Genomic DNA, 112,038 nt, shown 5'->3' with positions numbered 1-112,038 from the left:
TCCCGCTCGTGCAGAACCGCGAGCTCGTGATCACCGGGACGTTCCGCTATGCCGGGACGTGGCCCACCGCGGTGGCCATGGCCGCTTCGGGTGCGGTGGACCTGGACTCGCTCGTCACGAGCGTCCACGGCCTCGACGACGTCGAGGCCGCCCTCACCGCGGCCCGCACCCCCGGTGCGCTCAAGGCGGTCGTGCGCCCCTGACCCGCACCACACGGAGGTCCCCGGCAGAGCCGCTCTGCCGGGGACCTCCGTGCATCGGTGCCGGGTGCGCCGAGACACGGACGACGAACCATCGCGAGGCACGGCGACTCGGCCGGATTCCCACTTCGTCACGGCCTGGCGCGAGACGCCGAGACGGGTCGCGAGCTGGGCCTGCGACAGACCGGCGCGCAGCCGGCATTCCTTGATCCGGTCGTGCAGCATGACGAGCTCCTCGGATGGGGATGCGCCGGGATCGTTCGGCGGTGTCATCAACCGAGAGCCGTGCGATCCCCCAGCCCACCGATATACCCCCTGGTCACGGCCCTGCGGGGGTGAGCGCGGCGGAGACGGAGACGAGCCCCCGCGATCGCTGCGCGCAGCGGCCGCGGGGCTCGTCGTCATGCGGAGTCCGGACGCCGGCCTACTTGATGGCGCCCATGGACAGACCGCGCACCAGCTGCTTCTGGGCGACCCAGCCGGCGATGACCACCGGCAGCGACGCCAGGACGCTGGCGGCGGAGAGCCGAGCCAGGAACAGGCCCTCGCTAGTCATGGTCGAGACGAGCATGACCGGCACCGTGGCCGCCTCGACGGCCGTGAGGTTCAGGGCGAAGAAGAACTCGTTCCAGGCGAAGATCACGCAGATCAGGGCGGTCGAGGCGATGCCCGGGGCCACCATGGGGATCAGGATCGTGCGCAGCGTGGTCATCAGCGAGGCGCCGTCGATCTCCGCGGCCTCAAGGACCTCCCGGGGGACCTCCTGGAAGAACGAGCGCATCATCCACACCGCGATCGGCAGGTTCATGGCCGTGTAGAGCAGGACCAGGGTCCAGATGCTGTCCAGGACCTTGAGCTGACCGGCGACGACGTAGATCGGGACGATCACGGCCACGACCGGCAGCATCTTGGTGGAGATGAAGAAGAACAGCACGTCCGAGGTCTTCTCGACCGGGCGGATGCTCACCGCGTAAGCGGCCGGGATGCCGAGCAGCAGGACCAGGAGGGTCGAGGCCACCGTGGCGATCGCGGAGTTGAGCATGTAGTCGCCCAGTCCGGCGTCGATCACCGCGCGGTACTGATCCAGCGTGGGCGCGAAGAAGAACGTCGGCGGGTTCGTGGAGGCATCGGCCTCCTGCTTGAACGACGTCAGCACCATCCACGCCACCGGCAGGAAGAACCCGAGGGCCAGCAGCCAGGTGATGAGGGTCAGTGCCGCGCCGCCGATGCCGCCGGAGCGACGCTTGCGCACGGGCGGCTCGGGCCGGTCGTCGCGAGCATGGTCCTGGGCGTCCCAGGGAGCAGAGGTCGTCTCCGCGGAGACGGAGTCATGGGGCTGTGCGGTCATGTCGGTCACTGCTCCGTGGTTATGAAGCTCTTGAACATCAGACGCAGGGCCCAGGTCGCGATGATGATCGTGCCGATCACCACGACCACGCCCATGGCGGCGGCCTGGCCGACGTCGAAGCCCAGGAAGGCTCGCTGGTAGATGTAGAACGGCAGGTTGGCGCTCTGGGTGCCCGGTCCGCCTGCGGTCATGAGGTAGATCTGATCGAACGTGTTGACCACGTAGATCGCGCCGAGCAGGACGCACAGCTCGATGTAGCGGCGCATGTGCGGCAGCGTGATGAGGACGAAGGACTGGATCCTCGAGGCCCCGTCCACGCGCGCCGCCTCGAGGACGTCGCGGGGCTGGGACTGCAGACCGGCCAGGAGCAGCAGCATCATGAACGGCGTCCACTGCCACACCAGCGCCACGATCACGGAGATCCGCGGCATCTGGGAGGTCCAGTCCACCGGGTCGATGCCCACGAGGCCGATCATCCAGTTCACCAGGCCGTAGGACGGGTTGAACATGGACACCGACCACAGCATGGCCGAGGCCACGGGCATGATCAGGAACGGCGTGATCAGCAGAGTGCGGGCCAGGCCGCGGCCCAGGAACGCCCGATCCAGCAGCAGCGCGAAGATCATCCCCAGGATGAGGGCGAACAGCACGCAAGCCAGCGTGTAGAGGATCGAGTTGAGCGCCGCGCCGCGGAACGTGGAGTCGGTGAAGATCGCCAGGTAGTTGCGCAGGCCGACGAAACGGTCGGAGTCCTCGTTGAGGAGGTTCCAGGAGCGCAGCGAGTACCAGATGGTGATCAGGAACGGCAGCTGGGTCAGCGCGATCGTGAAGATCAGCGCGGGCAGCAGCGGAAGACGGCGGCGGAAGGCGTCGCGCTTGGCGCGCTCCTCGACGCTGCGACGGCTGGCGGGCTCTGCGGCCCGAGTGCCCGACGGGGTGGCCACGGTGGACATCTCAGTTGCCTCCAGAGCTGTTGCGGTGCACGTCGGCGACGTCCTCGGCGTACTCCTGGGACTGCTCGAGCGCCTCGTCGACGCTCTTCTGGCCGGCCACGGCGGCCGACATCTGCTGGCCCACGCGGGTGCCGAGATCCTGGAACTCCGGGATCGCCACGAACTGCAGGCCCTCGTACGGGACGGGGTGCGTCATGGAGGTCTCCTGGGAGGCACCGGCCATGGCGTCGAGGGTGGGCTTGGCGTAGGCCTCGGAGACCTCGGCGTAGCCCTCGAGCTCATAGGTCGAGTAACGGCTCCCCGGGGGAACGCGCTCCCAGCCGATCTCCTCGCCGACCAGCTTCATGTAGTCCTTGCTGGTCATCCAGGCGATGAAGTCCCAGGCCTGCTCCTTGCGCTGCGAGGTCGCGGGGATGGCCAGCGACCACGAGTAGAGCCAGCCCGCGGCCTCGGTCTCCATGACCGGGGCGGGGGCGTACCCGCTGCGCCCGGCGACCGTGGAGGAGGCCGGGTCCTCGACCGAGGAGACCATGGCCGTGGCGTCGTACCACATGGCCGCCTGGCCCTGGCTGTAGCGGGTGATGCAGTCGCCGTAGCCGGAGGTGGCCGCACCGGGCTGCCCGTGCTCGCGGACCAGGTCCACGTAGAACTGGGTGGCCTTCCTGGTGGCGTCCGAGGTCAGCGTGGGGTTCCAGTCCATGTCGAACCAGCCGCCGCCGAACGTGTTGTACACGGTGGTCAGCGGGGCCATGATCTCGCCCCAGCCGGCCAGGCCGCGCAGGCAGATCCCGGAGATGTCCTGGTCGGGATCGGCCAGCTCGGCGGCGAACTCGCCGATCTGCTCCCAGGTGGGCTTCTCCGGCATCTCCAGGCCCTTGGCCTCGAAGAGGTCCTTGTTCCAGACCAGGAACGACGACTCCCCGTAGAAGGGCACGGCGTAGAGGCTGTCCTGGTAGCTCAGGGCGGCGCGCACCGAGTCGATGAAGTCCTCGGGGTCGTAGCCCTCGGTCGCCTCCGCGTACGGCTGCAGGTTCTCGATCCAGCCGTTGGCCGCCCAGATGGGGGTCTCGTAGTTGGAGATCATGACGACGTCGAACTCGCCGCCGCCGGTGGCCACGGAGGCCGTGATCTTGGCACGGGCCTCGTTCTCCGGAAGGGAGACGAATCGGACGTTGATGTCCGGGTGCTCCCGCTCGAACTCGGCCTGCAGGGAGATCGCGTCCTGCATCTGCGGGTTGGACACGATAGCGACGACGATCTCGTCGCCCTGGGACGAGCCGCAGCCGGTCAGGGCCAGTGCGGAGAGACCGAGGGTCCCGCCGAGCAGCTGGCGCCTGCCCACAGACCACGGCGGGCTGTGCGGCGAGGTGAGACGAGGGCTCATGGATACCTCTGTGGATTCGTACGGGCCCAGGCAGCGGTGTCCGGGCCGAGAGGCAGAAGACCTGGTGGGGGCGGGCACCCGGCCCCATCCGGTGCTTCTCACGTGAGCGCTCTATCCCGCTCAGGTGAGTGTGATGCTAGTCATATAGACTCACCTGAGCAACACCCGACCTCACAGATGTGGCCCCCATGACCTCGGATCCGACCGCACCATCCGCCGACGCCGCCCCCTCCTCGAGCGCCGACGACCGCGCCCACCTCACGCTGCTCGCCGAGATCAGTCGTGCCCACTTCCTGGATCAGAAGTCCAAGGTCCAGATCGCCCAGGAACACGACATCTCGCGCTTCCAGGTCGCCGCGCTCGTGCAGGAGGCCCGCGATCGGGGCATCGTGCGCATCACCATCGCCGTGCCGTCGGACGGCCGCGACCAGGAGACGGCGCAGTCCCTGGGCATCGCGGAGCTGATCTCGGTCGAGCCCGCCGACACCCCCCGCGGCGCCGAGGCCCTGGCCCGCGAGCTCGCCGCCTCGGTGGCCGAGCACGCCGCAGGCCAGACCGCCGTCGGGATCTCGTGGTCGCGCATCATCCAGGCCATGGCCCCGCACCTGCCCGACCTCTCGGACAGCGTGGTGGTCCAGCTGGCCGGGGCGATCGCCTCCCCGGACTCCACCGAGGCGGTCCCCCGGCTGCTGAGCACGCTGCGCGCCAAGCAGACGCTTCCCCTGTGGGCGCCGCTGGTGGCCGGTGAGGGCGCGGCAGCCCTGCGCGAGACCCCGGAGATCGCCCGCACCCTGGCCCAGGCCGGGGATCTGGACCTGGCGGTCTTCGCGATCGGCGGCTGGGGACCGGGGCTGTCCACCGTGTGGGACCGCATCCAGGAGCAGGACCGTCAGCAGGCCCTGGCGGCCGGCGCGGTCGCCGAGATCTCCGGGCACCTGATCGACGCCCGCGGCACCGCGGTGGAGGGCCCCGTCGAGGACTCCGTGATCGCGGCATCGCTTGCGGACCTGCGTGCGGCCCGTCGCCGGATCGCGGTCGCCCACGGCGCCGGGCGCGCCCCGGCCGTGCTGGCGGCGGTGCGGGCCGGGCTGGTCGACATCCTGGTCTGCGACATCCCGCTGCGGGATGCCCTGGCCGAGCTCGAGGGTCAGTGAGCGGGCGGCCGCCGGCCCTGCACCGGCACCGCAGGGCCGAGGCCGACCGAGCGCTCCCGGGAGCCGCCGCAGGCCCCTGCGATGTGACGCAGACCGCTAGGCTGAACCGTCAGAGAGTCTCGGCAGAGGAGCTGGAGTGAGCATCAGCGGAACCGTCATCGGGGTGGACTCCTCCACCCAGTCCTGCAAGGTCATGGTCGTCGACGCCGCCACGGGGCAGATCCTCTCTCGCGGCTCCGCCCCGCACCCGGACGGGACCTCGGTGGACCCCCGGGAATGGACCAAGGCGCTGAATCAGGCCTGGGACGCCGCCGGAGCCCGCGGGCGCTCGGACGTGCTGGGCGTGGGCGTCTCCGCGCAGCAGCACGGCATGGTGGCCCTGGACTCGGCCGGCGCGCCGGTCCACGACGCCCTGCTGTGGAACGACGTCCGCAGCGCCCCTCAGGCCCGGGCCATGGTCGAGGAGCTCGAGATCTCCGGCTGGGTCGAGGCCACCGGCTCCGCGCCCGTCACCTCCATCACGCTGACCAAGCTGGCCTGGCTGCGCGAGAACGCCCCGGAGGCCGCGGCTCGCGTTGAGCGCGTGGGCCTGCCGCACGACTGGCTGGTCTCAGAGCTGACCGGCGGCGCCTGGATCACGGACCGCTCCGAGGCCTCGGGCTCGGGCTGGTTCGACCCCGCCTCCGGCTCGATCCGCGAGGACCTCCTGGAGCGCTGGTTCGGGGCGGCCCCGCAGGTCCCCGAGGTCCTCGCACCCCACGCCTCCGCCGGCACCATCACCTCGGACTGGCTCCCGAACAGCCCCGGCGCGGTGGTCTCGGCCGGGTGCGGAGACAACGCCGGCGGCGGGCTCGGCCTGGGCATCGGCCACGGCGATGTCGTGGTCTCGGTCGGCACCTCGGGCACGGTCTTCGCCCACAGCCCGCACCCGATCGCGGACCCCACGGGCGTCACCTCGGGATTCGCCGACGCCACCGGCGCCTACCTGCCGCTGCTGTGCACGCTCAACGCCGCCCGAGTCATGGCCCGGACCTCGGACCTGCTCGGCACCGACCTGGACGAGTTCGACGCCCTCGCTGCCGCCGGCGCCCCGGACTGCGCGGGGCTGACGCTGCTGCCGTACCTGGACGGCGAGCGCACTCCCAACCTCCCCGACGCCGCCGGGCGCTGGCACGGCGTCACGGGCGCCTCGCTCACGCGCGAGAACATGGCCCGCAGCTCGGTGCTGTCCGTGGCGAACTCGCTGGCCGACTGCCTCGAGGTCCTGCGGACCCTGGACGTCCCGATCGAGCGCGCCCTGCTGATCGGCGGCGGCTCGCGCTCCGCCACTCTGCGCACGGCCCTCACCCATGTGCTCGGCGTCGATATCGACGTCCCCGCCCCGGATGAGTACGTGGCCCTGGGCGGTGCGCGCCAGGCCTACTGGGCCGCGCAGGGCGAGCTGCCCGCCTGGACCGCCGGCACCGAGGGCTCCCAGCATCTGCCCGCCGCCCAGGACGACGGGGCCGACGCCTTCCGCGCCCGCTACAGCGCCATGCGCCGCCAGCTCGAGGAGGAGCTGGCCGGCTGAGCCCCGCCGCGCAGGAGCCGCATCGGCTCCTGCGGATGTCCTCGCTCATGGCACAGGCCGCCGCCCCGGACGCGTTCGCTGCGTCTCGGTGCGGGGGCCTGCGTCGTGCTCGCGGCCCGTCCCGCCGTCGCCCCTCCCGCCGGCTTCCGCGGACAGGGACGACGGCTTCGGCGGATCAGGCGTTCGGGCGCCCCACGATCTCCAGGACCTCCTCGAGCGTCGCGCGGGCGCCGCGCGAGCGGAAGCCGCGCAGGGCGCGCAGGTACGGCTCGGTGAAGGCCTCCTGCTGGGCGAGGTCCCCGAAGAGCTCCTCGTTGCGCAGGAAGGACAGCTCGTCCTCGTCGTGGTGGGAGGCGGCCTCGATCACGGCGTCGCGGCGGGGATCGACGATCTCGAACGGACGGCCGTTCTCGTCGGCGCCCTCGGCGTAGCGCGCCCAGGAGGCCACGATCGTGGCGGAGAGCTCGACCGGGCGACCGGCCTCGAGGTTCTCGCGGATCACCGGCACGAGCCACTTGGGGATGCGGTCCGAGGCCTCGGCGCACAGGCGGGCCAGGGTGTCGCGGATCTCCGGGTTCGCGAAGCGCTCGATGAGCGTCCTGCGGTAGTCGTCCAGGTCCACGCCCGGGACCTCGCGCAGCGTGGGAGTGGCCTCGAGCTCCATGTAGGCCAGCAGGTAGGCCACGTACAGCGGGTCGGAGCAGACCTCGTGCGCGTACTCGAGCCCGGCCAGGCGGCCCGGGTAGCACAGCGCCTGGTGGGAGGCGTTGAGCAGGCGCAGCTTCATGAGCTCGTAGGGCTCGACGTCCTCGACGAGCTGCACGCCGGCCTTCTCGAAGGCGGGGCGGCCCGGGGCGCCGTCGGGGCCCGGGACGAAGTGGTCCTCGAGCACCCACTGGAAGAACGGCTCGCACACGACCGGCCAGGCGTCCACCCGCCCGGTGTCCGCCAGGACGTTCTCGCGGTCGGCGTCGGTGGTGACCGGGGTGATGCGATCGACCATGGAGTTCGGGAACGGGACGTTCTCGCGGATCCAGGCGGCCAGCTCGGGATCGACCAGCTCGGCGAAGGCCACGAACTGCAGGGCGGCGGTGTCGCCGTTGCCCTGGATGTTGTCGCAGGACATGACGGTGAAGGGGGCGGTTCCCCGCTCGCGGCGCACCCGCACAGCGTCCACGACCAGGCCGAAGACCGAACGCAGCTCGCCCTCGCCGGAGCCGCGCAGGACCTCGAGATCATGGGCGACGGCCGGCGTGGTCTCGTCGAACAGGCCCGTAGCCTGGTTGAAGTTGTAGCCGCCCTCGGTGATGGTCAGCGAGACGATGCGGGTGGCGGGATCCGCCATGAGCTCGACCGCTCCGGCCGGGTCCTCCGGAGCCACGGCCATGGTGCGGATGGAGCCGATCACGCGGTTGTCGCGGTGGCCGTCGGGGTGCTTGACCGCCAGGGTGTAGAGCCCGTCCTGGTCGTTGAGGGCGTCGCGCATGCGGGAGTCGCCGGCCAGGGCGCCGAGGCCCGTGATCGCCCAGCTGTCGTGGCCGCCCTGGGCCAGCAGGTCGTCCATGACGACGGCCTGGTGAGCGCGGTGGAAGCCGCCCACGCCGATGTGGACGATGCCGGTGCTCAGGCCGGAGCGGTCGTAGGCGGGCAGCTCCGCCTGCGTGCCGGGCAGCGAAGCGTCGGCAAGGCGCTGCGCGGGCTCGGACGAGGGAGCGGGTGAGACGGTGTCGGTGGGCATGCGGGCCTCCTGTGGGCAGTGCGGATCCGCGATGACCCGCCCGGCGAAAATATCATCTGAGACGAGACCCAGGCCACATCTGAGACAGAGTTGCCTGCAGCCGCTCAGCTCAGCAGCTGCGGGGCCCAGGCCAGCGCGATCCCCGCTGCGCTGAGCAGGATCACCGCCAGGAAGGCCAGCAGCCACAGCATGGCCGGGACGCCGGTGGCCCGGGCCAGTGCCACGGCATCCGAGGGCAGCCCCAGCGGGTGCTCGTGCTGCACCCGTCGGCTCAGGGCGCCCTGGACGTGGCGCCGGGCCAGCAGCCACCACACCCGCAGCGCGCCGACCCACAGCGCGGTGCCGACCGCGAGCATCAGCCAGCGCCCGATCGCGAGGTCCGCCCACACCAGCGCCAGCAGCAGCGCCGCCGATCCGGTCGTGACCACCCAGGACAGCGCACCGCGCATCACCACCAGGGAGCCCAGCAGCACCAGCGCGCTCACGACGGCGGCCACCGGCCAGTGCCCCAGCCCCACCGCGGCGGCCCACACGGCCCCGACGACGGCGGGGAAGGGATAGCCCCAGAAGGTCGACCATGCCGCACTGGGCCCGGTGCCGAAGGAGTGCGTGACGCCCGAGTGATCGGCCTCGATGCGGATCGTCATGACCCTCCGGCCCACGACCAGCCCCGCCAGCGCGTGGCCGAGCTCATGCACGACCGTGACGACCAACCCGAACCACCGCCAGGTCCGTCGCGGAAGGCACAGCCCTGCGGCGAGGAGCCCGCACAGCACGAGCACCCAGGCATCTGCCGGGGGCACGGGACGGGCCGCGAGCAGCTCGGTCATCGGCTCAGGGTCATGGGCACGTGCGGGATGCCCACCTCCAGGACCTCATTTCCGCTGCGGACGAATCCGAGCCGCTCGTACCACTGCTCCAGGTGCGACTGGCCCAGCAGCACGACGGGGCGATTCAGCGGCGCCAGGTCCTGGAGCACCAGGCGCATCAGCCGCCCGGCCAGGCCCTTCCCGCGGTGCTCGTGCGCGGTGGCCACCCGGCCGATCGCGATGGCCTCCTCGTGGGCCAGGACGCGCAGGACTGCGGCGGGGCGGCCGTCGATCTCCAGCCAGTGGTGGACGGTGGTCTGCAGGGCATCGAGCTCGTCGATCTCCGTGACCTCGGTGGTCTTCTGCTCCACCACGAAGACGCGCTCGCGCAGCAGCGTGATCGCGTGCATCTGCAGTCCGGTCATCTCCGCCAGCGGCAGGGCCACATGCCGCTCGACGCTCGGCTGGTCGGCGCTCGGCTGCTCCACGGCGGCCGGCTCCGGATCCTGCCGCTCCGGGGCGGGCTGCCCGGCGGGCTCGGTGCGCCGCCAGCCGCCGGAGTCGGCCTCGATGCGCGCGGGCAGCTCCGGCGTGCAGCCGTGGCGGCGCAGCAGCTCGCGCAGCCGCGCCGGTGCGGCCTCGAGCACCACCGATTCCCCGCGGCGGGTGTCGACCAGCTCATCCACCAGGGCGTCCTCGGCGGCAGCCCGGCGCAGCGGGTCTTCGCCCTGCGGAAGGCAGACGATCTCCGCCCCCGGCCCGACGGGCCCCAGGACCCTCCCCTCCAGCACGGCGCGCGGATCCTCTCCGAGCAGGAGCACAGCGGGGCACTGCAGATCGGTCATCGGTCTCGTCTTCCTGGGGTCGAGTGCTGAGCGTCCGCGGCCCGGATGCTCATCTGCATTTCATCTGTTCGGAGTTCACTTCACTGTCATGTTGAGACGTGTGCTGCTCCTGGTCCTGATCATGGCCGTTCCCGTGCTGACCGCGCTGGGGACGCAGCAGCTGGCGCGGACCACGATGCCGCCCACTCTGCCCTCCGATCCTGTGAGCACCCGGGTCACGGCGCCGTCGTCGCCCGATCCCGAAGCCTCCGCACCCGCCCCGACGACCGAGCCGGAGGCGACAGAGGACCCGGCACCCGCCGACGACCGGGAGCAGCAGCAGGCGCCGACGTCCGGGCCGGCCGCCCCCGTCGATGAAGAAGAGCACGACGACGAGGACGATCCAGACCTCGAGCCGGAGGACGACGACGGGCCGGACGAGGTCGATCTGGACACCGATTCGGACGGCGAGCAGGACGACGTCCCCGAGGCCGGGACGGTGACGCGATGAGCGCGGACGCTCAGGAGCGCGGATCCCGGGTCTCGGCGCGCTGGCGCATCGTGGGCTGGATCGTGCTGACCACCGCCATCGCCCTGCTGGCCGTCGTGGTGACCATGCGCTCGCTGCTGCAGGGGCAGGTGGATCAGGCCGCCGATGCCGGGATCGTGCAGGAGGTCGAGGAGTTCCGCACGTTCGTCGACGAGGGCGTGGATCCTCGCACCGCGCAGCCCTTCGCCTCGGAGGCCGAGCTCATGGAGCGCTACCTCTCCCGGCAGACCCCGGCCACGCACGAGGCCTTCATCGCGGTGGCCGACGGCGACGTCTCCTACCTGGACAATGCCGCCGACGACGCCGGCGAGCTGCTGGCCGCGGATACCGCCGAGCTCGACAGCCTCCTCGCGGACCCGTCGGCCTCGGGAGTTCGGGACACCGAGCACGGCAGCGTGCGGTGGGGGCGGGTGGACACCGAGGACGGATCGGCCTTCCTGGTCCTGCAGTTCACGGACCCGGCCCACGACGACGTGGATCAGCAGGTCCTGCTGCTCGTGGGCGTGGCCGCCGGCGGGCTGGCGCTCACGGCCCTGATCGCGTGGTTCGCCGCCGGACAGATCCTTCTGCCGGTGCGCCGGATCGCAGCTGTGGCCCAGCGGGTCTCGGGCCACGACCTCTCCCCGCGCGTGCCCGTCGAGGGCCGCGACGACATCTCCAGCACGGCCCAGGCGGTCAACGGCATGCTCGATCGGCTCGAGGACTCCTTCGATCGCCAGTCGCACGTGGCCGCCGAGGTCGAGCGCCATCTCGCCCGCCCCCTGGAGGCCTGTCGTCGGGACCTGGAGACCGGCTCGCAGGGCTCCGACGGGCTGTCGAGCGCCGAGCTGAGCCGCCTCCGGCGCCGCATGCAGGAGATGCAGCGCAGCCTGGCGGATCTGAGCCTGCTCGCCGATGCGCAGCGGCCCGGAGCCCTGCGCATGCGGCCCACGGCCGCGGCCCCGCTGGTGGTGCGCCTGCGCCATGACCTGGCCCAGCGCTTCCCCCGACGCAGCTGGGAGCTCGACGACGCGCCCGATCTCGCCGCACCGATGGATGCCGCTGCCGTGTCGGCTGCCATGAGCCAGCTGGCGCGCAACGCCGTCGATCACACGGAGGACGGCGAGCGCATCCAGCTCAGCGCTGCCCTCGCCGAGCCGCAGCCGCAGTCGCAGTCGCAGTCGCAGTCGCAGGACGACGAGAACGTCGAGGTCTCGGCGGCGGCACAGGGGCGGGTCCTGCGCCTGTCGGTGGCCAACGCGGGTCGGCCGCTGAGCGCCGAGCAGGCCCGGGCCATGATCGAGCAGTACCGCTCGGCCGCGCTGTCCGAGGCCTCCGGCGGCTCGAGCAGCACCGAGGAATCCGCCGACGTGGGCGGCATGGGCCTGGGGCTGGCCGTCGCACGCGCGGTGGCCGATGCCCACGGCGGCAGCCTGTGGGTGGCCTCCGAGCCCGACGGGCGCACCTCGGTCGGACTCGATCTTCCCCTCGTCCAGCCCGATCGGCAGGAGCTCGACGAGACGGACTCCGCCGCGCAGGACCGAGTGGCCGAGGCCATGCGGGTGGAGCGATGAGCGCGCAGACGGGCTCCGTGCGCTGGGCCTCGACCCCTCCGCAGAGCGGCCGCCCCGCGCCGGCGCGCTCGCGCCCCAGGCCGCGCCCGGCCGCGCTGATCCTGGCGGTCGTGATGCTCGTCGCGTGCACGGTGGTGATCCGGGCCTCGGTCCTGGGCGATGAGCTGCCGGCCCACGGCGCCCTGACCCTGTGCGTGTTCTGCGTGGCCGTGTGGCTGTGGATCTTCTCCCCGCTCGAGGACACCTACGTGGCGCTGGGCGCTGCGCTGATCCTGGTCTCCACCGGCGTGGTCGGGGACGAGGACCTCTTCTCCTCGCTCGGCGAGGACACGGTGTGGCTGTTGCTGACCGCTTTCGTGATCGCCGCCGGGGTGACCGCCTCGGGACTGGCCACCCGCGTGGCGGCATTCGTGGTGACCGGCGCTTCCGGGCTGCGCCCGCTGTTCCACCTCACCACGGCGGTGCTGGTCGTCACGGCCTTCGCGATCCCGTCGACCTCCGGACGGGCGGCCCTGGCCCTGCCCGTCTTCGCGGCCATGGCGGCGGTGCTGGCGCCGCACCGGCGGGTGGTGCTGGCGCTGTCCCTGCTGTTCCCGTCGGTCATCCTGCTCTCGGCGGTGGCCTCCTACCTGGGCGCCGGCGCGCATCTGATCACCGCCCAGATCCTGGACGCGGCCGGGCATCGCAGCTTCGGAGTGGCCACGTGGCTGATCCTGGGCCTTCCGCTGGCCGTGGTGTCCTCGCACGTGTGCACCGAGCTGATCCTGCGGCTGTTCACCCGGCGGGAGGACCGGCGCGAGCCCGTCTCGATCAGCCTGAAGGACATGCAGGCGCATTCGGCCTCGCCCATCTCCGGACCTCTGACCACCGCGCAGACCCGCTCGGCCATGCTCGTGGCCGTCGTGGTGGTGCTGTGGTGCTCGGAGCCGCTGCACGGGCTGCACCCGGCGATCGTCGGCCTGCTGGGCGCGCTGCTGGCCGCGAGCCCCCGATGGGGGTCGGTGGACCTGGGCAAGGCGCTGAAGTCCGTGCCGTGGTCGCTGCTCGTGTTCATGGCCGCCACGCTGACGCTGGGCACCGGGCTGGTCGACTCGGGAGCCGCCGACTGGCTGGCCGCCGGAGCTCTCGGCCCCGTCCAGCGGATCGGCCCCGGAGCCCCCATCGCGTTCGTGGTCCTGGTCGTGGTCCTCTCGACCGCCGCGCACCTGGTCATCCAGTCCCGCTCGGCGCGCTCGGCCGTGCTGATCCCCATCGTGGTCGCCCTGGCCCCGGGCCTGGGGGTGGATGCCTCCGCCGCGGCGTTCGCCTCGACGGCGGCGGCCGGGTTCTGCCACACGCTGACCAGCTCCGCCAAGCCCGTGACCCTGTTCTCCGACGTGGAGGACGTCGAGACCTTCCGCCCCGAGCACCTCCTGCGGCTCTCCGCCTGGCTGGCCCCGGTCTCGTCCGTGATGGTGCTCGTCTTCGCCTTCCTGGTCTGGCCCCTCATGGGCCTGCCGCTGTTCCGCTGACCCGCCCCTTCAACACCGAGGAGTCCGATATGACCGCCGCACCCTCCACCGCCTTCGTCCGCCGAGTCCTGGTGGCGCCCTCCGGCTTCAAGGAGTCGCTGGACGCCGATCAGGTCGCCCGCGCGATCAGCGCAGGAGTCCGCCGCGCCGTGCCCGGCGTGCGCGTGCGCACCGTGCCCGTGGCCGACGGCGGCGAAGGCACGGCCCGCACACTGGCCTCAGCCACCGGCGGCGAGCTGATCCCCGCGCGGGTGACAGGGCCCGTGGGTCAGCCGGTCGAGGCGCACTGGGCCCGCCTGGGCGGCGACGCGCGCGGGACCGCCGTCGTGGAGATGGCCTCGGCCGCGGGACTGCGCCTGGTCCCGCACGATCGCCGGGATCCCACGCTCACCACCACCCACGGGGTCGGCCAGCTGATCCGCTCGGCCCTGGAGGACGGGTCGCAGACGATCGTCGTCGGCTGCGGCGACTCCGGGACCTCCGACGGCGGCCTGGGGGCGCTCACGGCCCTCGGCGCCCGGGTGCTGGACGCCGACGGGGAGCCGGTCGGCACCGGGGGCGCGGCGCTCACGGAGGCCCGGAGCCTGGACCTCTCCGGTCTGCACCCGTCGCTGAGCGCCGGCCGCGTGCGCGTGGTCCTGGCCCTGAACCCGCACAACGTGCTGACCGGCGACCATGGCGTCGCCCGGGTCTTCGGCCCGCAGAAGGGCGCCACGGCGCAGCAGGTCGAGCAGATGTCGCGCGGGTTCGAGAACTGGGCGGAGATCCTGGGCCGCGACGGCCTCGAGCGGACCCGGGACCGCGACTTCGCCCTGGGCCCCGGCACCGGGGCCTCGGGAGGCCTCGGCGCCGGCATGGCGGCCATCGGCGCCGAGCTGGTGCCGCGCTTCGAGGCGCTGCTGGACTCGGGGCTGGCCGGGATCGACCTGGACAGCTCGATCCGCGGCGCCGACCTGGTCATCACGGCCGAGGGGGCGATCGACTTTCAGACCCCGCGCGGCAAGGTCCCCGCCGAGGTCGCCCGTCGAGCCTCCGAGCAGGGCGTGCCGGTCATCGGCCTGGCAGGGACCTTGGGCCAGGGATCGGACGCCGTGCACGGGATCGGCATCGACGCCGTCGCCTCCATCCTGCCCGTGCCGATGTCCCTGGCGGAGGCGGTGCGCGACGGCGAGGAGCTGCTGATCGAGGCCACCGAGCGGTTCATGCGCACCCTCATGCTCGGCGCCTCGATCGCCGAGGACCGGCTGGTCGGAGACGACTGGTGAGCTGCGCGGGACCGTCGTCGGATCCGCCCGCGGCGGTCGTGCCGCTCGCGGTCCCCGGCGGCAACCGGCTCCCGCTTCATTGAAGACTGTCGGTGGCGAGCGCCACAATGGGACCATGAGCGAATCGACGATCCAGGATCTGCACGCCGAGGACGGCATCGCCCTCCAGGCCGCGATCGATGCCCCCATCGAGACGGTGTGGAGCTTCCTGCGCGACCCCGCCAACCACGCTCGCATCGACGGCTCGCAGATGGTGCGCGCCGCCGTCGGCCAGGAGCCGCTCGAGCACGTGGGGCAGGTCTTCGTGATGGAGATGCTCTGGACGGACGGCACCACGCAGTACCGCACGGAGAACCACGTCACCCGCTACGACCTCGAGCATCGCCTGGAGTGGCTCGTGGCCGACGAGGGCCAGGAGCCGCAGGGCTGGGCATGGGGCTGGATCCTGCGCTCGACCCCCGAGGACGCGACCGAGGTGGTCAACTACTGCGACTGGTCCCAGACCTCGGAGCAGACCCGCCAGGCCAAGGGGTTCCCGGTCGTCGAGAAGGAGAAGATCGAGGCCACGCTGCATCGGCTCGCAGACGAGCTGAGCTGAGTCCAGCCGGCCCGGCACGCCCCGGGGGCGCGGACCGGCGTCCCCGAACGCGCCGTCGACGACGAGGTCGACGGTGTCCTGACCTCGAGGAGCGGACATGATCATCGGAGTCCCCACAGAGACCAAGCCGCAGGAGGGCCGTGTGGCCCTCACCCCGGCCGGCGTCCATCAGCTGGTGGGCCACGGCCACGAGGTCCGCGTCCAGGAGGGCGCCGGGATCGGCTCCAGCATCCCGGACCAGGAGTACACCGACGCCGGCGCCGTCCTCGTGCCCGTCGAGGAGACCTGGGCGGCGGAGCTCGTGCTGAAGGTCAAGGAGCCGATCCCCTCCGAGTACGGCTTCCTGCGCGATGACCTCACGCTGTTCACGTACCTGCATCTGGCCGCCAGCCGCGAGCTGACCCAGGCGCTGCTGGACTCCGGCACCACGTCGCTGGCCTACGAGTCCGTGCAGAGCGACCGCGGCGCGCTGCCGCTGCTCGCGCCCATGTCCGAAGTCGCCGGCCGCATGGCCGCCACCGTCGGCGCGAACGCGCTGCTGGCCTCCCACGGCGGCCGCGGCCTGCTGCTGGCCGGGGTCCCCGGTGTGCGCCCGGCGCAGGCCACCGTCATCGGGGCCGGCCAAGCCGGTCGCAATGCGGTGCACCAGCTGGTCGGCATGGGCGCCGACGTCACCGTGCTGGACACCTCGATCGAGGCTCTGCGCGCCATGGACGACCTCTACGGCAACCGCGTGCGCACGGTCGTCTCGACCCCCTACGAGGTCGAGAACTGCGTGCTCAAGGCCGATCTGGTGGTCGGCGCGGTGCTGATCCCGGGCCGCAAGGCCCCGAACGTCGTCACCCACGAGATGGTCCTGAAGATGAAGAAGGGCGCCGTGCTCGTGGACATCGCCGTGGACCAGGGCGGCTGCTTCGAGGACACGCACGCCACCACCCACGACGACCCCACCTTCCAGGTCGGACCCGCGATCTTCTACTGCGTCGCCAACATGCCCGGCGCCGTGCCGGCCACCTCCACCGCGGCGCTGACCAACGCGACCCTGCCCTACGTCCTGCGAGTGGCGGGCAGCGGGTGGAAGAAGGCCTGCTCCGATTCCCGCGAGCTCGAGCGCAGCCTGTCCACCTCGCACGGCAAGCTGCGCAACGCGGACGTCATCGCCGAGTTCCCGGACCTGCCGGCCGCCTGACCCTCGGCCCCCGGCAGCGCCCGCACCGGGCCGCCCGCACGACGACGGCCCCGCACGAGCTTCCGCTCGAGGCGGGGGCGTCGGTCGTCGGCCTGCGGTTCGCGGCCGGAGGGGCCCTCAGGCGTCGACGCGGGCCCGGAGCATGCGCAGCAGCTCGCGGTGGAACGTGTCATCGCCGGTGAGCTCGGGGTGGAAGGACAGCCCCAGCGCCGTGTCCGTGCCGACCGCAACGATCGGGCCGTCGCCGTCGGGAGCGGTGCCGCGGCGGGCGAGGACCTGGATGCCCTCGCCGACCTCGAGCACCTCCGGTGCCCGGATGAAGGCCCCCGCCACCGGGCCGAGCGAGGTCTGCAGGGTCTCGGCGGTCGAGTCGACCTGGCGCCCGAACGCATTGCGGCGCACCCGGATCCCCAGCGAGGCCAGGCTGGTCTGCCCCGGCGCCGGATCCACGATCTCGTCGGCCAGCAGGATCAGCCCGGCGCAGGTGCCCAGGACGGGGAGGCCGTCCTGGAGCAGCTGCGCCAGGCGGTCCCTCATGCCGAAGCGGCGCAGCAGACGGTCCATGGTCGAGGACTCCCCGCCGGGCAGCACGATCCCGTCGAGAGGCTGCTCCAGGGCCGCCGAGGAGCGGATCGGCACCGCCTGGGCGCCCAGGCCCTCGAGCATGCGCACGTGCTCGGCGACCCCGCCCTGCAGGGCCAGGACGCCGATGCGCGCGGTGCGGGCGTCGGCGCCGCCGCTGCGGCCCCGGGCAGTGCCTGCCCGGGCACTGTCGCCGCGCGCGTCGTCCCCGGGGCCTCCCCGGCGGCTCGGCGCCGAGGCCGCGGGAGCCTCTGGGCTCACCAGCCGCGCTCGGCCAGGCGGTGCGGAGCGGGCAGGTCGCCGACGTTGAGCCCCACCATGGCCTCGCCCAGGCCGCGGGAGGCCGCGGCGATCGCGGCGGGGTCGTCGTACTGGGCCGTGGCCTTGACGATCGCCGCCGCGCGCTCAGCCGGGTTGCCGGACTTGAAGATGCCGGAGCCCACGAACACGCCGTCGGCGCCGAGCTGCATCATCATCGCGGCATCGGCAGGGGTGGCCACGCCGCCGGCGGTGAACAGCACGACCGGCAGCTTCCCGGTCTCGGCGACCTCGCGGACGATGTCGTAGGGGGCCTGCAGCTCCTTGGCGGCCACGAACAGCTCGTCGGGGTTGGAGCGGAAGGTCGCCTGGAGGTCCGCGATCTGCTTGCGGATGGTGCGGATGTGCTTGGTGGCCTCGGAGACGTCGCCGGTGCCTGCCTCGCCCTTGGAGCGGATCATGGCCGCGCCCTCGGCCAGGCGGCGCAGCGCCTCGCCCAGGTTGGTCGCACCGCACACTAACGGGACGGTGAAGCCGTGCTTGTCGATGTGGTGGGCGTAGTCGGCGGGGCTGAGGACCTCGGACTCGTCGATGTAGTCCACGCCGAGCGACTGCAGGACCTGGGCCTCCACGAAGTGGCCGATGCGGGCCTTGGCCATGACCGGGATCGAGACGGTCTCGATGATGCCGTCGATCAGATCCGGGTCGGACATGCGGGCCACGCCGCCCTGGGCGCGGATGTCGGCCGGCACGCGCTCGAGCGCCATGACGGCCACGGCGCCGGCGTCCTCGGCGATGCGGGCCTGCTCCGGGGTGACGACGTCCATGATGACGCCGCCCTTGAGCATCTCGGCCAGGCCTCGCTTGACGAGGGGCGATCCGGTGGCGGCAGTGGTGTTCTCAGTCATGCCGAGCATCGTCGCGCGAGGCACTGGTCCGCCACAAGATCCACTTCTCGCTGCTTCCAATGGACCAGTGCGGCAGACTCTGCTCATGACTGCACGTTCCTCCGTCGAGCTGACCGTGGTGCTGGAGCGCTCCGGGGCCCTCTCGCTGCCCGTCCAGCTGGCCGACGGCATCCGCTCGCAGGTCGCCTCTCGAGCCCTCGCTCCCGGCGACGCGCTGCCATCCACGCGCCTGCTGGCATCCCGGCTCGGGGTCTCGCGCGGCACGGTCGTGTCCGCCTACGACCAGCTGATCGGCGAGGGATACCTGCGGGCCGAGCAGGGCCGGCCCACCACGGTGCATCCCGGGCTCGAGCGGATCCACCCGTCGACGCCGGCCTCCCTGCCCGGGTCGGCTCCCTCGCCATCGCCGGGGTCGCCGTCGTCGTTCGGCCCCGCCCCCAGGACTTCTGGGTTCGGCGAGGGGCCGATTCCCCACCCCGCGCCCGTCGCGGACGATGCGGTGGACGGACTGCCGGTCCGCGAGGAGCACCTCCTGGACCTGCGCCCCGGTCAGCCGGACACCAGCCGCGTGGAGGGCCCGGCATGGCGGGCGGCCTGGCGCCATGCAGCCGGTCAGCCGCTGCCCGTCCGCCCCGATCCTGCGGGGCAGGGCGTCCTGCGCCGCGCCTCGGCCGAGCACCTGCGCCTGATGCGCGCCCTGCCTGCGAGCCCCGACCGGCTCGTGATCACCGCCGGCGCCCGCGAGGGCCTGAGCCTGCTGCTGGGGACGCTGTCGGCCCGCTCCGGCCGCGCCCGTCTGCGGGTGGGGGTCGAGACGCCCGGCTACCCGACCCTGCGCGCGGCTGTGGAGGCGCTGGGGCACGAGCGCGTCGCCTGCCCGGTCGACGACGACGGGCTGCGGGTGGATCTCCTGCCCGCAGGAGACGACGCCCCCGACGTCCTGATCGTGACCCCCAGCCATCAGTACCCCCTGGGCGGATCCCTGAGCCTGCAGCGACGGCTGGAGCTGCTCGAGTGGGCGCAGCGCCATGACGTGCTGATCGTCGAGGACGACTTCGACTCCGAGCTGCGCTACGTGGGCGCCCCGCTGCCCACGCTGTCCGCGCTCGATCCCACCGGCGCATCCGTGGCCCTGCTCGGCACGTTCTCCGCTCTGCTCAGCCCCGCCTTGGCCACCGGCTACCTCGTGCTGCCCGACCCGTGGCTCGATCCGGTGCTGGAGCGGCGCCGCCAGCTCGGCGTGCCGGTCTCCGCGCTGACGCAGGCCGCGATCGCGCACCTTCTCGACTCCGGCTACCTGCGCCGGCACACGCGGCGGATGCGCTCGGTCTACGCCCGGCGCCGCGACCGGATCCGGGCGGCCTTCGCCGAGACGCGCCGAGCCCGACTGGCGCCCATGCACGGCGGTGTGGACGTCGTGATCACGACCGACGACGAGGAGGCCGCCGTCGTGGGCCGCTGCCGCGATGCCGGGCTGCTGGTGGGACGCCGCTCCGCCTACTGGAGCGCTGCTTCGCCTCTGCCGAGCGAGGCCAGCGACGTCGACTGCGCGGACCGCAGCGACTGCGGCATCCATGGCGGCAGCGACGGTGAAGTCGCCGGCGACATCAGGGGCGGTGCAGGTGGCAGGGGCGGCGGCGGCATCGTGGTGGGCTTCGCCCGCACCGACGACGAGGTCCTCTCCCGGGTCCTTCCGCAGCTCGTCGCCGCCTGCGAAGGCCGCCCCTCCCCCCACCCGCCGAGTGGATGCTGAATTGCGCTGAGAGGGCCGATAGCGCAACTGGGTATCCACTCGGCGGGAGGAGGACTGTCTCGGCGGGAGGATGAGAGGGGAATCGTCCTCCAGGGTGAGGCGGATCGTGCGCGGGGAGGGCGACCCGGGGACGTCGACATTCCTAGCGTGGAGCCATGCACACCACCACAGCACCGGACGCCTCAGCGGCCCCGCACACTCCTGCCGAACCTCACCCGGGCGCCCGCTTGCACCCGACGCCGCAGATGGCGCATCTGCTCTGGGCCATTGCGGCGTTCGTCGGGAGCCTGGCGGGAGCGGTCATCGGCGGCATCGCCCTCGGCTTCCTGCTGCGCTCGGGGACGGCCACCGCCGTCGGCGTGATGATGGGAGGCGCGCTGGCCGGGTTCGGGCTGCTGCGCCTGGGCCTTCTGGGGCGGATGGGATGGAGCGTGCGCGATCTGGGCTTCCACCGCGGACGCCACAGCCTGCTGCACCTGCTCTGGTTCACCCCGGTCGGCATCATCGCCGCGCTGATCGCCACGGCCATCGCAGGCTCCGCCCTGGGCGCCTCCCCGGCCCAGAGCACGACGAGTCTGCAGACGCTGGAGGCAGGCCCCCTGCTGGGAGTGCCGATGCTGCTCCTGGCCGCAGTGGTGCTGCCCCTGCTCGAGGAGATCGTGTTCCGCCGGGTCCTGCTGGACTGGATGGCCTCGCACATGCCCGTCGGGCTGGCCGCGGCGCTCGTGGTGGTCGTGTTCGCAGCGGCCCATGCGGTGCCGGCGGTGATGCTCTACATCTTCTTCCTCGGGATACCGCTGGTGCTCGCTCGGCTGTGGTTCGGGAACCTGTGGGCGCCGCTGATCGTGCATGCGACCAACAACGCGCTCGTCAGCCTGGTGGCTCTCACGACCCTCACCTGAGCCCGCACGACTCCGCCGAGTGGATCCCCAGTTGCGTTGAGAGCCTCAACAGCGCAACTGGGAATCCACTCGGCGGGGTGGGGGTGGGGGTGAGTCAGACGGAGGTGTACCCGCCGTCGATGACCAGGTTCTCGCCGGTGACCATGGCCGCGTCGTCGCTGGCCAGGTATCCGATCGCCGCGGCGATCTCCTCCGGCTCCGCGAAGCGCCCGGCGGGGATGGCGGCGCGCATCTCGTCGCCGACCGGCCCGGCCCAGGCCTTCTTGCCCAGCTCCGTGGCCACGACCGTGGGCGAGACCGTGTTCACGGTGACGCCACTGGCAGCCCACTCGGCGGCCAGCACCTTGGTCAGCCCCAGCAGCCCCGCCTTCGAGGCGGCGTAGGCGGCGTGGCGCTCCAGGCCCACGAGCGCACCCTGGGAGGCGATGCTCACCACGCGCCCATGGCCCTTCTCGCACATGACGCGCCCGGCGGCGCGGCTGAGGCGGAACACGGCCGAGAGGTTCAGGGCGATCGTGGTGTCCCACTTCTCGTCCGAGAGCTCCAGGGCCGGATCCAGCAGGGCGACGCCGGCCGAGTTCACCAGGACGTCGAGGCCGCCGGCCGCATCCACGACGTCGGCGATCACCCGGTCGGCCACGCCGTCCTCGAGCAGATCTGCGACGACCGCGTGATGGCCCTCGCCGAGCCCCGTCATGACATCGATCAGGCGCTCATCGCGGTCGATGCCCACCACGGTCGCCCCGGCGGCGGCGAACCACTGCGCGGAGGCCAGTCCGAGCCCGTTGGCGGCGCCGGTGACCGCCACGACCTCGCCGCTGAAGTCGGCGCTCAGGCGGCTCATGCGTCCTCCTGCAGACCGGTCGCTTCCTTCTCGTACTCGCTCAGGGCGGCGACCTTCTCGGCCGAGGCGCTGGACTCATCGAACGTGTAGCCCAGCCACTCCCTGGCCAGGCGACGAGCCAGCTCAAGTCCGATCACGCGCTCGCCCATGCACAGCACCTGCGCGTTGTTGGACAGCACCGAGCGCTCCACCGAGAACGAGTCGTGCGCGGTCACGGCGCGGATGCCCGGAACCTTGTTGGCGGAGATCGCCACGCCCAGTCCGGTGCCGCAGATCAGCAGCGCGCGGTCGGCCTCGCCGGCGGCCACCTTGCGCGCGGCGTCGACGGCCACGTGCGGGTAGGCGGTGTGCTCGTCGTCGCCGACGCCGACGTCGATGACCTCGGCCACACGCGGATCCGCCTCCAGATCCTTCTTCAGCGCGGTCTTGTAGCTGTAGCCGGCGTCATCCCCGCCGACGACGATGCGCAGTCCCTGATCAGCCATGTCTTCCTCCTTCTGCCGGGGCACCCGCCCCGGCGCTTCGTCTGGTTTCAGCTCCAGGCTCGGACGGATCGTGCGCGCGGCACAACCGGTCCGAGCCGGAATCCCTGTCAGTTCGCGGCGGGCGCATCCGTCTGGCCCAGGGTCTCCCCCAGCGAGACCAGGATCAGGCCCATGGAGGTGGCCCCGGCGTCCGGGGTCCCCACCGACTTCTCCGCCAGCGGGCGGGCGCGGCCCACCTTGGGCCGCAGCTCGGCTGTGGCCTCCGCCTGCTCCTGCGCCGTGACGGCCGCCTTGGTCCAAGCCTCCTGCAGGGGAAGCTCCGCGTGCTCCTCGCACAGGGCGTCGACGAACGGCAGCAGCGCATCCAGGAGGGTCTTGTCCCCGCGATGGGCCCCGCCGAGCTGCTGGATGGACTCGGCGAACGAGCGCACGGCCCGGCGGACGTCGTCCTCGGAGTACCCGTCGGCGGCATCGTCGATCTCGCGGCCCGCGGACTCCAGGGCCGCGCCCCACAGCACGCCCGACGTGCCGCCGGCGTACTCGGCCCAGGCCTGGCCTCCGCGGCGCAGCGTCCAGGAGGCTCCCCCCTCGGCGGCTGCCGCGTCCACGGCCCTGCGCGCCGCGGAGATGCCCTTGACCATGCCGCGGCCGTGATCGCCGTCTCCGGCCACGGCGTCGATCTCGCCCAGGCGCTGCTCGTTGTCCCGCAGCAGCTGCTCGATCCGCACAGTGGCGGCCTGGACGACGCCGGCGGCCCGACGCCCTGCCTCCGAGGACTCCGGGGCCTGCTCCCTCTCCTCGGCGTCGGCGGCCTCCTCCGCGGAGCTCATGCCCTGCAGCGGCGCCGCCTGCTTGCGGTAGGCCGGGGTGTAGGCATCCGAGGTCCACAGGCGCTCGAGCTCCTCGTCCAGCCAGAACAGGGTCAGCGACGCGCCGCCCATGTCCAGGCTCGTGACGAGCTCACCGACCTCGGGATCGACGATCTCCAGCCCGGCTTCACGCAGCCGGGGGGCGATGCGGCTCCACAGCAGGAACAGCTCCTCGTACTTGGTGGTGCCCAGCCCGTTGACGATCACGCCCACGCGCGAGCCCCTGTCCTGCGGGACGTCCTCGAGCAGCGGGGTCACGAGCATCTCCGCCAGACCGTCGGCGGTGGGCAGCTCGACGTCGCGGATGCCGGGCTCGCCGTGGATGCCCAGGCCCAGGCCCAGGTGGCCCTCAGGCACGGAGAACAGCGGCTCATCCGCTCCGGGCATGGTGCACCCGGAGAAGGCCACGCCCAGGCTGCGGGTGCGCGCATTCGCACTGCTGCCGATGCGCTCGACCTCATCGAGATCGAGACCCTCGGCGGCAGCCGCCCCCATGGCGCGGAAGACCGTGAAGTCACCCGCGATGCCGCGGCGCTTGTCGATCTCCTCGGCGGAGGCGATGTCATCGGTCACCACCACGATGCGGGTGTCGATGCCCTCGTCGTTGAGCCGCTTGGCCGCGATCCCGAAGTTCATGTTGTCCCCGGCGTAGTTGCCGAAGGTCAGGATCACGCCGCGGCCGCGGTGGGCGGCCTTGGCCACCGAGTAGACCTGAGCGGCCGAAGGCGAGGTGAAGATGTTGCCGACCACCGCACCGGCCGCGAAGCCGGGGCCGACGAGCCCCGCGAAGGCCGGGTAGTGCCCGGAGCCGCCGCCGACGATCACTGCCACCTCGGGCTCGCCCTGCGGCAGCCGCACGACGCCGCCGGCCACCTTGCGCAGGCGGTCGGAGTACAGGTCCACGAAGCCGTCGAGCTGATCGTCGCAGAACTCGGCCGGGTCGTTGAAGATCGTGGTCATGATCGGTCCTTCTCGATCCGCGGCGGATCGGTCGACTGAATGTATGTGGTCTTCGGAATATGCGAGGGGCGCGGCCGTCCTCGTGACTGGATCCCGCGAGGTGCGCGGGCAGCGCCCGCCGAGACAGGCCCCGGCGGGCGCTTCGGCTCAGTGGGCCTCGCCGCGGACCTGCGGCACCTTGAGCACGCGGGTCAGTGCGAAGGCCACGCCGTAGAGGACCACGAAGGCCCACACCACGCCGGCGTCACCGCCCCACGGACGCACGACCGCGACCACGAGCGAGCCCAGGAAGGCCGCGCCACCGGCGGCCGTCGTGTACATGGCCATCGCCGCGCCCTTGTGCTGGGGCGTGAGGTTCGGCATGACCGCGCCCATGGGCACGAAGCCCGCGAGCAGGATGCCGAACACGGTGCCAGCGATCACGGTCAGCCAGTAGCCGTACGTGGAGCCGGGCTCGACCATGTGCGGGACGTACCACCAGGCCAGCAGGCCCAGGGCCGATCCGACGATGCCGAACCAGCGCACGGTGCGGATCCAGCCCCACTGATCGCCGATGTAGCCGAACAGTGCGTTGAAGGAGATGTTGCCGGCGAACACGATCGTGGTCATCAGCAGCCACTGGTTCTGGCTCCAGCCGAGATCGTCGACCATCACGGCCGGCAGGATCACGAACATGCCGAACTGCGGGGCGGTGTTGATCAGGCGGACGCAGAAGCCGGCGAAGATGCGCGGCTCGAGCACCATGACGCGCAGACCGCCCAGGATCACGGTTCCGGCGGACTCCCCGGCCGGAGCCAGGCGCTGCAGGCCGCGGGGCTCGCGGACGCCGAACCAGGCGATCAGGAAGCCGGCGAGCACGAGCAGCGAGGAGACGATCATGGCACCAGTCTCGCCGCCGTTGCCGCCGCCGAAGCCCGAGATGGCGAGGATGGCCACCAGGGAGCCCAGGGTCGGCATGCCTCCGGTGAACATCACGTAGAACCAGCCCACGGCCGTGGCGTTGCGCGCTCGCGGAGTGACGTGGTTGATCCACACCAGGAACGAGAACGCGAACAGCGGGAAGCCGAAGCCGCGGAAGAAGTACGACAGTGCGATCAGCACCGTGCTGTCGAGCTGGATCGAGAGCAGGAAGGCCGCCTCGAACACGATCCACACCAGGAAGCCCAGCAGCATGACCCGCTTGGGGCCGAAGAGATCGGAGAGGGCACCGGAGAGGTAGGAGCCGACCAGCACGGAGATGCCGTAGATCGAGATGACCGTGGCGGCGAGGTTCTCGTCGCCCACGGCCCGGGCCAGGTGCGGGGAGATGAAGTTGGACTCCACGCCGTTGCCGGTCATGAAGATCAGGACGGCCAGGAAGCCCCACTTGATGGAGTTCGGGATGCCCATGCGGTCGAGGCGGGTCTCCGTCACCGGGGAGTCGGTCGCTGTCGCGGTCTGAGTCATGTGCTTGCTTTCATCCGGGTCGGCGGCCGCGGGCAGTCGCGGCCGCCGACAGGCAGAGGTGGTGAGGTGCTCGGCGTATCAGCCGTGGACGATCGAGACCTTGACGGAGGCTCCACCGGAGTCCCCCACCAGATCCAGGGCGTCCTGGTACTTCTCGAGCGGGAACTGATCCGTGCAGATGCGATCCAGCGGGAGCTTGCCCGACTCGATCATCTTGATCGCGGCCGGCCAGGTGTGGGGGCCCAGGTGGGCGCCGCGGACGTCGAGCTCCTTGTCATCGGAGATGATCGACCAGTCGACCGTGACGTCCGAGCCGAAGACCGAGTACTCCACGAACGTTCCGAGCTTGCGCAGCAGGTTCAGCCCCTGGCTCACGGCCGACGGGTGCCCGGTGCACTCGATGTAGACATCGGCGCCGTAGCCCTCGGTGAGCTCCTTGACCTTGGCGACCGCGTCCTCGCGGCCGATGTTGATCGTGAGGTCCGCGCCGCAGGCCTTGGCCAGATCGAGCTTCTGGTCGTCCATGTCCAGGGCGATCACGGTCAGCGGGGACTTGGCCACCGCGCCGGCGATCGCGCCCAGGCCGATGGGGCCGCAGCCGGCGATCACGACGACGTCCTCGAACGTGATGCCCGCGCGCTCCACGGCGTGCAGCGAGCAGGCCAGCGGCTCGGCGAACGCGGCGTGCTGCGGGGCGACATCCTTGGAGATCCGGTGCACGCGGGCCTGCGGCGGGACGAGCATGAACTCGGCCATGCCGCCGTCGAAGTTGCGGAAGCCGAACATGTCGTGCGGGCCGCACATCCAGTACTCGCCGCGCTGGCAGTAGCGGCACTTGCCGCACGGGACGATCTGCTCGAGGACGATGCGGTCCCCGACCTCCACGCCGTGCTTGCCCAGGCCCTCCGTGCCGCCGCCGACGACCTCGCCGACCAGCTCGTGGCCCGGGGTCACGCCGGTCTGCGCCCAGGCCGGGCGGTTGGCGTCGCCCCAGAACTTGGCGGCGCCGTGGTAGCACTTCAGGTCGCTGGCGCACACGCCGACGGCCTCCATGCGCACGAGCAGCTCATCCTCCTGCGGAGTCGGCTTGGGCCGGGTCTCCATGCGGTAGTCCTCGGGACCGTGCACGACGACCGCCTGCATGGTCTCGGCGCCCTGGGTGGTCGTGGTGTCTTCCGACATGGTGTCCCCTCACAGCTCTGTGATCCGAATTACAGGACAACACTAGATCGCGCTGAACAGATGTCAAGAACAGATGTGCGGACATCTGTCCGACGGACGGGACATGTCGTCATGAAGCGCCGGATGACACGGATCGCGGGCGTTCGCGCGGCATCGGAGCGGCCGCGGGGTAGTGTGAACAGATGTTCACCACCGCCCAGAAGCCGGGGTCCCGATGACCGCTGCCGATCCTCGCCTGCAGCTGGCCTTCGAGGCAGCGGAGGCCTACTACACCCATGGCCGCACCCAGGCGGACGTGGCCCAGCATCTGGGTGTCTCCCGCCCCACCGTCAGCCGCCTGCTCGAGGAGGCGCGCAGATCCGGCATGGTGACCATCACCGTGACGCCGCCGCGCGGCGGAGCGGGCCTGCAGGCGCTGAGCGCCGAGCTGACGCAGGCTCTGGGCGTGCGCAGCGTGCGGATCTCCTCCGGCGGCGGGCGCGAGACCTCGCTGGGCGCGGCCCTGGTCCAGCAGACGTCCCAGGCCCTGCTCGACTACCGGCTGAGGCCCGGCGACGTCCTGGTCGTGGCCTCGGGGCGCACGGTCTACGAGCTGAGCCTCGAGAAGCTGCCCCAGCTGCCCGGGCTCGTGCTGGTGCCCGGCGTGGGAGGGCAGGCCGACCCCGAGCCGTGGTTCCAGACCAACGAGCTCGTGCGCACCCTGGCGCACAAGACCGGCGGCAGCCCCCGGTTCCTGTTCGCCGAGGCCAAGCCGTCCCCCGCCCTCTACGAGGCGCTGCGCACGGACCCCAGCTTCCGCAGCATCCAACAGCTGTGGGCCGGCGCCTCCGCCGCAATCCTGGGCATCGGCGCTCCGCCGCGGACCCGCAGCTCGGTCACCTCCGGCATCCCGGTGGACGACCCCGCGGTCCTCACCGCCGCCGGCGACGTCTGCCTGCACTTCATCCACCCCGACGGCCGCCCGCTGGAGTTCCCGGACTCCGAGCGGCTGGTGCGCATCCCCCTGGACGACCTCCTGGCGATCCCGCAGCGCCTGGCCGTGGCCGCCGGCACCGAGAAGGTGCCGAGCATCATCGCCGCCGCGCGGATGGGCTGCTTCCACGATCTGGTGACGGACCAGCCGACCGCCCGCGCCCTGGCCGAGGCCCTGCTTCCGCCGCCTTCCTGACCCCCCCGCCGAGTGGATGCCCAGTTGCGCTATCGGGGCTCTCAGCGCAACGGGACATCCACTCGTCGGGGGCGGGTCAGGCCTGGACGGGGGTGTCGCTGCGGCGCTGCAGCTCGGCCAGGCGATGCATGGTCTCCCGGTTGTCCCGGTAGAGCTGCGTGTAGAGCCCGAAGATCTCGTCGTAGAGCTCGCGGTGCTGCGGATCGGGCTCCACCGTCTCCCCGATGCACGCCCAGTCCCGGGTGTCGATCCCCGACGTGGTCTCCGCCGCCAGCATGGCCGCCCCGTAGGAGGCGCCGATCGTCTGATCCGGGATCTGCTGCGAGCGCCCGGTGACATCGCTGACGATCTGCACCCACAGCCGCGACTGCGTACCGCCGCCCACAGCCACGAGCCGCTCCGGGCGCTCGACCCCCTCCTCGAGCAGGTCCAGGATCTGGCGCAGGCCGCAGGCGATGCCCTCGTAGGTCGCGCGGAAGATCTCCGCCGGACCATGGGAGAGCGTCAGGCCGATGACGGTGCCGCGGGCGTCGGGATCGAAGATCGGGGTGCGCTCGCCCGCGAAGTACGGCAGCACCACGAGCCCGCGCGCCCCCGGCGGAACCGAGCCGGCCTCCTCGACGAGCTGCCCGAAGTCCGGATCGCCCCACTGCCCGCGCCACCACGAGGTCAGGCTGCCCGAGGTCGCGGTGCCCGCGGCCAGGCAGCGCGAGCCCTCCGTGATGCCGGCCGTGGACCACAGCTGCGCCTCATGGGCCTGGCTGCGCAGGTTCTGCACGACGAAGAACGTGGAGCCGTACTGGAGCATGGTGTCGCCGGGGGCGCGCACGCCGGCGCTCCAGGCCTCGGTCCAGGCGTCGACGGTCCCGGCGCAGACCGGGGTGCCCTCAGGCAGGCCGGTGGCCCGGGAGGCCTCCGCGGTGATCGACCCGACCGCCTCGTTCGCCCAGGCCAGGCGGGGGCGCTCGAGGTGCTCCGCGATCTCGTCGTACCAGTCCTCGGCCCAAGTCTCGGCGGTGAGGTCGTAGAGCGGATCCGACTGGCTGGCGGTGTGGTGATCGAGCACGTACTCGCCGGTGAGCATGCCGAGGATGTACGAATGCGCGCTCCCCCAGCGCACGGCCCGCGTGAAGCTGTCCGGCTCGTGATCGCGGACCCAGCGCATCTTGGGGCCGATCGACTGGCTGGACAGGGAGTTGCCGCACCGTGCGACGATCCGCTCGTCGCCGAGCTGCTCGGTGAGGTCCTCGATCTCCTGGAAGGCCCGGGTGTCCACGCCGTAGAGGATCGCGGCGCGCACGGGCGTGAAGTCCTCCTCCATGAGCACCAGGCACGGTCCCATGCCGCTGACGCAGACGCCGTGGACCTGCTCGGCATCCTGCCCCTCGAGCAGCCGCTGCGAGATCTGCTGGATCTCGGGCCACCACTGCTGCTGGGCGTCGAACTCGGCCCATCCCGTGGAGGGCGAGGACATCGTGTGGGTCACCGACTCCTTCCGCAGGATGGTGCCGTCGCCATCCACCAGGACACCCTTGGTGCTGCCCGTGCCGATGTCGATGCCGATGTGCATGACCGTCCCTCCGTCGCCGATGTGCCCCGAGCCTATCCTCGGGATCCGTCGCGCCCGTGAGCCGCGCCACCACCCCGCTCCCCTTCCCGCGAGTGGATGCCCAGTTGCGCTGAGAGCCCCGATAGCGCAACTGAGCATCCACTCGCGGGAAGGGGGATGTGCGGATTGTTGACAATCCGACGCGGTGTTCTAGGGTCGGGATCGTGAGCAGCACTCAGTTCCCCATGGGAAACCGCGACTACGCCGCCCCGGAGCCGGAGCAGACGCCCGATGACGACGTCCGCCCGCCGCTCTTCACGCGCGCCGAGTACGACCGCCGGCTGAAGGCCGTGCGCGAGCAGATGGAGTACCAGGGCCTCAGCGCCCTGATCGTCACGGATCCGGCGAACATCTTCTATCTGACGGGCTACGACGCCTGGTCGTTCTACACCCCGCAGCTGCTCTTCGTGCCCGACGAGGGCGAGATGCTGCTGCATCTTCGGGAGATGGACGCCAACGGCGCCTTCCGCACTGCCTGGCTGCCGCCGGAGCAGATCGTGGGCTACCCGGAGCGCTATGTGCACCGCCCGCACCTGCACCCGTTCGACTGGATCGCCTTCAGCCTGCGCCGCCGGGCCCTCATCGCCCGCGCCACCCGCGGCGCCGTCGGCCTGGAGATGGACGCCCACTTCTTCTCCCCCAAGGGGTTCCGCAGCCTGCTCAACGCCTTGCCGGAGTGGAAGCTCGTGGACTGCTTCGAGCTCGTGAACTGGGTCCGCGCCGTGAAGTCGGAGGCCGAGATCCAGTACATGCGCACCGCGGCACGCGTCACCACGGCCGTCATGCAGGCCGCGATCGACACGATCGGCGTGGGAGTGCCGCAGAACATGGTGGCCGCCCAGATCGCCCGTGCGCAGGCCGAGGGCGACGGCGAGGCCTGGGGCGACTTCCCAGCGATCGTCCCCATGCTGCCCACCGGAACCTCCGCGGACACCCCGCACCTCACCTGGTCGGACCGCGTGCTCACCGAGGGCGACGCCGTCGTCGTCGAGCTCGCCGGCGCCCACCGCAGGTACCACGTGCCCCTGGCCCGCACCGTGATGCTCGGCGAGCCGAGCGACGACCTCCTGCGCCTGGAGGACGCCGTGGCCGAGGGCCTGCAAGTCGTGCTCGACACCGCCGCCGAGGGCGTGCCCGTGCGCGAGCTCGCCCATGCGTGGAACTGGTCGCTGGCCCGTCGCGGCCTGGAGAAGGACAGCCGCCTGGGCTACTCCGTGGGCATCGGCTACCCGCCGGACTGGGGCGAACGCACCATCAGCATCCGGACCGAGGACGAGACCGTCCTGGCCGAGAACATGACCTTCCATGTCATCTGCGGCATGTGGATGACCGGCTTCGGCTACGAGGTCTCCGAATCGGTGCGGATCACCCGCTCCGGGGCCGAGACCTTCACCTCGTTCCCGCGTTCCCTCATCAGGAAGTGAGCAGATCATGACGACCCCGCACCTGAGCACCGTGCCCGGACTGACCCCCCGCCCGACCGAGGGCATCGCCGGCGACCCGCACGAGGGCCGCCTTCCGCTGGCCTCCCGCGCCGATGGCCTCGTGGGCTCGGTGATCGACTCCTCGACCTCGCTGCTGGCCGCGCAGACCCACGACATCGTGCGCTTCGCCATGGGGGCGCCGGCGGCTGAGGTCATCCCCACCGACGAGTTCCGCCGTCTGGCCGGCGAGGTCCTGGACGACAGCTCGTTCACCTATGGCGCCACCGAGGGCGAGCCGGGCCTGCTCGAGACGATCATCGAGCTCAGCGCGCAGACCGGGCGCCCCACCCGGCCCGAGCGGATCGTGGTGACCTCCGGCGGCATGCAGGGCCTGGACATCGCCTTCAAGCTCTTCGTGGACCCCGGGGACCTGGTGGTCGTGGAGAGCCCCACCTACACCAACGGCTCCGGCACCGCGCTGAGCTACGGGGCCCAGATCCTCGAGATCCCCATGGACGACGACGGCATGGACATCGAGGCCCTCGAGGCCCAGGTCGGCGAGCTAGGACGCACCCCGCGGCTGATCTACACGATCCCGAACTTCCAGAACCCCTCCGGGACCACGCTGAGCCTCGAGCGCCGCAAGCGCCTTCTCGAGCTGGCGCACGAGTGGGGCAGCGTCATCCTGGACGACGACCCCTACGGCGAGCTGCGCTTCGCCGGCCAGGAAGTGCTCAGCTTCGCCGAGCTCAGCCCGGAGGACCCCCTGGTGCTCTCCGTGCGCACCTTCTCCAAGGTCCTGGCACCGGGGCTGCGCGTGGGGTGGATCGACGCCGACCCCCGCCTGCGCGATCTCGTGATCGCGGCCAAGCAGGCCATGGACACGTGCACCAACGTGCCGAACCAGCACGTGGTGGAACGCTTCATCCGCCAGGGCGGCTACCAGGAGCACCTCGAGGGGCTGCGCACCGAGTACCGTCGGCGCAAGGAGGCCATGGACGCCTCGATCGCCCGCCACCTGGGCAATCGAGTGGTCACCACCGACCCGCAGGGCGGCTTCTTCCTGTGGGTCACCCTGCAGGGCGAGGACGCGCGCATCTCCACGAGCCGCCTCTTCGAGATCGCACTGGCCGAGGGCGTCGCCTTCATCTCGGGACCTGCGCTGTCCCCGTCGGGCCGGTTCCAGGACGCCTTTCGGCTGTGCTTCGCCTCCTCGACCCCCGAGCGCACGGAAGAGGGCCTGCAGCGACTGGCCCGCGCACTGGACATCGCCCGCGCGGAGCTGGACGGCTGAGCCGCACGACGACGCGACTGAGCGGGTTTCCCGAGAATCCCTGCGCAGCGCCCAGCCGCTGAGCGCTCAGGAGCACGACGGAGGCGGGGCCCGGACCGATCGGTCCGGGCCCCGCCTCCGTCGCCTGGTGCTGCCGCTCCGAGCCGCGAGCGGGCCGATCGGGCCCCGCGGCGCGGGGACATGAGAGGGCAGCTCAGGCCTTCCCGGCGCGGATCCGCACGATCTCCTGCGACCCCGTCTCCGGGATGTCGTTGCCGCGCAGAGACGCGCCCACGGTCTCCTTCATGAAGTGCACCGCGATCAGTCCGACGATGCAGGCCGCGACCATGTAGAACGCCGGCACCAGCGGGCTGCCGGTCGCCTCGATCAGCGCCTCGTTGACCGACGGGGCGGTGCCGCCGAACAGCGAGGTGGAGACGTTGTAGGTGATCGCGAACCCGGCGAAGCGCACCTTGGTGGGGAACATGGCCGGGAAGGTCGCCGAGATCGTGGCCAGCTGGAGGACGTAGAGCAGGCCCAGGACGCTGATGCCGATCAGCGTGCCCCACACGCCCTGCGACATCAGCATGTACATGGGCACGGACATCACGATCAGCCCGACCAGGGAGATCCGCCACACGGGCTTGCGCCCCAGCCGGTCGGACAGCGACCCCGCGAAGGGGATCAGCAGCATCATGCCGAACTGCGTGACGAACGAGATCGTCAGCACCGTCTGGTACTCCATGCCGCCGGTGCCCTCGAGGTAGGTGGGCATGTAGCTGAGCAGCGTGTAGTTCACGACGTTCACGGCGATGACCAGCCCGGCCATGGTGAGGATCGGGCGCCAGTAGCCGGTGAGCAGGTCCTTGAGCCCACCGAGGGCGCTGTCCTGGGTGGCGTCGAGCTCCTCGGCCTCCTCGAACACGGGGGTCTCCCCCAGCTTGGAGCGCAGGTACATGCCGATCAGGCCCATGGGGCCGGCGATCAGGAACGGGATGCGCCATCCCCACTCCATCATGCCGTCATGGCCCAGGAAGGTCTCGCCGAGCAGCACGATCAGGGACCCCAGGGCGAAGCCGCCCATGGTGCCGAACTCCAGGAAGCTGCCCAGGAAGCCGCGCTTGCGGTCCGGGGCGTACTCGGCCATGAAGGTCGCTGCGCCGCCGTACTCGCCGCCGGTGGAGAAGCCCTGCACGGCGCGCAGGACGATCAGCAGGATCGGGGCCAGCACGCCGATGGTCTCGACGGAGGGCAGCAGGCCGATGCAGAACGTGGCGCCGGCCATGAGGATGATCGTCAGCGCCAGGATCGCCTTGCGGCCCAGGCGGTCGCCGAGCGGGCCCCAGAACAGGCCGCCGAGCGGGCGGACCAGGAACGAGAAGGCGAAGGTGGCCAGCGCCAGGACGGTGCCGTACTCGCCGGGGAAGAAGTTGTGGGTGATGTAGCCGACGGAGACCGCGTAGACGCCGTAGTCGAACCACTCCGTCGCGTTGCCGATCGCGGAGGCGGCGACGGCGCGGTGGACGGTGCCCGCATCGGGCGCGGCGGGCTGGTGATCGGCGTCGTGCGCCGACGGGTCGCGCTGCGACCCCGGATCCTGTGCTGCTTGCGACGAGCTCATGGGAGTCTCCCTCGTAGGATTGTCAACAATCATTGAAGCATCTGACCCATTCCGCCTCAAGCGCATGTCGCTCATTGAACAACAGAGCGGCGCGCTGGGAGCGCACGGTAGGATCGTCGACAATCCTCAACGCCTACCCGGAGGCCTCCTTGCCGCCCGCTGCACTGAACCCCGTCGTCCAGGAGTCCACCCCCGCGCTGATCGCCCGGCAGCTGCGCCGCGCGATCGGCGAGGGGGAGCTGGCTCCGGGACAGCAGCTCAACGAGGCCGCGCTCAGCCGCAGCCTCGGCGTCAGCCGCGGCCCCCTGCGCGAGGCCATGCAGCGCCTCACCCAGGAGGGCCTGCTCGTCAGCGTGCGGAATCGCGGCGTTTTCGTCATCGAGGTCACCGACGACGACGTCCGCGACATGTACCTGGCCCGCACGGCGCTCGAGCGCGCCGCTGCCGCACATGCTGCGGAGACGGATCCTGCCGCGGCGCAGGAGCAGCTGCTGCGGATCGTGCAGGAGATGGAGGACGCGGCCGGCCGCGGCGACCTCGTGGCCGTCACCGAGGCCGACATCGACTTCCACACCACGCTCGTGTCCCTGGCGCACAGCCCGCGGCTGACCCGGATGCACACCACGCTCATGGTCGAGACCCGCATGTGCATCACCGCCCTGGAGCAGCGCTACAGCTCGCAGTCCCCGCGGCTGCAGGAGCATCGGCACATCGCCGAGGCGATCGGCCGCGCCGATCTGGCCGGGCTGGACCGCCTGCTCGTCGGCCACATGGAGGACGCGATCGGCAGGCTGGTCGCGGCCCTGGACTGAGGCCGGGCTTCAGCCGCGCGGCATGGCCATGTACGTGGTCTCGAGGAACTCGTCGATGCCCACGCGACCGCCCTCCCTGCCCAGGCCCGAGGCCTTGATGCCGCCGAACGGCGCGGCCGGGTTGGAGACGATGCCCGTGTTGAGCCCGACCATCCCGACCTCCATGGCCTCCCCCACGCGGAAGGCGCGGTCGAGATCCTGTGTGAACAGGTAGCCCGACAGCCCCCAGGGGGTGTCGTTGGCCAGGGCGATGGCCTCCTTCTCCGTGTCGAACGGGATGACCGGGGCCACCGGCCCGAAGATCTCCTCGCCCATCAGCCTCGAGGACGGGTCGACGCCCGAGAGGACCGTCGGGCGGTAGAAGTAGCCGGGCCTCTCCGGGCGCGAGCCGCCGCAGATCACCTCGGCGCCGCGCTGGACGGCGTCGTCCACGAGCTCCTGGACCTTGCGCAGGGCCTTGGGCTCCACGAGCGGGCCCACCTGCACGCCCTCCGCCAGCCCGTCGCCCACGCTCAGCGCGCCGAGTCGCTCGGCGAGACGGCGGGAGAACTCGTCGGCGACCGAGCGCTGGACGTAGAGGCGATTGGCCGCGGTGCAGGCCTCGCCCATGTTGCGCATCTTGGCCGCGAAGGCGCCCTCGACCGCGCGGTCCAGGTCGGCATCCTCGAAGACCAGGAACGGCGCGTTGCCGCCGAGCTCCATGGACGAGCGCATGACGTGCTGCGAGGCCTGCTCGAGCAGCCTGACACCCACCGCCGTGGACCCGGTGAAGCTGATCTTGCGCGCGATCCCGCTGGACATCCACGGCTCGACGACGGAGCCGGCATCGGTCGTGCACACGATGTTCAGCACTCCGGCGGGCACCCCGGCCTCGAGCAGGATGTCGGCCAGCGCCAGCGACGTCAGCGGGGTGAGCTCGGCCGGCTTGAACACCATGGTGCAGCCGGCGGCGATGGCCGGGGCGATCTTGCGCGCCCCCATGGCCAGCGGGAAGTTCCACGGCGTGACCAGCACGCACGGGCCCACCGGTCGCTGGGAGACCATGAAGCGTGTCTTCCCGTCGCCCGAGAGCATCTGGTCCCCGCCGATGCGCACGGCCTCCTCGGAGAACCAGCGCAGGAACTCCGCGGCGTAGGCGGCCTCGCCCTTGGCCTCGGCCAGCGGCTTGCCCATCTCCGAGGTCATGATCAGGGCGAGCTCGTCCTGCCTGGCCATGACCAGGTCGAAGGCCCGGTGCAGGATCTCGCTGCGCTCGCGCGGGGCGGTGCGGGCCCACTCGGGCTGAGCGCGCCCGGCGGACTCGATGGCTCGGCGGGCGTCGTCGGGTCCGCCGTCGGCCACCGTGGCGATGACCTCCTCCGTGGCGGGGTTGATCACCTCGAAGCGAGCGCCAGTGGCGGACTCGCCCCAGGCGCCGTCGATGAGCAGCCCCGTGCTCACCGCGGAGATGACCTCATGGGCAGTGCGGGCATGATCCTGGGTGTTCATCGTGGCTCCTCTTCCTGGTCTCGCTCGGGTTGTTCGGCTCGGTGGCCTGGGGCCACCTGGTCTGCTGCGGGGCCCGACGGGGCCCCGGATCCAGCAGCTGCGCCAGGTGCATCCCCGGGCGCTGGGGCTCCAGGTGGTCCACCTGCATGGCGCAGGAGAAGCCGTCGGTGAGCACGGGATCCTCCTCGCGCGCGCCGCGCAGCGCCGGGGCGAGCTCGTTCTCGGCGACCTGCATGCTGACGTCGTAGTGCTGGGCCTCGAAGCCGAAGTTCCCGGCCACGCCGCAGCACCCGGCGGCATCCACGACCTCGCGCACGCCGGCGGCAGCGAGCACCCGGCGCTGGGAGGCGGGGCCGAACACGGAGTGCTCGTGGCAGTGGGTCTGCAGCACGACGCGATCGGGGATCGGGGCCGACGGCTCCGGCCGCCAGCCCTGCGCCGTCCGCTCGGCCAGATGCGCGGCGAAGCTGCGCACCCGTCGGGACACGCGCCGGGCCTGGTCGGTGGGCACCAGGTCCGGCAGGTCCTTGCGCAACGCGGCCGCGCAGCTGGGCTCGACCACCACGATCGGGCGCTCGGTGCCGTCGTCGAGGGCCTCCGCGGCCCGCGCCAGAAGCCGCCGAGCGGTGCCGAGCTGCCCCGTGGAGATCCAGGTGAGCCCGCAGCACGCCTCGGCCGAGCACTCGACCCGCTCGCCGGCCTGCTGCAGGACGCGAGCGGCAGCGCCGGCGGCCTCGGGGCGGAACCCGCGGGTGAAGGTGTCGACGAAGAGCACCGCATCGCCCGCTCCCGGGGCGACCGCGGCGTCCGCGACCTCCTGCCGCCACTGCCCCGTCCGAGCGAAGCGCGGCATCCTGCGCTGGGGCGTCAGCCCGCCCAGCACGGCTGCCGCCTTGGCCAGCGGCGTGGACAGCAGCGCATTGACGACTGGTGCGATCCGCCCGGCCACGAGCAGCCACCGCGGCAGCCACCCCAGGGAGAAGTGCGCGACCGGACGCAGGCGCCCGGCGTAGTAATGATCGAAGAACTCCGACTTGTACGTGGCCATGTCGACCCCGGCGGGGCAGTCGGTCGAGCACGCCTTGCAGGACAGGCACAGGTCCAGCGCCTCGCGGACCTCCTCGGAGCGCCACCCCTCCTGGACGCTGCTCGCGCCCCGGACCATCTCCTGAAGGACCCGGGCGCGTCCGCGCGTGGAGTCCTTCTCATCGCGCGTGGCCCGGAAGCTGGGGCACATCACCCCGCCGGTGTCGGCCCGGCAGCGCCCCACGCCGATGCAGCCCTGGACGGCGTGCACCCAGGGGTCGGGGGCGCTCTGGCCGGCGCCCGCTCCGCCGGCCGCACCTGAGGTGTGGGAGTGGGCGGGGCTGAGATCGAAGCTCGTGCGCCACTCGCGCTGCGGGACGGCCTCCAGGGCCAGGTGGTCGTCCATTCGGTCGGGCTCGGTCATGATGCCCGGGCTGAGCATGCCCTCCGGGTCCCACAGCCGGCGGAAGCGCACGAAGGCGGCCAGGACCTGCGGCGAGTACATCAGCGTCAGCAGCTCGGAGCGGGAGCGCCCGTCGCCGTGCTCCCCCGACAAGGACCCGCCGTGGCGCACCACGAGCCGGGCCGCGGCCTCGGTGAACTCGCGGAAGACCCTGCGGCCGTCGTCGGTGCGCAGGTCGTAGGTGATCCGAATGTGCATGCAGCCGGCGCCGAAGTGCCCGTACATGACCCCGTCCAGCCCGTGCTCGTCCATCAGCACCCGCAGCTCGGCCAGGTAGTCGGCCAGGTCCTCCGGGGCCACGGCCGAGTCCTCCCAGCCCGGCCAGGACTCGCCGCCGCTGGCCAGGCGCGAGGACAGCCCCGCCCCATCCTCGCGGACGCGCCACAGGGAGGCGCGCTCCGCCGGGGCCGGGACGGCCTGGCCCTCCACGAGCCTGCCGTTGCGCGCCAGCCGCTCCAGCAGCCGCTCGGCCTGGCCCTCGACGGCGGCCTGGTCTTCACCGTCCAGGTCCACGAACAGCCAGGCGCGGCCGTCGGGCAGTCTTAGAACAGAGTCCGGACCGCGGCGCGCCCGCATGGTCTCCACGATCGCGGCGTCGGTGCCCTCCACCGCCGCTGGGGAGAACTCGAGGATCGTCGTGATGTCGCGGGCGGCATCCACGACGTCGTCGTAGCCCAGGCACACGAGCAGCGCGCTGGGCGGTCTGGGCACCAGGCGCATGCGGGCCCCGACCACCAGGGCGCAGGTGCCCTCCGAGCCCACGAGCGCGCGGGCGATGTCCAGCCTGTGCTCGGGCAGCAGGTTCTGCAGGTGATAGCCAGAGACCTGCCGCTGGATGCGTCCGAGCTCGAGCCGGAAGGGCGCCAGGTTCTCCCGGCCGAGCTGCTCCAGCTGCCCCAGCAGCTCACGGGCGCGTCGCTCGGAGTGCACGTCGTGCGGATCGGTGGCGCGCAGACCACGGTTGGTCGCGGTGAGACGGGCGCCGTCGGTCGTGACGACGTCGATCTCGACCACGTGGTCCGAGGTCCGCCCGTAGCGCACCGAGTGGTTGCCGCAGGCGTCGTTGCCGATCGCCCCGCCGACCGTGGCCCGGTTCGCGGACGACGGGTCCGGGGCGAACGTGAGCCGCCCGCCTGTGGCCGCCTCGACCTCACGGGTCAGATCCGCCAGGACCACCCCGGGATCGACGTCGACGGTCCGCGCGTCCTCATCCAGGACGCGGATGGCCGTGAGGTGGCGCGAGAAGTCCACGACGACGCCGGGGCCCACCGCGTTGCCCGCCATGGATGTCCCGCCGCCCCGTCCGATCAGGGGCGTGCCGGTCTCGCGGCACACGCGCACGATCGCCAGGACGTCGTCGGCGCTGCGCGGGAAGACGACGGCCAGCGGGACCACGCGGTAGTTCGAGGCGTCGTAGGAGTACTCGGCCAGCCTCCGGGCGGAGACCTCCGCCTGGAGGCCGGCCTGCTGCATCCGGTCCAGGATCTCGTCGGCATCGCCCTGCGGGGCCTGGGCGTCGCTGCGGAGGGCGGCCTCGCTCATGGGCAGACCTCAGGCGCCGGTGGTGCCGGACGGGGCCGAGGAGACGACGGCGTCCACGGCCGCCTCGAAGCGCTGCAGGCCCAGGGCGATCTCCTCCTCGCTCACCACGAGCGCGGGGATCAGGCGCACGACGTTGCCCGCCGGACCGCAGGTCAGGCTGAGCAGGTCCTGCTCCGTGGTGGCCTGCTGGACCGCGGCGGCGGTGGCGGCATCAGGGGAGCCGTCCGGCGCGGTGAACTCGATGCCCTGCATGAGCCCCAGGCCGCGGACGTCGCCGATGACCGGGAAGCGCTGCTGGATCTGCTTCAGTCCGGCCTGCAGCTGCTCGCCGCGGACCCGGGAGTTCTCCACCAGCCCCTCCTTCTCGACCACCCCGAGCGTGGCCACACCGGCGGCGGCCGAGACGGCGTTGCCTCCGTACGTGCCGCCCTGCGAGCCGGGCCAGGCCTTGGACATCAGCTCGGTCGAGGCGGCGATCGCGGAGATCGGGAAGCCGGAGGCGATGCCCTTGGCGGTGATGAGGACGTCCGGGCGTGCGGAGCTGTGCTGGTGGCCCCAGAACTTCCCGGTGCGCCCCACGCCGGCCTGGACCTCGTCGAAGATGAGGACGATCCCGTGGCGGTCGGCGCGCTCGCGCAGCCCCTCCAGGAAAGCGGGAGGCGTGGGGATGTAGCCGCCGTCGCCCAGCGCGGGCTCGATCAGGAAGGCTGCGGTGTCCGAGGGCGCGGTGCGGGTCTGCAGGAGGTAGTCGAGCTCCTTCAGCGCGAACTCCACGGCGGTCGGCTCGTCCCAGCCATAGCGGTAGGCGTAGGGGAAGGCGGACATGTGGACCCCGGCCATCAGCGGGGCGAAGCCCGCCGAGAACTTGGTGCCGGCGGTGGTCAGGGAGGCCGCGGCGACAGTGCGGCCGTGGAAGCCGCCCTGGAACGCGACGATGTTGGGGCGGCCGGTGGCCATGCGCGCCAGGCGGATCGAGGCCTCGACCGCCTCCGAGCCGGAGTTGGCGTAGAACACCGAGTCCAGCCCCTCCGGCAGGACCTCGCCGAGCTTCTCCGTCAGCTCCAGCAGCGGCTTGTGCATCACGGTCGTGTACTGGGCGTGGATGATCTTCCCGACCTGCTCCTGGGCGGCGGCCACGACCTCCGGGTGGCAGTGCCCGGTGCTCGTGACGCCGATCCCGGTGGTGAAGTCGAGGTACTCGCGTCCGTCGGTGCCGTAGATCCAGCTGCCGCGCGCGTGATCGACGACCACCGGGGTCGCCTGCTTGAGGACGGGACTCAGAGATGTCATGCCTCACATTCTCCGAACCGCGCCGCAGGATTGTCAACAATCCGACATCGCTACAGTGGAGGCATGAGCACCGCGAGCCCGTCCCCGCAGTCCGAGTCCCGGCCCCGCCTGGTCGTCCTCACGACCGAGACCACGCCGCCCCCGTCCGGCGCCGCCCGCTTCGAGGAGCTGGCCGAGGTGACCTGGACCGATGCCGAGGGACTGCCGCAGGCGATCGCCGGCGCGCAGATCCTGCTCGTGTGGGACTTCTTCTCCGGGGCCCTGCGCGAGGCCTGGCCGCAGGCCGATGCCCTCGAGTGGGTCCATGTGGCGGCCGCGGGCGTCGATTCGCTGCTGTTCGACGAGCTGCGCGACTCCCCCGTGACCGTCACCAACGCGCACGGGGCCTTCGACACCCCGATCGCCGAGTTCGTGCTGGCCTCGATCCTGGCCCACGACAAGCAGCTGCACCGCTCCGAGCGGCTGCAGCGCGAGCGCACGTGGCAGCACCGGGAGACCCAGCTGACGGCGGGCAGCGCAGCGCTGGTGATCGGCACCGGCGGCATCGGCCGGGCCACGGCGCGGCTGCTGAGGGCCGTGGGCATGGAGGTCATGGGTGCCGGTCGCACGGCGCGGCAGGATCCGAACTTCGGGACGATCATCGCCAGCGACGAGCTCGCCGAGCACGTGGGGTGGGCCGATCACGTCGTGCTGATCGCGCCGCTGACCGAGCAGACCCGCGGGCTCGTGGGACACGAGGTGCTCGAGCGCATGAAGCCCACTGCCCATCTGATCAATGCGGGCCGCGGCGCGCTGGTGGACGAGCCGGTGCTGATCGCCGCCCTGCAGGAGGGCCGGATCGCGGCTGCCTCACTGGACGTGGTCTCCCAGGAGCCCCTGCCTCAGGAGTCGCCGCTGTGGGAGATAGACAACGTCCACCTCTCGGCGCACATGAGCGGCGACGTGGTGGGCTGGCGGGACACGCTCAGCGACCAGTTCGAGCGCAACCTCCGGGCATGGGTCCAGGGGCGTCCCCTGACGAACGAGGTCGACAAGCAGAAGGGCTACGTCCGAGGCTCCTGACCGCTCTCCACCCCGCCGAGTGGACAGCTGCTTGCGCTATAGCTGCACATAGCGCAACTGGGTATCCACTCGGCGGGAGGGGGTCAGCACTCGACGACGTTGACGCCCACGTTGACCGCCAGGCCTCCGCGCGCGGTCTCCTTGTACTTCTCGGACATGTCCGCACCGGTCGAGCGCATGGTCTCGACCACCTGGTCCAGGCTCACGAAGCCCGGCTCGGACTCCTCGAACAGCGCCATGCGGGCCGCGTTGACGGCGGTGGCGGCTGCGATCGCATTGCGCTCGATGCACGGCACCTGCACCAGGCCGGCGATGGGATCGCAGGTCAGACCCAGGTGGTGCTCCATGGCGATCTCGGCGGCCTTCTCGACCTGCACCGGCGTGCCGCCCATGACCTGGGCGAGGCCGGCCGCAGCCATGGACGACGCCGAGCCGACCTCGCCCTGGCAGCCGACCTCGGCGCCGGAGATCGAGGCCTGCTCCTTGATCAGCGACCCCACGGCCGCCGCGGCCAGCAGGTAGTCCACGGTGATGTCCTCGCGCGAGCGCTTCTCCGGCCCGCGGGCGGCCGGGGTGTAGTGCGTGGCGTAGAACATCACGGCCGGCACGATGCCCGCCGCGCCGTTGGTGGGTGCGGTGACGATGCGCCCGCCCGAGGCGTTCTCCTCGTTGACGGTCAGCGCCACCAGGTTGACCCACTCGACCCAGTGCTGCGGGTCGAAATCGGTGTCGATCGCCTTGAGCCGGGCGTGCCACTCGGGCGCGCGGCGGCGCACCTTGAGCCCGCCGGGCAGCGGCCCCTCGCGCTCCAGGTTGGAGTTCTTGGAGTCCTCCATGACCTGGGCGATCTTGAGCACGCCCGCGCGGACCTCCTCCTCGGGACGGCGCGCCGCCTCGTTGGCCATCGCCAGCTCCGTCACCGAGATGCCATGGGACAGGCAGTGCCCCAGCAAGCCCTCCGCGTTGGAGTACGGGTACGGGATGGCGACGTCGCCCTCGTCCGGGATGGGATCCTCCCCCTCCACCGGATCGACGAGCACGAACCCGCCGCCCACCGAGTAGGCCGTCCGCTCCGCCAGGACGTTGCCGTCGGCGTCGTAGGCGGCCATGGTCATGCCGTTGGGGTGGTACGGCAGCAGCGTGAGCGGATGCTGGACGATGTCCTCGACATGGAAGTCGAGCTCCACCGGCTCGTCGACGCCGTCCAGGGCATCGCCCACGCGCAGCGGGTGCCCGGCGGCCAGGGCCTCCTTGCGGGAGTCCATGGTGGCGGGCAGGACCTTGTCGGGCTGGTGGCCCTCCAGGCCGATGAGCACGGCGTCGAACGTGCCGTGCCCGCGGCCGGTGGATGACAGCGAGCCGTAGAGGTCGACCGCGATGCGGTCCAGACGCGGCAGCAGCCCCTCGCCCACCAGATCGGCGACGAAATCGGCCGCCGCGCGCATGGGGCCCACGGTGTGGGACGACGACGGGCCCACGCCGATGCTGAAGAGATCGAAGATGCTGACGGTCATGTGGTGATCAGTCCTCCTGCGCTGCGGCGTAGCCCTCCGGGCTGAGCAGCTCGCCCTCGGACTCCACCTCCACGGTGAAGAGCCAGGCAGCGCCGTAGGGATCCTCGTTGAGAGCGCCCGGGTTGTCCACGACGGCGTCGTTGATCTCGACGACCGTGCCGGTCACCGGCGAGTACAGCTCGGAGACCGACTTGGTCGACTCGACCTCGCCGCAGACCTCGCCTGCGGTGACGGAGGCACCGGCCTCGGGGAGGTCGACGTAGACGACCTCGCCCAGCGCGTCGACGGCGATCTGCGAGAGGCCGACCTTTGCCGGCGAGGAGGAGTCGATCCACTCGTGCTCAGCGGAGTAGCGGTAGTCCTTGTTGACCTTGTCCAGAGCGCTCATTGCCTGGTCCTTCCATGGTGGGGTCCTGCTGCGGGGTGGAGTCCAGCGCCGGGGCGGGCTGGCGTCATGCGGCGAGACAGCTCCGTGTCAGCTCTCACGCTTGTAGAAGGGGAGCTTGACGACGCGGAACGGTGTGGGCTTGCCGCGCAGGTCCACATCGAGCTCGGTGCCGGGCTCGGTGAGCTCGGGGGACACGAAGGCCAGGGCGATCGCGTGGCCCAGGGTGGGGCTCGGGGCGCCGGAGGAGATCTCGCCGACCTTCTCGCCGTCCTTGAGCACCGCGTAGCCCGGGCGGGCGGCGCGCTTTCCGTCGTTGACCAGGCCGACCAGCTTGGAGGAGGGGCCCTCCTCCTTGATCTTCGCCAGGGCCTCGCGGCCCACGAAGGAGTCCTTGGTCTTCAGCGCGACGATCGGCAGGTTCGCCTGGTACGGGTTGATGTCCTCGGAGAGCTCGTGGCCGTGCAGCGGCATGCCGGCCTCCAGGCGCAGCGAGTCGCGTGCGGCCAGCCCGCAGGGCACCAGGCCATGGGGCTCCCCGGCCTTCTCGAAAACGCTCCACAGGCGCTCGGCCGCCGTCGGGTCCGACTCGATGTCGATGTAGATCTCGAAGCCGTCCTCGCCGGTGTACCCGGTGCGGGCCAGCTGCACGGGCAGCGGGCCCTCGGGGGTCGTGAAGACGACGTCCGTGATGGCGTAGTACTTCACGTCCTTCACGGCCTGCGCGGACTGGGCCTCCACGGCCTCGAGCAGCACGGCCTCGGAGGCCGGGCCCTGCACGGCGATCAGCGCGGTCGCCTCGGTGCGGTCCGTGATGGTGACGTCGAAGACGGTGCCGTCGGCGGCCGTGGTGCGCTCCTGGAACGCGGCCAGCGCGGCCGGGGTGTTCGACGCGTTGGGCACCACCAGGAAGGTCGTCTCGCCCAGGCGGTAGATGATCAGGTCGTCGATCACTCCGCCGGCCTCGTTGCACAGCAGCGAGTACTTGGCCTTGCCGATCTCGATCGCGGACAGCCTGCCCACCAGCGCGTAGTCCAGGAACGCGGCGGCATCGGGGCCCTCGATGAGCAGCTCGCCCATGTGGGAGAGGTCGAACTGACCGGCGGCCTCGCGCACGGCCCTGTGCTCCGCCATGTCCGAGCCGTAGCGCAGGGGCATCCACCAGCCGCCGAAGTCGGTGAAGGAGGCGCCCAGCCGCTCGTGGACGGGGGTCAGAGCCGTGGGACGGGATGCTGCTTCGGTGCTCATCGTGCGCTCTCCTGGCTGGGCTGGACGGTGGTCTTGGTCTCGCTGTCAGCCTGGGGCTCGGCGGAGGTGTCCGGCTCGGTCTCGTCGACCGTCTCGAAGGCCTCGGGCGGCGGGCAGCTGCACACGAGGTTGCGGTCGCCGTACGCGCCGTCGATGCGCCCGATCGGAGGGAAGTACTTGTCCACCCGCAGGCTCGGCACCGGGAAGGCCGCGGTCTCGCGGGAGTACGCGCGGTCCCAGTCGTCCGAGACGAGTGCTGCGGCCGTGTGCGGGGCGTGGCGCACGACGGAGTCGGCCTCCTCGACCTCGCCGTCGACGACCTGCTGGATCTCGCCGTGGATCGAGATCATGGCCTCGATGAAGCGGTCCATCTCGGCCTTGTCCTCGGACTCGGTCGGCTCGACCATGAAAGTGCCGCTGACCGGGAAGGACTCGGTGGGGGCGTGGAAGCCGTAGTCGATCAGGCGCTTGGCCACGTCCGCGACCTTGATGCCCGACGCATCCGTGAGCTTGCGCAGATCCAGGATGCACTCGTGGGCGACCAGGCCGTTCTCGCCCGTGTAGAGCACCGGGAAGTGCTCGTTGAGGCTGCGGGCGATGTAGTTCGCGTTCAGCAGGGCCACGGCGGAGGCGCGGGTCAGGCCGTCGCCGCCCATCAGGGCCAGGTAGGCCCACGAGATCGGCAGCACGCCGGTGGAGCCCCAGCGGGTGCTGGTCACGGGCAGGCCGCGGCCGTTCGCGGCGGCATCGGTCGGCTGGTCGACGTCGTGGCCGGCGTCCGAGGCGCCGCCCACGGTCGGGCGACCGGGATCGCCCTCGAGCGGATCTCCGGGCAGGAAGGGCACCAGGTGCTCGGCCACGGCCACCGGGCCGACGCCCGGGCCGCCGCCGCCGTGCGGGATGCAGAAGGTCTTGTGCAGGTTCAGGTGCGAGACGTCGCCGCCGAACTGACCCGGCTGGGCGAGTCCGACCATGGCGTTGAAGTTCGCGCCGTCCAGGTAGACCTGGCCGCCGGCGTCGTGGATCTTGCCGCAGACCTCGCGGACGTCCTCCTCGAACACGCCGTGCGTGGAGGGGTAGGTGATCATGATGCCGGCGATCGCGCCCTCGTTGTCGGCGATGGCCTTGTCCAGGTCCTCGTGATCGACGGTGCCGTCGGGCGCGGTCTTCACGACGCGCACGCGCAGCCCGGCCAGCACCGCGGAGGCGGCGTTCGTGCCGTGCGCCGAGGCGGGGATCAGCACGAGGTCGCGGGACTCGTCGCCGCGGGAGATGTGCCAGCGGCGGATCGCCAGCAGGCCGGCGAGCTCGCCCTGGGAGCCGGCGTTCGGCTGGATCGAGACCTTGGCGTAGCCGGTCAGCTCGGCCAGGCGGGACTCGAGGTCCTCCACCAGGTGCTGCCAGCCCTGCATGCGCCAGGCCGGGGAGTACGGGTGGACGTCCGCGAACTCGGGCCAGGTGATCGAGGCCATCTCGACCGCGGCGTTGAGCTTCATGGTGCACGAGCCCAGCGGGATCATGGTGCGATCCAGGGCCAGGTCGCGATCCGAGAGGCGGCGCAGCCAGCGCATCATGGAGGTCTCGGAGCGGTGGGTGTTGAAGACCTCGTGGGTCATGAACTCGGAGGTGCGCACCAGCGCCTCGGGCAGCGCCGGAGCGGCCGTGGGATCTGCCTCGGCCTCGACCTGCACGCCGAAGGCGCCGAGCACGTCCGCGACGTCCTGCGCGGAGGTGCGCTCATCCGCGGAGACGCCCACGTGGTCGTCGTCCACGCGGCGCAGGTCGATGTCGTTCTCGGCGGCGGCTGCGAGGATTTCGTCGGCGCGGCCCGGGACGCGGGCCACGACGGTGTCGAAGACCTGATCGGAGACCAGCTCGATGCCGGCATTCTGCAGGGCATCGACGATCGTGCGGGCACGGCTGTGGACGCGACGGGCGATCCGGCGCAGGCCGTCCGGGCCGTGGTAGACGGCGTAGCAGGCGGCGACCTCGGCCAGCAGCGCCTGGGCCGTGCAGATGTTGGAGGTGGCCTTCTCGCGGCGGATGTGCTGCTCGCGGGTCTGCAGGGCCAGGCGGTAGCCGGGGCGGCCGGTGTCGTCGTGGGAGACGCCGACCAGGCGGCCGGGCAGGCTGCGCTGCAGGTCCGAGCGCACCGCCATGAAGGCGGCGTGCGGCCCGCCGGCGAACAGCGGGACGCCGAAGCGCTGCGAGGTGCCCACGGAGATGTCCGCGCCCATCTCGCCCGGGGACTTCACGAGGGTCAGGGCCAGCAGATCGGCCACGACGGTCGTCATGGCGCCGGCGCCCTTGGCCTGGGCGATGACATCGGTCCAGTCGTGGACCTTGCCGGAGGAGCCCGACTGCTGGAGGATCACGCCGGCGATGCCGTTCTCGCGCTCGAGCTGCTCCTGCGGGATGCCCTGCGAGAGGTCCAGGATCTCCAGGTCCATGCCCACGGCGCGGGCGCGGCCCGGGATGACGGCCAGGTGCTGCGGGAAGAGATCCGCATCCACCAGGATCGCGCCGTTCTTGGCCTTGCGGTTGGCGCGCTTCATCAGCAGCGCGGCCTCGACGACGGCGGAGGACTCGTCCAGCAGCGACGCGTTGGCGATGTCCAGGCCGGTGAGGTCCTGGACCATGGTCTGGTAGGTCAGCAGCAGCTCGAGGCGGCCCTGCGAGATCTCGGGCTGGTACGGGGTGTAGGCCGTGTACCAGGCCGGGGACTCGAGCAGGTTGCGCTGGATGACCGCGGGGGTGTCGGTGCGGTAGAAGCCCTGGCCGATCATCGGGCGGCCCGGCTCGTTCTGATCCGCGATGCCGCGCAGGGCGCTGAGGACCTCGGCCTCGCTGAGGGCGTCGGGAAGGTCCAGCTCGCGGTCCATGCGGATCGACGCCGGCACGGCCTGATCCACGAGCTCCGCCAGCGAGCCCACGCCCACGGCGCTGAGCAGCTGGTCGATCTCCTGGCCGCGCGGGCCCACGTGGCGGTCCACGAAGGCCAGTGCGTCGGAGCTGACGCCCGAGGCGCTCACGGCGCTGTCAGCAGGTGCGGAAGGGCTCATTGGGGAACTCCTTGGTCTGAGGGGGCATGCCCCGGCCGGTTCCTCCCCGCTCTGTCATGGGACCTGAGAGTTTCCGCGGGTGGGCCCGCTTGCTCCGTCGGTGCCGGTCACGACCTGGGGGTCGATCCCGGGCTTTCCAGAGGTGCCGAGCGATCCCGGTGCCGGTGCCTGAGAGTTTCCCGGGGAGGGTTGCTCCTACGGCGCCCGCGCGGCGGTGTCCGCGGGGTCTCTCCCGGAACCGCTCATCGGCGTGGTCTGTCGTCTTCCGGTGTGAGGGTACCCCGCGTCACAGAGCGTCTCCAAGATGACGGAGTCTCTGTGGGCTCACCCAGATTTGTAGCCTGAAGCCCCCCAGTGCCCACAAGCGGCGCCGTTCAGATCCCCCGAACAAAGGCCTACCGCCCATATGACCCCCCACGCCGCAGGAAGGCCCCAGCGCCCTGCCGCCCTGCCCTCGACCGCCGCCGGACACGGCCCCTCACGCCGCGCAGTCCTGGCAGCCACGGCGGCGGCCCTCACCGTCAGCGCCGCCGGGGCAGCGGCGACGCAGGCTTCGGCCGCCGAGCGGCCAATCGTGCTGTGGGGCAGCTCGTCGGCCGCCTCCTATGCCAGCGCCATCACCGACGGCTTCCGGGTGGTCCATCTGGACACCGAGCTCGCCAGGCTGCTGGGAACGACCGTCACCTCGGAGGCCACGCCCGCCGCTCGGTCGCCCGAGATCCTGATGGCCCGCTCCGAGAAGGCCGCCGCGCGCCTGGACTTCCGCTACATGGGAGCAGCCGGAATGCTCCCCGCCTCCGGAACCCTGGTTCTGCCCACCCTGGATCGCCGCGTGCCCGAGTCCGGTCGCTCCTACCCCGGCACCATCGACGGAGTTCCGTTCGACCTGCGCTATGTCGCAGGGACCCACCGCAAGGTGGAGATCCGCCGCGCCTCCGCCGACTCCCCCGTGCACGTGGGCGTCTCGGCTCGGTCCCGCTGGGTGACCGACCTGGAGGCGCGACACCGCGGCAGCACGCACCTGCTGTGGATGGGCAAGAACAACATCGGCGACATCGATCGCGTCCTGGCCGATACCCGCGCCGCCTATGACGTGGAGCCCGAGTCGACGCTCGTCCTGGGCCACTGGAAGAACTTCCTGGACACCCCCGGCACCGCCGCCTACGACCGGGTGGACACCGTCAACCGGGCCTATGCCCGCGAGTACGGGGCTCAGTACCTGGACATCAATGCCGTGCTCACGGATCCGCAGCGCTGGCAGCATCTCGAGCTGCGCCGCTACAGCATCGGCTCCACGGCAGCCGACCGTCAGCGCGCGTCATGGGGCATGGCCCCGCTCGAGCTCAAGGGCGACAGCTACCACCTCAACCGCTTCGGCTACCTGATCGTCGCGACCGCCATCGCCGAGAAGCTGCGCGCTCTCGGCTGGTACTGAGCCGACGGCCCCGAAAGGACTCCTCATGGCGACATTCCGGGACATCAGCAGCCGATCCGCCTTCGCGGCGGAGATCGGGTGGGTCTCCGAGCTCGGCTACCTCCGCGGCTGGGGCGACGGCAGCTTCCGACCCCTGAGCACCATCAAGCGCGACGCCATGGCCGCGGTGTTCCACCGCATGGCCGGCTCGCCGGACTTCACCGCGCCGGGGCGATCGCCGTTCACCGACGTGCGCCCCGGCCAGCAGTTCTACCGGGAGATGTGCTGGGCGCGGGAGCGCGGTCTGCTCAACGGCTGGAGCGACGGCACGTTCCGCCCGCTGGACCCGATCGACCGCAATGCCACCTGCGCGCTGTTCTACCGTGCGGCCGGCTCTCCGGCGTTCACCGCACCGGCTCGCTCCCCCTTCCGCGACCTCACTCCGCGCTCCGCGTTCTACAAGGAGATCTGCTGGGCCCGCAGCGTCGGGATCACCACTGGCTGGGCGGACGGGACCTTCCGCCCGCTGGAGTCCACAGCGCGCAATGCCATGGCGGCGTTCATCAGGCGCTTCGACCTGGCCGTGGGCTGAGGCCGCATGGGATCGTCGTCCGCATGACGACGAATCCCCTGACCTCAGCCGCCGTCGAGCAGCTGCAGTGGCACTGGCAGAACCTGCTGCGCCCTCGACTGGAGGGACTCACGGACGAGGAGCTCCTCTGGGACCCCACCGGCGATGACCAGCAGGCGTGGACGGTGCACTCCGCCGACGAGCAGCGCACCGCGCACCAGGCCGGGGCCGGTGACCTGGTCATCGACTTCGACCTCGTCGAGGGGCAGCCGCAGCCGTTCACGACGATCTCGTGGCGGCTGGGGCACGTGATCGTGGGCGTGCTGGCCGCGCGCAGCCACAGCCACTTCGACGGCCCCGAGGCCTCCTACGGCACGTGGGAGTTCGCGGGCACCGCCGACGAGGCCCTCGCCCAGCTCGATCGCGAGGTCGAGCGGTGGCTCGACGGCCTGCGCAGCGTGGACGACGAGCGCATGCAGCAGCCGTGCGGACCGGCCGAGGGCCCGTGGGGCGATCGGCCCTTCGCTGACCTGGCCCTGCACATCAACCGCGAGGTGATTCACCATCTGGCCGAGGTCGCGCTGCTGCGGGATCTCTGGGCCCATCGCGGCTGAGCCTGTTCAGCCCCAAGCACCAGGAGGCTCGCATGCCCTTCTTCACCCGCCAGGTCACCACCGAGCACGATGCGCTGGCCGCCTTTGCCGCTCAGCAGATCCGCCAGGTCGCCACGACACTCCAGGGCCTCGACGCCGAGCAGCTGCGCAGGACGCCCGCCGCCAGCCAGATGAGCCTCGGCGGCATCGCCCGGCACTGCCTGTTCGTGGGCAATGAGGGGATCTTCGCCGCGCTCGATCCAACCCGCGCCCGGACCCACGGCACCCGGGACTTCCAGGCCGGCGTCCCCTCCGCAGACGCGGTCCACGACGACGACACCGCCGAGTCCCTGATCACCGCCCTGCATGACATGGCCGCCTGGGTCGAGCACACGGTTCCGTCGGTGGACCTGGAGGCCCGCATCCCGGTTCCGGACAAGCCGTGGTTCCCGGATGACGTGGAGTCCTGGCCTGTGCGCTGGGTGGTGCTCCACGCGATCGAGGAGTACGCCCGCCATGCCGGTCATGCCGACATCCTGCGCGAGCAGATCGACGACAAGGGCGCCTACGAGCTCAACGCCCTGGCCGACGGCGAGCCGTGGGCCCCAGAGGACTGGGAAGCCTGAGGCTCAGCAGCCGACGCCGCCGGGGTTGTCGAAGCAGTCGTCGGCGTAGTTGCGCACGGTCGAGCGCCAGACGCTGAGTGCGACGGGGTCGCTGCTGACCGTGCTGGTGCCGTCGACCGGCAGCCAAGGGCCACCGCTGACCGAGTACTCGCCCGCGAACTCAGTGGTCAGCACCACCGACACGTCGCCGGTGTCGGCGTACTGGTGACTCGTATCGGTGGGCTCATCCCACGAGCCCGCAGGAAGCGGACCGCCGCTGAGCTCCGTGGGGCCGAAGGTCGTCCCATCGCCGTAGTCCCAGGTGAACGACACCGGGGTCACTCGCACCTGGACGGGGAAGCCCGCCAGTTCGGTGTCGAAGACCTGGTCCTCCGCTGAGGCGTACATGTTGGTGTGCAGACCCACGAGCGTGTCCGGCGCCGGCTCCACCGCGGTCACCGCCGGACTCACCTCCAGGCGACGCAGATCCTCCACGGTGAAGACCGGCAGCGGCATGGGCTCATCGCCCTCGGGGACCTGATCCGCCGGCGAGCAGATGGGGTCACTCACTCTTGTCGTGCTGTCTCCTGAAACAGCGAACTCGACATAAAGGTTCTGCCCGGCCGACCCATCAGCCAATGTGCATGCCTCTTGCTCTGCGCAACCAGATTCATCTGAGGAGCCAGCACAGAGGTCAACTAAAGAGTAGTCCGCCGTTTCAACACTCGGCGCACTTCTATTCCCGTCCTCAAATTCACTCTGAGTTGAATACTGACGGAGAACCTTCTGGAAATGTTCGACATCCCCTGAAGAAACTATCTGCCCCGACGGCCCTGGCGCCTCTCCCGCGCCCGGGGAGTCGCCAGAGTTACCCCTGGAAGCCTCAGGCCCTCTAGCACCCCTAGCGCTTGCCTCAAATCTTAACTCCACACCAGAGCCGACCGCATGCGCGCTGGAAACCTCAGCTTGTCCACGGAATCCGTCACGGCGAATCTCCCCATCGTCAGCCACGCCAGGGGTGCACGCCAAGAACGCCATCAGCGCAGTGCACGCCAACACCTCGAGTGGCCGTCTAACCATGATCTGTCCTATATAGCAACCGGGGTGGGCTGAATTAATATCCACATTCCGGCGGAATATTCCATATGGACATAAATCGGTTCGCTGTCACCTGAGATAGGAGCGAACTCGTGGGCGACGCTTCCATCAGACTCCCAAATCGTCAGACCAGAATAATCCACTTCGGTTCGCGGAGCTGGATATCCAAATGAATCAACCGGCATGTCCTCGTCAATTATCCGAATGGTTTCCTGGCCCGAACTTGCCCAACCGCCTGAATCATACACTTCTTCTATGTCATTATACTCTTCCGTACATGATTCACATTCTTCCGCCGTGATCTCCCTGATCAGCGACGTATCCCCCGTCTGCCAGGCATATGCGCGCGTATCAGCGAGGTAATCGAGGAACGCCTGAGCCCCCTCGTAGCTCTCCCCATCGGCCAGCGCGGGCTTCTCCGGCTTGGGGACGTTCTGCGCAGGGCCGTCGGCGGAGGCCTCGACGTACTCTCCGTCGCTGCCTGGCGACTTGTCAGTCGCCGCCTCGGAGGCCGTGCTACTGGAGCCGTCGGGGCCGTCGTCCGTCGGGGCGCAGGCCGTCAGCAGCACTGCTGCGACCATTGCGGTGGCAGGCAGGACGAGGGATCTCGCGGTCATCGGATGGCCTCCGGCTCGATGCCCCTGCAGTCTCAGGCGCATGACGACAAGTGCCGTGATCGTAGGCCGCAGTCACAGCGTCACGACAGTGGGTCGTCGAGACCTGTGGATGACCCGGACGAACGTGCGTCACAGCAGGTCACGGGTCGAATCTTCATGAACAGTCACGGCAGAAATCCGTCGCCTGCACCCATCGACCCGAGGCCATGCGGACCGCTAAAGTGACCGGCGCGTAGATCTCTTCTCGCGCCCCTCAAGCATCTGATCCCGGGCACTCGCCCCGCTTGAACAGGACTGCCGTGCGCCTCTCCTCCCAGCCGTCATCGGCCTCGCGCGACGACGATGATTCGCTGCTGCGCCCCTGGCACAACAGCACGATCAACTCGTCGCGCCTGCTGCTGGCCCTCAAGGCGGCGCTGGCCTGCATGCTCGCCTACATGGTCGCTCCGTTCATGCCGGGCGTCGTGGCGCAGTACCCCTACTACGCCCCTCTGGGCGCGCTCGTGGCGATGTACCCGAGCCTCACGGGCTCGCTGCGCACTGCGGGGCAGACGCTTCTGGGACTGGGCGTGGGCATGCTCCTGGCCCTGACAGTCCAGCTCACGCCGTGGCCGGTGGTCATCACCCTGTTCCCCGCCATCGCCCTCGGCGTCATCCTGGCGGGCGTCCGCAGGTTCGGGGCCGGGGCGGACTACATCCCCATCACCGCGCTGTTCGTGCTGGTGGTGGGCGGGCCCAACGCCGACAACTACTCGCTGGGCTACATCGTCCAGATGGCCACCGGTGCCACGATCGGGCTGATCGTGAACTACGTGGTGGCTCAGCCCGTCGACTTCCGCTCCGCGTCCCTGGAGCTGGGGCGGATCGAACGGCTGATGGTGTTCTATCTGCGCGACGTCGCCATGGAGGTCCGCACGCCCGGCTCGACCTCGCGCACCGACTGGGTGGAGGTCAACTACCAGCTCGCCTCGGTCGCCGCGGAGGTCCGCGGCGTCGTCGAAGCCACCGCCTCCACCGCCAAGGGCAACCCGCGCATGATGCTGCCCAACAAGAAGGGTCAGGACCCCGGTCTGGCCCGTCTGATCCGCGTGGAGCACGTCTCCTTCTACATGCGCGACCTCACCGACGCCCTGCGCAGGCTGTTCGCCGAGGACGGCTCCCACATGGTGGTCCCCGCCGACGTCTCCCGCGAGCTCGAGCGCACGCTGCGCGCCGTCGCCGAGGTCATGCGCGTGGCATGGAAGGTGGACACCGAGTCGTTCTCGACCATGACCACCTCCCTGTCGATCGTGCCGCTGAACCTGGACGACGAGGAGAAGGACGAGGTCCAGATCCTGGCCGCGCGGGCCCGTGCGCGGGTGAGCGATCTCTCGAACGTCCTGGAGAACCTCGAGATGCGCAACACCTGGGACCACTGGTGGCTGGTCACCGTGGGCACAGACCTGGAGCGCGTTCTGCAGGTGGTCACGACCCACGGCGCGTCGAACCCGCCGCCCAAGCCGCGCCGGTCGTTCCGACCGCGGCGCACCGCGCAGGGCAGTGGCACGCAGCACGAGCGGCGCCTGCGCTGATAGCGCGTCCGGCACCGGGTCTAGAGTGGGGGCGCACTTCTCAGCACCAGGAGGCCCCCGTGCACCAGCCCCACCCCGCGGAGCCGGGATCTGCCGCACCCGAATGGGTGCCGCACCCCGACAATGCGGTGATCGCGCGCAGCGGTCTCGAGAACTTCGAGAGGGTCTTCGGCCGCAGGCCGGAAGGCATCTGGCAGTCCCCGGGCCGCGCGAACCTCAACGGAGAGCACATCGACTTCCTGGGCGGGCGCTGCCTTCCGCTGGCCCTGCCCTACGGAACGCTCGTGGCTGCAGCACCGCGCACCGACGGCCTCCTGCGCATGCGCACCCTGGAGCCCACGCTGGACGAGGGGATCGTCGAGGTCCGCGTGGAGGACATCGGCCCGGGCCGTCCCGAGGGCTGGACCGGCTACGTGGCCGGCGCCCTGTGGGGCCTGCACGAGGTGGCGGAGTGCACCCCCGGGATCAGCATCCCCGAGGGCTTCGGAGCCGACATGCTGATCCGCTCCACTCTTCCCGTGGGCGGCGGCCTGTCGTCCTCGGCCGCGCTGGAGTGCGCCTCGATCCTCGCCTTCGCGGGGATGATCACCGGCTCCGACGAGCACGACGACGCCCGCCGCGCAGCCCTGGCCCATGCCTGCATGATGGCGGAGGTCCGCGTGGTGGGTGCGAACACCGGCGGGCTGGATCAGACCGCGAGCCTGCGCTCCCACGCCGGCCAGGTGGTCTCCCTGGACTGCCGCGACTTCTCGATCACCTACCGCCCCGCCGACGCGCTGCTGGACGGGCACCGGCTGATCGGCGTGGACACGCGCACACCGCACTGGCTCGGCGGGCACGAGTTCTCCTCCCGCCGCCTGGACGCCGAGGCAGCCGCCCGATTCCTGGGCGCCGACCGCCTGCGGGACCTCCTGCCGGAGACACCGTCCCAGGACGACGTCGAGACCGTCCTGCGCCGCTGGGAGGATGCCGCGCCCACCGCCGAGCAGCTCGTGGGCCGCGACCCCGGCGACGCCTTCCGCCGCCTGCGCCACGCCCTCACGGAGATGCTGCGCTCCGAGCAGATCGACGCCCTGCTCGCCGGCGAGACGGGGGTTTCGGTCCCCTGCGCCGTCGGGCGGATCCTCACCAGCGGACACGCCTCGATGCGCGACGACGCCGAGGCCTCGTTCGCCGCCGCCGACCTCATCGTGGACACAGCGCTGTCCGCCGGCGCCGACGGCGCACGGCTGATCGGCGGCGGCTTCGGCGGCTCGGTGCTCATGCTGGTCCCCGAGCAGAACGTGGAGGCGGTCACGGAGGCCGTGGCCGCAGCCGTCGTGAAGGCGCACCTGCCCAGCGTGCGCTTCCTGGACATCCAGCCGGCCGACTCGGGCCACCTGGTCTGCCGCGACTGCGTCGAGCTGGCCGGGATGGGCTGCAGCTGAAACGCGGCGGCGCCGCCGGTCCGGGGACCGACGGCGCCGAGCAGTGCGATCGAGCGATCGACGGGATCAGGACTCCTTCTGCACCTGGAAGATCGCGCCGGTGGTGACGTCCTCCTCGACATCCTCGAGGCTGCGACCACGGGTCTCCGGCAGGAACTTGAACATCACGGCCACAGCGATCAGGTTGACCACGGCGAAGCCGAAGAACGTTCCGGTGAGCGAGAACGCCTCCACGATGTTCAGGAAGAACCGCGAGAGCACCGCATTAGCGATCCACAAGCAGAACACCGAGATGCCCATGCCCACGGCGCGCATGTGCAGCGGGAAGATCTCGCTGAGCAGCACCCAGGTGGCCACGTTCAGGAACGTCTGCATGGAGCCCACGAAGGCCACGATGAAGATGAGCAGCACCCAGGGTCGAGCCGCGGAGCCCTCCGGCAGCAGCAGCGAGGACAGCCCGATCAGCAGGTGGAACGTGGCGGTCAGGCAGTAGCCGGTGATGATCGTGGTGCGGCGATTGATCTTCTCCATCATCCACAGGGCGATGAACGCGCCGACCACGGCGATGATGCCGGGGGCGATGTTGGCGATCAGCGCCGCCTGGCGGCCGAAGCCGGCCTGGCCCAGGACGATCGTGCCGTAGTACATGATCGAGTTGATGCCGGTGAGCTGCTGGAAGACCGCCAGGGCGATGCCCACGAGCAGGATGCGGCGCAGCCACTTGTTGCCCAGGACGCTGGAGATCCCGGTCTCATGCGCCTTGGACTCGAGGTTCACGAGCGCGCGGACCTCCGCGAGCTCGGCCTCCGCGCGCTCCTCGGACCGGATGGTCTTCAGCACGGCGAGCGCCTCGTCGTAGCGGCCGCGGGCCATCAGCCAGCGCGGCGACTCCGGGACGCGAATCATACCGATGAACAGCGCGATCGCCGGCAGGGCCGCGACCAGCAGCATGATGCGCCAGACGCCGTCGATGTGCCCCAGGATGCTGCCCAGGATGGCGTTCATGATGAACGCGGCGAGCTGCCCGACGACGATCATCATCTCGTTGCGCCCGGAGAGAGAGCCTCTGATCTCATAGGGCGCCAGCTCTGCCAGGAAGACCGGCACCACCGTGGAGGCGCCGCCGACCGCCAGACCCAGCAGGAACCGTCCGACGAGCAGTGTGGCCAGCCCCGGCGCCAGGACGCAGGCGAGCGTTCCCACGAAGAAGATCAGGGACAGCAGGATGATCGTCTTGCGGCGGCCCCAGCCATCGGAGAGCCGGCCGATCAGCGCCGCGCCCAGGGCCGCGCCCACGAGCAGGGTGCTCGTGACCAGGCCCTCGTTGTCGACCGTGAGCCCGAGCTGCTCGGACATGGGCTCCAGAGCGCCGTTGATCACGCCGGTGTCGTAGCCGAAGAGCAGACCGCCCATGGTCGCCACGAGGGCGACCTGGCCCAGGCGCTTGGAGTGCGGACCGCTGGCAAGCGGCGGCAGTGAGATCTTGCTCGGCAGCGGTTCAGCGGCCATGGTGACTCCTTCGTCGTCAGAAGCGACGGCTTCAGCCGTCGATGGCCGTCCTGAGGGAAGCGGCCCGGTGGATGCGGCAGGTGACTCGCATCACGTTCTGAAGGTCAAGATACGTGCGGCGCATCGCTTTGTACAGACAAATTGCCAGATCGATGGGAGCGCTTTCTCAGCGTCTGATCACCGTGGATACGGGGAGTGGAAAGGGCCCACCGAAGAAGGGGCACGCCTGTCACCCGTTCGCTAAGGCTCACATCTCATTACCGGAGAGTCATGTGTCCGGACATGGATCGGCCGGTTGGGTTCGAGTCACTCGACGAGAGTGGCCTCGAAGGCGTAGTGCGAAGCGCGGTAGAGGTGGTGGCCCACCTCGATCACGGAGCCGTCATTGGCGAAGACCTTGCGATCCATCGTCAGCAGGGCCGCACCCTCCTGCTCGTGCAGCAGCGGCGCGTGCTCGGCATCGGCGACGGTCGCCCCGATCCGCTCATGCGCCACGGCCAGCCGCACGCCCTTGTCCCGCAGCGAGGCGTAGAGGCCCCGCTCCAGCAGCTCCTCGCGCGAGGGGGCGATCCGCTCGGGCAGCGTGTTGCGCATGACCGCCAGCGGCTCTCCATCCGCATAGCGCAGCCGGACGCACTCCATGACGAGCTCACCGGACTCCAGCAGCAGGCGCCCAGCGACCTCCGCGCTGGGACGTCCGACGCGATACTCGAGCACGTCGGTCCGGGGCTTGCGCCCGGCGCCGGACAGGTCGTCGAACAGGGAGGTCAGCGCCACCGAGCGGTTGACCCGGGACTTCACGACCTGGGTGCCCACCCCGCGCTTGCGCACGAGCATGCCCTTGTCCACGAGCTCCTGGATGCCCTGGCGGACGGTGGGCCGGGAGATCGCCAGACGCTGGGCGAGCTCGACCTCGTTCTCGAGCCGGGCTCCGGGGGCCAGGTCGCCTGACTGCAGCGCCCGCTCGATCCCGTTGGCCACCTGGAGGTACAAGGGCGTCGGCGACGACCGATCGATCTCGATGTCGACGGGGAAGAGCTCCGTGGTCGGCGTGTCCATGCGTCCTCAGCTCCGCTCGGGCTGTGGGAGCCGCCCGGGCGCTCCGCTGCTCGGGCGCCTCGGCTCCACAGGTGTCCGAACATACCCCGGATCTCCCTCGTCGTATGTGAAGAACGAGGCGATCCGGGGCGCTCAGCCCGCCATCCGGCTCACGGACGCTCGCGCGTGGTGACCGGGACGAACCTCCCTGCGCTCAGCGACTCCTCCGCCGCAGCGCAGGTGGCAGCGGCCAGGTAGCCGTCCCAGGCCGTGGCCGAGCGCTCGTCCACATTGGAGCCGTCGGAGATCGCAGCCACCCAGGCCTGCACCTGGGCGTCGTAGGCGTCGACGAAGCGCGGGCGGAAGTCTCCGGGCAGCGAGCCGTCCCAGGTGCCGTCGGGACGGTGCGTGGTGACCCGCTGGACGCCCATGCCGATCGTCGCGATGCCCTTCGAGCCCAGCACCTCCGTGCGGACCTCGTATCCGGAGGCCGTGTTGACGTAGAGCTCGTCGGTCACGATCCGCCCTGAGGCGGTGCGGAAGATGAAGATCATGGGGTCGTGCTGGCCCTCGGGCGCACGGGGGCCCGGCAGCGGAAGGACGGTCTGGACCTCGGTGACGGGCTCGTCGAGGAAGTAGGAGATGGCGTCGACCTCGTGGACGGCGGAGTCGTAGACCATCATCGAGTCCACGAACCCGGGCAGTGTGTGCGCGTTGCGGTGCTTGCAGTTGATCACGCTCACCTCCCCCAGTTCGCCCGCCTCCATGGCGTCCTTGAGCTCGGCGTACTCCCGGTCGAAGCGGCGCATGAAGCCCACGGACACATAGGTCCCGCCAGAGTCGCGCTCCGCCTCGACCACCGCATATGCGTCCTCGGGGCTCATGGCCAGCGGCTTCTCGCACAGCACCGGCTTGCTCGCCCGGATGCAGGCGATGGTCTGGTCCTTGTGGAAGCTGCCGGGAGTCGCGATGATCACCGCGTCGACGTCGTCTGCGGAGATCACCTCCTCCGGGCTGCCGACGGCGCGTGCGCCCGGAGCGCCCGCGGCCACCTTCTGGGCAGTCTCCGCGCTGTAGTCGTTGACGACCGTCACCCGGGCGCCCTTGATCCGCCGGGTGATGCGCTCCACGTGGTCCGCGCCCATCTGCCCCACGCCGATCACGCCCACACGGACGTCGGTGGGTCCTGTCAGTTCCTCTGCGGCCTCAGCCATGGTTCTTCTCCTCGATTCGTCGTCGTGCCCGGTCGGGATCCCTTCCCCGACCGCGGGCGGGGTTCAGGAGCGCCCGCTCAGCCGCGGATCCGGGCCAGCACTGTCCCAGGTGCCGCGCACCCAGGTCTGCTCGGGGTGGTCGGTGATGTTCCAGGCCCGTTGCGGCTCGGGCCCGGCCATGACATTCAGGTAGTACATGTCGTGCCCCGGCGCTGCGGCACACGGACCGTGCCAGCCGCTCGGGACCAGGACGACGTCGCCTGCGCGGACCTCGGCGAGCGTGTCCACGGGGCGGGAGGGATCCGACGACGACGTCTGGTGCAGTCCGAAGCCCGGGCCGCCCTCGGGCGAGGACTGGATCTCGTAGTAGTAGATCTCCTCGAGCTCGGACTCCTGGGACGTGGTCTCGTCGTGCTTGTGCGCGGGATAGCTGGACCAGTTGCCGCCGGGGGTCACCACCTCGCAGGCGATGAGGGAGTCGCAGTCATCGAAGGACCCGACCGTCCCGAAGTTGCGGACCATGCGGGTCATGTTCCCGCCCCCGCGGATCTCCACAGGGATGTCCTCGGCCCGGATCAGGGCCACGGGATGGCGGTTCCCGGCCCGCGCGGTGGCCACCGCGAAGCGGCCGCCCTGCGCGCTGGAGACGGTGATCGACTCTCCGACCGGGACATAGAGCACATCCGTGGGCCCGGCGAAGACGTCCGTGCGCCCCCTCAGGTCGTGGACGGCGCCGTCGACCTCGACCGCGCACGCACCGCTCAGCGGCACGATCATGGCCTCCACGCCGTCGGCCGTCCAGGACTCGGATCCTCCGGCGGCCAGGACGAGGACCTGCAGGCCCGTGTGGACCCACCCCTCTCGCTCCCCCGGTCGCACGACGGTGTCCCACGGCCCTTCGGCGGTGGTTCCGGCGGGCAGATGAAGTTCGCTCATGTCAGCTCCTCCTCGTATGCATGCTGTTGGCTCAGCGGGTCATCTCCACCGCGGTCGACACCGCGGAGGTGACGTCCCCGTCCGCGGGGTAGAGCAGGGTGCGCCCGACGACGAGCCCCCTGACATTCGGGCAGGCCAGTGCGGTGCGCCATGACGCGCGGACCTCGTCGGGGTCCTTGCCGACGGGATCGCCGCCGAGGATCACCGAGGGCAGGGTCGTGGCATCCATGACCCGCTCCATGTCATCGACCGCGGGGATCTTCAGCCAGGTGTAGGCGCTCGTGGTGCCCAGGCCCTGGGCGATGTGGATCGAGCGGATGACGCCCTCGGGAGTCAGGTCGTTGACCACTCGGCCGTCCCGGCGCGAGGACATGAAGGGCTCGACCATGGCGATCAGCTCCTCCCGGGCCAGCTCCGAGACGGCGTCCGCGCTCCACTGCAGCGTCTTGGAGGTGCGCTCGTCCTCGAGGTCGATCCTCGTGAGCATCTTGCCGCCGTCGAATCCAGCCGCGCGGATCGACCGGGCGTCGTAGGCGGTGAACCGGTCTTCGATCTCCCAGCTGCCGCCCTGCAGCCCGCCGCGGTTCATGGACGCGAAGACGACCTTGTCCTCGAGCGCGCCGAGCAGCAGGAGGTCCTCCAGAACATCGGCGGTGCCCAGCACCCCATCGACACCGGGAACGGCCAGCGCCTCCCTCAGCCGGTCGAGCAGCTCGGTCCTGCTGGCCATGGCGTCGGTGCGCGCTCCGGATCCCAGGGCTCCGCGGGCCGGGTGGTCGGCGGCCACTATCATCATCGCGCCGTCCACCTCTGCGACGGTGCGACGCTTGCGGGTCGCCGCCAAGCGGGCGATGCGCCCCGGATCCTGCAGACGGATCTCGGTGATCTCCGCGTAGGAGCGGGCGAACGGATCGGCGGCGGTCATGCTGTCTGCTCCTCGAGGCCGCGCGCGCGGATGGCCGCGAGCATCTGGTCGATGGACTTGCCCTGATTGGGATCGCCGCCGCTGATCAGGAGGTCGATCTCCTCCGAGGTGGGCATGGCGGTGGAGCACTCCAGGCGGCTCGTGACGATCGCCCCGGCCGCGTTGCAGCGCGTGAGGATGGTCTCGAGGTTCTGGCCCTGAAGCAGCCCGTGGCACAGCGAGCCGCCGAAGCTGTCGCCGGCCCCCAGCCCGTTGATCACCTGGATCATGTTCGGCGGGACCTCCACGCGGTGCTCGGCCGTCTTGCCGAGGACGCCCTTGGGCCCCTGTTTGACGATGGCCACGGAGACTCCGGCCTCCAGCAGAGCGTCGGCGGCCCGCTCCGGCTCGGTCTCCCCGACGGCGACCTCGCACTCCTCCTTGTTGCCCACCGCGACGGTCGTGTGCTTGAGCGCCTCGCGGTACTGCTCACGTGCCTCATCCTTGGAGGACCAGAACATGGGCCGGTAGTCGAGGTCGAAGACCGTGTGCTCCGTGCGGCCCCGCGCCTCCAGCGCCGTGAAGTGGGCGGCGCGGCTCGGCTCCTCCGACAGGCCCGTTCCGGAGAACCAGAACAGGGGGACCTCGCGGATGGCATCCAGATCGAGATCCTCCGGGCTCACCTGCAGATCCGGAGCCGACGGACGCCGGTAGAAGTACAGGGGGAAGTCATCGGGTGGGAAGATCTCGCAGAATGTGACCGGCGTGGAGAGGTCGTCGTCCGTGATCACGTATCGGGGATCAACGCCCAGGCGCTGCATCTCGGTGCGGACGTAGGCACCGAACGGGTCGTCGCCGACGCCCGAGATCACGGCCGGACGATCGCCCAGCCGTGCGGCCGCCACCGCGACATTGGTCGGGCTACCGCCCAGGAACTTGCCGAAGGTGTCGACCTCGGCCAGGGACCTCCCCACGGCCAGAGGGTAGATGTCGACGCCGCAGCGTCCGAAGGTGATGATGTTGAGATCGCCGAGCGACATGTGGAACAGCTCCTAGCGTTTTGGTGAGGAGTGGATCTGGGGCGGGATTCGGTGCGGATGCTCACAGCTCGCCCGTGAGGAACTGCGCGCGCCCGTGCCCGAAGGACCAGTCGGCCCTCTCGTTGGCCACGACCGAGACGATCAGATCCTCTGGGCGCACCAGGTCCGCCTGGTCGAGACGAGCCGCCAACTCCCGGTAGACGGCCTGCTTCTGCTCGTCGGAGCGCCCCTGCTGAGTGATCTGCACGATCACGATCCCGTCGCTGCGCTCGATGCCTAGCCCGGTGTCCTCGGCGATGATGCTGCCGAGGGGCAGTTCCTCGAGGATTTGGTAGCGATCCCCCGGAGGCGCGGCGAAGTGCTCCAGCATCACCTCCTGGACGATGTCTGCCAGCCGCCGCTTCTCCTGCGGCGTGCGGCCCTCGTGCATGGTCATGCGCACCAGCGGCATGGTCTGCTCCTCTCCGGGGCTTCGGGGGATCCCTGGGCCTGCACGATCACAGGCCGGCCTGCCGAGCTGCGTCGAGCAGGGTGCGAGCGCCGATCTCCAGCCCTTCGACCCGGCCGAAGGCAGCGTCCTCGTGCTCGATGTTGATGTTCATGTCCGGGTCGGCTGCGGCTGCCGCGCGCAGGAAGTCCGCCCAGTAGTCCGTGTCATGGCCCTGCCCGAGCGCGACGAAGCGCCAGGCCGGGTCCTCGGGCCAGCTGGAGCACCAGTGGCCGATGCCCGTGGGCACACGCTGCGCAGGATCCTCGGGGACCGGACCGAAGGCGGTGTCCAGGACCCCGCGCAGCGCAGCCCCGGGGAGCACGGCGGTGTCCTTGGCGTGGACGTGGAAGACGTGCTCACCCAGCTCCTGGATGCTGCGAATGGGGTCCATCTGCTGCCAGAACAGGTGGGACGGGTCCAGGTTCATGCCGATGTTCGTGGGCTCCACGCGCTCCAGGAACTGCTGGAAAGTCACCGGGGAGAACACGAGATTGCGCGGGTGCAGCTCCAGGGCGATCTTCACGTCCCGGGTGCGGGCCAGCTCGTCGATCTCCTTCCAGAACGGCACGGCGACGCTCCACTGGTAATCGAGCGACTCCAGATCGATGCCGTTCCAGGGGTTGACGACCCACGCCGGGCGCTGAGCTCCGGGGTCGGTGCCCGGAGTGCCGGACATCGCCACGATCTCGCGCACCCCGAGCTCGGCGGCGACGTCGATGCTGCGCCGCAGGTCGTGCGCGTGCACGATGCCCTCCGTGGGCAGCGGTGACAGCGGGTTGCCGGAGACCGCCAGACCGGTCAGCTCCATCCCGCGGTCGGAGAACTCCCGGAGGTAGTCCCGCCGGGCCTGCCCGCTGGCCAGCAGCGCGTCGACCGGCAGATGCGGGCTGGGGATGAAGCCGCCTGCGTTGACCTCCGCGCCGGTCAGGCCGAGCCCGGCCAGGACGTCCAGGGCCTCTCCGAGGCTTCGCTCCTGGAGGCATGCGGTGTAGGCGCCGTAGGTCAGTGCCATGGTGGGGTCCCGTCTCTCGTTGGAGTGTTGCTGTGGGGATGCGGTGGGCGCTGCCGGTGCAGCTCAGTCGATCGCGACCGCTCCGCCGCCGGAGCGGGCGGACTGGGCAACTGCTTCGAGGATGCGCATCTCGCGATAGCCGTCGGCGAAGGTCGCGTTGGCGGGTAGCGCGCCGTCGGTGATCCCCGCGACCTGCTGGATGAAGGCATGAGCCTGGTAGGTGAACTGCTCGATCTGGTTGAGCCCCACCCCGGCGAAGGCCATCGAGGAGCCGTCGCGGAAGTAGGGGAACTCGGGGCTGGCCAGCACCTGGCGCAGTCCGCCCAGGCCCGTGGGGCTGGAGGAGTCCGCGATCCGGATCTCGCCGGTGCGGGCCAGGCTCCACATGGCCGTGCCCTCCGAGCCCATGACGCTCAGCGCCTTGTCGTTGGGCATCCCGTAGGCCACCCGGGAGCATGAGAACGTCCCCAGCGCACCGGAGGCGAAGCGGGCGGTGAAGGTTGCGACGTCGTCGTTCTCCACGGCCTCCCGCGGCGCATCGGCGGCAGCGGACACCCCGCGCCCGCCGGCCACAGCGCCCTCCAGCACCGGCCGCTCCTGGATGATGGTGGCCAGCTGCGCACCGGAGACCTCGACGATCGGGCCCCCGATGAGCTCCGCGGAGTCGACCAGGTGGCTGCCCACGTCGCCCAGGGCGCCCGAGCCCATGGGGCCGCGGTAGCGCCAGGCCATGGGGACCTGCGGATCGGCGCCGTAGTCGCACCAGTAGTGCGCGTCGATGTGCCCGATCGTCCCCAGAGACCCGTCCGCGGCGATCTTGGCGAGCATGGCCACCCCGGCGTTGCGGCGGAACGTGAAGCCAGTCGCGAAGACCTGATCAGGGTGCGCCGCCTCGATCTCGGCCATGGCCTGGGCGTCCTCGAGCGTGCCGGCCAGGGGCTTCTCGCACAGGACGTGCTTGCCGCGCTCCGCCATGGCCTGGGCGATCTCCCGGTGCAGGGCGTTGCCCACGACGATCGAGACCACGTCGATGCTCGGGTCCTCGGCGATCTCGTGCCAGTCCGAGACGGCGCGCTCGTAGCCGTAGTGCGCCGCGGCGTCCTGCGCGAAGGGCAGGTGCATGTCCGCGATGACGGCGAGCCTGATCTTCGGCAGCGGCCCGTAGACCGTCTGGGCCTGGCGCCAGGCGTTGGCGTGGGTGCGACCGGCCATGCCGGCCCCGATCACTGCGACGGAGATCTGCTCCATGATCCGGCTCCTGCGAGGGTGAGGCGTGTGGGTCAGGTCCGGCGGCGAGCGCCGCGAACTTTGTCCGGCTTTGTCATGTCTTATGTCATGCGCATTGCGATGTGACCGAGCACACCACACAGAGATCCCCGTGTCAACGGCTCAATACCCGACTTACATCTCTATTTCATGTACTGACAATCACTTGACATAGTGACGCAGACCTCACAGGATGGAGGGCATCCGCAGCCGGTGCGGAAGGGGCCTTCTCGAGCTTCTCCCCGGCAGCACTCGCGGCAGACCACGTCACGGCAGCACGGCACGGAGGCACCATGAGCAAGGACCATCCCGCGGACTCGCCCGCCACCATCCGCCTCACCGTCGGGCAGGCGCTGGTGCGCTTCCTCGCCGCCCAGCACACCGAGCGCGACGGCATCCGGCAGCGCCTGATCCCCGGCGCCTTCGGCATCTTCGGGCACGGCAACGTGGCCGGCGTCGGCCAGGCGCTGCTCCAGAACGCGATCGATCCGCACGAGGCCGAGGCGCCGCTGGCCTACTACCAGGCGCGCAACGAGCAGAACATGGTCCACGCGGCCGTCGCGTTCGCCCGCACCCGCAATCGGCTGCAGACCATGGCCTGCACGGCCTCGATCGGCCCGGGCTCCACGAACATGGTCACGGGCGCCGCGCTGGCCACGATCGACCGCATCCCCGTGCTGCTGCTGCCGAGCGACGTCTTCGCCAGCAGGGCGGTCGACCCCGTCCTGCAACAGCTCGAGGACGAGCGCGCCATGGACGTCACGGTCAACGACGCCTTCCGCCCGGTCTCCCGCTACTTCGACCGCATCTGGCGACCGGAGCAGCTGATCCCCAGCGCCCTGGCCGCCATGCGCGTCCTGGCCGACCCCGCCGAGACGGGTGCCGTGACCCTCTGCCTGCCGCAGGACGTCCAGGCAGAGGCCCATGACTGGCCCGTCGAGTTCTTCCGCGAGCACACCTGGCACAGCGCCCGGCCCGTGCCGGAGCCTGCAGCCCTGGAGCGCGCCGTCGAGGTCATCCGCTCGGCTCAGCGCCCGGTCATCGTGGCCGGCGGAGGCGTGATCTACTCCGAGGCCGCGGAAGCCCTGACCGCCCTGGCCGAGGCCACCGGCATCCCGGTCCTCGACACGCAGGCCGGCAAGGGCGCGATCCACGCCGATCACCCCTGCGCGATCGGCGGCGTGGGCGCCACCGGCAACGACGCCGCGAACGAGCTCGCCGCCCAGGCGGATGTCGTGATCGGCATCGGCACGCGCTACACCGACTTCACCACGGCCTCCCACACCGCCTTCCGCGATCCGGATGTCCGCTTCGTGAACGTGAACGTCAAGGCCTTCGACGCCGCCAAGCACAGCGCGACCATGGTCGTGGCCGATGCGCGAGCCGGCATGGAGGCCCTCGTCGAGAAGCTCGACGGCTTCCGCGCACCGGAGGAGCACCTGCGCCGAGCCCAGGAGCTGCGCGCGGCATGGGACGAGCGGGTGGCCCCGTGCTTCCAGCCGCACGATCAGGAGCTTCCGGCGCAGACCGAGATCTTCGGGGCGCTCAACGAGCTCATGGGCGACACGGACATCGTCATCAACGCCGCCGGGTCCATGCCGGGCGACCTCCAGGCGCTGTGGAAGGCCCGCAGCCCGCAGCAGTACCACCTGGAGTACGGCTACTCCTGCATGGGCTACGAGCTGCCGGCGTCCATGGGCGTGAAGATGGCCGCCCCCGACTCCCAGGTCGTGGCCATCATCGGCGACGGCACGTTCCAGATGGCTCCGCAGGAGATCGCCACGATCGTGGCCGAGGACCTCAAGGTCATCCTCGTCATCCTCCAGAACCACGGCTGGTCCTCGATCGGCGCCCTGTCCGAGTCCCACGGCTCCCAGCGCTTCGGCACCAAGTACCGGATGCGCAGCGGCGAGACGGGGATGCTCGACGGCGGCCTGGTGCCCCTGGACATCGCGGCCAACATCCGCAGCTACGGGCTCGAGGTGCAGGAGGTCCGGACCACCGAGGACTTCCGCCAGGCCTACCGACGGGCAGAGGCCGCGCCGAAGGCCACGGCGATCGTCGTGGAGACCGAGCTGCTCGGCCCCAATCCGCCGGGCATCGGTTGGTGGGACGTCCCGGTCTCGCAGGTCTCGCGCCTGGAGTCCACCCAGCGCGCCTACCAGGAGTACGAGTCCGCCCGGACTCCCCAGCGCCACTACCTCTGACCCGGGCCCGCTCGATCGGGTCCCCCATTCGCAGCACAGCAACTTCGAGGAGCAGAACATGTACGAGATCTCGCACTGGATCGGCGGCCAGGATTCCACCGGCGCCGCAGGCACGCAGCCCATCTACAACCCGGCCACCGGCGAGGCCGTCGGCACGCTCCACCTGGGCGATGCCTCCACGGTCGACGAGGCCGTGCGCACCGCCGCCGAGGCCCAGCGCGAGTGGGGTCGGGCCTCCCTGGCCCGCCGCACCCAGGTCATGTACCGGATGCGCGAGCTCGTGATCGCCGCGACCGACGAGATCGCCGCCGCCATCACCCGCGAGCACGGCAAGACGCTTCCGGATGCGCGCGGTGAGATCGCCCGCGGCCTCGAGACCCTGGAGTTCGCCACGTCGATCACCCAGGAGCTGCAGGGCATGTTCGCCGAGAACGTGTCCACGGGCATCGACGTCCACACCATGCGCCAGCCGCTGGGCGTCGTCGCCGGCATCACGCCCTTCAACTTCCCGGCCATGGTCCCGTTCTGGATGCACCCCATCGCGATCGCCACCGGCAACGCGTTCATCCTCAAGCCCTCCGAGCGCGATCCTTCCGCGTCCAACATCATCGCCCGGCTCTACCAGGAGGCCGGCCTGCCCGACGGCGTCTTCCAGGTCGTCCACGGCGGCAAGGTCACGGTCGACGCCCTGCTGACCCACCCGGGGATCTTCGCGGTCTCCTTCGTCGGCTCCACGCCGATCGCCCAGCACGTGCACGAGACGGCCGCCAAGCACGGCAAGCGCGTCCAGGCTCTCGGCGGCGCCAACAACCACGCCGTGGTCATGCCGGACGCCAACGTGCAGCTGGCCGCGGCTCAGATCGCCTCAGGAGCCTTCGGTTCGGCAGGCGAGCGGTGCATGGCAGTGCCGGTGGCCGTGACGGTGGGCGACGTCCACGACGACTTCGTGGCCGCCATCGCCGAGGAGGCCAGGAAGCTCGTGGTCGGCCCCGGCGATCAGGACTCCACGGACATGCCTCCGGTCATCACCCCGGATGCCCGCGAGCGCGTCATCCGCATGACCGACGAGGCCGAGGCCGCCGGTGCGACCGTCGTGGTCGACGGCCGCTCCCTGGTCGTGAAGGGTTACGAGAACGGCAACTTCGTGGGGCCGGTCGTGCTGACCGACGTCCCGCGAGATCACTCGACCTACACCGACGAGGTCTTCGGCCCCATGCTCGTGGTCATGCACGTCAACAACTTCGACGAGGCCCTGGAGCTCGTGAACTCCTCGCCCTTCGGCAACGGCACCGCGATCTTCACCGCCTCAGGGCACTATGCCCGCCGCTACCAGGAGGAGGTCACGGTCGGGATGATCGGCGTGAACGTGCCGATCCCCACGCCGGTCGGCTACTCGTCGTTCGGCGGTTGGAAGGACTCGCTGTTCGGCGAGCACCACGCCCACGGCCCCGAGGCCGTCGGCTTCTACACCCGGCAGAAGGCCATGACCACCCGCTGGCCGCATCAGGACGAGCACGTGGAGACCTCCATGAGCTTCCCCACCCACGGCTGATCCCACCCGGCCCGCCCAGACGCCTCGAAGGAGAAGAGCCATGACCGCTCAGGACAAGTCCCGCAATCCGCAGAAGCCCTACGACAAGCTCACCATCGGAGTGTGCCCCGATCAGTGGGGCGTGTGGTTCCCGGAGGACGAGAAGCAGATCCCCTGGCAGAATGCCCTCGAGGAGATGGCCGAGGCGGGCTTCTCCGTGATGGAGACCGGGCCGTGGGGCTACTTCCCCCAGGACGCCAAGGAGCTGCAGCGGGTCATGGACGCCAACGGCTTCCGCGTGGTGGCCGGGACCGGGTGGGGCGTGCTGCACAAGGCCGAGGCGTGGGCCGAGACCGAGCGGACCTTCCGCGCGATCGCAGAGACCCATGCGGCTGTGGGCGCGGAGTACATGGTCCACCTGCCGCCGCTGTACCGCGACGACAAGACATGGGAGTTCACGGACGACCGCAAGCTCACGGGTGAGGCCTGGAAGCTCTATGTGGACAACGCCAATCGCCTGGGTCAGCTGCTCAAGGACGACTACGGCCTGACCATGGTCCTGCACCCGCACGGCGACAGCCACATCGAGACCCCCGAGGAGATCACCCGGATCTTCCAGGCGACCGACCCCGAGTACGTCTCCTTCTGCCTGGACACCGGGCACATCGTCTACGGCGGGGGCGATCCGCTGTTCATGGCGCAGGAGTACCCCGAGCGCATCGGCTACGTGCACATCAAGGCCTTTGACCCGGAGATCACCCGGATCGCCCATGAGGAGGACTGGCCGTTCGGGAAGGCCGTGGCCGAGGGCGCCTCGGTGCGCCCGCCGGCCGGAGAGCCGGACATGAACCGGCTGGTGGACGTGCTGGCGGGGCTGGACAAGGAGCTCTACGTGATCTGCGAGCAGGACCTGTACCCCTGCGACCCGTCGGTGCCCCTGCCGAACGCGATCGCCACCCGAGAGTTCCTCGCCGAGTGCGGCCTGGGCCTCAAGTGAGCGCCTAAGCCGGCGCCGCGCACGAGGAGAGGACACGAGATGGTGAAGATCCTGCTGGACCCGAGCATGTACCACCCGCACCTGACGGTGGCTCAGGAGCTGCACAAGGCCGCGGAGCTGGGCTTCGACTACCTGGAGCTCTCGCCGCGGGCGGACTTCCACGAATGGCACCACTACCCCAAGGTCGATCGCCATCAGATCTCCGAGGTGAAGAAGGCCTCCGAGGAGTCGGGGGTCAGGATCTGGTCGTTCAACCCGGTGTTCAACTGGGCGAGTCCCGATGAGCAGGAGCGCCAGGCGCAGGTGCGCAACTGGAAGCGGCTGCTGGAGATCGCCGATGCTCTGGAGGTGCCGCTGATCGCCACCGAGTTCTCGGGCGACCCTCAGCAGCCCCGGACCTCGGAGCACCAGTTCTACCGCTCCATGGAGGAGCTGATCCCCGTCTTCGAGCGCTACGGGATCGAGTGCACGATCGAGGCCCACCCGTACGACTTCGTGGAGACGAACGACCGTGCAGTGCAGATCATCCGCGGGGTGGACCGCGACTGGCTGAACTACGAGTTCTGCTTCCCGCACGCTTTCCACCTGGGCGAGGGGCGCACGGACCTGCTGCCGATGCTCGACTACGCCGGCGACCGGCTCAAGCACCTGCACATCGCGGACGTCTACAACCACCTGGCCAACGTGGGCAACCGCTACATCATCAACCCACCCGGCGTCGACGCCCGCGTGCACCAGCACAACGAGATCGGCAACGGCGAGATCCCCTGGGACGTCGCGTTCCCCTACCTGCGCGAGAAGGGCTACGACGGGCCCGTATCGGTGTGCGTCTTCGGCTGGGAGGAGGACGCCGACGCCGCGAACATCCGCATGCGCGAGCGCCTCGAGGCGGAGCTCGGCACCGGATCCTGACGTCCTCGCCGCGCAGTGCGCGGCAAGGGCACGAGAACCTGCACAGATCGGAGCACCATGGCACGTGAGATCGGCATCGGAGTGGTCGGGCTCGGCTGGATGGGCCGCGTCCATTCCAGCGCGTACGCGAGGATGCGCGAGCGCTTCCCCGAGCTCGGGCTGCGCCCGCGCCTGATCGCGGCGGCGGATCCCGTGGCCGCCAATCAGGAGGCCGCCGTCGAGCAGTTCGGCTTCGAGCGCGCCGTGGACTCGATCGACGAGCTGCTCTCCGATCCCGCCGTCGAGGCGGTGTCGATCTGCTCGCCGAACTTCCTGCACCGCGACCTCGCCGTGGCGGCCGCGCAGGCGGGCAAGCCCTTCTGGATCGAGAAGCCCATGGGCACCTCGGCGCAGCAGAGCCGGGAGATCCACGAGGCGGCCCGTGCGGCAGGCATCGCCACGGCCGTGGGCTTCAACTACCGCCATGCCCCGGCCGTCGAGCACATCCGGGCCCTCGTGCTCTCCGGGCGCCTGGGGCGGATCACCAACATCCGCTGCTGGCTGATCGCCGACTACGCCTCGTCCCCGGACGGGCCGCTCACCTGGCGCTACGACCGTGAGCGCGCCGGCAGCGGCGTGATCGGCGACCTGCTCTCGCACGGCGCTGACCTGGTGCAACACGTCCTGTCCGATCGCCTCTCCGAGGTCACGGCGGACTCCGGGATCTTCATCGCGGATCGCCCGATCCCCACCAAGGTCGGCGTCGGCCACGGCGGCTTCGAGGTCGGGGACAAGCGCGGCCCCGTCGGCAATGAGGACTGGGTCGCGGCCCTGGGCCGCACCGCCTCCGGCACGCGGGTGACCCTGGAGTCCTCCCGCGTGGCCCGAGGCCACCGCAGCGACTACGCCCTGGAGGTCTTCGGCACGGAGGGCTCCGCGCGCTGGAGCTTCACGCGGATGAACGAGTTCGAGGTCCAGCTCGGCGACGGCGGCCTGGAGCACGGCTACACGACCGTGCTCGCCGGCGCGGGTCACGGACGGTACGCCAGCTTCCAGCCGGGCCCTGGCATCCCCATGAGCTTCGATGACCTCAAGGCCGTGGAGGGCTCGCTGTTCCTCTCAGATGTCGCCGGCGGAGGCAGCACGGCGCCCAACTCCGCAGACGGGCTCTCGGCGGCACTGGTGTGCGAGGCCGTCGTCGACTCGGCAGCCTCCCGCACCTGGCAGCCGATCCCCGCCGTGGAGGGGACCACCTTCGAGCAGCCCGGCGAGCAGCGCTCGTGAGCGGACGGGGCCGCTGAGCCGTGGGCCCGCTCGGCCTGCTTCCTGAGCTCGGCGCCGCCTCCTGGGTCCTGCTGGGCCTCGGAGCGGCGATTGTCGGGGTGTCCAAGACGGCGCTGCCCGGGGCTGCGACGGTCGCGGTCGGGCTGTTCGCCCTGGTGCTTCCGGCCAAGGAATCCACCGCAGCCCTCCTGCTCCTGCTGCTGGTCGGCGATGCCATGGCCCTGTGGGTCTACCGACGGGACCCCGACGTCGCCACGCTGCTGCGGCTGCTGCCCAGCGTCCTCGTGGGCATCGGCACCGGGGCCCTGTTCTTCCTGCTCGTGGACGGCGCCGTGGTGCAGAAGGTGATCGGCGCCGTCCTGCTCGCCCTGGTCCTGCTGACCCTCCTCCAGCGACGTCGAGCCGGAGAGCACGAGGACGGCCCCCGCGACGACCCGGCCCCACCCTCCCGGCGGGCTGGTGCGGGCTTCGGAGCACTGGGCGGTTTCACGACCATGGTCGCCAATGCCGGCGGCCCGGTCATGTCCCTGTACTTCCTGGCCATGCGGATGCCGGTCGTGACCTTCTTGGGCACGGCCGCGTGGTTCTTCGCCGTGGTCAACCTGATCAAGCTTCCGTTCTCCCTGGGTCTAGGACTCGTCTCCTCCGCCACGCTGGCCACGGACCTCGTCCTCGCTCCGCTGGTGCTGATCGGCGGCGGGTTCGGCGCGGCGATCGCGCCCCGCATCCCGCAGCGGGTGTTCGACGGCATCGTCCTGGCCCTCACCGTCTTCTCCGCGCTGGCTCTGATCCTGCGCTGAGACGGCTCTCTCACCTCGACATCTCCATCCGCTGCGATCCCGCAGCACGACAGGCAAGGAGCACGACGATGCGACTCGGACTCGTGGGCTACGGCAACGGCGGGCGGTTCTTCCACGCGCCGTTCATCGAAGCGGCGGACGACGTGGACCTGGTGGGGGTCGTCGCCCGCTCGGAGCGCACGCGCGCGGCGGTGCGAGAGGATCTTCCCGACGCCGCGATCCACGGCTCTCTGACGGAGATGCTGGCCAGCGGGGTCGACGCCGTCACGATCACCACGCCGCCTCAGACCCGCGAGCAGCTCGTGCTCGAGGCGATCGAGGCGGGCGTGCATGTGGTGGCTGACAAGCCGTTCGCCCCCACGGCCGAGGCTGGGCAGGCCATGGTCGATGCCGCCGAGCGCGCAGGCGTGATCCTGAGCGTCTTCCACAACCGCCGCTTCGACGCAGACGTGCGCACTGTGCGATCGGTGCTCGACGGCGGACGCCTCGGTCGCCTTCAGCGCGTCCACTCACGCTTCGACCTGGACCAGCCGGAACAGCTCGAGGCCGGCCCGGAGGGCGGACTGCTGCGGGATCTGGGAACGCACCTGGTGGATCAGATGATGTGGCTGCTGGGGCCCGTCACCGCGGTGAGCGCTCAGCTCGACGAGGTCGAGCTGCCGGAAGGGCGCACCGACGCGTCCTTCGTGCTGAGCCTGCGCCATCGCAGCGGGCCCGTGTCCTATGTGTCCTCCACCAAGCTGAACCACCTCCAGGAGCGCGAGCTGCTCGTCTACGGAGCCGGGGGCTCGTACGTCGCGCGCAGCAGCGATGTGCAGGCAGAGGCGATCTTCGCAGGCCAGCGGCCTGCCGCGGACAAGGCCGCCTGGGGCTATGAAGCGCCGGAGCGCTGGGGCGTCCTGCGCACGGAGTCTGGAGCGCAGAGGATCCCCTCTGAGCAGGGCGCCTACTTCGAGTTCTACGAGCAGTTCGCTCGCGCCTGCGCCGGCACCGGCCCGGCGCCCTCGCCCGGCGCAGAAGGCGTCGCTGTCCTGGCGGTGCTCGATGCTGCCCGCCGCAGCGCGCTCAGCGGGCAGTGGGAGGGTGTCCGGGACTGAGTCCGTCCCGTTCGGCTGCCTTCAGCGGCGGTGAGTCCGCTTCAGCTCCCCACCGGCGAAGGACTCCTCGATCTGCTCGAGCGAGCGCCCCTTGGTCTCCGGGACGAAGCGCCAGAAGAAGAACAGGCATGCCGCGCCCAGGGCGGAGAACAGGAAGAACGTCACCGTGATGCCGGTGGCCGAGACCACCTGCGGGAACAGCAGGGTCACTGTGGCGTTGGCCAGCCACATCATCAGCACCGATATCCCGATGCCCGCCCCGCGGAACTTCAGCGGGAAGATCTCGGCCAGGATGATCCACGCGCCGAAGCCGATCGAGGCCTGCATGCAGCCCACGAACAGCACCACGAAGATCAGGATGAAGATCGCCCGCCCCAGCCCCTCGGGCAGCAGCAGGGCGCTCAGCCCGATCAGCAGGTGCATGGACGTGATGCCCGTGAAGCCGAAGATCATCAGCCGGCGTCGTCCCACGCGGTCGATCAGGGCCATGCCGGTGAGCATGCCTATCACGGCGATCACGCCGTTGGCCACGTTGGCGATCAGGGCGGCCGAGGACGAGAAGCCCGCCTGCTCCAGCAGCAGCGTGCCGTAGTACATGACGGAGTTGATGCCGGAGAGCTGCTGGGACACGGCCACGCCGATGCCGATCAGCAGCACGCGGCGCACCCAGGGCTCGGTGCGCAGAGTCGCCAGCCCTCCCTCGTGCTGAGCCGCATCGCGAGCGGCCAGCCCCTCGACCTCCACGAGCTCTGCCTTGGCGCGCTCCGGAGTGCGGACCCGCTCCAGGACCTTCAGCGCGGCATCGCGGTCGCCCTGGGCCAGCAGCCAGCGCGGCGACTCCGGCATGCGCAGCATCCCGAAGAACAGCGCCAGCGCCGGCAGCGCGGCCACGGCCAGCATCACGCGCCAGTGCCCGGGGACCTCGTAGAACGCGCTGCCGATGATCGCGTTGATCAGGAACGCCAGCAGCTGACCGACCGCGATCATGACCTCGTTGCGCCCGGACATGGCCCCGCGGCGCTCGGTGGGGGCCATCTCCGAGAGGTAGACCGGCACGGTGACCGAGGCTCCGCCCACAGCCAGGCCCAGGACCACGCGGAACGCCACCATGACACCGGCGCTCGGGGCGAGCACGCAGCCCAGCGCCCCGATGAAGAACAGGACCGCCATGGCCAGGATCGTGCGCCGACGTCCCCAGCGGTCCGAGCAGCGCCCGCCGATGATTGCGCCGACTGCAGCGCCGATCAGCAGCGACGACGTCACGACGCCCTGCTCCATCGGGGAGAGATCCAGCGCCCCGGGCTCCGACATGGGGCCCAGGGCGCCGTTGATCACGCCCGTGTCGTAGCCGAAGAGAAGGCCGCCGAAGGTCGCGATGACCACCAGCTTGTCCAGGAAGCGCGAATGCTTCCCGGACGTCAGGGGAGGCAGGCCTGTGCCCTGCGCCCGACCGGTTCGCACCTGACTCATTCTCAATCCTCCGCGACCCGCGGGACCTCCATGTCCCGCGTCTTCGGAGACTGACACTAGCCCGATCCTCGAGATGGCACGCACCGGGGCCGGTCCCTGCATGGCAGACGACGGCCGCGAACGAGCTTCCAGCTCGCTCGCGGCCGTCGTCGTGACCGTGCGCCTTCTGCAGGCGCCCTGATCAGGAAGCGGAGATGGCCTCCGCGATCGGGGTGTCGCCGTCCACGAAGTTGATCTTGCGCCCGATCGTGGTGTCGTCCGACAGGACCGCATGGGCCACAGCGGCGACGTTCGCGCGCGAGGTGTCGGCGTTGTCCGGCTGCTGGCCCTCGGGCAGCACGGTGATCTTCCCGGAGGCGTCGTCGAGGGTCAGCATGCCCGGGCCCAGGATGGTCCAGCGCAGCGAGGACTTCTTCAGGTGCTCATCCGCCTGGGTCTTGCCCTCGGCATAGGCGAAGAAGTCGTCGGATTCGTCCACGCCGTGATCCGGACCGGCGCCCAGGTAGGACACCATCACGTACCGGCCCACGCCGGCCTTCTCGGCGGCGTCCATGGTGCGGATCGCGGCGTCGCGGTCCACCGCCCAGGTGCGCTCGGGGTCGCCGCCGCCGGCGCCGGCGGACCAGATGACGACGTCCACGCCCTCGAACTCGTCCGAGAGCTGCTCGGTGGACAGCTGCTGGACATCGAGGACCTTGGCGGTGGCCCCGGTCTGCTCGATGTCCTCGACCTGGTCCTGGCTGCGGATCCACGAGGTGACCTCGTCGCCCGCCTCGACCAGCAGGGGAGCCAGCCGCAGCGCGACCTTGCCGTGGCCGCCGATGATCGCGATGTTCGTCATGATCTGCTCCGTTTCCCGGGGGCGGTTCGAGACCCGTCCCCGTCCTCGAGTGATGCCTCCATCATGCCTCCGCCCCTCGCCGCGATGAAGGGTGTTCGCCGACGGCCGCACCACCCCTTCGCGAGCGTGACGTGCTCGGTCGTCATGTCCGTGCTCGAGTGCGGCATCAGGGGTGATCGGGCGGCAGGATAGGCGCATGTCCTCCCTCACCTCCCCCGGACGTCGTCGGCCCCCGCCCGACGCCGCACCCTCGCCGCCCTCGCCCTGGCCGTCGGACTCGCCCTGAGCGCGCGCGCCGGACGGTGCACAGCCCTGCCGTCGGAAAGCACTCGTGTGTAGGCTCGGCGCCGTGACTGATCAGACGCATGACGATGCCCAGCTCGACGCCGTCCGCTCCGGCTACGCCTTCTCCGGACCAGCCCTGAACCTGGGGGCTGCGGTCTCCGGCGGCACCCCGGTCCCGGACGCGCAGGTCGGCCTGCCCCTGGGTTCCATGAACCGCCACGGGCTGATCGCGGGAGCCACCGGCACGGGCAAGACCAAGACCCTGCAGGCCATGGCGGAGCAGCTCTCGGAAGCCGGGGTCCCCGTCTTTCTCTCGGACATGAAGGGCGATCTCTCCGGGCTGGCGGCGGAGGGCCAGCCCAGCGACAAGATCACGGAGCGCGCCCGCAGCATCGGCCAGGAGTGGACTCCCACGGCCTCCCCGGTCGAGTTCCTGGCCCTTGGCGGCGAGGGCAGGGGCGTTCCGATCCGCACCACGGTGACGTCGTTCGGCCCGGTCCTGCTGTCCAAGGTCCTGGGTCTCAACGACACCCAGGAGTCCGCCCTGGGGCTGGTCTTCCACTACGCCGACCAGGCCGGTCTGGCGCTGCTGGACCTCAAGGACCTGCGCGAGGTCATCATGTTCCTCACCTCGGAGGAGGGGAAGGACGAGCTGGACGGCATCGGCGGCGTCTCCAAGCAGACCGCCGGTGTGATCCTGCGCCAGCTGACCACGTTCGCCAACGGCGGCGCGGAAGTCTTCTTCGGCGAGCCCGAGTTCGACACCCGCGACCTGCTGCGCAGGGCAGAGGACGGCCGCGGCATCATCTCCTGCCTCGAGCTGCCGGGGGTGGCCAGCCGCCCCGAGCTGTTCTCCACGTTCCTGATGTGGCTGCTGGCGGACCTCTTCCAGGACCTGCCGGAGCTCGGCGATCCCGAGAAGCCGGAGCTGGTGTTCTTCCTCGACGAGGCCCACCTGCTCTTCGACAACGCCTCCAAGGCATTCCTGAGCGCGATCGAGCAGACGGTGCGCCTGATCCGCTCCAAGGGCGTGGGCATCTTCTTCGTGACCCAGACCCCCAAGGACGTGCCCGGCGACGTCCTGGGGCAGCTCGGCAACCGCGTCCAGCACGCGCTGCGCGCGTTCACCCCGGACGACGCCAAGGCCCTCAAGGCCACGGCTCGCACCTACCCCAAGTCCGAGTACGACCTCGAGGAGCTGCTGACCCAGCTGGGCACCGGCGAAGCGATCGTGACCGTGCTCTCCGAGACCGGCGCGCCCACCCCCGTGGCCTGGACTCGGATCCGCACGCCTCGCAGCCTCATGGCCACCGCCCCGGAGCAGGTCTTCGACTCGGTGATCTCGTCCTCGCAGCTGGCGCCGAAGTACTCGGAGGCCGTGGACCGCGAGTCCGCCTACGAGATCCTCACGGCCCGCCTGCAGAAGGGCCAGGACCAGGAGGCGCCTTCGTCTGAGGACGACGACCGTCCCGCCCGCGAGGCGAAGCCGCAGACGGAGCGCCGCGACGATGACCGCCACGACCGCGGCGACGGCGGCGGCTTCCTGGACAACCCCGCCGTCCGCTCGATGATGCGCTCGGCCGGCACCGTCCTGGGCCGGGAGATCACGCGCACGCTGTTCGGCACCGCGCGGCGGCGCCGCTGATCAGGAGAAGCCGTCGGCCTGCCCGGGCGTCGTGAGCTCTCCGTCGCTCACGCCGAACCGGCAGCTGGCGGCTCGCTGGGCGATGCCCGGGGCGTCCGCATCCTCCTCGAGCAGGATCAGCGTGTGAGTGCCGTCGGCGACCTCGCCCAGGCGAGCTCTGCCGTCGTCGTCGACCCGTCCGCTGCCCTGCTGCCCCGGGCCTTCGAGCCACCACTGCGCCGGGCCCGGTGCACCCTCCTGCTCGGCGAGCACTGCCACCGCGCTGCCCTCATCAATCTCGAGCTCCTCGAGAGACAGCCCTCTCGACTGATCGAGCGCCGGATCGCTGATCACGCCGCCGCTCTCGCCGACGACGACCCGCGAGCTCGCCAGCCCGGAGATGCGGCCGGAGGAGTCCACGGACACCAGTCCGACCGCGTACTCGCCCTCCTCGAGAGCCTCGGTGTGCGCGATCCCGCCGGTGAGCACCTCGGTGCGCACGATCTCGCCGTCGTCCAGATCGGCGATGCGCACATGCACGCCAGGCGGCAGCTCGCGGAGAGGGATGTCGCCGTCGGGCGCGTCCTGCGCCTCGTCGGAGGGCTCGGTGCGCAGCGCCGAGCCCCCGATGCCAGCGGTCGTGATCGTGAGCTGATCGCTGTCCGAATCGGCCGTGACCTGGACGTCCATGGCTGCGGGCGACGAGCACTGCGCGCCCTGCCCGCCCGACGGCGAGCTGCTGCCCGCCGAGCATCCGCTCAGCATCATCGCGGCCGCCCCCGTGAGCGCCAGCACCGCTTGCCGCCCCGACCTTGTCACCGAACCGCCCCCCCGCTGCTCCTGCCATGTCCCCCTACCGTCCTGCCGCGAAGTCCCGCAGTCTCTGTGAGCTGCTCAGCTGCAGCACATGCTCGGACTCCTGGCCCTCGTAGAAGATGATGTCCATCTTCGCGATCCCCGGAGCAGCGATGGCAGCCACCAGGTCCCGCCGAGCCCTCTCGCCTTCGTCGCTGTAGATCCACTCCCAGACATCGGAGCACATCCGCGACGGCGCGGCGCCGGGCACGGAGAGCTCGATCCGCGATCTCGGCCCTCCTGGCCCGGGGATCGGCCGCACCAGCACCTGATCTGCCGGGGCATCGAGCTGCATGACCTGCCCCCGCAGAACCGCGATCAGCTCCTTCGACGCGCTGCCGAGCAGCGTGCCGACGGTCTCGACCCACACCGAGGCATGGGTGAGCAGGCGGGAGAACCGGCTGCGCTCGTCGAGGGCATCGAACCACAGGCCGATGCTGCCGGGCCCCAGCTCCCTGTGCTCGACCTGCAGGCGCAGGCCCCTGACCGTGCGCTCGGCCTGCTGTGCATGGACCACGGCGTCGAAGGCTGCGGCGAAGATCCGGGCGATCCCGGCTCGGGAGCGCTCGATCGTGGCGGACTCCACGTGCGCCGGCTGCCCCTGCTGATCGAGCACGCGGATGCGCACTCGCCAGGCGGTGGGACTGTCGGTGAGGTAGGGGTCATCTGCACGCTGACCGGGAGTCATGGGCCGGGGCCTCCGGGTCTGGGACGACGGGGCCGCCGTCGGCGGCAGCTCCTGAAGGGGCCCAGTCAGGGTATCCACCGGCCGCTGCAACAGGCTGCCCGGAGCCCTCGAAGGCCGTCCCCGCTAGTGGCGACAGACGATCTCTGCCTTCTGTGTCCGCCCAATGGAGACCAGATGAGAAGAGAGCCGCTCGGCGCCAGGCTCTGGCGTCGAACGGCTCTCTGTCTGTCCCCCTCCCGCACCGATTCGCTCCAGATGGACGACGCACCACCACCGTCCTCCCGGTGCAGGAAGCTCCAGCGGCGCGAACCCTCCAGTCGACGCCGCTGCCCTCGTTGCCGAGGTGATGACTACTCAACACCGCGCACCTGAAGCAGTCCTGGACTCGACTTGCACCCCGGCGGGGGAAGCACTGGGGATTGCCTGAACACCGCATTCGGCCCCGATGTGATCGGCGGCACGGCCTCATCGCCGAATCGGAGGTGAATTCTTGCCTTCGGCCCTCCGCACCGTGTCCGACTCGTGTACCGTCGATACTAGTTGTCGTACGACCCCCGCTTTTGACGGGACCACTGCCGCGCACCCAGCGGTCGACGTAGTCCACTCGGATGTAGTCATGTGGAGCACGACGGCACGCGAGCACCGAGAGTCGGTGCTTCGCCACCGTTCCGGAAGGATCGACCAGAACAATGCAGACCGGCACCGTCAAGTGGTTCAACGCCGACAAGGGCTTCGGCTTCATCAGCCCCGATGACTCCCAGCAGGACGTCTTCGCTCACTTCTCCGCCATCAACGGCAACGGCTACCGTTCGCTCGAGGAGAACCAGCGCGTGGAGTTCGAGGTCCAGGAGGGCCCCAAGGGCCTCCAGGCCGCAAACATCACCGTGATCAACTGATCACCTGATACTTCGCTGAAGGCGCCCGGTGCGATCGCACCGGGCGCCTTCAGCATTCCCGGATCGCGCAGTGCGCGCTCGACGGCCGCGTCCCGCGACCGGACCAGCCGCAAGCCGGGTGACGCGGGATACGCTGGGACCAGAAGCCGGGCGGCGACGCCCCGGCCCACACGTCAGCCCCACGAGCACAGAGGAGTCCCACGTGCCGCACAACTCCATCCCCGGACACGGCGAGTTCCACGAGACCCCCGCAGCCGGCACCCCCACGGCCATCGCCGCTCAGCACGCCGGCACTACCGCCGACGCCTTCGCGGCCGAGCACGGCCAGCCCGCGATCTCGGATCCGAATGCCGCAGCCCGCGGCCCCCTGGGCGATGACCGCTCCGACGCAGGCTCCGCCGACCGCCGCGGCGGGCGCCGCCGTGCCTGCCGCAGCCCCTGGTACGACGACGACCGCTTCGGCCTGGCCGTCTCGGGCATCGTGATCATCGGCGGGCTCGTGGCTGCCTGGTACGTCCACCGCGCCGACGAGGACTGAGGCCGCAGACGCGCTGCTCGCAGCATCGCACGAAGGGGGCGCCGGCAGATGCCGGCGCCCCCTTCGTCGTCCCCGCCCCCCTCCAGCCCGCAGGCTCAGGCAGATCTCAGAGCAGCGGTCGCAGGGGAGCCAGCGCCCACTCCCCCATCCAGGCCAGCGGATGACGCTCGTCCCACTCCTGCTTGGTGATCCGCCAGCAGTTCTCGCTGTCGAACTCGAAGATCCGCTCCATCACGGCCGCGAGGTCGTGGTCGACGATCTCGATGTTGACCTCGTAGTTGAAGCTCAGGGACAGGCGGTCGATGTTCGCGGTGCCGATCGTGGACCAGACGCCGTCGATGGTGGCGGTCTTGGCGTGGATCATGGCGTCCTTGTAGAGCAGGACGGTGATGCCCTCGCGCAGCAGCTGCGCGTAGAACCCGCGCGAGGCCCAGTCGGCCAGGACGTGATTCGAGTCCATGGGGAACATCAGACGGACGTCCACGCCGCGGTTCCGGGCGCGGATCAGGGCATCGAGGATCTGCTGGTCCGGGATGAAGTAGGCCGTGGAGATGTAGATGGACTTGGCCGCCTGGTCGATGGCCTGCAGGTACATGTTGCGGATGGGGTAGACGCGGCGCACGGGCATGTTGGTCAGCACCCGGATCCGGGACTCCCACTCCACCGGATCCAGACGGGCGATGGGCTCGCAGCCCCCGCGCCGCGCCGCGATCGAGTTCCAGGAGGACACGAACGCCTGACGCAGCAGCCACGAGTCCGCGCCGCTGATCTTGAGGTGGGTGTCCCGCCACTCGGTGGCGTACGTGGAGCCCAGGTTATAGCCGCCGACGTACGAGTACTCGTCGTCCACGATGAGCAGCTTGCGGTGGGTGAGGCCGCTGGAGCGCAGGGGGGTCACGAGCAGCTGCGGGCGCACCACGGGGAAGCGGTAGTGCTCGACTCCCGGTCCGAACCGGTAGAACCGCGGGTCCACGACCATGTTGCCGACGCCGTCGTACATCACCTTCACGTCCACACCGCGAGCGCCTGCGCGGTTGAGGGCATCCAGGAAGCGCTTGCCGTAGTCATCGCTCTTCCAGAGGTAGGTCTCCAGGTACACCGTGCGCTCGGCGGCATCGATCGCGGCGATCATGTCGTCGTAGAGCTCCGCGCCGAAGGTGAAGACGTCCATGTCCGAGCCGGCGACGTCGGCGGCGTAGTGCCCCGGCTTGGGGAAGCCGGAGCGAGTCTTGCGGCCGCGCTTCTTCACCGCGTCGTAGCCGACCAGGGTCGCGATGGTGGCGAACTGGACGCCCACCACGCCGACGGCAGCTCGAGTGGCAGTCGTGGTGATGGCGCGTCGCAGCGGCTGGGGGATTCTTCCGAGCATGCCTCAGAGCCTACGCGAGCCGCGCTGAGAGGATCGTGGGAGGATGGTCCCCGTCCTCCCCGCCCCTTGTGAGTGGGCACTCGAGCCCTAGGGAACCGCCAGCGTGACCCGTTCCGTGACCCTCCAGCAGCCCCGCCTCACGGTGCTGCACGTCATCCGGCGAGCGGTCATGAAGCTCATCTACATCCAGGTCTGGGACCAGGCGGCGTCCATGACGTTCTTCCTGCTGCTGTCGATCGCCCCGCTGCTGATCTCGCTGGTGTCGATCATCAACCTGCTGGGACTCGAGGAGTCCGTGCTGCGCGGGATCGTCGACCTGGTGAGCGTGCTCTTCCCGCCCGTTGACCCCGCCGCACTGACCGATGCGCTGCACTCCCTGAACCCCGACGGCGGCACCGTGGCCGGGGCGATCCTGGGATTCATCGGCACGCTGATCGCGGCGTCGAACTCCGTGGCGGCCTTCCACCGCTCCATGCACCGGATCTACGACACCCGCGAAGGCCGGCAGTTCCTGCCGTTCCGCACGATCGTGTTCTTCGAGACCATCGCGCTGCTGGTGGCCGTGGCGGCCGCGGCTCTGCTGATCACGGTCGGCGGGGACATGGCGGCGGCGCTCGGCGAGGCGCTGGGCTTCGACGAGACCGTGGTGGCCGCCTGGAACCTCCTGCGCTGGCCGCTGCTGCTGTTCGTGCTCGTGGTCTATGTCAACGTCGCCTACCACATGGGCCCCAACGTGGAGCTGCCGCGGTTCGGGATCATGAGCGCCGGGTCGCTGGTGAGCGTGGGCGCCCTGTTCGCGATGGCCGTGCTGCTGGGCTGGCTGAGCTCGCTGGCCGGAACCGTGGACGCGCTGCTGGGCACCCTCAACGGCGTGACGATCCTGCTCGTGCTCGCCTGGTTCGCAAGCATCGTGCTGATCGCCGGGGCCGCCCTGGATGCCGAGCTGCTGCGCGCCCGCCAGCTGGCGATCGGGCTGCGCGCCTGGGATCGCATCGACCTGCGCCCCCGCAACCGCTGGACCCTGGACTTCCTGCGCGAGGACCGCCGGATGGCCGGCAAGCTCGGGCGGATCGTGGCCGACAGCGCCCTGGACGATCTGCCGCGGCGGCTGCCCCGCTCGCTGTGGCTCACCGAGGCCGACAGCCCCTTCGCCGTCACCGGCACCCCGGCCATGCAGGAGAGGCTCCGGGAAGCCGCCGACGAGGAGCGGGCACGGGAGGAGTCCCCCGAGGCCGACGAGAGCTCAGCCCAGGCCTTCCGCGTGGCGCTCGTGCACAGCTGGGACGAGCTGCGCGGGGCCACATCCCGCGCCGTGCACCGCGGCGGGTCCACTGCCGTAGGGGCGCTGCAGCACCAGATCGAGCGACGCCGTCGCGCAGCTGAGGCCGGCACCGCACCGGAGCAGTCGTCCCAGGAGCCGGCTTCGGCCGAGGAGCCGGGAGACGACGACGCCCCGGTCCGTGCCGAGGGGCAGGGACCGGGGCGTCGGGACTGAGCGCGGCTCAGCCGAACATGATCAGCGAGCGGCCGGCTTGGCCTTGATCGCCTGGATGATCCACATGACGTTCACGACGATGAACGCCAGACCCACGAGGATCACCAGGACGGCGACCCAGCCGTAGTGGAATGCCGAGAAGAACGCACCCAGCGCACTCAGAGAGCCCAGAACCGCCAGGATGATGCCCACGATGCGACCGGCGCCGGGCGCGCGCGAAAGCAGGAACAGCACCAGGGCATACAGCGCCAGCACGATGAGCCAGCCGATGATGTCCAAGAAGCCGAAGGCGAGGCCGCCGGCCGTAGGCTGGCCGAACGATCCCGCGCCGGCGCCCTCCATGTCCTGCAACCAGCGAGCGAACGCCATCGTCGTGCGTCCGAGCACCTGGACGATGGCCAGCAGCAGGTACAGGCCCGCCGAGGCGAAGAGCAGGGTGCGCAGGCGGCCGAGGTTGGCGAACATCCCGCCCGTGGCGGCGCCGCCTGCTGCGGCGTTGCCGCTCCACTGGTTGCCGCCGGCCGCGGGCTGGTACTGCGGCGTCTGGCCGCCGCCGGCAGGCTGGTACTGCGGTGCCTGGCTGCCGGACTGTCCGCCGTACTGCTGGCCCCCGTACTGGGGGGCCGCGGACTGCTGCCCGCCGCCGTACTGCGGAGCCGACGGCTGCTGGCCGTAGGGGCTGGCCGGCGCGCCGGAGCCGTAGGAGGGCTGCTCGTAGGAAGGCTGGCCCGAGCCGTAGGACGGCTGCTGCCCGTAGGGCGACGACTGCTGCTGGTCGCCGTAGGCGGGCTGCTGCGAGCTGTAGGAGGGCGCCTGCTGGCCGTACGACGGCTGCTCAGCCGACTGGCCGTAGGACGGCGCCTGCTGCGTGCCGGACTGGTCGTAGCCCTGCTGCCCCTGGGCGGAGTAGGAGGACTGCTGCTGAGCGGAGGCGTCGTAGGTCGGCTGGGAGTACGAAGGCGCTGCGCCCTCGCCCGCGGCCGGGACGGCCGTGGAGCCGGAGCGCTGCGCGTCTGCGGCCCCGGCCTGGCCCTCAGCCGGCTGCTGCGAGCCGTAGGCGGGAGCGCTGTAGCCGCCCTGCGGGGCGGAGGTCTCGGCGGAGTCTGCGGTCTGCGCGGAATCCGCGGCGGCCTCCGGGTTCACGGCCTCGGGCTCGGATGGGGTCTGCTCCGCCGGGGCGCCGTACTGCGGCGCCTGGTAGCTGGGGGCCTCGTACCGGGGCTGCTCGCCCTCGGGGCGGGCGTCGTCGTGGGGGTTCTGCGACACGTCGTGCTCCTTCTCTGGAACGCTGGATGGACCGGCGACGCATCGCGCCGTTCCCGAGTTCTGGCGCCAGCCTACTGAGATGAGCGGTCCCCCGCGCCCAAGACGACGACGTGGCCGTCATGAGCGCGAGGGACCGCGACTCGGGAGCCCGCTGAGCTCAGCGGGCGGCCTTGAACCAGTCGGCCACGCGGCCGTTGAAGGCCAGCACGAGCCAGTAGATGTTCACGACGAGGAACAGGACGTTGAGGATCAGCCCGACGATGGACATGGCCCCGCCGATCTGCAGGCTCATCCCGGAGGTCGCCAGGCCGTAGATCGTGAAGAGCACGGCGATGATGGCGAAGACGATGCCCAGGATGCGAGCCCAGTTCTTGCCCTTGGGCACGCCGATCAGCACCAGGATGTAGGGGATCAGCGCCACGATGGCCATGACGACGGTCGTGATGATGCCGAAGGTCCCGGCAGCTTCAGCAGCCTGCGCCGCCATCTCCTCGCCCATGCCGCCGTCGATATAGGCCTGCCGCATCTGCTCCTCGAACTCGGGCGACAGCGACATGATGATGCCCGGGATGATGGAGAGCAGCCAGATCACCAGCGAGGCGATCGTCATCTTGTGCAGGGTGGCGACCTTGGCGGGCCGGTCCTGCTCGAAGGACTGCTGGGGGTTGTAGGCGGCGGTGCCGTACTTGCTGCCCTGGCCGTAGTCGGGGCCCGGAGCGTTCTGAGGGGTGTTCGTCACGACATCTCTCCTTGTGGTGCGGACTTCTCGGATGGGAACCAGGAGCCGGCGGCCGAGCGGGGAGCCCGACCGCCGGCGTCATCACTCGTAGCGCAGCGCCTCGATCGGGTCCTTCTTGGCGGCGCGAGCCGCCGGGAGGGTGCCTGCCAGGAAGGCGATCAGCATGATCACCAGGACGATGACCAGCAGCTGCAGCGGGGCGATCGCGTAGAGCGACAGCCCGGAGACCTCGGCCAGAGCGCCGCCCTCGCCGGTGAGCACCGCGTTGGCGATCGAGCCGACGGCCACGCCGCCGATCACGCCGGCCACGGAGCCGAAGACGCCGATCAGCACGGCCTCGGCGGAGAACAGGCCGAAGATCTTGCCGCCGGACATGCCCATGGCCTTCATCAGGCCGATCTCCCGGGTGCGCTCCTGCACGGACATCAGCAGCGTGTTCACGATGCCGAAGCTGGCGGCCAGCAGCGCGATCAGCGCGAAGCCGTTGAGCACCCAGGTCACCGCGTTGATGATGCCCTTGAGCGCGCCGATCTGGTCCTCAACCGTCATGCCGATCATGTTCTCGTCCATCAGGGCGGACTTCACGGCCCCCTGCTGCTCGGTGTCCGGGACGCTGGCCACGGCCTGGATGTAGCCCTCAGGCTGCTCCTCGACCATGCCGGAGGTCTGGTAGTCGTACAGCTTCTGGTTCAGCTGATCCGACGGGGTCGGGGATCCGCCCTGGCCGGAGGCGAGCTCCTCGGTCACGCCGGTGATCTCGGCCTCGAAGGTCTTCTCCTCGCCCACGGCGTTCGACAGCCCGATCTGGACGGTTCCGCCCACGGCGTCGTCGTCCGAGTCGTAGCCCAGGGGCTCGACCCACGACTGCGGGATCGTGATCTCGTCGGCGTCGGAGGCGGGAGCCTCACCGGCCATGTACGAGTAGGCCTCCACATCCGTGGGGAAGCCCATGGTGAGCTGGTACTGGGAGCCGTCCTCGGCCTCCAGGAACGACGGCTGCACGAAGACCACCGGCTCCACGGACTCCACGCCGTCGATGCCCTCGACCTTCTCGATGTCCTTCTCGGTGAGCATCTCCGAGCCGCCGAACATGCTCGAGGCCTGCGCCGCCTCGGGGTCGTACTCCTGCGGGCCCTCCTGCGAGGTGCCGGAGGCCTGATCCGCCGTCTTCATGACGTAGATCTGGTCCTCGCTGCCGAATCCCTGCAGCAGGGTGTCGATGTACTTGTTGATGCCCACGCCCAGACCGGAGGTAAGGGTGAGGGTGAAGGCGCCGATGAAGATCGCGACGACGGTCAGCAGCGTCCTGGCCTTGGAGCGCAGCGTGTTGCCCGCTGCGGTGGCGACGATGTCGGTGGACTTCATCGACGGTCTCCCTTCGAGAAGAGACGGCGCAGGCCGCCCTTGTCAGCGTGCTTGGTCTGCTCGGCCTGGGCCTTGGCCGCATCGGCCTGCGGCTGCGGCTCCCCGCGGTGGGCTCCGTCTCCGTCGGGGATCTGCGCCCACGGTCCGGCCGCCGCTGTGTCCTGAGCTGCGGCCGACGGGGCCGGGGCGGGCTGCTCGGCAGCTGCGCCCCGGCCCGGAGCGGCCGGCTGCGCCGGGGAATCCGTGCTCACGGAGTCGTCGTGGTCCTGGACGGAGGTGATCTCGCCGTCGACCAGGTTGATCCGGCGGTCGCAGCGGGCGGCGAGGTCGTCGTCGTGGGTGACGATGACCAGCGTGATGCCCTGCTCGCGCTGCAGGCCGAAGAGGATGTCCTCGACGACCTCGGAGGTGCGGCTGTCCAGGTTGCCGGTGGGCTCGTCGGCGAAGATCACCGACGGCTCCGTGACCAGCGCTCGGGCGATGCACGCGCGCTGCTTCTGCCCGCCGGAGAGGTTCGTGGCCTTGTTCGCGGCCTTGTCGGCCATGCCCAGGCGCTCGAGGGCCTCCATGCCCTTGCGGTTGCGCTCGGATTTGCCCACACCGGCGATCTTCAGCGGCAGGACGACGTTCTCGAGCACCGTCTGGTTCGCGTTGAGGAAGAACTGCTGGAAGACGAAGCCGAAGCGCTCGTTGCGCAGACGGTTGATCTCCTTGGTGCTCAGCTCGGAGACGGGGCTGCCGTCCAGCGCCACGACCCCCTGGCTGGGCCGATCGAGCAGCGCCATGAGGTGCATGAGGGTGGACTTGCCGGAGCCGGACTTGCCGACCACGGCCACGGACTCGCCGCGGTGGATCTCCAGCGTGAGTCCCTTCAGCGCGTCGAAGCGCGTCTCGCCCTTGCCGTAGACCTTGACCAGGTTCTCGGTCTCCAGGACCGGGGGTTCCATCGTGGTGCCTCCTGTGTAGGGGGTTGTGCGTCGCGGCAGCCGGACTCGAATCCGGTGGTGCCTTCCGCATCAGCTGTGCGCCATCCTCCCAAACATGCGCACCTGACGGCATCAGGCCAGAGAGTGAACTCTCGGGGCCCTGCTGGGCCCCGGCTCATCCTTTCTGGGGAGGCCCGCGCGTCCTGCGGGGCGCGCGGTGCCCGGCGCGGACGCCTACCCTGGGCCGCGTGGCATCCCGCGACCCCCGTCTGAGTCCTCCGCCGGCGCACGACCGGCCCTCGGACGCGCAGCGGCTCGAGGTGCCGGTGGCCGCCTCTGCCGCCGAGGCGGCCCCCGTCCCGCCGTCCCAGCTCGAATCCGTCGTCCGCCTGACCCGCGACGGCCCCCGCACGGTGCGCCTGCACGAGCTCGCTCGGTCGATGGGCCGGGCGCGCAATCACGTCGCCCGCGAGCTCGGGGTCGTTCCCGAGCACGACCTCGGCCGGATGCTCGCCTCCCCGCGCACCCTGCTGGTCGAGGGGACCACGGATCAGGCCGTGCTGGAGCAGGTGCTGCGGCGCAGCGGCGACCGCCTGTCCCTGGTGCAGCCGGCCGGCAGCAAGACCCGCCTGGCCGTCCTGCACCACTTCCACCTGGCCCTGGGGATCCCGCACCACGTGCTCTTCGACGGCGACGGCGGCCCCGTCTCGGGGTCCTCGACCGCTCGGCACCGGATCCTGCGCAGTCGGCGCCAGGCCACGGAGGCGCTCGTGGCGTCGCTGCGGTCGTCGTCCGCCGCAGCACCGGACTCGACGGCGGCGGCCGCGATCGACCCGACGGCCGCCGCCCGAGCCGCGGATCCCCGCTGGCGCGGCGAGGACCCCGCCGTCGGCGGGTGGGGATTCGGCGGGCCGACCGTCGTGGGGCCGTCCTGGTCCGCGCTCGAGGTGGATCTGGAGGACGAGCTGTCCCGGTGGCCGTCGTTCGTGTCCGCCCTGCAGGCCCGCGGCGGCACGCTGGCCGCCAAGCGCCCGGAGCGGTTCGCGGAGGCCGCGGCCGCAGCTCAGGCGGAGGATCTGCCGCCGTCGTTCCGCCGGATCTGCGCCGCGGTCGCCGCCCTGGAGGCGGACCGCCCGCCGCGGCCCGGCATCCCGCCATCGCAGCGCGGAGCGAGCCCGCAGGACGCGTAGGGTTGCCCGCATGACGACGCCTGAGGAGATCGCAGACTGGATGCTCGAGACGATCCGCACGGAGGGACGGCTCGACCAGGACGATGCCGTCCGCCTGGTGCCGGAGAAGTTCGGGCAGGAGTGGGTGCGCACCAGCCCCCACGGACACCCCGCCCTGGATCAGTCGGTCGTGAAGGCCTTCCGCAAGGCCCACGACGGCACCGTGCAGTGGGATCGCGACCGCCGCTTCTGGTCGCCCAAGAAGTGAGCGCGCGCTGAGCGCGACCCGCGCCGAGGTGATGCAGCCGATCTCGGCGGGAGTCGTCTCGGCTCTGGTGGCCTTCACCTCCACGTTCGCGGTGGTCCTGGCCGGGCTGTCCGCGGTGGGGGCCGATCCCGCGCAGGCGGCCGGCGGCCTCATGGTCGTGACCGTGCTGATGGGCCTGGGCTCGATCCTGCTGGCCGTCTGGTCCCGGCAGCCGATCACGATCGCCTGGTCCACGCCCGGAGCCGCCCTGCTGGCCTCCACGGGGGCCGTCGAGGGCGGATGGCCGGCCGCTGTCGGAGCGTTCCTGGTGGTCGGCCTGCTCGTGGTCGCCACCGGCCTGATCCCGGCGCTCGGGGATCTCATCGCCCGCATCCCGCCGGCGGTGGCCCAGGCCATGCTCGCCGGCGTGCTGCTGCAGCTGTGCCTGGGCCCATCGAGGCAGCGGTGGCCCAGCCCGCCGGCGTCCTGCCCGTGATCCTCGTGTGGCTCGTGGGCCTCCGGCTGTTCCCGCGCTGGGCCGTGCCCTCGGCCTTCGCCGCGGCCGCGGTCGTGGTGGCCGTGCACGTGCTGCGCACCGGGCAGAGCATCGACCCGGCCGGGTTCGTGCCGCACCTTCACCTCACGGCCCCTCAGCTCAGCGCGCCTGCGGTGCTCGGGCTGGCCGTCCCGCTGTTCCTGGTCACGATGGCCTCGCAGAACGTGCCGGGTGCCGCGGTCATGCAGGGGCTCGGGTATCGCATCCCGTGGCGCCGCAGCATGACCGTGACCGGTCTCGGCTCGCTGCTGGGCGCCACCGGCGGGGCCCCGGGCGTGAACCTGGCCGCCATCAGCGCCGCCCTGGCCGCCGGGCCCGAGGCCGGAGAGGACCGCTCCCGGCGCTGGATCGCCAGCGTGGCCTCCGGCTGCCTGCTCGTGCTGATCGGATTGGGAGCAGGCGCCTTCGGGGCGCTGGTGAGCCTGGCTCCGGAGGGCGTCATCCCGGCGGTGGCCGGACTCGCCCTGCTCGGCACCTTCGCCTCCTCCCTGAGGGCCGCGCTCGAGCGCACCGAGGATCTCGTGCCCGCCGCGGTGACCTTCGCCGTCGTCGCCTCCGGGGTCAGCGTGGCCGGGATGTCCGCGGCCTTCTGGGCCCTGGTCGCCGGGCTGGGCGTGCGATGGGTGCTGCGGTGGGGTCGCACCGTGCCGACGCCCGGCTCCGACCGAGCCGGCTGAGCGGTCGTCGGGGTCCTGCCGACGAGTCCGCATCGACCCGTCCGCTCTTGATTCTGCAAGGGCTCCGAAAGCCTGTTCTGCGACCAATCCAGGGGCTTTCGCGCCCTACGCTCGTGGCCATGAGCGCCCTTCCCCACGCCGTCATCGACGTCTTCGCGACCGAGCCCTTCGAGGGCAGCCCCATCGCCGTCGTGCTCGAGGCCGACGGCCTCTCCGAGGAGCGGATCCACGGCCTGGCCGAGTGGCTGCCGCACGAGGAGACCGTCTTCGTGCTCTCCCCCACCGACAGCGGAGCAGACTTCCGCACACGAGCGTTCCGCTCCAAGACCGAGGTGCGCTTCGCGGGCATGTCCACCCTCGCGGCCGCCCGGGCCTGGCTCGACCGCGAAGGCTCCTCGGCGAGCGACGGCACCCTCGTCCAGCAGAGCGAGATCGGGCTGACCCCGGTCCAGGTGCAGGATCACCAGACCCTGAGCTTCACGGCCCCGCCGCTGTTCGACCGCGGAGAACCCGATGAGCTCACCGTCGAGATCATCTGCGAGGTCCTCGGCCTGGAGCCCGATCAGGTGCAGGGGTCGGCATGGCTGGACTCCGGGACCGGGTTCCTGGGGCTGCTCGCGGACAGCGCCGAGACCGTGCTGGCCATGGAGCCGGACATCGACCAGCTCGGCCAGCACATGGTCGGCGTCCTGGGCCCGCACGCCGATGGCAGCCCCGCCGACTTCGAGCTGCGCTCCTTCGCCCCGTCCCGCGGCATCGACGAGCAGCGCGCCACCGCGACCCTCGTGGCGGCCTTCGCCTCATGGCTCGTGCCGCGCGGACTCGCCCCGGCGTCGTTCACGGTGGCCCAGGGCCGCGCCGTCGGCCACAGCGCCCTGATGCGCGTGACCACCGGCGACGACGGCACCTGGGTCGGCGGGGCCGTCGTCGCCCGCAGCGGGGGGACCCTGCTGGCCTGAGTCCGCCGCCCGACAGCGCAGCGGGCACGTGGCTCAGAACGGGTGCTGGATCTCGTCCGGGGAGACCGTCACCCACTGGATCTCGGTGAAGGCCTCGAGATTGGCCTCAGCACCTCCGAAGCGGCTGCCGTTGCCCGAATCGCCCACACCGCCGAAGGGCGCATTGGCCTCATCGGCCACGGTCATCTCATTGATGTGCACCTTGCCAGAGCGAATGCGATCGGCGACCTTCATGGCCTCGCCCACGGGGCCCATGATCGAGACCGACAGTCCGTACTCGGAGGCATTGGCCAGCTCGACGGCCTCGTCCACGGAGGCCACCCGGTGCACCGGGGCGACCGGGCCGAAGATCTCCTGCGACCAGGCCGGCATGTCCGGCGTGACGTCGGTGAGGACGGTCGGGCGGTAGAACAGGCCGTCGTGATCCGCGCCGGTGCGCGCCACGGCGCCGGCCGTCAGGGAGTCCTGGACGACCGAGTCGATGTTCTTGAGCTGCTTCTCGTCGATGATCGGGCCCAGGTGGACCTGTTCGGTCGAGGGATCGCCAACCGCCAGGGTCTCGGCCCGGGCGACCAGCCGGTCGACGTACTCGTCGTGGACGTCCTGATGGACGATGTGCCGGCCGGTGCTCATGCAGATCTGGCCCTGGTGGAAGAACGAACCGGTGGCCCCGGCAGAGGCGGCCAGGTCCACATCAGCCCCCGGCAGCACGATCGCCACGTTGTTGCCGCCGAGCTCCAGGTGCACGCGCTTGAGCTTCTCCGAGGCGACGGCGCCGATCTTCCGGCCCGCGGCGGTGGAGCCCGTGAAGGAGATGACGCGGACCTCCTCGGCCTCCACGCATGCGGCGCCGATGTCCCCGCCGCCGGGCAGCACCTGCAGGACGCCCTCGGGCAGCCCGGCCTCCTCGAAGATCCGGGCCAGGGCGAAGCCGCCGATGACCGAGGTGCGAGGATCCGGCTTGAGCAGCACGGAGTTGCCGGTGGCCAGGGCCGGGGCGACGGAGCGCATGGCCAGCAGCAGCGGGAAGTTGAACGGCGCGATGACCGTGACCACGCCGCAGGGGCGGCGGCGAGAGAAGGACCAGTGGGCGCCGTCGGAGGGCAGCCACTGGCCGTGCGGGTGGCTCGGCAGGGCGGCGGCCTCGAAGCACTCGGCGGCCGTGTTGCCGACCTCCAGCCCGGTCTTGGCGGGGATGCCGCCGGTCTCGCGGATGACCCAGCCGGCGAGCTCGTCGTGGTTCTCCTGGATGACTTGGCCGGCGCGGCGCAGCACCGAGGCGCGCTCGGAGGGCTTCAACGCGATCCACTTCTCCTGCGCCGAGACTGCGCGTGCGGCGGACTGATGGACCTGCTCCGCCGAGGCCGAGCCGATCGTGGCCAGCTCGGCGTTGTCGGCAGGATTGCGCACGACGATCGGCTCGCCTTCGCCCTGCTCCCACGTGCCGGTGAAGATGCGGCCGTCGAAGGCCGAGGTGTCCAGAAGAGTCACAGGGCTGTCCTCCTTCTGCGCGCCCGCAGCGGGCGTCGCGGGGATGCGCGCGGAACAGGTGTGATCCGCGTCGCTCGATGCCCTCGAGCCTAACGAGACAGCGCCCCGCCGACCAAGGTCGGCGGGGCGCTGTGGGAGCGGCTGAGCTGCGCAGGTCAGCGGCGGGGCTGCTCCTGGGGGTCGAGCACCGGCAGGGGCTCGGGCGCCGGGTCGCGGCGCTCGTCGTCGACGGTGCGCTGCGCAGCGGGCCGGTCGACGTCGGAGTCGTCGGCAGCGGGGCGCGCAGCGGAGCCGGAGACCTCGCCGCGGGCGTCGTCGGCGCGGCCGCCCTCGGACCGGACGTCGCGCTTCATGGAGGTGGCCAGCGGCGTCTCCGGGATGAAGGCCATCAGGATCAGCGCGAGCACCACGAGCGGGATCATCACCATGAAGATCGGCGTGAGGGCGTCGTTGTAGGACGAGGTGATCACGTCCTGGATCGGCGCCGGCAGCGAGTCCACCAGCTCGGGCGTCAGCCCGGAGGAGGCGTCCGAGCCGCTTCCCTGCATGGCCGCCTGGGCCTGGGCGGGCATCCGCTCGGCGATCAGGTCGGTCAGGCGACCGGCGAAGATCACGCCGACCACTCCCGAGCCGATCGTGGCCCCGACCTGGCGGAAGAAGTTGTTGCCCGACGTGGCCGTGCCGACCATCGAGCCGGGGAACACGTTCTGCACCGCGAGCACCAGGATCTGGATGATCAGGCCCAGGCCCACGCCCATGACGCCCAGCGCCAGGCACACGTGCCACACGGCGGCCTCAGCGGTGAGCTGGGAGAGCAGGTACAGGGCGATGACCACGAGCACCGCACCGACCAGCGGGTAGGCCTTGTAGCGGCCGTAGCGCGAGACCAGGGCTCCCGATCCGGTCGAGGCGATCAGCACGCCCGCCATCATGGGCGTCATCAGCAGGCCCGAGCTGGTCGCGCTGGCGCCGTGGACCATCTGCAGGTAGGTCGGCATGTAGCCGATCGCGCCGAACATGGCCACGGAGATCATCATTCCGGAGGCCGTGGCCAGCAGGAACGTGCGGCTGCGGAACATGGACAGCGGCATCACCGGCTCGGCCACGCGGGACTCGATGACGATGAAGATCCCGGTGAACACCACGGCGATCGCGATCAGCCCGAAGATCTGCGCCGAGGCCCAGTCGTAGGTGCTGCCGCCCCAGGTGATCGTCAGGATCACGGCCACGGTCGCCACGCCCAGGGTCAGCATGCCCCACACGTCCACGGAGACGCGGCCGTGGTGCTTGGGCAGCTTGAGGAAGAGGACGACGCCGGCCAGGGCGATCACGCCGAGCGCGACGCTCATCCAGAAGGCGTAGCGCCAGCCCGGACCCTCGGTGATCCAGCCGCCGATCAGCGGCCCCACCACCGACGACAGCGCGAAGACGCCACCCATGACGCCCATGTACTTGCCGCGCTCGCGCACCGGGACGATATCGGCGATCACGGTCTGGGAGAGGATGATCAGGCCGCCGCCGCCCAGGCCCTGGACCACGCGGGCGGCGATCAGCCACCAGATGGTGGGAGCCAGCCCGCCCACGACGGAGCCGGCCATGAACACCAGGATCGCGCCCACGAGCAGGGGCTTGCGCCCGATCTGGTCGCCGATCTTGCCGTAGAAGGGCATGGTCACGGTCGAGGCCAGGATGTAGCCGGTGATGACCCACTGCATCTGGTGCACGCCGTCGAGCTCGCCCACGATGGTGGGCAGCGCGGTGGAGAGCACCGTCTGGTTCAGCGAGGCCAGCAGCATCGCGAGCATCAGCGCGATGAAGATCGGGATCAGGCGGGGGCGCGGCTGGTCGGCCTCCTGCGCCCGGTCCGCGCTCTCTGCCTCATGCGCGGCGGAAGAGCCGCGGACGGCGGTGAGCTGGCCGGTCATCGGCGAGGAGCTGGGCAGGCCCAGGCTGGCCGAGTCGACGGCCGTGAGCGCGCCCGTGGGCTGGCGCTCGTCGGAGGGACGCTCCGTGGAGTCGCCCCAAGGGGGTGTCGTGGTCATGCGTGGTCCGTTCTGATGAGACTGATGAGGACGTCGACCGCGTGGTCGAGGTCCTCCGGGGAAGGATCTGAGCCCGGAACCCGGTCTGGGCGGGAGAACACGAAGCGCAGGGCGGCACCGGCCGTGAGCACGAGCATGCTGATGCGCTCGTCGAGGTCATGCCCGGGGCCCAGCAGCCGCGGCTCCAGGCCCTGCTCGGCCCAGCCGTGCACGACGTCGCGCACCATGTGCTCGCAGCCGTGCATCGTGTCCTTGAGCAGACGCCCGAGGTCCGGGTGGGTCTGCATGAGGCGGACTCGGAAGTCCGCGGAGTTAGCGGGCATGGCGGAGGCCAGCAGCTGCATGTAGAGCTCGACGACGCTGCGCAGCGTGCTCGCGCCCTCAGGGGGCCGCTCGGCGGCGCCGTCCGGGATGGCGGGCTCGCGCACCCCCACGACCGCGTGGTCCTTGGTGGGGAAGTAGTTGAAGAACGTGCGCTGGGAGATCCCCACGGACGCGGCGATGTCCTCCACCGTCACGGCCTGGAGACCTCGCTCCAGAACGGCCTCGGCGGCGGCGACATGGATGTCATGCCACGTCCGGGCCTTCTTGCGTTCTCTCAGACTCTCTTCTTGCACTAGTGCATTTTTGCAGTCGCGCTATTTCTGCACAACTGCACTTTGGGTGATGATGGACACGCGGCGGTCGTCGAATCGACGCATCCGTGCATCGCCCGTGCCGAGATCACGCTTCCATGGGCAGAATCAGCGATTCCGTGCATTCTGGCGTGATCTCGACGGACCGGGAGCACGGAAGCGTGAGCTCGGCAGGCAGCCGCGCGCGAAAGCGTCAGCTGGACCGCACCAGGTGCGCCAGTGCGCCAGGGACCGGTCGCCCTCCCCTTCGGCGCGCGCATGCCCTGCGCCGACCTCGCAGAAGGGGGCCACGTGCACGTCGGTCGTGCGGATCACAGCGCGCGGCTCCCCGCGGCCGTCCAGGAGGATGCTCAGGTCCCCTGCTGTCGGCAACGGCTCGCCCTCGGCCTCGTAGTCCCACAGCGAGGATGCAGTCCCCGTCTTGGTCCCGGCGAGCACCAGACCCAGCAGTTCGTCGGCCTGCTCGCTCGTGGCCCCGAAGGCCCATGCATCCGGCACCTGCTCAGGCAGACCAGCGACCTCAGCCCGGACGCCGGCCCAAGAGGACATCACGCCCATAGCGCCCTCTCTCCTCGCCGAGATCATGCTTCCGTGCGCCGCTGATGCCGAGATCCCGCTTCCGTGCGCGGATTCCGCGATTCCGCGCATTCTGGCGGGATCTCGGCGGAACGGGCACAGGGAAACGGGATCTCGGCAGGCAGCCGCGTACTCAGGGACGCGGTCTCACCACTCCAGGGCGATCTTGCCCAGGTGGGACTGGCCCTGCATCAGCTCGCAGGCCTTCGCCAGATCGGTCATGGGCAGGGTCTGATCCAGCACCGGCCGGATGCCCAGGCCGTCCATGGCGGTCACGAACTCCTGCTGCGTGGCCCGCGAGCCCACCAGCACGCCGTGCAGGCGCACCTGCTTGGTCATCAGCAGCGCAGTGGGGATCTCGCCCTTGTCGCCGGCGACCACGCCGATCAGCGAGATCACCCCGCCCGGCTTCACGGCCCGCAGCGACTGCGGCAGGGTCTGCGCACCGGCGGACTCCAGGACGATGTCCGCCCCGCCGGTCTGCTTCTTGATCGTGCGGCCCCACTCGGGGTCGTCGTTGTAGTTCACGGTGATGTCTGCGCCGAGCTCGCGAGCGCGAGCGAGCTTCTCATCCGAGGAGGACGTGATCGCCACCGTGGCACCCATGGCCTTGGCGATCTGCAGCGCCAGGATCGAGACGCCCCCGGTGCCCAGCAGGGCCACGGTCTGCCCGGGCTTCAGCCCGCCCTCGGTCACCAGGCAGCGCCAAGCGGTGGCGCCTGCGGTGGTGATGGTCGCGGCCTCCGGATGCGTCCATCCCTCCGGGGCCGCCGTGAACCAGTTCGCCGGACGCACCACGGACTCGCGGGCGTAGCCGTCCACGCCGTCGCCCGGGGAGCCCGAGAAGGAGGACTCGACGTCGTCGCCGGACTGCCACAACGGGAAGAACACAGAGACCACGTGGTCGCCGACCGCGAACTCGTCGACACCCTCGCCGACCTCCGCGACCACGCCGGAGCCATCCGCCAGGGGCACGCGATCCTCGTCCGGGGGCATGCTGCCGGAGATCACCATGTAGTCGTGGAAGTTCAGGCTCGAGGCCTTGACCTGCACGCGGATCTCGCCGGGGCCGGGAGCGCCGGGCTCTGCGACGTCGTCGACCCGGAGATTCTCCAAGCCGCCGCCGGCGGGGACGATGAACTGCTTCATGGTCGGGCTCCTCTCGAACGGACCGCACGCGGGTCCGCGGTTGACTGTGCCTCCAGCTTGCCACCGACGGCCGACGTCGCAGAAGAGCCGATCCGCCCTCAGCACGACGATCACCATGACCGCGCGGGGCCGTTGTGCCGTCCGAGCCCAGTGCCAGACTCACGACCATGGTCGATTTCCGCTTCTCCCAGGTCGATGTCTTCTCCGCGGTGCCGCACGGGGGCAATCCGCTGGCCGTCGTGCACGACGCCGCCGAGCTCACCGATGAGCAGATGGCCCAGTTCGCGAGCTGGACCAACCTCTCCGAGACTGCCTTCCTGCTGCCGCCGGAGGACGAGCGGGCCGATTACCGCGTGCGGATCTTCACCCCGCAGGAGGAGCTGCCGTTCGCCGGGCACCCCACCCTGGGCTCGGCACGCGCCTGGCTGGCGGCCGGCGGCGCACTGCGCCGGGACGGGACCGTGGTCCAGGAGTGCGGTGCGGGTCTGATCACCGTCCTGTCCGACGACGACGGCCTGTCCTTCTCGGCCCCTCCCCTGCGCCGCGGCGGAGAAGTCGAGTCGTCGACCCTCGCGCTGGCCACCGAGGCGCTCGGCCTGAAGCCGGGCGAGATCCAAGACGCCAACTGGGTGGACAACGGGCCCGGGTGGCTGGGGATCGTGCTGGCGGATGCCAAGACCGTCCTGGCCCTGGAGCCGGATGCCGCCCTGATCGCGGAGCACGATCTGCGCTTGGGCGTCTTCGGCCCGCATGAGCCGGGACGGGATGCCGACGTGGAGGTCCGCGCCTTCGTGCCCACGGAGCACGGCATGCGCGAGGACCCTGTGACGGGCAGCCTCCAGGCGGGCTTCGGGACGTGGCTGATCCGCGCCGGGGTGGCACCGGAGGAGTACACGGCGGCGCAGGGCACGGCGATCGGTCGCAGCGGACGGGTGCGCGTGCGCTCGGACGGTCAGGACGTGTGGGTCGGCGGGACCGCGGAGGTCACGATCACCGGCATCGTGAGCTTCTGAGACCTCAGCCGCGCAGGATCTTCTCGAGCGCCTTGCCCTTGGCCAGCTCATCGACCAGCTTGTCCATCCAGCGGACCTGCTGCATGAGCGGCTCCTCGATCTCCTCCACGCGAACACCGCACACCACGCCGGTGATCAGCTCGGCGCTCTCATTCAGCCGCGCCTCGCCGCCGCACGCGTTGAGGCCGCAGAAGGGCCACCCATCAGCGCGGATGGCATGCGGATGTGCGGCCTCAACGGTGCAGGGCTGCGGTGCTGCGGCCTCGATGGGGCAGCGCTCACACCCAGGGGGATGGGCCGCCGGTCAGGACCGCGCGCTCGTGGTCGATCAGCATGCGGCGCACGGCATGGCGGGGGTCGGGCTCGCCGGTGCTGCCGTCGGCGCGGGTTACGCGGTGCACCGGGAGGAACAGGGGCACCTGGACCTCCGAGCACAGCGTCCCCGCCGCACGTGCGGCTCGGGGACGGCCCGCCTCGGCGGCCAGCTGCCCGTAGGCCAGGGTCTGCCCGTACGGGATCTGCGCGATCCGCTCCCACGCCGCCCGTCTGAAGCCGTCAGCCGGAGCGAGGTCGACGGGCACGTCGAGGTCCTGCACGGAGCCGTCGAACCAGGCCTCGATCCGCTCCAGGATCTCGGCCAGCGCGGCAGGGTCGTGCGCAGGCGCAGCTCCGAGCTGAGCGCCCGCCTCGATCAGAACGGACTCCTCGCTGGGCATGCCCGTGCCGTCGGGGCGGGAGAACGCCGCCCGGATCGCACCCTGCGGCCCGATCACGATCAGGCCGTCGCCGATCGGCGTCTCGACCCAGCTCCAGACGGGCTCAGAGGGCATGTGCATGCCCCGATCCTGGCACGACGACGCTCAGCTCGACCCGCAACAGGGCATCCGCTCTTGACGGCGCATCTCAAGATCAGGTTAGGCTCACCTCATCGATGGTGCGACAGACCCCGCCGCACCACCGCAGCCGACACCCTCTGGAGCGATCATGACCCCCAGCGAGAACGCCGAGACAGCCGCTCCGGCACAGGGCACCCCCTGCCACCTGGACGTCGCCGCCGCAGATGCCGCGGCACGCCTGCTCAACGGCGCCGGCCGGATGACGATCTCCTGCCATGACGGCGTCCGCGGGCACCTTCTGGACACGTCCTTCCACGGGGCCGCACAGGACGGCACCCGCTACATGGTGGTGTCCCCGCAGGAGGGGCAGTGGCCGCCCATGCCGATCGAGCGCCCGCAGCACGTCTCCATGACGATCGCAGCGGAGGCCCCCGTGGCCGAGATCCGCATGACGGTCGCCGAGCTCAGCGGCCATGCCGTGGTCACCCGCTGCACGGAGGACGAGGAGACCGCACTGCTCTCCGAGGGGCCCCTACCCAGCGAGATCGCCCGGACCTTCACCTGCTGGCCGGGCTCGCAGCTGTGGCGCGTGGAGCCCCTGCGCATGACGATCCACCACATCCCCGGGTGCCACATGCTGGATCGCGAGGCCCTGGCCCCGCGGCCGTCGTGGCCCGGACCGGCAGAGGAGCTCGAGACCGTCGAGCTGCTGCGCTCCGAATGGGGCACGCACCTGACGGGCCTTATCACCGAGCTTCGCCCGGCGTCGACGCCGACCGCCGAGCACCCACACGCGCCGGGTGGCGTGCGCTGCGCCACGGGGCGCGCCTACCCGGTGTCACTCTCCGACCGCGAGCTCATGCTCCTGCTGGTCGACGGACCCCACCGTGACACCGTCGCGGTGCCCCTGCCGCACCCGGTGAGCTCCCCTGAGGAGTTCATCGACGCGCTGCGAGAGGCGATCGGCGCTCCCGCCGAGAGCCGCTGAGGAGCTTCAGCCCCGCGAGCGCAGCCGGGTGTTCGGCAGCGGCGGGGCGGGCAGCGGATCGGGCTCGCCGTCGGGGTAGGGCCCGAAGCGCGGAGGGTCGTCCGGGCTCAGGCCCGCGGCGCTCAGGATCTCCTCCGACGGGGCGGCCTCGAAGCCGAGCTCATGCTGGTAGATCGCGCGATAGGCGGCGACCTCGTCGTGCGTGCGGCCGATGAAGTTCCACCACATGACGATCTCCTCGCCCAGCGGCTCCCCGCCCAGCAGGATCAGGCGCACGGGCTCGGCGTCGCCGTCGACCTCCAGCCGGAGGCTCTCGCGGCCCGGGCCGATGTACGCCAGGTGCTCGGCCTCCACGGCGACGCCGTCCACGCTCAGGGAACCGGAGTCCAAGTAGACGCCGTGCTCGAAGCCGGCCTGGACGTCGAGCTCCAGCACGGCACCGGGCTCGAGCAGGATCTCCGCGCCCAGCAGCGGAGGCGTGGAGGTCTCGACCTGGGCGTCGTCGCCGGCCAGCTCCCCGATGAAGACGCGGATCTGCGAGCCCTCGCCGTGCACCGGCTGCGGGACGTGATGGATGAAGCGGTGCTCCATGTGCCGCGTAGCCTCGGGCAGCGCGTACCAGAGTTGCACGCCGTGCAGGACGGTCGTGTCCGCAGTGGAGATCTCCTGGTGGGCGATGCCGCGCCCGGCCACCATGAGGTTCATCTCGCAGGGACGCACGACGGCGCGGTTGCCGGCCGAGTCCAGGTGGTCGATCTGACCGGTGAACAGCCACGAGACCGTCGCCAGACCGGTGTGCGGGTGGCGTGGGACGTCCATGCCGCCGGTCTGCGCCACATCGTCCGGGCCGTAGCTGTCCAGGAAGCACCAGGCGCCGATCAGCGAGCGCTTGCGCTGCGGCAGCACGCGGCGCACGTCCATGGCGCGCGGCCCGCCCAACGGGACGATGCGCGGCGGCAGGATCTGGATCTCGTGCCCCGGCTCGGCGGTGCAGATGGTCTCCAGCGGGACGGGCTCCACGTTGCTCATGGGGTCATTCCAACACAGGCCCCGTGACGTGTCACGAACTCCCGGGTCGACGACGGCGGCGCCGACTCAGCCGGCTAGTGCCTCCGGGTGCTCGCGCAGCCAGCCCTGCACGTACCAGCAGGTGGCCTGCGGCTCGATGCCCTCGGCCACGGTCTCGGCGATCGCCCAGGAGACCAGCCGATCGGCCACGCCGCGGCCGCGATGGCTGGGCTGGGTGAGGGTGTGGTCGAAGATCCGCTGGGAGCGACCGTCGGTCTCGTACGGGGTGTAGTGGGCCTCGCCGACGACGCGACCGCCGTCGAGCGCCTGGAAGGCGTGCGCGGCGGTGTCGTGGCGCAGCTCGAGGTCTGCGGTGGACGAGGTCTGCTGTGCGTCGGTCATGTCCGTGCAACTCGCGGCGACCCGGGTTTGTGCCGCCGAGGCGGCCACCGGAGACTGGAGGTTCGGAAAGCTCGGGAGCGGAGGGGTCATGGTCGCGTGGCTGGAGCGGCATCAGGTGCCTCTGTACCTGGCGACCATGGTCCTCGGCGCGGCGCTGGGTCTGGCGTTCCCCGCCGTGACGTCCACGTGGGAGCCGGCCGTGCCGCCGCTGATCGCGGTGCTGCTGTGGAGCACGTTCCTGGGGATCCCGCTGACGCAGCTGGGCGACGGACTGCGCGACCGCCGCTTCCTGCTGGTGCTGCTGGGGCTGAACTTCCTGGTGGTCCCGATGGTCGCGTGGCTGCTGACCCGCCCGCTGACCGGTCATCCCGAGCTCGTGCTGGGGGTCCTGGTGGTGCTGCTGGTGCCGTGCATCGACTGGGTCATCGTGTTCGCCGGGCTCGCCGGTGGTGACCGCGCCCGCCTCACCGCCGCGGCCCCGCTGCTGATGCTGGCGCAGATGCTCCTGCTGGGCCCGCTGCTGTGGCTGCTGGCCGGGCCCGACGTCCCCCTGCGGATCGAGCCCGGGCCGTTCCTCAGCGCCCTGGTGTGGATGCTGCTGGTGCCGCTGGGCGCGGCCGTCGTCGTGCAGCTCGCGGTAGGCCGCGGCGGCGAACCGGACGACGACACGGCGGCAGTCTCCGCAGAACCCCGAGGCTCACGGGTCTGCCTCACCGCCCGACGCATCGAGGCCCTCGGCCAGGCCCTCATGGTCCCGGCGCTGATGCTGGTGCTGCTCACCGTGATCGCCTCGCAGATCGGTGCGGTGCGCGGCCAGCTGGCCGAGATCGCGCTGTCCGTTCCGGTCTACGTCGCCTTCTTGGTGCTCATGACGGCCCTGACCGTGCTGGTCGTCCGCGCCGCTCGACTGCCGGTGGCCTCGGCGCGCGCCGCGGTGTTCAGCGCGACGGCGCGCAACTCCCTGGTGGTGCTGCCCCTTGCGGTGGCCGTCGCGGACCAGGCCCCGCTGATCCCGCTGGCCGTGGTCATGCAAACCATGGTCGAGCTCGTGGGCATGGTGGTGCTCGTGCGGCTGATTCCCCGCCTGCTGCCCCTGCCGAAAGCAGTCGAACTCGGCCGCTGAGCTAGGCTCCGCCGCCAGGAGCGCGGGACAGACTCAGCCCCCGGCGACCTCCTCGATCGCCGACGACGCCGCCGCGTCCCGGTAGTGCTGCGGATCAGCGGGGGCGTCGATCTCTCCCTGCTCGTCCAGGAAGTCCGCGGTGTCGATCAGGGCATCGGCCAGGGGCCCGGAGAAGAACCGCTCCTGCTGCTCGTCAGCACGCAGGTAGCCGGTGCCGTCGATCTGGCGGCGCACGGTCTCGGTGTCCGAGCCCATCTGCAGCGCCAGGATCTCGGCGGCGCGATCGGGATCGTCCTGCAGCATCTGCACCGCCCAGTCCTGGGCTCGGGTCCACTGCTCCATGGCCTCGGGATTCTCTTCGGCGAATGCGGAATCGGCAGCCGACAGGTCGAAGGTCGGCGCCCCGATCTCCGCGGCCTGGGTGCTGGAGACGAGCCGGGTACCGCCGTCGGCCTCGAGCTCCCCGAGCGTGGGGTCCCAGATATACGCGGCGTCGATCTCCCCCGACTGCCAGGCCCCGAGCAGGGCGTCCGGGGACAGATTGATCACGGTGACGTCGTCGGACAGGCCCTCCTGTTCGAGCAGCGCCAGGAGGCTGAAGTGCGCGGTGGAGCCGAAGGGCACGCCCACGCTGCCGCCGCGCAGGTCCTCGAGATCGGTGATGCCCTCGGCTCCGATCAGCGCCTCGGACTCGCCGATCACGTCCTGGATCCACACCACCTCCACGGGCAGGTCCAGCGGCGCGGACAGCGCCTTCACCGCCGGGGACGAGCCCACCGTCGCGATGTCCAGCGAGTCTCCTCCGAAGCCCTGCACGACCTCGGCCCCGGAGGCGTACTGCGTCCAGCGGATGTCGGCGTTGGGCATGCAGGTCTCCAGGACCTGCTGGTCGCGCACGATCAGGTCGCCGCTGGGCAGCAGCTGATAGCCCAGATCGATCGGGCCGGTCACGGACTCGTCGGGCTCCCAGGGGCACTCGGCGACCGCGCCGCCGTGCTCGGCATTGAGACGACGCTCGGTCTGGGCTGCGGTGCAGCCGCTGAGCAGCAGGGCCGCGACGGCGGCCAGGGACACGACGACGGAGCCCCTGCGGATGCTGGTGGTCATGGGGCGCTCCTCGTGGCTGATCATCATTCGCCGACCGTCGTGCTGCGGGACGTGCCTGCGGCGTCCCCGTAGATCGCCCCGGCGATCCGCTCCCGCAGGGCGGTGAACTCGGGGCTGGTGCGCACGGAGACGTCGTCGTGGTCCCGGCCGATCTCGACCGGCAGGTCCAGGGCGATCCGGCCCGGGCGCGGGCTCATCACGAGCACGCGGGTGCCGAGGTAGACGGCCTCGTCGATCGAGTGCGTGATGAACACGATGGTCTTGCGCTCCTGGCGCCAGATCCCGCGCAGCTCGACCTGCAGCCGCTCGCGGCTCAGGGCATCGAGTGCGCCGAACGGCTCGTCCATGAGGATGACGTCCGGGTCGTTGGCGAGCACACGGGCGATCTGGGCGCGCTGCTGCATGCCTCCCGAGAGCTCGTAGGGCTTGCGGTCCGCGAAGGACTCCAGGCCCACGAGCCGCAGCTGACGCTCGCCGATCTCCCGGCGCTCCTGGGCCGGCGCGCCGCGCAGCAGCGGGCCGAGCTCCACGTTGGCCCGCACGGATTTCCAGGGCAGGAGATTGGCCTGCTGGAAGACCACGCCGCGCGCCGCCGACGGGCCCGTGACCGGGTCGCCGTCGACCGCCACGACTCCGCTCGAGGGCGAGTGGAACCCGGCGATCATGTCCATCAGCGTCGACTTGCCGCAGCCGGACGGGCCCACGATGCACACGAACTCGCCCTCGCGGATCTCCAGGTCCGTGGGGGCCAGGGCGTGCACGGTGTCCCCCGAGTCGGTCGTGTAGTCCTTGGCGGCGGCCGCAAGGCGGATCTTGGCGGAGATGCTCCGGTCGTCCATCGGGAAGGGCTCCTGGGGGTCGTCGTGCCCGTTGCGGCTGGGCTGTCCGGGGGCGCTCATGCGCGGCCCTGCCACGGCGTCGCCACGCGACCCACGGCCGCGATCAGAGCATCCAGCCCCACCGCCGCCAGGCCGATCACGATGATGCAGGCGATGGTCAGCGGCGTCTGCAGCTGCGTTCCGGAGACATAGGCCAGGCCGCCGATGCCGGGGATGCCGTTGTTCAGCTCGGCGGCGACCACCGTGGTCCAGGTGAAGCCGGTGGCGATGCGGATGCCGCCGATGACCTCCGGCAGCGCCGATGGGATGGTCACATGGCGCATCACCTGCCAGCGGGTGGCCCCCAGCGAGCGCGCCGCGTTCACGCGCGCGACCTGTACGCCCTGGACCCCCTGCATGGTGGCCACGGCGATCGGCGGGAACGCAGCCAGGAACAGCAGCCAGATCTTGGAGGTGTCCCCGATGCCGAACCACACGATCAGCAGGCCGATGTAGCCCAGCGGGGGCAGGGCGCGCAGGAAGTGCAGGAACGGCTCCACGATCTCGCGCACCGGGCGGAACGCCCCGAGCACCACGCCCAGAGCCACGCCGACGACCGCGCCGACGCCCACGCCGATCGCGATCCGGCGCAGGCTGTGCGCCAGGTGCTCCCAGAGGAAGTAGCCCTGCTCGCCGCAGGCCCATCGGGTGGCGTCGTCGTCGACCGGACGGCAGGAGCTGGCCTGCACGAACGCCGACCACACAGCCCCCGGCGAGGGCAGGAACAGGGGCTGGACCAGCCCGACGGCGGTGACGAGCCACCACAGCAGGACCAGCACGACCAGGCTCACCGCGGTGGTGCGAATGCGCTGGAGGCGCTCACGCCGTCGTCGTCGCTGCGGACGACGGGGACTGTCCGTCTCGTCGGGCGTCTCCGACGACGGCGGGGTCGTCTCGGTGGCCTGGAGGGACATGGGGCATCCGATCTGGGGAAGGTGGAGAAGCTCTCGGAGCCGAAACCTACCGAATCTGTGGGGATTTCCCCCGGTCGGGCGTCATGTCGTCACACAGAGCCGAGCCTGGGGATGAGCGCCTGTCAACTATTCCTACGGATCGAGTCGCATTTCCCGGACGCGCGCCTCAGGGGACGTAGATTCGAGCCGACGGCAAGCATCCCACGGCTCGAGAGAAGGCTTCCTGCGCGATGAGCGTGACTCTGAACTGGTTCCTGCCCACCAACGGCGACGGCCGCTCCGTGGTCGACCGACCGCACTCGAACGACCGCGCAGTGACGACGCCTCGCGAGCCGAGCCTCGACTACCTGGCACAGGTGGCTCGCGCGGCGGAGGCCAACGGCTTCCATGCGGTGCTCACCCCCACCGGCTCGTGGTGCGAGGACGCCTGGATCGCCACGGCCGCGCTGATCGGAGCCACCTCCAAGCTGAAGTTCCTGGTGGCCTTCCGCCCCGGCACGATCACCCCCACCCTGGCCGCCCAGATGGCCGTGACCTACCAGAAGATCTCGGGTGGGCGGCTGATGTTCAACATCGTCACCGGCGGGGAGTCGGCCGAGCAGCAGCGCTTCGGCGACTGGCTCGATCACGATCAGCGCTACGAGCGCACCGATGAGTTCATGGAGATCGTCTCGTCGATCTGGGCCCAGGGCGGGGTCGACTTCGACGGCGCCCACTACAAGACGCGCGACGCCCGGGCCTTCGAGCAGCCTGCTGTTGTGCCGCCGCTGTACTTCGGCGGAAACTCGGAGGCCGCGCTGCCCGTGGCCGCGCGCCGGGCGGATGTGCATCTGACCTGGGGCGAGGTCCCGGAGAAGGTCGGTGCACGGATCGAGCGGCTGCGCGAGCTGGCGGCCGCAGAGGGCCGGACCCTGGAGTTCGGCGTGCGCGCCCACGTGATCACCCGGGACCGCTCCGAGGACGCATGGGCCGTGGCGCAGGGCTTCCTGGAGCAGATGGATCCGGAGGAGGTGAAGGCCTCGCAGAAGCATCTGGCCGCGTCCGAGTCCACGGCGCAGAAGGGGATGACCGAGCTGCACGGCGACACCGTCCCGGACAGCGCCCGCGACTTGGAGGTCCACCCCGGGCTCTGGGCGGGCGTCGGCCTGCTGCGCGGCGGCGCCGGCACGGCTTTCGTGGGCAGCCACGAGGAGGTCGCCGATCTGATCGAGCAGTACCACGCGGTGGGCGTGGAGCACTTCATCCTCTCGGGCTACCCGCATCTGGAGGAGGCGTACTGGGTGGGCGAGGGCCTGCGCCCGGAGCTGGCCCGTCGGGGCGTCCTGGCCCCGGACCCCTCCTGACCCCTCCGCCCCTCCGCTTCCGCCCCCCCCTCCGCCGAGTGGATACCCAGTTGCGCTGTTCGCCCCAATAGCGCAACTGAGCATCCACTCGGCGGGGAGGTCAGGGGGAGAAGAAGAAGCGCACCAGGTGGAAGAAGACCGGGGCGGCGAAGACCAGCGAGTCGAAGCGATCCATGATCCCGCCGTGGCCCGGGATCACCGCGCCGAAGTCCTTCACGCCGCGATCCCGCTTGATCGACGACATCACCAGACCTCCCGCGAAGCCCATCACGCAGCTGACCAGCGCCAGCAGCGCCGCCTGCCACGGCGCGAACGGGGTCGCCCACCACAGCGCAGCTCCCAGCGCCGTGGCCGAGAGGACTCCACCGATCAGCCCCTCCCACGTCTTGTTCGGGCTCACCGACGGCGCCACCGGGTGCTTGCCCAGCGTCTTGCCCCAGACGTACTGGAGCACGTCGGAGCCCTGGACCACGATCACCAGGAACAGCATCAGCGCCGCCCCCTGCCAGCCGCCCGAGCCCGGTACCGAGCCTTCGGCAACCGTCTTCCCCTCCGCGAGCGCCACCGGCAGCTGCAGCAGCGCCGGGACGTAGGAGACCGCGTACACGCAGACCATCAGGGCCCACTGCAGCGAGGCTGCTCGGGACAGGAAGTGCTCCGTGCGCCCCTGCAGCGCCGCGACCGCGGGCAGGAACAGGAACGCGTAGACCGGGATGAAGATCGCCGCCATCCCATACCAGTGCTCCCACAGGAACCAGTAGTGCAGCGGGGTGATGATGCCCAGCCAGATCAGCGCCGTGCGGTCATGGCGTCGATCCGGCAGCAGGGCGGCGAACTCGCGCAGCGCCAGCAGGGACAGCACCGCGAACAGCAGCAGCGTCACGGTCTCCCCGAGCAGCAGCGCAGCCCCCAGGACGCCGATCATGTACCACCAGGCCCAGGTCCGCTGCCGCAGCTCCGTGCTGAAGCCCTCCTTGGACGCCGGCAGCCGGGCGGAGATCGCCAGCACGGCGATCGAGGCCAGGACCAGGACGACGACGGCGCCCAGCAGCAGCCACGCAGCCGCCCCGCCGATCATGCCGACCCGCTCGGGCAGCCAGCCCGCACCGAGCATCGCCGCAGGCATCATGGCGATCCCCATGCCGCTCAGCACTCCTGTCCACCGGGCGCGGCGCCGGGCACGCCCTCGGCCCCTGCGGCCCTGGTCCGCAGATCACTGCCGATCAGCTGCAGCCGGATCACGATGGTGGCCAGCGAGCCGAGTGCGATCACACCCAGCACGACGCCCAGCACCGAGCCCCGCGGAAGGCCCATCGGGACGAGCAGCGCCGGCTCCAGCAGCGAGAGCAGGCAGCCGAGCATCAGCAGCCACATGCGCCGCGGCTTGGCCATGGGCCCGTCGAAGTGATTCGACAGCCCCTGCGCGGCTCCGAGGGAGCGGACATAGGCCGTCAGCACCGCCAGCGAGGCGGCGACCCAGCCGATCGTGATCCCTCCGTGGATCGAAGCGGCCGCATAGCCGACCCCCGCCAGGAAGAGCAGATCGGCGAGCCGATCAGGGACCTCGTTGTAGAGATCGCCGACCGGGGACTGCTTGCCGCCCTCGACGGCGACCATGCCGTCGAGCATGTTGAGCAGCAGACGCAGCGGGGCCATGAGCGCGGCGATGATCAGCAGCGCCGCCCGCACCCCGTCGTCGTGGAGGTAGACCGCCCACCCCGAGCCCACGAGGGCCGCGCACCCGATCGCGGCCACGACGACGGAGGCCGAGGAGATCATGTTCGGCGTGATCCCCGTGCGCCCGACGGCCGCTGCCGCCGCCCGCGCCCAGGACGTGCTGCGCTGCGGGATCTCGCGGCGCATGGTCCGCTCCCCGGTGGCGGCTGCCCCGTCGGACTCGGTATGGGCACTCGGGTCATCGCGCGGTTCCTGCGAGGACATGCTCACTGCGCCTCCTGGGCCAGGATTCCGCGGGCCCGCCGCGGAGTGTTTGCCATCATGAATATATGGCGGATCATGCAATCTGACCACCCATGACGCTGGAAGTCCAGCCTTTCCTCCCCGACGCGTGCTGCAGCTGGCAGGATGCGGACATGAGCGAGCAGCGCCGCGCAATCGGATGGGCCCTGTTCCAGCACGGGGTCGCGTTCACCTGGGGCTTCGCGGAGGCCACCGTGTTCTTCGTGGTCCCCGACGCCTGGACCTCCGCCGTGGGGCTGCGCCGCCCGGCACGAGCTCAGGCGCTGACCCTCACCGCAACGGCGGGAGCCGCCCTCGGCGGGGCAGTGGTCCACCGCTGGGCCGCAGGAACCGACCCCGGGCGATCGGCCGCCCTGGCGGCACGCATCCCGGCGATCAGCCCCGCGATGGTCGCCAAGGTGGACGCGCAGATGCGCGATCGCGGATTCCCCGCCATGATGATCGGCCCGTTCACCGGCACCCCGTACAAGCTCTACGCCCGCTCAGCCGGGGCGCAGACGATGCCGCTGAGCGGCCTCGCGGCCTGGACCGCCCCCGCTCGGCTGGCTCGCTTCATGCCGGTCACCGGAGCGATCTCGGGCATCGCCGCACTCGCGCGGCGCAGCGGACTCAGCGCTCCCGGTCGCGGTCTGCCGCGCCTGCTGGGCGTCTCCCCGCGCTCGGTCGAGCTGGCGACCTTCGTCCTGGGCTGGACCGCGTTCTACACGTGGTTCTTCCGCTCGGTGGGCCGCGAATCCTCTGCTTCCTCCCCCCAGCGGCTCGACGGCGGGGCCGCCTGATGCTGCCTCAGTCACGCCTCACCGATCTGACGGTCCGCCCGCTCGAAGCCGACGAGGCGCCGGCCATCCTCCGTGAGGCGACGCTCGGCAACGTCGACTGGCAGGGTCCGCGCTTCGAGCCCACAGAGATCGATCGTCGCCCCGAGTTCGCGCACTACACGCGTCTGAAGCTCGAGCGCGGGGACTTCGGTGTGGTCGCCATGCCGATCGCGTCCCTGCCGACCTACGAATGGGCAGGGGCGGCCTGGGCGCTTCATCTGCCGGAGCAGGATCCGGGGTACGGCTTCGTGGCCGAGGGCATCCCGGAGGTCTCGACGGCCGTCGAGGGCACCATGCTGCTCGAGCTCTGAGCCCCGAGTGCGTGGTTAAGCCGGTCCGCCCCACCTCCCCCGCCGAGTGGATACCCAGTTGCGCTATCGGGGCGAACAGCGCAATTGAGCATCCACTCGGCGCGGGGTCAGGGGGTCAGCGTGGCGTAGACGACGTAGTTGTCGTCCCACAGCCCGGTCTCGGGGTCGTAGCCGTCGCAGGTGATCAGGCGCAGCTGGGAGTCGTCGGTGTTGCCGTAGACCTTGTCCGTGGCGAAGTCGTCCTTGGGGTAGGCCTCGCCGTAGTCGACCGCGAAGGTGGCCGTGGAGCCGTCCTCGCGCTCGATCTGGATCTCATCGCCGGGCTGCAGATCGCGCAGGCCCGCGAACACGCCGTCGCTGCCGTCTTCCTCGTTGACGTGGCCCAGCAGGATCGACGGCCCGAGCTCACCGGGAGTCGGCGACTTGTCGTACCAGGAGGCCGGGGAGTCAGGACCCGTGGGCGGGACCTCGAGCGAGCCGTTGTCCCGCAGTCCCAGGTGCAGCAGCTCGGAGTCGGCGCCGATCGCCGGGATCCGCACGGCCGTGGGGGCGGATTCGGGCATGACGGCGGGGTCCTGGCCCGACGACGACGCTGATGTTGCCGCGGAGGGCGTCGTCGAGGCGGCGGAGGCCGTCGAGGCAGAAGGCCCCGGAGACCGATCGTCCTGAACCTCGCCGCCCGAACAGCCGCTCAGGACCACGACGAGACCGAGTGCCGCGGCCAGGCGAGCGGGCGGGACGATCCTCATGGTCGTGATCCTCTCTGCGATCAAAATCCCTTCCGACAGGCTCGGCGGGGGCGGCCCGGTGGCCGCGATGCCTCACGGCATCGCGGCCACCGGAAGCGGACCGAGGCGTTGACCCCGGTCCGAGATCAGCGCCAGTCAGGCCTTGACGGCGCGGCGCACCAGCAGGCCGGAGCCTGCCAGGGCGCCCAGCGCCAGCACCGACAGGCCGACGGTGCCAGCAGGGTTCGAGTCAGCCTTGACCGGCACACCGGTCTCGGCGGCGCCCGTCGGGACCTCGGTGACCTGCGAGGCCTCTGCAGTCGTGCTGGCGGCCTGATCGGCGGCGCTGCCGTCGACCGGAGTCGGGAAGGCGGCGGCGTCGCTGCCGTCGAGCTCGCAGCCGATGCCGTCCAGATCGCTGTCCAGGTGGGTTCCGTAGCCGGGGGTGCCGGCCGGGATGTTGGAGACGCCGTTGGCGAAGGCCTCCGAGCAGTTGTCCCAGGTCCACGGCTCCACCGCGGCCGGATCGGCTGCGGCGGGGGCCTGCGGGCTGGTCACGCTCGGGTTCTGGGGCGTGCTGGTCGCCGGAGTCTGCTGCGCAGGGCGGTATTTCGGGTTGTCACACCCGAAGCCATCACCGTCTCCGTCGAGGCCCGGGGTGAACCTGGGGTCCGCGCTGGAGATGCGCCACTCCCCGGCCGCGTAGACCTCAGCGCAGTTGTCGAAAGTGCCAGGGGCAGCGACGGCCGGGGCGATGCTCAGACCCGACAGGCCGGCGAGGGCGACGACGGTGGCGC

Annotated in this window: 101 protein-coding genes, 2 pseudogenes and 2 riboswitches (2 of these 105 cut by a window edge); of the genes and pseudogenes, 44 read left to right on the top strand and 59 right to left on the bottom strand. The window is 70.8% G+C overall.

Annotated elements, in window-relative coordinates; translation table 11 throughout:
• Window positions 1-203 carry the final stretch of an NAD(P)-dependent alcohol dehydrogenase gene (locus QSJ40_RS09275; RefSeq protein ID WP_285730443.1) on the top strand. The gene continues 844 nt to the left of window position 1, outside the view, so the window shows 203 of its 1,047 coding nt (coding positions 845-1,047); its start codon lies off the left edge, out of view; its stop codon occupies window positions 201-203.
• A 105-nt stretch (window positions 204-308) separates the two neighbouring features.
• Here the strand turns inward: QSJ40_RS09275 and QSJ40_RS12805 are convergent.
• The 4 genes and pseudogenes from QSJ40_RS12805 to QSJ40_RS09260 all read right to left on the bottom strand — a co-directional run.
• Window positions 309-425 (bottom strand): annotated as a pseudogene (locus QSJ40_RS12805) (helix-turn-helix transcriptional regulator); the annotation flags it as partial.
• Window positions 426-624: 199 nt separating this feature from the next.
• Window positions 625-1,548 (bottom strand): carbohydrate ABC transporter permease, encoded by a 924-nt coding sequence (locus QSJ40_RS09270; protein WP_285730441.1) that lies wholly within the window; start codon window positions 1,546-1,548, stop codon window positions 625-627.
• Window positions 1,549-1,553: 5 nt separating this feature from the next.
• Entirely contained in the window at window positions 1,554-2,501 is a 948-nt protein-coding gene (locus QSJ40_RS09265) for a carbohydrate ABC transporter permease (RefSeq protein ID WP_285730439.1), read from the bottom strand.
• Window position 2,502: 1 nt separating this feature from the next.
• On the bottom strand, window positions 2,503-3,885 hold the full coding sequence (locus QSJ40_RS09260; protein ID WP_051452656.1) for an ABC transporter substrate-binding protein: 1,383 nt from the start codon (window positions 3,883-3,885) through the stop codon (window positions 2,503-2,505).
• Window positions 3,886-4,073: 188 nt separating this feature from the next.
• On the opposite strand from QSJ40_RS09260, the gene QSJ40_RS09255 reads away from it, so the two are divergent.
• A complete protein-coding gene (locus QSJ40_RS09255) occupies window positions 4,074-5,039 on the top strand; it encodes a sugar-binding domain-containing protein (protein ID WP_058871527.1) in 966 nt (321 codons plus the stop codon).
• Between the two features lie 136 nt (window positions 5,040-5,175).
• Window positions 5,176-6,609 (top strand): FGGY family carbohydrate kinase, encoded by a 1,434-nt coding sequence (locus QSJ40_RS09250; protein WP_285730435.1) that lies wholly within the window; start codon window positions 5,176-5,178, stop codon window positions 6,607-6,609.
• A gap of 175 nt (window positions 6,610-6,784) precedes the next feature.
• Here QSJ40_RS09250 and QSJ40_RS09245 read toward each other — a convergent pair whose 3' ends face one another.
• The 3 genes from QSJ40_RS09245 to QSJ40_RS09235 all read right to left on the bottom strand — a co-directional run bounded on the left by QSJ40_RS09245 (window position 6,785) and on the right by QSJ40_RS09235 (window position 10,001).
• Window positions 6,785-8,347 (bottom strand): mannitol dehydrogenase family protein, encoded by a 1,563-nt coding sequence (locus QSJ40_RS09245; RefSeq protein WP_285730434.1) that lies wholly within the window; start codon window positions 8,345-8,347, stop codon window positions 6,785-6,787.
• A 104-nt stretch (window positions 8,348-8,451) separates the two neighbouring features.
• A complete protein-coding gene (locus QSJ40_RS09240) occupies window positions 8,452-9,177 on the bottom strand; it encodes a M50 family metallopeptidase (protein WP_058871530.1) in 726 nt (241 codons plus the stop codon).
• A complete protein-coding gene (locus QSJ40_RS09235) occupies window positions 9,174-10,001 on the bottom strand; it encodes a GNAT family N-acetyltransferase (RefSeq protein ID WP_285730432.1) in 828 nt (275 codons plus the stop codon). Before QSJ40_RS09235 ends, QSJ40_RS09240 begins: the two co-directional genes overlap by 4 nt.
• Window positions 10,002-10,089: 88 nt before the next feature.
• On the opposite strand from QSJ40_RS09235, the gene QSJ40_RS09230 reads away from it, so the two are divergent.
• The 6 genes from QSJ40_RS09230 (at window position 10,090) to ald (ending at window position 16,646) form a co-directional block, all read left to right on the top strand.
• Window positions 10,090-10,491, top strand: a complete 402-nt coding sequence (locus QSJ40_RS09230) for a hypothetical protein (protein WP_137802875.1) — start codon at window positions 10,090-10,092, stop codon at window positions 10,489-10,491.
• The gene (locus tag QSJ40_RS09225; protein ID WP_285730428.1) at window positions 10,488-12,083 is read left to right on the top strand and encodes an ATP-binding protein; all 1,596 of its coding nucleotides are present in this window, start codon (window positions 10,488-10,490) and stop codon (window positions 12,081-12,083) included. The genes QSJ40_RS09230 and QSJ40_RS09225 overlap by 4 nt, the downstream gene beginning before the upstream one ends.
• On the top strand, window positions 12,080-13,594 hold the full coding sequence (locus QSJ40_RS09220) for an SLC13 family permease (RefSeq protein ID WP_285730426.1): 1,515 nt from the start codon (window positions 12,080-12,082) through the stop codon (window positions 13,592-13,594). Before QSJ40_RS09225 ends, QSJ40_RS09220 begins: the two co-directional genes overlap by 4 nt.
• Window positions 13,595-13,623: 29 nt before the next feature.
• A complete protein-coding gene (locus tag QSJ40_RS09215) occupies window positions 13,624-14,859 on the top strand; it encodes a glycerate kinase (protein ID WP_285730424.1) in 1,236 nt (411 codons plus the stop codon).
• Between the two features lie 115 nt (window positions 14,860-14,974).
• Window positions 14,975-15,457, top strand: coding sequence for an SRPBCC family protein (locus QSJ40_RS09210; RefSeq protein ID WP_285730422.1), 483 nt, complete (start codon window positions 14,975-14,977; stop codon window positions 15,455-15,457).
• A gap of 97 nt (window positions 15,458-15,554) precedes the next feature.
• Window positions 15,555-16,646, top strand: coding sequence for an alanine dehydrogenase (ald, locus tag QSJ40_RS09205; protein ID WP_285730420.1), 1,092 nt, complete (start codon window positions 15,555-15,557; stop codon window positions 16,644-16,646).
• Between the two features lie 117 nt (window positions 16,647-16,763).
• Here ald and pdxT read toward each other — a convergent pair whose 3' ends face one another.
• Together pdxT and pdxS are read right to left on the bottom strand one after the other, a co-directional pair.
• Complete coding sequence (gene pdxT, locus QSJ40_RS09200; protein WP_285730417.1) at window positions 16,764-17,489, bottom strand: pyridoxal 5'-phosphate synthase glutaminase subunit PdxT; 726 nt, start codon at window positions 17,487-17,489, stop codon at window positions 16,764-16,766.
• Window positions 17,486-18,394 (bottom strand): pyridoxal 5'-phosphate synthase lyase subunit PdxS, encoded by a 909-nt coding sequence (gene pdxS / locus QSJ40_RS09195; RefSeq protein WP_285730415.1) that lies wholly within the window; start codon window positions 18,392-18,394, stop codon window positions 17,486-17,488. Before pdxS ends, pdxT begins: the two co-directional genes overlap by 4 nt.
• 85 nt (window positions 18,395-18,479) lie before the next feature.
• Between pdxS and pdxR the strand changes: the two genes are divergently transcribed.
• Both pdxR and QSJ40_RS09185 read left to right on the top strand, forming a co-directional pair.
• On the top strand, window positions 18,480-20,147 hold the full coding sequence (gene pdxR / locus QSJ40_RS09190) for a MocR-like pyridoxine biosynthesis transcription factor PdxR (RefSeq protein WP_285730413.1): 1,668 nt from the start codon (window positions 18,480-18,482) through the stop codon (window positions 20,145-20,147).
• Between the two features lie 155 nt (window positions 20,148-20,302).
• Window positions 20,303-21,049 (top strand): CPBP family intramembrane glutamic endopeptidase, encoded by a 747-nt coding sequence (locus tag QSJ40_RS09185; protein ID WP_082330828.1) that lies wholly within the window; start codon window positions 20,303-20,305, stop codon window positions 21,047-21,049.
• Between the two features lie 94 nt (window positions 21,050-21,143).
• On the opposite strand, the gene QSJ40_RS09180 is transcribed toward QSJ40_RS09185, so the two are convergent.
• The 5 genes from QSJ40_RS09180 to QSJ40_RS09160 form a co-directional block, all read right to left on the bottom strand.
• A complete protein-coding gene (locus QSJ40_RS09180; protein WP_006215622.1) occupies window positions 21,144-21,893 on the bottom strand; it encodes a GolD/DthD family dehydrogenase in 750 nt (249 codons plus the stop codon).
• The gene (locus QSJ40_RS09175) at window positions 21,890-22,378 is read right to left on the bottom strand and encodes a ribose-5-phosphate isomerase (protein WP_006215621.1); all 489 of its coding nucleotides are present in this window, start codon (window positions 22,376-22,378) and stop codon (window positions 21,890-21,892) included. Before QSJ40_RS09175 ends, QSJ40_RS09180 begins: the two co-directional genes overlap by 4 nt.
• Window positions 22,379-22,485: 107 nt before the next feature.
• Complete coding sequence (locus tag QSJ40_RS09170) at window positions 22,486-24,207, bottom strand: dihydroxyacetone kinase family protein (protein ID WP_006215620.1); 1,722 nt, start codon at window positions 24,205-24,207, stop codon at window positions 22,486-22,488.
• Between the two features lie 147 nt (window positions 24,208-24,354).
• Window positions 24,355-25,653, bottom strand: a complete 1,299-nt coding sequence (locus tag QSJ40_RS09165) for an RbtT/DalT/CsbX family MFS transporter (protein WP_053446722.1) — start codon at window positions 25,651-25,653, stop codon at window positions 24,355-24,357.
• Between the two features lie 78 nt (window positions 25,654-25,731).
• On the bottom strand, window positions 25,732-26,835 hold the full coding sequence (locus QSJ40_RS09160) for a zinc-binding dehydrogenase (RefSeq protein ID WP_058871542.1): 1,104 nt from the start codon (window positions 26,833-26,835) through the stop codon (window positions 25,732-25,734).
• Window positions 26,836-27,049: 214 nt separating this feature from the next.
• On the opposite strand from QSJ40_RS09160, the gene QSJ40_RS09155 reads away from it, so the two are divergent.
• Window positions 27,050-28,003 (top strand): sugar-binding transcriptional regulator, encoded by a 954-nt coding sequence (locus QSJ40_RS09155; protein ID WP_285730403.1) that lies wholly within the window; start codon window positions 27,050-27,052, stop codon window positions 28,001-28,003.
• 76 nt (window positions 28,004-28,079) lie between these two features.
• On the opposite strand, the gene QSJ40_RS09150 is transcribed toward QSJ40_RS09155, so the two are convergent.
• A complete protein-coding gene (locus QSJ40_RS09150; protein WP_285730401.1) occupies window positions 28,080-29,573 on the bottom strand; it encodes an FGGY-family carbohydrate kinase in 1,494 nt (497 codons plus the stop codon).
• Between the two features lie 224 nt (window positions 29,574-29,797).
• Here QSJ40_RS09150 and QSJ40_RS09145 point away from each other — a divergent pair, with 224 nt between their 5' ends.
• Window positions 29,798-31,036, top strand: coding sequence for a M24 family metallopeptidase (locus QSJ40_RS09145; RefSeq protein ID WP_502875246.1), 1,239 nt, complete (start codon window positions 29,798-29,800; stop codon window positions 31,034-31,036).
• Window positions 31,037-31,043: 7 nt separating this feature from the next.
• The gene (locus QSJ40_RS09140) at window positions 31,044-32,330 is read left to right on the top strand and encodes an aminotransferase-like domain-containing protein (protein ID WP_285730396.1); all 1,287 of its coding nucleotides are present in this window, start codon (window positions 31,044-31,046) and stop codon (window positions 32,328-32,330) included.
• Between the two features lie 193 nt (window positions 32,331-32,523).
• On the opposite strand, the gene QSJ40_RS09135 is transcribed toward QSJ40_RS09140, so the two are convergent.
• Window positions 32,524-33,930: an MFS transporter gene (locus QSJ40_RS09135; RefSeq protein ID WP_285730394.1), complete on the bottom strand. Its 1,407-nt coding sequence runs from the start codon at window positions 33,928-33,930 to the stop codon at window positions 32,524-32,526.
• A 149-nt stretch (window positions 33,931-34,079) separates the two neighbouring features.
• Between QSJ40_RS09135 and QSJ40_RS09130 the strand changes: the two genes are divergently transcribed.
• Window positions 34,080-34,742, top strand: a complete 663-nt coding sequence (locus QSJ40_RS09130) for a GntR family transcriptional regulator (RefSeq protein WP_006214549.1) — start codon at window positions 34,080-34,082, stop codon at window positions 34,740-34,742.
• 9 nt (window positions 34,743-34,751) lie between these two features.
• Here QSJ40_RS09130 and QSJ40_RS09125 read toward each other — a convergent pair whose 3' ends face one another.
• The 3 genes from QSJ40_RS09125 to QSJ40_RS09115 are packed head-to-tail and all read right to left on the bottom strand — an operon-like array spanning window position 34,752 to window position 40,551.
• Window positions 34,752-36,230 (bottom strand): NAD-dependent succinate-semialdehyde dehydrogenase, encoded by a 1,479-nt coding sequence (locus QSJ40_RS09125; protein ID WP_285730392.1) that lies wholly within the window; start codon window positions 36,228-36,230, stop codon window positions 34,752-34,754.
• A complete protein-coding gene (locus QSJ40_RS09120; protein ID WP_285730390.1) occupies window positions 36,196-39,261 on the bottom strand; it encodes an FAD-binding and (Fe-S)-binding domain-containing protein in 3,066 nt (1,021 codons plus the stop codon). The genes QSJ40_RS09125 and QSJ40_RS09120 overlap by 35 nt, the downstream gene beginning before the upstream one ends.
• A 9-nt stretch (window positions 39,262-39,270) precedes the next feature.
• Entirely contained in the window at window positions 39,271-40,551 is a 1,281-nt protein-coding gene (locus QSJ40_RS09115) for an aspartate aminotransferase family protein (RefSeq protein ID WP_285730389.1), read from the bottom strand.
• Window positions 40,552-40,614: 63 nt separating this feature from the next.
• Between QSJ40_RS09115 and QSJ40_RS09110 the strand changes: the two genes are divergently transcribed.
• Window positions 40,615-41,613, top strand: coding sequence for a D-2-hydroxyacid dehydrogenase (locus tag QSJ40_RS09110; RefSeq protein WP_006214553.1), 999 nt, complete (start codon window positions 40,615-40,617; stop codon window positions 41,611-41,613).
• Between the two features lie 83 nt (window positions 41,614-41,696).
• Here QSJ40_RS09110 and QSJ40_RS09105 read toward each other — a convergent pair whose 3' ends face one another.
• From QSJ40_RS09105 to gcvP, 4 genes are all read right to left on the bottom strand, one after another.
• The gene (locus QSJ40_RS09105; protein WP_006214554.1) at window positions 41,697-43,127 is read right to left on the bottom strand and encodes an L-serine ammonia-lyase; all 1,431 of its coding nucleotides are present in this window, start codon (window positions 43,125-43,127) and stop codon (window positions 41,697-41,699) included.
• Between the two features lie 7 nt (window positions 43,128-43,134).
• Window positions 43,135-43,515, bottom strand: a complete 381-nt coding sequence (gene gcvH, locus QSJ40_RS09100; protein WP_006214555.1) for a glycine cleavage system protein GcvH — start codon at window positions 43,513-43,515, stop codon at window positions 43,135-43,137.
• An 87-nt stretch (window positions 43,516-43,602) separates the two neighbouring features.
• Window positions 43,603-44,760, bottom strand: a complete 1,158-nt coding sequence (gene gcvT / locus QSJ40_RS09095) for a glycine cleavage system aminomethyltransferase GcvT (protein ID WP_006214556.1) — start codon at window positions 44,758-44,760, stop codon at window positions 43,603-43,605.
• Window positions 44,757-47,822, bottom strand: a complete 3,066-nt coding sequence (gene gcvP / locus QSJ40_RS09090) for an aminomethyl-transferring glycine dehydrogenase (RefSeq protein ID WP_051990443.1) — start codon at window positions 47,820-47,822, stop codon at window positions 44,757-44,759. The genes gcvT and gcvP overlap by 4 nt, the downstream gene beginning before the upstream one ends.
• A gap of 41 nt (window positions 47,823-47,863) precedes the next feature.
• Window positions 47,864-47,968: riboswitch (glycine riboswitch) on the bottom strand.
• Window positions 47,969-48,067, bottom strand: a riboswitch (glycine riboswitch).
• 161 nt (window positions 48,068-48,228) lie between these two features.
• Between gcvP and QSJ40_RS09085 the strand changes: the two genes are divergently transcribed.
• The 4 genes from QSJ40_RS09085 to QSJ40_RS09070 are packed head-to-tail and all read left to right on the top strand — an operon-like array spanning window position 48,229 to window position 51,026.
• Entirely contained in the window at window positions 48,229-49,257 is a 1,029-nt protein-coding gene (locus QSJ40_RS09085; RefSeq protein WP_157796633.1) for an SGNH/GDSL hydrolase family protein, read from the top strand.
• A 25-nt stretch (window positions 49,258-49,282) separates the two neighbouring features.
• Complete coding sequence (locus tag QSJ40_RS09080) at window positions 49,283-49,828, top strand: S-layer homology domain-containing protein (protein ID WP_006214560.1); 546 nt, start codon at window positions 49,283-49,285, stop codon at window positions 49,826-49,828.
• A 23-nt stretch (window positions 49,829-49,851) separates the two neighbouring features.
• A complete protein-coding gene (locus QSJ40_RS09075; RefSeq protein ID WP_006214561.1) occupies window positions 49,852-50,421 on the top strand; it encodes a DinB family protein in 570 nt (189 codons plus the stop codon).
• A gap of 32 nt (window positions 50,422-50,453) precedes the next feature.
• Window positions 50,454-51,026, top strand: a complete 573-nt coding sequence (locus QSJ40_RS09070) for a mycothiol transferase (protein ID WP_006214562.1) — start codon at window positions 50,454-50,456, stop codon at window positions 51,024-51,026.
• A gap of 3 nt (window positions 51,027-51,029) precedes the next feature.
• On the opposite strand, the gene QSJ40_RS09065 is transcribed toward QSJ40_RS09070, so the two are convergent.
• Complete coding sequence (locus QSJ40_RS09065) at window positions 51,030-51,575, bottom strand: hypothetical protein (RefSeq protein WP_006214563.1); 546 nt, start codon at window positions 51,573-51,575, stop codon at window positions 51,030-51,032.
• Window positions 51,576-52,093: 518 nt separating this feature from the next.
• A complete protein-coding gene (locus tag QSJ40_RS09060; protein ID WP_157796634.1) occupies window positions 52,094-52,684 on the bottom strand; it encodes a DUF6318 family protein in 591 nt (196 codons plus the stop codon).
• Window positions 52,685-53,019: 335 nt separating this feature from the next.
• On the opposite strand from QSJ40_RS09060, the gene QSJ40_RS09055 reads away from it, so the two are divergent.
• Together QSJ40_RS09055 and QSJ40_RS09050 are read left to right on the top strand one after the other, a co-directional pair.
• Window positions 53,020-54,291, top strand: coding sequence for an FUSC family protein (locus QSJ40_RS09055; protein ID WP_006214564.1), 1,272 nt, complete (start codon window positions 53,020-53,022; stop codon window positions 54,289-54,291).
• Between the two features lie 59 nt (window positions 54,292-54,350).
• Window positions 54,351-55,718 (top strand): galactokinase, encoded by a 1,368-nt coding sequence (locus QSJ40_RS09050; protein WP_006214565.1) that lies wholly within the window; start codon window positions 54,351-54,353, stop codon window positions 55,716-55,718.
• Window positions 55,719-55,784: 66 nt separating this feature from the next.
• On the opposite strand, the gene QSJ40_RS09045 is transcribed toward QSJ40_RS09050, so the two are convergent.
• The 9 genes from QSJ40_RS09045 to QSJ40_RS09005 form a co-directional block, all read right to left on the bottom strand.
• A complete protein-coding gene (locus tag QSJ40_RS09045) occupies window positions 55,785-57,227 on the bottom strand; it encodes a sugar porter family MFS transporter (RefSeq protein WP_006214566.1) in 1,443 nt (480 codons plus the stop codon).
• Window positions 57,228-57,533: 306 nt separating this feature from the next.
• Window positions 57,534-58,286 (bottom strand): GntR family transcriptional regulator, encoded by a 753-nt coding sequence (locus tag QSJ40_RS09040; protein WP_006214567.1) that lies wholly within the window; start codon window positions 58,284-58,286, stop codon window positions 57,534-57,536.
• Between the two features lie 149 nt (window positions 58,287-58,435).
• Complete coding sequence (locus QSJ40_RS09035) at window positions 58,436-59,479, bottom strand: Gfo/Idh/MocA family protein (RefSeq protein WP_006214568.1); 1,044 nt, start codon at window positions 59,477-59,479, stop codon at window positions 58,436-58,438.
• 63 nt (window positions 59,480-59,542) lie between these two features.
• A complete protein-coding gene (gene iolB / locus QSJ40_RS09030; protein WP_006214569.1) occupies window positions 59,543-60,415 on the bottom strand; it encodes a 5-deoxy-glucuronate isomerase in 873 nt (290 codons plus the stop codon).
• A 31-nt stretch (window positions 60,416-60,446) separates the two neighbouring features.
• Window positions 60,447-61,340 (bottom strand): Cgl0159 family (beta/alpha)8-fold protein, encoded by an 894-nt coding sequence (locus QSJ40_RS09025; protein WP_006214570.1) that lies wholly within the window; start codon window positions 61,338-61,340, stop codon window positions 60,447-60,449.
• A complete protein-coding gene (gene iolC, locus QSJ40_RS09020; RefSeq protein WP_006214571.1) occupies window positions 61,337-62,359 on the bottom strand; it encodes a 5-dehydro-2-deoxygluconokinase in 1,023 nt (340 codons plus the stop codon). Before iolC ends, QSJ40_RS09025 begins: the two co-directional genes overlap by 4 nt.
• Before the next feature lie 61 nt (window positions 62,360-62,420).
• Window positions 62,421-62,810: a tautomerase family protein gene (locus QSJ40_RS09015; protein WP_006214572.1), complete on the bottom strand. Its 390-nt coding sequence runs from the start codon at window positions 62,808-62,810 to the stop codon at window positions 62,421-62,423.
• A gap of 46 nt (window positions 62,811-62,856) precedes the next feature.
• Window positions 62,857-63,861, bottom strand: coding sequence for a sugar phosphate isomerase/epimerase family protein (locus QSJ40_RS09010; protein WP_006214573.1), 1,005 nt, complete (start codon window positions 63,859-63,861; stop codon window positions 62,857-62,859).
• A gap of 63 nt (window positions 63,862-63,924) precedes the next feature.
• On the bottom strand, window positions 63,925-65,109 hold the full coding sequence (locus QSJ40_RS09005) for a Gfo/Idh/MocA family protein (RefSeq protein WP_006214574.1): 1,185 nt from the start codon (window positions 65,107-65,109) through the stop codon (window positions 63,925-63,927).
• 311 nt (window positions 65,110-65,420) lie between these two features.
• Between QSJ40_RS09005 and iolD the strand changes: the two genes are divergently transcribed.
• From iolD to QSJ40_RS08970, 7 genes are all read left to right on the top strand, one after another.
• Window positions 65,421-67,334, top strand: coding sequence for a 3D-(3,5/4)-trihydroxycyclohexane-1,2-dione acylhydrolase (decyclizing) (iolD, locus tag QSJ40_RS09000; RefSeq protein ID WP_006214576.1), 1,914 nt, complete (start codon window positions 65,421-65,423; stop codon window positions 67,332-67,334).
• A 58-nt stretch (window positions 67,335-67,392) separates the two neighbouring features.
• Window positions 67,393-68,886 (top strand): CoA-acylating methylmalonate-semialdehyde dehydrogenase, encoded by a 1,494-nt coding sequence (locus tag QSJ40_RS08995; RefSeq protein WP_006214577.1) that lies wholly within the window; start codon window positions 67,393-67,395, stop codon window positions 68,884-68,886.
• 40 nt (window positions 68,887-68,926) lie between these two features.
• Window positions 68,927-69,862, top strand: coding sequence for a TIM barrel protein (locus QSJ40_RS08990; RefSeq protein WP_006214578.1), 936 nt, complete (start codon window positions 68,927-68,929; stop codon window positions 69,860-69,862).
• Between the two features lie 39 nt (window positions 69,863-69,901).
• The gene (locus tag QSJ40_RS08985) at window positions 69,902-70,774 is read left to right on the top strand and encodes a sugar phosphate isomerase/epimerase family protein (RefSeq protein ID WP_285730364.1); all 873 of its coding nucleotides are present in this window, start codon (window positions 69,902-69,904) and stop codon (window positions 70,772-70,774) included.
• 57 nt (window positions 70,775-70,831) lie between these two features.
• Window positions 70,832-72,037 carry a Gfo/Idh/MocA family protein gene (locus QSJ40_RS08980; protein WP_278857454.1) on the top strand — a complete coding sequence of 402 codons (1,206 nt, stop codon included), beginning with the start codon at window positions 70,832-70,834 and terminating at the stop codon, window positions 72,035-72,037.
• Window positions 72,038-72,057: 20 nt separating this feature from the next.
• The gene (locus QSJ40_RS08975; protein WP_006214581.1) at window positions 72,058-72,837 is read left to right on the top strand and encodes a sulfite exporter TauE/SafE family protein; all 780 of its coding nucleotides are present in this window, start codon (window positions 72,058-72,060) and stop codon (window positions 72,835-72,837) included.
• Between the two features lie 68 nt (window positions 72,838-72,905).
• Window positions 72,906-73,934 carry a Gfo/Idh/MocA family protein gene (locus QSJ40_RS08970; RefSeq protein ID WP_006214582.1) on the top strand — a complete coding sequence of 343 codons (1,029 nt, stop codon included), beginning with the start codon at window positions 72,906-72,908 and terminating at the stop codon, window positions 73,932-73,934.
• A gap of 21 nt (window positions 73,935-73,955) precedes the next feature.
• Here the strand turns inward: QSJ40_RS08970 and QSJ40_RS08965 are convergent, their stop codons facing one another.
• Together QSJ40_RS08965 and QSJ40_RS08960 are read right to left on the bottom strand one after the other, a co-directional pair.
• Window positions 73,956-75,404: a sugar porter family MFS transporter gene (locus QSJ40_RS08965; RefSeq protein WP_006214583.1), complete on the bottom strand. Its 1,449-nt coding sequence runs from the start codon at window positions 75,402-75,404 to the stop codon at window positions 73,956-73,958.
• A 181-nt stretch (window positions 75,405-75,585) separates the two neighbouring features.
• Entirely contained in the window at window positions 75,586-76,245 is a 660-nt protein-coding gene (locus QSJ40_RS08960) for an SDR family oxidoreductase (protein ID WP_040560767.1), read from the bottom strand.
• A 349-nt stretch (window positions 76,246-76,594) separates the two neighbouring features.
• Between QSJ40_RS08960 and QSJ40_RS08955 the strand changes: the two genes are divergently transcribed.
• Entirely contained in the window at window positions 76,595-78,175 is a 1,581-nt protein-coding gene (locus QSJ40_RS08955; RefSeq protein WP_040560768.1) for a helicase HerA-like domain-containing protein, read from the top strand.
• Here QSJ40_RS08955 and QSJ40_RS08950 read toward each other — a convergent pair whose 3' ends face one another.
• The gene (locus QSJ40_RS08950; protein ID WP_285730355.1) at window positions 78,176-78,922 is read right to left on the bottom strand and encodes a hypothetical protein; all 747 of its coding nucleotides are present in this window, start codon (window positions 78,920-78,922) and stop codon (window positions 78,176-78,178) included.
• Window positions 78,923-79,007: 85 nt separating this feature from the next.
• Window positions 79,008-79,697 (bottom strand): hypothetical protein, encoded by a 690-nt coding sequence (locus QSJ40_RS08945; RefSeq protein ID WP_006214588.1) that lies wholly within the window; start codon window positions 79,695-79,697, stop codon window positions 79,008-79,010.
• Between the two features lie 689 nt (window positions 79,698-80,386).
• Here QSJ40_RS08945 and QSJ40_RS08940 point away from each other — a divergent pair.
• Window positions 80,387-80,593 carry a cold-shock protein gene (locus tag QSJ40_RS08940; protein WP_006214589.1) on the top strand — a complete coding sequence of 69 codons (207 nt, stop codon included), beginning with the start codon at window positions 80,387-80,389 and terminating at the stop codon, window positions 80,591-80,593.
• A gap of 202 nt (window positions 80,594-80,795) precedes the next feature.
• Window positions 80,796-81,131 (top strand): hypothetical protein, encoded by a 336-nt coding sequence (locus QSJ40_RS08935; protein WP_006214590.1) that lies wholly within the window; start codon window positions 80,796-80,798, stop codon window positions 81,129-81,131.
• A gap of 106 nt (window positions 81,132-81,237) precedes the next feature.
• On the opposite strand, the gene QSJ40_RS08930 is transcribed toward QSJ40_RS08935, so the two are convergent.
• Window positions 81,238-82,500: a phospholipase D-like domain-containing protein gene (locus QSJ40_RS08930; protein WP_040560771.1), complete on the bottom strand. Its 1,263-nt coding sequence runs from the start codon at window positions 82,498-82,500 to the stop codon at window positions 81,238-81,240.
• 103 nt (window positions 82,501-82,603) lie between these two features.
• On the opposite strand from QSJ40_RS08930, the gene QSJ40_RS08925 reads away from it, so the two are divergent.
• Complete coding sequence (locus tag QSJ40_RS08925) at window positions 82,604-83,995, top strand: YihY/virulence factor BrkB family protein (RefSeq protein ID WP_006214592.1); 1,392 nt, start codon at window positions 82,604-82,606, stop codon at window positions 83,993-83,995.
• Between the two features lie 21 nt (window positions 83,996-84,016).
• Here QSJ40_RS08925 and QSJ40_RS08920 read toward each other — a convergent pair whose 3' ends face one another.
• From QSJ40_RS08920 to QSJ40_RS08905, 4 genes are all read right to left on the bottom strand, one after another.
• Window positions 84,017-85,261 carry a YIP1 family protein gene (locus QSJ40_RS08920; RefSeq protein ID WP_006214593.1) on the bottom strand — a complete coding sequence of 415 codons (1,245 nt, stop codon included), beginning with the start codon at window positions 85,259-85,261 and terminating at the stop codon, window positions 84,017-84,019.
• A 157-nt stretch (window positions 85,262-85,418) separates the two neighbouring features.
• The gene (locus tag QSJ40_RS08915) at window positions 85,419-86,000 is read right to left on the bottom strand and encodes a hypothetical protein (protein ID WP_006214594.1); all 582 of its coding nucleotides are present in this window, start codon (window positions 85,998-86,000) and stop codon (window positions 85,419-85,421) included.
• Between the two features lie 81 nt (window positions 86,001-86,081).
• Window positions 86,082-87,365, bottom strand: a complete 1,284-nt coding sequence (locus tag QSJ40_RS08910; protein ID WP_006214595.1) for an ABC transporter permease — start codon at window positions 87,363-87,365, stop codon at window positions 86,082-86,084.
• Window positions 87,362-88,312, bottom strand: coding sequence for an ABC transporter ATP-binding protein (locus QSJ40_RS08905; RefSeq protein ID WP_006214596.1), 951 nt, complete (start codon window positions 88,310-88,312; stop codon window positions 87,362-87,364). The genes QSJ40_RS08910 and QSJ40_RS08905 overlap by 4 nt, the downstream gene beginning before the upstream one ends.
• Before the next feature lie 227 nt (window positions 88,313-88,539).
• Between QSJ40_RS08905 and QSJ40_RS08900 the strand changes: the two genes are divergently transcribed.
• The 5 genes from QSJ40_RS08900 (at window position 88,540) to QSJ40_RS08885 (ending at window position 91,899) form a co-directional block, all read left to right on the top strand.
• Window positions 88,540-89,481 carry a TOPRIM nucleotidyl transferase/hydrolase domain-containing protein gene (locus tag QSJ40_RS08900; protein ID WP_153005699.1) on the top strand — a complete coding sequence of 314 codons (942 nt, stop codon included), beginning with the start codon at window positions 88,540-88,542 and terminating at the stop codon, window positions 89,479-89,481.
• 10 nt (window positions 89,482-89,491) lie between these two features.
• The gene (locus QSJ40_RS08895; protein WP_024289393.1) at window positions 89,492-89,728 is read left to right on the top strand and encodes a DUF6953 family protein; all 237 of its coding nucleotides are present in this window, start codon (window positions 89,492-89,494) and stop codon (window positions 89,726-89,728) included.
• Between the two features lie 31 nt (window positions 89,729-89,759).
• Window positions 89,760-90,203 carry a benzoate/H(+) symporter BenE family transporter gene (locus QSJ40_RS12800; protein ID WP_327059352.1) on the top strand — a complete coding sequence of 148 codons (444 nt, stop codon included), beginning with the start codon at window positions 89,760-89,762 and terminating at the stop codon, window positions 90,201-90,203.
• Window positions 90,173-90,940, top strand: coding sequence for a benzoate/H(+) symporter BenE family transporter (locus QSJ40_RS08890; RefSeq protein ID WP_352156351.1), 768 nt, complete (start codon window positions 90,173-90,175; stop codon window positions 90,938-90,940). The genes QSJ40_RS12800 and QSJ40_RS08890 overlap by 31 nt, the downstream gene beginning before the upstream one ends.
• A gap of 119 nt (window positions 90,941-91,059) precedes the next feature.
• Window positions 91,060-91,899 (top strand): PhzF family phenazine biosynthesis protein, encoded by an 840-nt coding sequence (locus tag QSJ40_RS08885; RefSeq protein WP_285730339.1) that lies wholly within the window; start codon window positions 91,060-91,062, stop codon window positions 91,897-91,899.
• Between the two features lie 33 nt (window positions 91,900-91,932).
• Here QSJ40_RS08885 and QSJ40_RS08880 read toward each other — a convergent pair whose 3' ends face one another.
• The 5 genes from QSJ40_RS08880 to QSJ40_RS08860 all read right to left on the bottom strand — a co-directional run bounded on the left by QSJ40_RS08880 (window position 91,933) and on the right by QSJ40_RS08860 (window position 97,792).
• Entirely contained in the window at window positions 91,933-93,390 is a 1,458-nt protein-coding gene (locus QSJ40_RS08880; protein WP_285730337.1) for a benzaldehyde dehydrogenase, read from the bottom strand.
• A 155-nt stretch (window positions 93,391-93,545) separates the two neighbouring features.
• Window positions 93,546-95,432: an MDR family MFS transporter gene (locus tag QSJ40_RS08875; protein WP_285730335.1), complete on the bottom strand. Its 1,887-nt coding sequence runs from the start codon at window positions 95,430-95,432 to the stop codon at window positions 93,546-93,548.
• Window positions 95,429-96,049: a TetR/AcrR family transcriptional regulator gene (locus QSJ40_RS08870; RefSeq protein ID WP_285730332.1), complete on the bottom strand. Its 621-nt coding sequence runs from the start codon at window positions 96,047-96,049 to the stop codon at window positions 95,429-95,431. Before QSJ40_RS08870 ends, QSJ40_RS08875 begins: the two co-directional genes overlap by 4 nt.
• A gap of 126 nt (window positions 96,050-96,175) precedes the next feature.
• A complete protein-coding gene (locus tag QSJ40_RS08865; RefSeq protein ID WP_285730483.1) occupies window positions 96,176-96,616 on the bottom strand; it encodes an ASCH domain-containing protein in 441 nt (146 codons plus the stop codon).
• A 174-nt stretch (window positions 96,617-96,790) separates the two neighbouring features.
• The gene (locus tag QSJ40_RS08860) at window positions 96,791-97,792 is read right to left on the bottom strand and encodes a zinc-dependent alcohol dehydrogenase family protein (RefSeq protein ID WP_053446687.1); all 1,002 of its coding nucleotides are present in this window, start codon (window positions 97,790-97,792) and stop codon (window positions 96,791-96,793) included.
• 167 nt (window positions 97,793-97,959) lie between these two features.
• Between QSJ40_RS08860 and QSJ40_RS08855 the strand changes: the two genes are divergently transcribed.
• Window positions 97,960-98,805, top strand: a complete 846-nt coding sequence (locus QSJ40_RS08855; RefSeq protein WP_053446686.1) for a PhzF family phenazine biosynthesis protein — start codon at window positions 97,960-97,962, stop codon at window positions 98,803-98,805.
• Window positions 98,806-98,809: 4 nt separating this feature from the next.
• On the opposite strand, the pseudogene QSJ40_RS08850 reads toward QSJ40_RS08855, so the two are convergent.
• Both QSJ40_RS08850 and QSJ40_RS08845 read right to left on the bottom strand, forming a co-directional pair.
• Window positions 98,810-98,968: pseudogene (locus QSJ40_RS08850) on the bottom strand (DUF2200 family protein); the annotation flags it as partial.
• Between the two features lie 115 nt (window positions 98,969-99,083).
• Window positions 99,084-99,635 carry a methylated-DNA--[protein]-cysteine S-methyltransferase gene (locus QSJ40_RS08845; protein WP_285730327.1) on the bottom strand — a complete coding sequence of 184 codons (552 nt, stop codon included), beginning with the start codon at window positions 99,633-99,635 and terminating at the stop codon, window positions 99,084-99,086.
• 154 nt (window positions 99,636-99,789) lie between these two features.
• On the opposite strand from QSJ40_RS08845, the gene QSJ40_RS08840 reads away from it, so the two are divergent.
• Window positions 99,790-100,629, top strand: coding sequence for a hypothetical protein (locus QSJ40_RS08840; RefSeq protein WP_285730326.1), 840 nt, complete (start codon window positions 99,790-99,792; stop codon window positions 100,627-100,629).
• A gap of 6 nt (window positions 100,630-100,635) precedes the next feature.
• On the opposite strand, the gene QSJ40_RS08835 is transcribed toward QSJ40_RS08840, so the two are convergent.
• Together QSJ40_RS08835 and QSJ40_RS08830 are read right to left on the bottom strand one after the other, a co-directional pair.
• Complete coding sequence (locus QSJ40_RS08835; protein WP_285730323.1) at window positions 100,636-101,658, bottom strand: pirin family protein; 1,023 nt, start codon at window positions 101,656-101,658, stop codon at window positions 100,636-100,638.
• Window positions 101,659-101,724: 66 nt separating this feature from the next.
• The gene (locus QSJ40_RS08830) at window positions 101,725-102,039 is read right to left on the bottom strand and encodes a GNAT family N-acetyltransferase (protein ID WP_204782553.1); all 315 of its coding nucleotides are present in this window, start codon (window positions 102,037-102,039) and stop codon (window positions 101,725-101,727) included.
• 88 nt (window positions 102,040-102,127) lie between these two features.
• On the opposite strand from QSJ40_RS08830, the gene QSJ40_RS08825 reads away from it, so the two are divergent.
• The gene (locus QSJ40_RS08825) at window positions 102,128-103,162 is read left to right on the top strand and encodes an arsenic resistance protein (RefSeq protein WP_285730319.1); all 1,035 of its coding nucleotides are present in this window, start codon (window positions 102,128-102,130) and stop codon (window positions 103,160-103,162) included.
• Between the two features lie 33 nt (window positions 103,163-103,195).
• On the opposite strand, the gene QSJ40_RS08820 is transcribed toward QSJ40_RS08825, so the two are convergent.
• From QSJ40_RS08820 to QSJ40_RS08810, 3 genes are read right to left on the bottom strand one after another with little or no spacing between them, the layout of a single operon-like run.
• Entirely contained in the window at window positions 103,196-104,269 is a 1,074-nt protein-coding gene (locus QSJ40_RS08820; protein ID WP_161937531.1) for a taurine ABC transporter substrate-binding protein, read from the bottom strand.
• Between the two features lie 23 nt (window positions 104,270-104,292).
• A complete protein-coding gene (locus QSJ40_RS08815) occupies window positions 104,293-105,168 on the bottom strand; it encodes an ABC transporter ATP-binding protein (protein WP_200860739.1) in 876 nt (291 codons plus the stop codon).
• A complete protein-coding gene (locus tag QSJ40_RS08810) occupies window positions 105,165-106,061 on the bottom strand; it encodes an ABC transporter permease (protein ID WP_006214616.1) in 897 nt (298 codons plus the stop codon). Before QSJ40_RS08810 ends, QSJ40_RS08815 begins: the two co-directional genes overlap by 4 nt.
• A gap of 230 nt (window positions 106,062-106,291) precedes the next feature.
• Here QSJ40_RS08810 and QSJ40_RS08805 point away from each other — a divergent pair, with 230 nt between their 5' ends.
• Entirely contained in the window at window positions 106,292-107,404 is a 1,113-nt protein-coding gene (locus QSJ40_RS08805; protein WP_285730312.1) for an LLM class flavin-dependent oxidoreductase, read from the top strand.
• Between the two features lie 100 nt (window positions 107,405-107,504).
• Here the strand turns inward: QSJ40_RS08805 and QSJ40_RS08800 are convergent, their stop codons facing one another.
• Window positions 107,505-108,545, bottom strand: coding sequence for a phosphatidate cytidylyltransferase (locus QSJ40_RS08800; RefSeq protein ID WP_285730310.1), 1,041 nt, complete (start codon window positions 108,543-108,545; stop codon window positions 107,505-107,507).
• A 5-nt stretch (window positions 108,546-108,550) separates the two neighbouring features.
• Entirely contained in the window at window positions 108,551-109,345 is a 795-nt protein-coding gene (locus tag QSJ40_RS08795) for a CDP-alcohol phosphatidyltransferase family protein (protein ID WP_285730308.1), read from the bottom strand.
• Window positions 109,346-109,497: 152 nt separating this feature from the next.
• Between QSJ40_RS08795 and QSJ40_RS08790 the strand changes: the two genes are divergently transcribed.
• Both QSJ40_RS08790 and QSJ40_RS08785 read left to right on the top strand, forming a co-directional pair.
• Window positions 109,498-110,163 carry a hypothetical protein gene (locus QSJ40_RS08790; protein WP_285730306.1) on the top strand — a complete coding sequence of 222 codons (666 nt, stop codon included), beginning with the start codon at window positions 109,498-109,500 and terminating at the stop codon, window positions 110,161-110,163.
• A complete protein-coding gene (locus QSJ40_RS08785; protein WP_285730304.1) occupies window positions 110,163-110,513 on the top strand; it encodes a hypothetical protein in 351 nt (116 codons plus the stop codon). Before QSJ40_RS08790 ends, QSJ40_RS08785 begins: the two co-directional genes overlap by 1 nt.
• Before the next feature lie 107 nt (window positions 110,514-110,620).
• On the opposite strand, the gene QSJ40_RS08780 is transcribed toward QSJ40_RS08785, so the two are convergent.
• Window positions 110,621-111,076 (bottom strand): class F sortase, encoded by a 456-nt coding sequence (locus QSJ40_RS08780; protein WP_231861285.1) that lies wholly within the window; start codon window positions 111,074-111,076, stop codon window positions 110,621-110,623.
• A gap of 321 nt (window positions 111,077-111,397) precedes the next feature.
• Window positions 111,398-112,038 carry the 3' portion of an excalibur calcium-binding domain-containing protein gene (locus QSJ40_RS08775; RefSeq protein WP_024289416.1) on the bottom strand. It continues 25 nt past the right edge of the window, so only the last 641 of its 666 coding nucleotides appear in the window; the start codon falls outside the window, past its right edge; the stop codon is at window positions 111,398-111,400.

This window comes from Kocuria sp. NBRC 114282 (genome assembly GCF_030268385.1).
In the GTDB taxonomy this organism is placed as follows: domain Bacteria; phylum Actinomycetota; class Actinomycetes; order Actinomycetales; family Micrococcaceae; genus Kocuria; species Kocuria palustris.
Note: the sequence above shows the minus strand (reverse complement) of the source record. Positions and strands in the feature narration are given on the sequence as shown.

Excerpts from the sequence above, each read along its gene's own strand:
- QSJ40_RS08895 (WP_024289393.1), top strand. The coding sequence starts at position 89,492 with ATGACGACGCCTGAGGAGATCGCAGACTGGATGCTCGAGACGATCCGC.
- QSJ40_RS09015 (WP_006214572.1), bottom strand. The coding sequence starts at position 62,810 with ATGCCGCTGGTGCGCATGACCATGCACGAGGGCCGCACGCCGCAGGAG.
- QSJ40_RS09140 (WP_285730396.1), top strand. The coding sequence starts at position 31,044 with ATGACGACCCCGCACCTGAGCACCGTGCCCGGACTGACCCCCCGCCCG.
- gcvT (WP_006214556.1), bottom strand. The coding sequence starts at position 44,760 with ATGAGCACCGAAGCAGCATCCCGTCCCACGGCTCTGACCCCCGTCCAC.
- ald (WP_285730420.1), top strand. The coding sequence starts at position 15,555 with ATGATCATCGGAGTCCCCACAGAGACCAAGCCGCAGGAGGGCCGTGTG.
- QSJ40_RS09080 (WP_006214560.1), top strand. The coding sequence starts at position 49,283 with ATGGCGACATTCCGGGACATCAGCAGCCGATCCGCCTTCGCGGCGGAG.
- QSJ40_RS08970 (WP_006214582.1), top strand. The coding sequence starts at position 72,906 with ATGCGACTCGGACTCGTGGGCTACGGCAACGGCGGGCGGTTCTTCCAC.
- QSJ40_RS08855 (WP_053446686.1), top strand. The coding sequence starts at position 97,960 with ATGGTCGATTTCCGCTTCTCCCAGGTCGATGTCTTCTCCGCGGTGCCG.
- QSJ40_RS09180 (WP_006215622.1), bottom strand. The coding sequence starts at position 21,893 with ATGAGCCGCCTGAGCGCCGACTTCAGCGGCGAGGTCGTGGCGGTCACC.
- QSJ40_RS08825 (WP_285730319.1), top strand. The coding sequence starts at position 102,128 with ATGGTCGCGTGGCTGGAGCGGCATCAGGTGCCTCTGTACCTGGCGACC.
- QSJ40_RS08790 (WP_285730306.1), top strand. The coding sequence starts at position 109,498 with ATGAGCGAGCAGCGCCGCGCAATCGGATGGGCCCTGTTCCAGCACGGG.
- iolD (WP_006214576.1), top strand. The coding sequence starts at position 65,421 with ATGAGCAAGGACCATCCCGCGGACTCGCCCGCCACCATCCGCCTCACC.
- QSJ40_RS08905 (WP_006214596.1), bottom strand. The coding sequence starts at position 88,312 with ATGGAACCCCCGGTCCTGGAGACCGAGAACCTGGTCAAGGTCTACGGC.
- QSJ40_RS09185 (WP_082330828.1), top strand. The coding sequence starts at position 20,303 with ATGCACACCACCACAGCACCGGACGCCTCAGCGGCCCCGCACACTCCT.
- gcvH (WP_006214555.1), bottom strand. The coding sequence starts at position 43,515 with ATGAGCGCTCTGGACAAGGTCAACAAGGACTACCGCTACTCCGCTGAG.
- QSJ40_RS09230 (WP_137802875.1), top strand. The coding sequence starts at position 10,090 with ATGTTGAGACGTGTGCTGCTCCTGGTCCTGATCATGGCCGTTCCCGTG.
- QSJ40_RS09265 (WP_285730439.1), bottom strand. The coding sequence starts at position 2,501 with ATGTCCACCGTGGCCACCCCGTCGGGCACTCGGGCCGCAGAGCCCGCC.
- QSJ40_RS09260 (WP_051452656.1), bottom strand. The coding sequence starts at position 3,885 with ATGAGCCCTCGTCTCACCTCGCCGCACAGCCCGCCGTGGTCTGTGGGC.
- QSJ40_RS09040 (WP_006214567.1), bottom strand. The coding sequence starts at position 58,286 with ATGGACACGCCGACCACGGAGCTCTTCCCCGTCGACATCGAGATCGAT.
- iolC (WP_006214571.1), bottom strand. The coding sequence starts at position 62,359 with ATGTCGCTCGGCGATCTCAACATCATCACCTTCGGACGCTGCGGCGTC.
- QSJ40_RS09005 (WP_006214574.1), bottom strand. The coding sequence starts at position 65,109 with ATGGAGCAGATCTCCGTCGCAGTGATCGGGGCCGGCATGGCCGGTCGC.
- QSJ40_RS08810 (WP_006214616.1), bottom strand. The coding sequence starts at position 106,061 with ATGTCCCTCCAGGCCACCGAGACGACCCCGCCGTCGTCGGAGACGCCC.
- QSJ40_RS08840 (WP_285730326.1), top strand. The coding sequence starts at position 99,790 with ATGACCCCCAGCGAGAACGCCGAGACAGCCGCTCCGGCACAGGGCACC.
- QSJ40_RS09235 (WP_285730432.1), bottom strand. The coding sequence starts at position 10,001 with ATGACCGATCTGCAGTGCCCCGCTGTGCTCCTGCTCGGAGAGGATCCG.
- QSJ40_RS09240 (WP_058871530.1), bottom strand. The coding sequence starts at position 9,177 with ATGACCGAGCTGCTCGCGGCCCGTCCCGTGCCCCCGGCAGATGCCTGG.
- QSJ40_RS09175 (WP_006215621.1), bottom strand. The coding sequence starts at position 22,378 with ATGGCTGATCAGGGACTGCGCATCGTCGTCGGCGGGGATGACGCCGGC.
- pdxS (WP_285730415.1), bottom strand. The coding sequence starts at position 18,394 with ATGACTGAGAACACCACTGCCGCCACCGGATCGCCCCTCGTCAAGCGA.
- QSJ40_RS08865 (WP_285730483.1), bottom strand. The coding sequence starts at position 96,616 with ATGTCCTCTTGGGCCGGCGTCCGGGCTGAGGTCGCTGGTCTGCCTGAG.
- QSJ40_RS09210 (WP_285730422.1), top strand. The coding sequence starts at position 14,975 with ATGAGCGAATCGACGATCCAGGATCTGCACGCCGAGGACGGCATCGCC.
- QSJ40_RS08820 (WP_161937531.1), bottom strand. The coding sequence starts at position 104,269 with ATGACCACCAGCATCCGCAGGGGCTCCGTCGTCGTGTCCCTGGCCGCC.
- QSJ40_RS08830 (WP_204782553.1), bottom strand. The coding sequence starts at position 102,039 with ATGACCGACGCACAGCAGACCTCGTCCACCGCAGACCTCGAGCTGCGC.
- QSJ40_RS08785 (WP_285730304.1), top strand. The coding sequence starts at position 110,163 with ATGCTGCCTCAGTCACGCCTCACCGATCTGACGGTCCGCCCGCTCGAA.
- QSJ40_RS08805 (WP_285730312.1), top strand. The coding sequence starts at position 106,292 with ATGAGCGTGACTCTGAACTGGTTCCTGCCCACCAACGGCGACGGCCGC.
- QSJ40_RS08780 (WP_231861285.1), bottom strand. The coding sequence starts at position 111,076 with ATGCCCGAATCCGCCCCCACGGCCGTGCGGATCCCGGCGATCGGCGCC.
- QSJ40_RS08930 (WP_040560771.1), bottom strand. The coding sequence starts at position 82,500 with ATGCTCGGAAGAATCCCCCAGCCGCTGCGACGCGCCATCACCACGACT.
- pdxR (WP_285730413.1), top strand. The coding sequence starts at position 18,480 with ATGACTGCACGTTCCTCCGTCGAGCTGACCGTGGTGCTGGAGCGCTCC.
- QSJ40_RS09270 (WP_285730441.1), bottom strand. The coding sequence starts at position 1,548 with ATGACCGCACAGCCCCATGACTCCGTCTCCGCGGAGACGACCTCTGCT.
- QSJ40_RS09115 (WP_285730389.1), bottom strand. The coding sequence starts at position 40,551 with ATGACATCTCTGAGTCCCGTCCTCAAGCAGGCGACCCCGGTGGTCGTC.
- QSJ40_RS09060 (WP_157796634.1), bottom strand. The coding sequence starts at position 52,684 with ATGGTCGCAGCAGTGCTGCTGACGGCCTGCGCCCCGACGGACGACGGC.
- QSJ40_RS09075 (WP_006214561.1), top strand. The coding sequence starts at position 49,852 with ATGACGACGAATCCCCTGACCTCAGCCGCCGTCGAGCAGCTGCAGTGG.
- QSJ40_RS09170 (WP_006215620.1), bottom strand. The coding sequence starts at position 24,207 with ATGACCACGATCTTCAACGACCCGGCCGAGTTCTGCGACGATCAGCTC.
- QSJ40_RS08990 (WP_006214578.1), top strand. The coding sequence starts at position 68,927 with ATGACCGCTCAGGACAAGTCCCGCAATCCGCAGAAGCCCTACGACAAG.
- QSJ40_RS09125 (WP_285730392.1), bottom strand. The coding sequence starts at position 36,230 with ATGAACACCCAGGATCATGCCCGCACTGCCCATGAGGTCATCTCCGCG.
- QSJ40_RS08945 (WP_006214588.1), bottom strand. The coding sequence starts at position 79,697 with ATGACTCCCGGTCAGCGTGCAGATGACCCCTACCTCACCGACAGTCCC.
- QSJ40_RS08995 (WP_006214577.1), top strand. The coding sequence starts at position 67,393 with ATGTACGAGATCTCGCACTGGATCGGCGGCCAGGATTCCACCGGCGCC.
- QSJ40_RS08980 (WP_278857454.1), top strand. The coding sequence starts at position 70,832 with ATGGCACGTGAGATCGGCATCGGAGTGGTCGGGCTCGGCTGGATGGGC.
- QSJ40_RS09120 (WP_285730390.1), bottom strand. The coding sequence starts at position 39,261 with ATGAGCGAGGCCGCCCTCCGCAGCGACGCCCAGGCCCCGCAGGGCGAT.
- QSJ40_RS09110 (WP_006214553.1), top strand. The coding sequence starts at position 40,615 with ATGAGCACCGCGAGCCCGTCCCCGCAGTCCGAGTCCCGGCCCCGCCTG.
- QSJ40_RS08795 (WP_285730308.1), bottom strand. The coding sequence starts at position 109,345 with ATGTCCTCGCAGGAACCGCGCGATGACCCGAGTGCCCATACCGAGTCC.
- QSJ40_RS08800 (WP_285730310.1), bottom strand. The coding sequence starts at position 108,545 with ATGGGGATCGCCATGATGCCTGCGGCGATGCTCGGTGCGGGCTGGCTG.
- QSJ40_RS09085 (WP_157796633.1), top strand. The coding sequence starts at position 48,229 with ATGACCCCCCACGCCGCAGGAAGGCCCCAGCGCCCTGCCGCCCTGCCC.
- QSJ40_RS12800 (WP_327059352.1), top strand. The coding sequence starts at position 89,760 with ATGCAGCCGATCTCGGCGGGAGTCGTCTCGGCTCTGGTGGCCTTCACC.
- QSJ40_RS08815 (WP_200860739.1), bottom strand. The coding sequence starts at position 105,168 with ATGAGCGCCCCCGGACAGCCCAGCCGCAACGGGCACGACGACCCCCAG.
- QSJ40_RS09135 (WP_285730394.1), bottom strand. The coding sequence starts at position 33,930 with ATGAGCTCGTCGCAAGCAGCACAGGATCCGGGGTCGCAGCGCGACCCG.
- gcvP (WP_051990443.1), bottom strand. The coding sequence starts at position 47,822 with ATGAGCCCTTCCGCACCTGCTGACAGCGCCGTGAGCGCCTCGGGCGTC.
- QSJ40_RS08845 (WP_285730327.1), bottom strand. The coding sequence starts at position 99,635 with ATGCCCTCTGAGCCCGTCTGGAGCTGGGTCGAGACGCCGATCGGCGAC.
- QSJ40_RS08875 (WP_285730335.1), bottom strand. The coding sequence starts at position 95,432 with ATGACCACGACACCCCCTTGGGGCGACTCCACGGAGCGTCCCTCCGAC.
- QSJ40_RS09045 (WP_006214566.1), bottom strand. The coding sequence starts at position 57,227 with ATGGCCGCTGAACCGCTGCCGAGCAAGATCTCACTGCCGCCGCTTGCC.
- QSJ40_RS09245 (WP_285730434.1), bottom strand. The coding sequence starts at position 8,347 with ATGCCCACCGACACCGTCTCACCCGCTCCCTCGTCCGAGCCCGCGCAG.
- QSJ40_RS09215 (WP_285730424.1), top strand. The coding sequence starts at position 13,624 with ATGACCGCCGCACCCTCCACCGCCTTCGTCCGCCGAGTCCTGGTGGCG.
- QSJ40_RS09150 (WP_285730401.1), bottom strand. The coding sequence starts at position 29,573 with ATGCACATCGGCATCGACATCGGCACGGGCAGCACCAAGGGTGTCCTG.
- QSJ40_RS09225 (WP_285730428.1), top strand. The coding sequence starts at position 10,488 with ATGAGCGCGGACGCTCAGGAGCGCGGATCCCGGGTCTCGGCGCGCTGG.
- QSJ40_RS09070 (WP_006214562.1), top strand. The coding sequence starts at position 50,454 with ATGCCCTTCTTCACCCGCCAGGTCACCACCGAGCACGATGCGCTGGCC.
- QSJ40_RS09220 (WP_285730426.1), top strand. The coding sequence starts at position 12,080 with ATGAGCGCGCAGACGGGCTCCGTGCGCTGGGCCTCGACCCCTCCGCAG.
- QSJ40_RS08885 (WP_285730339.1), top strand. The coding sequence starts at position 91,060 with ATGAGCGCCCTTCCCCACGCCGTCATCGACGTCTTCGCGACCGAGCCC.
- QSJ40_RS09010 (WP_006214573.1), bottom strand. The coding sequence starts at position 63,861 with ATGGCACTGACCTACGGCGCCTACACCGCATGCCTCCAGGAGCGAAGC.
- iolB (WP_006214569.1), bottom strand. The coding sequence starts at position 60,415 with ATGAGCGAACTTCATCTGCCCGCCGGAACCACCGCCGAAGGGCCGTGG.
- QSJ40_RS09165 (WP_053446722.1), bottom strand. The coding sequence starts at position 25,653 with ATGACTCAGACCGCGACAGCGACCGACTCCCCGGTGACGGAGACCCGC.
- QSJ40_RS08965 (WP_006214583.1), bottom strand. The coding sequence starts at position 75,404 with ATGAGTCAGGTGCGAACCGGTCGGGCGCAGGGCACAGGCCTGCCTCCC.
- QSJ40_RS09155 (WP_285730403.1), top strand. The coding sequence starts at position 27,050 with ATGACCGCTGCCGATCCTCGCCTGCAGCTGGCCTTCGAGGCAGCGGAG.
- QSJ40_RS09035 (WP_006214568.1), bottom strand. The coding sequence starts at position 59,479 with ATGGCTGAGGCCGCAGAGGAACTGACAGGACCCACCGACGTCCGTGTG.
- QSJ40_RS08835 (WP_285730323.1), bottom strand. The coding sequence starts at position 101,658 with ATGAGCAACGTGGAGCCCGTCCCGCTGGAGACCATCTGCACCGCCGAG.
- QSJ40_RS08860 (WP_053446687.1), bottom strand. The coding sequence starts at position 97,792 with ATGAAGCAGTTCATCGTCCCCGCCGGCGGCGGCTTGGAGAATCTCCGG.
- QSJ40_RS09025 (WP_006214570.1), bottom strand. The coding sequence starts at position 61,340 with ATGACCGCCGCCGATCCGTTCGCCCGCTCCTACGCGGAGATCACCGAG.
- QSJ40_RS08960 (WP_040560767.1), bottom strand. The coding sequence starts at position 76,245 with ATGACGAACATCGCGATCATCGGCGGCCACGGCAAGGTCGCGCTGCGG.
- QSJ40_RS09255 (WP_058871527.1), top strand. The coding sequence starts at position 4,074 with ATGACCTCGGATCCGACCGCACCATCCGCCGACGCCGCCCCCTCCTCG.
- QSJ40_RS09145 (WP_502875246.1), top strand. The coding sequence starts at position 29,798 with ATGGGAAACCGCGACTACGCCGCCCCGGAGCCGGAGCAGACGCCCGAT.
- QSJ40_RS09160 (WP_058871542.1), bottom strand. The coding sequence starts at position 26,835 with ATGTCGGAAGACACCACGACCACCCAGGGCGCCGAGACCATGCAGGCG.
- QSJ40_RS08910 (WP_006214595.1), bottom strand. The coding sequence starts at position 87,365 with ATGAAGTCCACCGACATCGTCGCCACCGCAGCGGGCAACACGCTGCGC.
- QSJ40_RS08940 (WP_006214589.1), top strand. The coding sequence starts at position 80,387 with ATGCAGACCGGCACCGTCAAGTGGTTCAACGCCGACAAGGGCTTCGGC.
- QSJ40_RS08985 (WP_285730364.1), top strand. The coding sequence starts at position 69,902 with ATGGTGAAGATCCTGCTGGACCCGAGCATGTACCACCCGCACCTGACG.
- QSJ40_RS09105 (WP_006214554.1), bottom strand. The coding sequence starts at position 43,127 with ATGACCGTCAGCATCTTCGATCTCTTCAGCATCGGCGTGGGCCCGTCG.
- QSJ40_RS08950 (WP_285730355.1), bottom strand. The coding sequence starts at position 78,922 with ATGATGCTGAGCGGATGCTCGGCGGGCAGCAGCTCGCCGTCGGGCGGG.